The organism is Flavivirga jejuensis (genome assembly GCF_030540765.1).
Taxonomy (GTDB): domain Bacteria; phylum Bacteroidota; class Bacteroidia; order Flavobacteriales; family Flavobacteriaceae; genus Flavivirga; species Flavivirga jejuensis.
On sequence record NZ_JAUOEL010000007.1, the window covers coordinates 57,672 to 173,014 of the forward strand.

Below are 115,343 nucleotides of genomic sequence, written 5' to 3' on the forward strand. Positions count from 1 at the left end.
GGGTAGTTTTAATAGTTATAGAGCTTCTTTGAGTTCTGGTGGCTCGTTAACAAAAGGTGAAAAATTACAATACCACTTTACAGGTTTTTACAACTATAACGAATCTCATAAAAAATACGATGAACGCGAATCTATAGGCGTTCTACCTTCATTAAAATATGAATTTAATGATAAAACCTACATTTTAACTGAATTTACATATAAACAAGCTAAAATGAGAACGGGTATAGAAAATGTAATACTTCCTAGAAACATAAATGGTAATTTAAAAATACTTCCAAGAGATTTTACTTTTATGGAAGAAAATTGGCCAAAATCTGAAATAAAAGAATTGAGTTTATTTACCAAATTCAACCATAAATTTAATAAAAACTGGTCAGTAGATACTCAATATATGCTCATGAAGTATAATTTAGATGGGTACTATACATATGTATTAGATGGCGTTCAAAACAATGGAGATTTGTCTAGAACATTAAGTACTTGGGATGGATTAACAACGAATCAATTAGGGCAAATTTATATCAATAGTAAAATTAAAACAGGGGTTATTACTCACAAAATTATGGGTGGTATGGACTATAGACATACAAAATCTTATAATGATTTTGGAAGACGTTTTAGGCCAAATATAGATGAAAATTCACCTTTTAATATATACAACCCTATTTATGGAAATGCAGTTATTCCAGAATTTAAGCATTGGTCTGATGATGAACTTAAAAACAATGCACCTTTAGTAGGCACAAAGAATATTTCTTTTTATGTACAAGATGAATTATGGATGTTAAATGACAAATTACGTTTAACCTTGGCTGCAAGACATACCAATATAGATGTAGAATCATATGGTAGCAAAGCAAAAGACAAAAAATATACTCCTCGAATAGGTATTAGTTATGATGTACTACCTAATATAACTTTATACGGCTTGTTTGATCAAGTATTTACTCCTAATTTTGGAAGAAATACAGATAATAAAACTTTTGACCCTGTCAATGCGAAAGATATAGAGGCAGGTATTAAGAGCACTTGTCTTAATGAAAATTTAAGTATGAGTCTAACAGTATATAAAATCACAAAAGAAAATATTTTAGTAGCGCACCCAGATGGCGCACTTGCAAGTCAAGGATTTTATGTTCAATTAGGAGAGGCTCAATCCAAAGGTATTGAGTTTGATGCAAAAGGACAAATAACTCCAGAATTTAACGTAATTTTTAATTACGCTTTTACAGACGCAAAGGTAACAGAGGACACAGATTTAAGTCGATTAGGACAACCTCTATCAGGACATGCTAAACATTTAACCAACGCTTGGCTTAATTATAACTTTAACAAAAATTCAGCTTTAAAAGGTTTTGCAATATCTTTAGGCTATCGATATGCTAAAGATAACATTCAATGGGATTCAAAAGATAATATCCCTTTTATTTTACCCGATTATTTTAGACTTGATGGTGCCTTAAGTTGGAAAAAAGATAAGGTAGATGTTTCATTAAATATTTTTAACTTATTAGATGAATATTTACTTTATACAGGTGGGGGGTATTATAACACCTATTTTTCTAGTTCGGAACCTGGAATAAATGGAAGGTTAACGGTTAGGTATAAGTTTTAAAACATAGAATTTTAACAAAGAAGAATGTCGTTACATTCTTCTTTGTTTTTTTAGTCAAAAAAATATTAGTTAAAATAGTATACAAAATATCATTTAAAGTTTTTCTATCATATTTAACATCTCTCTGGCATTTTCTCCAACACCTTCGGGATCCATTTTAATTACTTTATTATAATATAGAATAGCTTTTTCTTTATTGTTCAAGGTAAAATAACCCTCTGCGAGACTATCCCAGGTATTAGCAGAATTAGGAAATAGTAAAGTGTTGCTTTTAAAAATAGATAAAGCCGTCTGTGGTTTATTTTCTCGGATATAAGAATAACCGAGATTATTTATTTCTTCTTCATCCATTTTATTTGCTTTAACAAGAAAATCAAGTTGTGCATGCAAGTTATTTTCATTTGTATCTTGTTTACTTTCTAAATCAGTAAGTATCTCTTCTAATGGTTTAAAAAAGGAAGCTCTATATTTTATGGCTTTTGCTTTTGCCAGTTCTTTTGCTTTTTCCAGAGCATTATCTGCTTCTATTTTTATGTCTGGCTGTACTCCTACACCTTCCCAATTGGTTTTAGTAATCGGGTTTATGGTTCTGGCAAAAGGTATTCCAATTCTAAAACCTTTATCAAGCGAAAAAGCCTCTGTTGGGTGTGCTCCACCTCCTGTAACTTCTCCTATTATTACTGCTCTACCCCTGCTCTGCATAGTATATGATAAATCTTCAGCTCCAGAAAAAGTAAAATCACTCGTTAATATATACACAGGTACTTCGGGTCTTTTTATTCCTTTTACATCTGTTACCCAAAATTCTTCAGTATGATTATTTGCTCGAGAATAGATCGTATTAAGCAATAATTTTTCATTAAAAAAATAACTACATAAATAATTAACGGTTCTTGGAAATCCTCCGCCATTTCTTCTCATATCAATAATTATGGCATCAGCAATTTCCATGACCTTCATAACTGCATCAACTTCGTTTCTATGTTTGGTAGAACCGCCAAAAAATGCAAGATCTATATATCCTATATTTGATTCCCAAAGTTGAAGCCCTCTTAACATAGGGTCATATCTGTTTAGACTTTGTCCTAATGTAGTAGTTGTCTTTTCTAATACTTGTTTAGAATTTGGTAATGAAAAATAAAGATGTTTGTCTTTTGTGATTTTTTGAAGCTCTTTAGTCATTAAATTAGCAAAATCTATAGATGATTTGTTATTAAAAACACCTTTTTTTATTAATGCCTCCAAATGCATATTGGTTTCTTTTGCTTTATCTAAGAAAATATAATTTTCTTCCAGTAAGCTCTGGACTTGTTTTACGATATCATTATTTGACTGAGCAAAATGTAGTGCCGTGGCGAAAAGAAATATAATTAACACCATACTTTTTTGTAATACTGTTTGTTTCATAAAAATTGAATTATTAATATCAGGCAATTATAATACCCATACATTAATGTTAATAATGATGTAAATTAATGAAGAAAATTCAATAGAAAATAGAATGAAATTAGCCCGTAGTTTAGCTTATCTTATTATATTAGTCTAAACTCTTTCGGCTTAAACCCTGTATTAAATTTAAACGTTTTAATAAAATGACTCTGATCCGAAAAACCACAGAGAAAAGCTATTTCGGTCAAAGACATATTACTATTCTTTAGAAATAAAATTGCCTTTTCTACTTTAATCCTGCGCATGTATTCACCCAAAGTACAATTAAAATATTTTGAAAAGTATTTAGAAATGGTAACTGGATGAATTTGAAGTTCTTCTGATAGTTGTTTTAATGTAATAAACTCATCCCATCGATCACACAATAATTCTCTAATTGTATCAACCCATACAGGTTTCTGATCGGCTATATTTTTATTCCCTGAAAAAAAGGTAAGTAACGAAGAATGAATTGAATCTGAAGAAAATAAGTCGTTAACTTTTAGTTCTTTGTAAATTTTTAATAATTGAATCTGAACCGCTGTGTTTTTATGCATTGAAGCTTTAAAATCTGAAGTTGAAAGTTCATTTTTTGTAAAGAAACAATCACTAATTTCTATATTTAAATTCACAGACGGAAATGCTGTATGTCTATTTCGATGCACTTCATTTTTATTATATAACATAATGCTGCCAGGAAACACTTCAATATCTTTTCTTTTTCGGGATTCCAAATTACCTCCTTGTATTATCAAAGAAAGATGATACTCTTCATGTGAGTGCCAATCTTCAGATACAGGTTCTTTATACTTTACCATAGAAATATTATAATCTTTTAAAGAAAATTGATCCACTGTTTTTCCTAAAAACTCTTTTGACCTTAATAAATTCATTACTTGTAATATTCCTATTCTTACAACAATTTATAGTAATCTTTTTTGTTGTACAATAATGTTTTCAACATATAGTAGTCACAATAATCATTCCATACATGTTGTACTTCGCTACACCTCTACCCCTTACTCATCGTTTATTATTTTTTTATAATTAGGTATTCGTGAATCTCATACCTCGGTTCCAGCAAAGCATATCATATTACAATTTTAGAGCAACCTGTTAGAGAAAAAAATCAAAGAAGATAAATACTGATAAAAGCTTTTTACCAAATCAAAATTGAATAAAGCAGAACATTATAATTCAAAATAATTATAATCAGACATTTAAACTTGGAGTTTTATTGTATGAACATCTTAATGATAATATAAAATTAACATTCCTGTTCCCTCTCTTTAGTCATTAGTCTAATAATTTATACTATTTTAGATTTATATTAATCCTATTTATCCCTCAAAATGTTAAAAATTACTCCGTTTTTATTTTTAAGAAAATCTGCAATAATTATTATCCTATTAGTAGTTGGAAATTGCCATGCACAACGTAAGGAAATGAATGCCGCTAAAAAGGAATTAAAAGTAGGCAATATTTTTAAGGCTGTTAGGTTTGCATCATTGTCACTAAGTATGGATAGTGCAACTAAACGAATGATTAAAATAACACAAGAAATTATTGCTGAAAATCTAGATAACGCTTTAATTTTAAAACAAAGCCAGATTTTAGAATTTGATAAAATTGCAAGCAATTACCATCGTGATACATCTGTAATCTATAAAGACTCTATAGTATATAGTATAAAAGGGTTAATGGCATTGCAAGAACGTCTTGGAAATATTTCGGAAAACAAGCTACTTGCTACAAAAAAGCGTGGTAAAAATATTAGTGTACCAACCACAGATTATACTCCACAATTAAAGGCATCTTTAAGCGCCCTAAAAGAAATAAAAATTAGAGCAGCTAATGATTATCTAAAAGAAGCAAGAGCTAAAAGTAAGGCAGTAGATATAAGTGAATTGAAAATAGCATTTGAATACTATATTAAGGCTTCTAAATTAAATCCGTCTTTAGAATCTGAATTAAATAGTGAAAAAACATCAGTTGGAAATGTTATCGGTCAAATTATGCTTAAAGAAGCTAATTCAATGTTGAAAAAAAATGAAAATGTAGAACAAATAGCAAGTGCTTATGATATTTTACGATATGCAAAATTTTATTCATCTTCAGACAACATAAGTTTTAAACTAAAGCAAGTAAAGCTTAAACTTCTAAACACCTATTATTCTAAGGTTAGCAAGCTTTTAGTATTGGATAATTTATCTAAAGAACAGCTAAAAGCGATTGAAAAAGAGGAATACACAGGACATCCAAAAGATGAAAATGGGAACTATATTGTAGAAGGCCTTAAAGTCAGTATAGACCCATTTGCTAAAAAACAAGAAACCATTAACACTAAAACAAATAAACAAGGCTTTGTTGATAGTAAAAAACTTACCAATAAAGCACCTAATAAAAGTAAAACAGTAAGTATATTTAGCTTTAAAAATAGTTATAAGGCTCTAGAATATATTCAAAAATTAATGGAAATTGATCCTGATTATAAAAACATTAAATTAATCAAATCAATTGCTGAAAATAGAACCAGATATGTAGATGGTAGAAATAGTGAAACCTATAATACAGCTCAATTTGGTGATAAAATCTGGATGACTCGAAATTTAAATTATAGAGTTCCAGGTGCTGAATATCAGCTTCAATGTATCAATGAGTCTAAAACTGAAAAAAAAGAGCTAGGTTATTTTTATAATTGGTATACATTAACAAAATATAACAAGAACTCAAATACTATTAATACACAAGGACTTTGCCCTAAAGGGTGGCGTGTCCCGAACGATTCTGATTGGCAATCATTAATTAATGTAATTAATGCAGACAATAGTAAACTAAGTACATTTAATGCGCAATACGGAAGTTCAAATACAATTGCTAATCCATCTGGTGACAGGTGTACAAAATATATGAATGTACGCATTGGATTTTATTGGTCATCGGGTTTTACAAAAGAAACAATTAATAACACCAATATATTTGGTGTGAATTACACCACTTTTTCGGGAAATACTAAACGTGTTAGTAAATCTAACCCCACATTTCATAATAGTAATAAAAGCGGAGATGTTCAAGATGGTAATGAAAGAGCTAATAAATCTTTTATGAACTGTAGATGCGTAACAGATTTAGAATAATTTAAACTAATGATTGTAATAGAAAATTTCTATTAACATAACAGAGGTGTGATTTAAAGATTTTTAACCTTATTTCTTAACTTACTAGGTACATAGTTATACTTCTTTTTAAAAGCAACAGTAAAATGTTGTGGGTTTTTATAGCCAACCGCCACAGCTACATCAGATACATCAACATTATTTTTTACTAACATTTGTTTGGCTTTTTCCATTCTTAAATCTGTAAAATATCTAAAAACAGGCTTTTTATAAACTATCTTAAAATTTCTTTTTAACTTATATTCATTAACACCTATTAACTGAGATAAGTCACTTATAGTTATTGTTTTATGAATGTTTTTTTGAAGTATTTTTTCAGATTTTACTACTTGATTATATTCTATTTCATTTAGTTTTATTTCCTTTTTTTCAGTAGTTTGTGAATCCATTTCTGAGAATAAATAACTAAACAATTCTTTTACTTTAGATTCTAAATAAACCTGTTTAATTTCTTTTTGAAACGAACAATTAATAATATCACTAATGATGAGTAATAAATCTACTGGAATAACTTTACTTTCAGGAAATAGTTTATAGCTCGTTTTCTTTTTTAAAGATTTTATAAAAGAAGCATCTTTTTTTTCAAAATAATGTTTGAATGATTTCCTTAAATAATCTTCTGTAACTAGTATACTAAACTCTTTTCTCTTTTTTGATTTTAAACTAATAACGCCTTTAGGTTTTGGTAAATAAAAAAAATTATAACTCCCATTATTAATAGTAATAGACATTTCATTTTTATTATCGGGAATATACTCAAGCTTCCCTTCTATTTCAAAATGAACTTTTAAATAAGGAAAATCATGAGCTACCTCTAATAAAATTGGAGATGACAAATAATCTTTTCTCATATTAATTATAACACCATCTAATAAAATTTCTTTGTTTTTAGATTTTGAAAAATGAGTGTTCAAAGATGTTTTTACTTCATCAATCATTTCATTTTTTAAATCTGGTTGATATTCAGTTAAAACAGCTTCTTTATGATAATTTTTTATTTTAAAACTAGATATCATAAGTTGATATATTAAAGATGGTTTAATTATTAAAATGTACAAATACGTCTTTTTAAATCTCTTTCGCGTAAACAACAAATTCACTTCTACAATACATTTGTCGTTCTTTAGAATAAATATAAATAAGCGTAAATGTATAAAAATTATTTCTTCTTAATTGGTTTACTTTTTTTCATGACTAAATTAATTGGGCAATCTTCTATATCTGGGCATATATTAGATGTAAATGGAAAGAATTTATTAGGTGTTAATCTGCTTTTAAAAGGAACAGAACTTGGCACTATTAGTGATTACAATGGAAATTTTGAAATTAAAAAAGTACCCAATGGAAATTATAATTTAATAGTATCAAGCATTGGATACAAAAAACAAATCATCGCTATTACAATACATAACAAACCTGTTATTATAAAAATATTGATGTATGAAGAAAAAGAAGCCTTAAAAGAAGTTCTCTTAACAGGAAAAACACATCAACAGAAAAAAAGAGAAGCCCCTATTAAAATTGATGTTATAAGTGTAGATAAAATTTTAGAGCGCGCTACCCCTGTAACAACAATTATTAATCAAACCTCTGGTGTAAAAGTTAGGCAAAGTGCTGGTGTTGGTAGTCCAACAATTGTTAACATTAATGGATTACAAGGAGGTGCTATTCGTTTTTTTAAAAATGGAATTCCTACTGACTATTTAGGAAGAGCATTTCAAATTGGTTTAATTCCCTCTAATTTAATTTCGGATATTGAAATATACAAAGGCGTTTTACCTATTCAATTAGGTGCAGATGCTTTAGGTGGAGCAATAAATATTGTAACAAAAAAAACAGACCATAATTTTTTAAATACATCTTATTCTATAGGAGCCTTTAATACGCATGAAGCCAGTATTAATGCTAATTATTTAATACCTAAAACAAAAATTCAGGCTGGTTTAAGTAGTTATTATATCTACTCCAATAATAACTATAATTTTGAAGGCCCTGTTTTAAATGAAGAAACTCAAAATTACTCGTATGAAACTGTAGAAAGATTTCATGATGGTATAGAAACCGCTTTTGTTCAAGGTAATTTTGGAGTTCATGATACTAAATATGCTGATATATTAAATATTGAAATGTCTTATTTTAATTTTAATAAAGAAATTCAAACAGGAAATAACATTACTGTTGCTATAGGAGAAGCTACATTTAAAGAAACTAACAAAATAGGAAGTATCACCTACCAAAAAAAAATAACTTCCAATTTTAAAATTGATTTATTTTCTGCTTTTAGTAAAAAAAACACGATACAAAAAGATCTGTCTAATAATAAATACAATTGGCTTGGTGCTATTACTAGTACTGATAATTTTACAGGAGGTGAAACAGGCGATACAAAAACAGATAGCAATATTAATCAAGAAAGTTTTGTTGCCAGGCTTTTAGCTTCTTATAAAATTAATAAAAGCTTAGAACTAAAATTGAGTTCTACATATAATAGTAAAAACCAAGTAGGCACAGACCCTTACCAAAGCACAAATTTCACAACAGGAATTCAACCTATTACAATTCCATCTTATTATAAAAAAACAGTTTCGGGTATTAGTGCATATTCAAAATTATTTGAAGGGAAAATCACTAATGAATTTACCTTTAAACATTTTCATTTAAATACAGAATCTGCTAATATTTTTGGTGATGTTTTAACAACTGAAAAACATAATAGTTCTTTTGGTTGGGGAAACTCTACTAAATATAAGATAAATAGTGATGCTTTTCTCAGAATATCTTTTGAAAACACAACAAGAATACCTGAGTCTGAAGAATATTTTGGAGATAACCTATTTAATTTAAGTAACGCTAACCTAAATCCCGAAAAAAGCAAAAACTTAAATATCGGATATTACTCTAATTTAAATACATCAAAAACGCTTTTTTTAGACATAAATACCTTCTATAGAGATACTAATAATTTTATAAGAAAATTACCTGTAGGATTTGTGTTTACTCAAAATCAAAACACCGATACGCAAATAACAAAAGGTATAGAATCCTCTTTAAAATTAAAACTACAAAATAATTTTAGAGCAAACATATCAATTACTTACCAAGATATGCGTAGAGTTAATACAGGTGGATCTGCTATTGAAAATTCAAGAACTCCAAACACTCCTTATTTTTTTACGAACCTAAATGTTTTTAAAAATTATAAACATCCTTTTCGTTTACCTGTTTTTATAGACTTATACGCGAATTATAATTATACAGAACAATATTTATTAACAGCAACTTCAAAAATTTTAGAACCAGCTTTATTTGAAAGAGATATAAGCTTTACAGATTTAATTATACCTGAACAACACCAAGTAGATATTGGATTTACAGTTAAGTTAAAAAAATTACCAATTAGCATAAATACTGAAATATCAAACCTAATAAACTCAAAATTATACGATGAATTTAGAATACAAAAACCATCAAGAGCATTTAGGTTAAAAGTTACATATAAATTATAAATAAATTTTAAATTATGAGTACAATGAAAAATAGATTATTTCCATTAATCGCTATCGCCACAATAATAATGTCTTGCGGCAGCGATGATGATATTAACACTAATGGTGTTATAGAAAACGAAGCCTATGCCATGTTTATCCAAACAGATGCAGAAGCAAATACAGGGCTTTTAGTTCCGTTTAGCGAATTGCCAGCTGGAGAAATTGATGTATCAGCAATAACAAACGGAATTCAAATAAATGCCATAAGAACACCTGGAATAGGTTATGGAGGCGCCGTTTATAATTCAAATAACTCTGCTGGTAACTCAGGGATTCAAAAATTTTCATTAAGTGATGATAACACTTTTTTTGATGATGGTTTTATTCCCACAGGAGCTCAATACGCAAGTGGAAATATGTTTGGTTTAATTTCTAAAACTAAAGGTTATTATTCTAATAGCGATGTTAGTCAAACAGCTATGCAAATTTTTAATCCAGAAACGATGCAACGTACAGGTGAAATAGATTGTTCTACTGAGATTAATGCTATTAAAGATGAATTAGAAGATGTCGTTTCTACAAGTTTTGGCGGGTTTGTTATAGAAAGAGATGGTAAAGTGTTTACAGAAGTTTATTTTACTAATGAAAGTGGGTTTCAAGTAATCGATAAAACTTATGTTGCCGTATTTGACACAGCTACAGATACTTTAGATAAGATAATTGTATGGGATGATTATATATTATTAGGATATGGTTTAAAAAACACAAACTATATCAATTTTGATGAGGATAACAATTTATACTTAAATGGTTTTATCGGTAATTTTACAGATCCAGAAGGTCCTAATTTTAGAAGTTTAAGAATTAACAATAACGAAACAGATTTTGATACTACTTGGGATATTAACGCGCAAAGAGATTTTTCAAACGGAGAAAATTTTGCTTTAGGAGGCGCTATAATTAACAATAAAATGTATGTTAAAATGTTTGAGAATACTATAGGTAATGATTTTAGTGGTGTTGCTGCATTAGATTATTACGCTTATGAGATTGACTTAGATACTAAACAACCAACTAAAATTAATGACATTCCTGTTGGTTATTGGGTAAGTGTTTATGGTCCATCTTTATTTGATGATAAACCATACTTTGTTGTTGAAAATGATGATGAAGGAAAAGCATATTTCTATTCTTACGATACAGATTCTAATACATCTGAAAAAGAGATCACAATAATAGGTGGAAGTCCAACGCAAATAATAAAGTTATAATCCCAAAAATTTATATGCAAGTTGAACCCTTATATTCTTCTTAGCATTTTAGTTTTACAAATAAGATAAATAGATATTAAAATGAATAAACAAATAAAAATTACAATAATATGGAGCTTTATAGGTCTTGGACTTGGTATGCATTCTCTTTTAGAACAAAGCGAAGCTATTTTCTTTAAACCTTTATTAGAAGAACCTATAAGCGCTGGTATTCCTCCTTTTGCACATGTTATTTATATTCTAGCCATGATATTTCCTATGATTATGGCTTTTTTACATTTATTTTATACTAAAAAAGGATTCCTTATTTTTTCAATGGTGTATGCTGGACTTTTATCCATATTAAATATATTTCACGTGATTGAAACTTTAATGGTTAATATTGGTAATATCTCTCAAATAATATTATTACTTTTTGTTGCTATAGCGAATATAGCTTTGATATTTTTATTAAATAAATATAAAAAAGAGGTTATTCTTCCTAATTAAATAAAACAATTACAAAAGCTCGGTAAGGGAAAGATGTTTTTATCTACTACTTACTGAGCTTTGTAATTATTTGGAAATACTAGTCTTGATATCACACGCTATACCACATTACCACTTCGCTCCTTTCGTCGCTTCGCTTCGAGAAAAGTTTACTTTGCAACAAAAAAGCCAATCTTTTTAAAAATAACGAATTTAATAACTAACTACCCCTTTGGCATATAAAAAATCTGAATTTAAAGATTTTGATATATTTTTAACTGTACCATCAATGGCATTTTGAATTAATGATAAGTCGGAAGGTCTTGTCTCTGGTTTTGTTCTATAAGGCAATCCTCTGCTTTCCTTTTTAGTAAGTGCCTTATCATTTCCAGTAAGCTTATACCACTTAGTGTACCAATTTGATGAACCTTGAAAAGTTTCTGAATACTTAATTTCCCCAGTAGAATTATCAACAATTTCGACAAAGACTTTTGTTTTTGATGAGCTTTCCATACTAAAATAAGTTACACTTGCTCTTACTGTGCTCATTATTTCATTACCGTCCTTATCTTTTCCAGTAACAATCTCTCGCTCATAATTTGCATTTTCCGATTCTGTACCACTATGATCTACAAATATGTCGCTTACAGCTAAATTAATTATAAAATCTGTAGGTACTGATTCTGATACTAGCCGAATGTGTCTCATACGTTCACCGTTAAAAGAAGAGGACAACTCATCTTTTATCATTAATTGCAAGGACTTATCAAGTCTTTTATATGTTGAAGACCGAATGGTTTCTGGATATACGGTAACATTATAAATCGATTTTTCTACCGCTATATCTTCTCTGTCTTTGGCATCTTCATAATTCTCTTCATAAGCTTGAACAATGGCATAATAAGAACTGATTTTTTTCCAGTCAGCTTTTTTAGTTGCTGTTGTCTCTTTTTGAACAGCTAAATTATAATAACAAGGAGCTATTAAGTTTGCTGTATGATTATAAGCTTGGAGAGCCTTATTCATTTCTTCCTTATTATATGGTAAAACTTCATATTCTAATAAATTATCATTAGATAATTTAATCTTATTTAATTTTTGTAAATACTTTAAATAATCAATATAGCATTTTTCTGTTTTTGCTTTTTCAATAAAGCTTTGTTTACTAAGTGCCTCTCTGATACTATCCATTTCATCATTAACTGCAGCCATTGCCTCTTTCGACAAATCTGGTGTAAATTTTTTTTTATACCTTTTTATCTGTCTGTTTTTTGTGGCTTTAGACAGTCCTAACATATAATGATGCAATGCCGTTTTTATATTTCCGTTTTTTAAATACTTTTTTGCATTAGACTTATGTTTTACAAGAGAAAGATTTTTGTTTACATAATTTATAAAAGCCCAATGGCTTGGGTTATCTTTCAATGATTTTTTAGTAATTATTTTTAATTTGTCATCATCAGACAATTGGCTCTGAGCGAATAAAAAGGGACTAGATAGTAGTACAAAAGACAGAAATAAAAACAGTAATCTCATAATTATTTTTTGGATTTATATTAATTCAACGTACCAAAAATAATCTCTGAATACTTTACTTAATTACGGGTACCCATAAAAGGATCCATATAAATTAAAAATGTTTTATAAACCAGGATGCAAAGCGCAGTAATACTTACTGGTATTATAGAAAACAACATTAATTCCATTCACTTTCTCCTTTTCTACAAAAAGAATATTGCATTACATATCAATCATATTGAGTTTTACCTTATTTATAGATTTCTACTACCTAATGCTTTTTTAACTCACTTGGTAAATAATTAAATTTTCTTTTAAAAGCTACTGTAAAATGCTTAGGATATTTATAACCAACAGCATAGGCAACTTCAGAAATACTCATGTCATTTTGAAGTAATAAATCGCTGGCTTTTTTCATCCTCAAATCTGTTAAATATGTAAAAATTGTTTTTCCTGTAACGATCTTGAAATTCTTTTTTAATTTACTTTTATTAACTCCAGACATTTTTGCAAGTTTATCTATAGTTAAATATTCTGCTAAGTTTTCTACTAATATTTTTTCAACATCAACAATCATCTGCCTGTCATTAACACTTATACTAAACAATTCATCAACAGGTTCTTGTAATTGATTTAATTGAGTAAAAATATAGCTAAAAACCTCTTTAATTTTAGATTCTATGTATACTTCTTTAATCTCTTTCTCAAAAGAACATTTAATAATATCATTTGCAATAACTAATAAATAACTTGGAATAAAAGGGCTTTTTTTAAACATAACAAAAAAAACATTTTCTTGAAGTGCTCTACCAAATCTATTACTTATTTTGTTAAAATTGGATTTAAATGTATCTCGTAAAAATTGTTCAGTCACCACAATTTCTAAAGATCTAACTTTAGATTTTTTTAATGTAATTGTTCCTTTTACTTTAGGTAAATAAAAGAAATTATATCTCCCCGAATCAACAAAGACAACATCCTCTTCATGATGTTCTGATGCATAAAACATGCTTCCCTGAAGTTCAAAATGTACTTTTATAAAAGGAAAAGGGTAATCAATATCAATATTTACAGGTGGTGTTATAGTTGAATCTCTAAGCACCAAACTTGCACCTTTTAATAAAATTTCTTTATACTCTGATTTGAAAAAATCGGTCTGAATGATTTCTTTTGTTTCTAAAAAGCTATTTTTTTCTAAATCAATATTCAGCTCATTTCTAATTTCATCTCCATTATTAGTCTTTACTGTAAATTTTGACTTTTTATCCCCCATATGATATTTACTTAAGAAACATCAAATTTAAGTTAAATCAGATTTAAAAATAGTAATGTTTATTTTTTTGTTTCAATCAATCATAAAAGTTTAAGCTGATAGAGAAGTAGTAGCGTTCTTTTTTGATTTCTTTGTAAGTATAAGCCCCATAAAAGTTATCAATCCAAAAAGCGCCCAACTTATATCTATAAAAAAAGAATCTTTATAACCTTTATCTAAAGAACTCCAAAACCATAAACCCGATTGAAATCCATTTAAAAGAGGAACAAAAACTCCTAATAACGCTGCGATTATAAGAGCATTTCTTGTGATTGTTTTTAAGTTGTTTGAGAGATATGCATAAAACGTATAGACCAACCAGAATATGAAGAATACCCCTGTAATAATATTAAAACGATTTTCTATATTTTGTGGAAATATTTTTGCTACACAAAATAATAAAGCGAAAGATGGAAATAATCCCATGCAAATACCCGTATAAATTGCTACAACAGATTTATTAAATTTCTTTTTGATTAAATGTTTTTTATTATTCCTAGCTTCTAACCATAACATAACACCAGATTGAATAACAAAACATGTAAGCATAGCTAAGAGAAAATAAATGATTTTCACAAAATATCCACCAAATGCTCCAAAATGAAAAACATGAAGTAGATATAACACACTTTCTTGATAGGTTACCTTATTAAATGGTTTTTTTTCTACAATACTTGCATCTGATACATTATAAATAATATGGGCACTTTCAAATATCGATTTTTCTTGTTTTTCTATAAATAAAAAAGATGCACGAGCATTTTTGTAATTAAAATTAGTAATATTTACAAAAGAAAGCCTATAATCATCTACTCTAAGCTCATCTTTAGCTTTTTTAAATATTAAGTTAAGATTTTCTCTGTTTTTTAAAGGTTCCTCTATTCTATTTTCATACTTACTTGAGGGCGCTATATACTCCATTAATCCTCCTTGTTCTCCATTAAAAAGCACATTAGCTGTAGGAATAAATACGATTATAGAAAGTGAAAAAAAAGCACCAGTAATAGCGTACATTAACTGAAAAGGCAAGCCAATAATACCTAATGCTGTATGACCTGAAGACCATAACTGTTTTATTGAATTTTTAATACGAAATGAAAAAAACATAGGTACTATTTTTTTCCAATGTATTATAGTACCTGCAATAATGGATAAAAAGAAAAACATAGCTAAAATACCCGAAAGGTAAACGCCAATTTTAGGAATAGGCTCAAAGTAATGTAACTCATAAATAAAAGTACCGAGAAAACCATGTTGTTCAATACTTTTATTATCTGTGATTTTATAAGTATTTGGGTCAAGTTTTAGTGAAATTAATTCATTTTCTTTTTGAGTTAAAGCACCTCTATTATTTGCAGTTGATAAGGAATCTTTCTTTTTCGATGGTTGAGAAAGCACCATGATATAAGGTTTAGGATCATCCCCAGAGCCAATAAAAATATTTCTACCATCTAAGACATATCCTTCATTATCAAGAACCGATAATGTTTTTTCATAATCTATAGCAATAGCTTCAGGCTTTTTTACATTTGCCTCCCATCTATTTATGTTTGTTTTAAACAAAGCAAAAGCGCCTGCAAAAAAACAAATAAAAAGCCCTACAGCAATAGTTATACTACTTACTGTATGTAGGTTATAAAAAACATTATAAATTCTTTTATCTTTCATATTTTTAGGACTTTGCATAATAAATATATAACACTGAAAATAAAATGATTACTAACAAAATCAACCAACTAACCCACACCTTTTTTATCCAATAAACAAGCACCATAAAAAATCCCCAAAGAATAAATATTGAAAATAGAGATGTTGGAACAACATAAGCGAATCCTATAAAAAAAGCGAGAGCTAAATGAAAATTAATAGAAGCTACAGGAGCTATTAAAGTAACTGCAATAATTTTACTTGCTCTAGTCCAATTAGATTTTGTTAAATATTTTTTATTTGCTGGCATTACATGGTATTTACTATAAATTCTAAGCCAATTATTAGTATGACTATTAATAAAAAATGTGAAATTTTAATACAGTTATATGGAGCAAACAATACCACCAAACCCAACATTAACATGTAAAGTAATGTGATTATTGAAATACCTATGGTTATACCAGAACTATAACAAAATAGTATTGCGGAAATAATAAATAATAGCCCCGAAATAAAACGAACTATTATTCTTTTATTAGCAATAGAACGTGTAAATCCTGTTTTATTAAATTCTATTCTGTTAGACGTTATATAAAAACCCCAAACCGATAAGAAAGAAAATATGATGGCTAAACTATACATTGAATATAAAAAATAAAAGCCTCAAAGTAACTTGTGCTACTTTGAGACGATATTAATATTTTACTCATTTATTTTAACCAATTGGCAAGGCATGCCTCCTTCAAAAGTAATCGCTTCAAGAACTTCGCCTGTAGTTAAATTATAGGTATAATATCCTTGATATGTATCACTTGAAACTAGAAAATAAATTAATCCATCTATTTCTGTAGGGCCATGATTTCCATATTGTTGCCCTCCACTACTTGGGATTTCTTCAATTTTTGTTGCAACAGAAGTATTATTAATATCTATAATATAAAACTCCCCATCTATATTTGTAAAATTACTATAATCTGGAGCCATTCCTTCAGACTTTAATTTAACGTACAATTTATCTCCTGAAACTGCTGGACCACCTAATAAAAAGCTTCCTTCTTCTCCTATTATTTCATTAAAATCAACTTCCCAAGAAGCATCAAAATCTGTTTCTCCTGCATTGATACGAATACATTTAGAACCTATTTCGTTGGCTATTCCAATAGGAGCAGCTAAATAAATAGTTCCATTATCTGCTTTGGTTACAAAATTTGTATTTTTTCTATCATATCCAAGATAAAGGTAATCGTTATATTCTGCCATATTTACAAACTCATTTGTATTTGTATCTATAACCGCAACATACGTTTTATCGAAAGCATGAACTCCAGATGCGTTAAAAAAGAATACTTGTGTATAAAGAAAACCTTCACTTGCTACCATAAAAGAGCCTAAACGTGTTAAAACAACATCATCTGTCATATAAGGTGCCATTTTATCTGCAATGTCAATTTCACCTGTACGTTGCATCGTTTCTGGATTAAATGTTTGAATAGCTGTTCTACTTCTATCAGAATCTGTATAGTACCCTGCTGTTTCACTTATCATTTCAAAAATAAAAGCACTTTCTCCTACAGATATAAAACCAGCATCGGATAAAGAATTGTCTTCATAAGTAAATTTTTGAATTCCAGAATCTCCAGTATTATTAGAGGTATTATATATAGCCCCTTTATAAGAGATGCCTGCTGTTCTTGCTGCTCCAATTAAATTGTATGATTCATCTGTTGGATTAATATCTCCAGATAACATTTCTTCTGAAGTTAAAATTAAACCACTACTATCTGATGTATCTGTAATTAACCAAAAGGCGTAGCCAGTAGTTGTTTCATTTCCTTCATTTGGAGTATCATCGTTATTTGAACAATTGAAAAAGAATAGAACTGTAAGAGCTATTGTAGTTAAAAATTTAAAGTTTATAATTTTCATAATTTAATTATTTATTGAATATCTAAGTTTTATATTAAAATTTCTTCCTGGTTTCTGTACTCTAAAACCATCGTATATTTCGGCATTAAACACATTGTTTGTTTCTAAATTAACCCATAAAGGAAGTTTCTTTACTTTATAAGTGAGTCCTAAATTGATTAAGTTTTGTGTAGGGATAAGATTAGATTCAGAATTAGCATTTCCAAAAAGTGAGGGTTCTTCAGATTTTGGAATGGCGTTTAATAAATACTGTTCTGTGAAGTTGTAATTCCCATAAAACTCAAAAGAGCCTCTTAAAATTTCTCTTTTAAGTTTATAATTTATGCCAAAACTACCGAAGAAATAAGGAATATTGGGTCTTCTAGAATCTGTAAGTAGTATATCTCCACTGTTTTCAATATTCTTACGCCTTATATTTTGATATGTAAGAGATACATTATAATTAAGTTGGGGAATGGGGTTTGATTTTAAAGTAAATTCTGCTCCTAGTATTTGAGTGTCATCAGTATTCTTATATTGACTTTGATAAAGAGAATAGGCTTGCAAAATAACATTATTTTCTATAAACCTATAAAAAGAATTAAAATCGAACCACAACGTTTTTACTTCATTTAGATGCGTATAAAAGCCTAAGTTTAAATTATTACTTCTTTCTGGTTTTAATGCTGTATTTCCAAGAATATCTGATTCTGAATCACCAAAATATTCTAGCATATTAGGTATTCTTGTTGAGTTCTCGTACGATACCCGTATAAATTGATGGTTGTTTATTTTATATTTTATAGAATTCCCTATACCATAACTCGCATTAGATAAACTCTTAATCTCACCATAATCTACAATAGTGGGTGTTACTGCAGATCCATTAATACCAAATCTTTTTAGAGTGAGCACATTAGATATTTTCCCGTTAAAAAACTTAGAAGTAAAACCTAAACCTGTTACATTTTTAGTGTATTTGGATGGCGTATTAAGAAAATCTATACCATTTTCTTCTATTTGAAAAGGATTACTACCTGTTCGCTTGGTATTTGTATAATTATGATTAAAATTAAACTGATGGCTTTTGTTCAATTTATAAGTTAAATTTATTCTACCAACCGTATTTTTAAAATTTAAAGACTCATAAGATTGTGATTCATCATCTGATTCTCCTGAATGATTTTCAGTTTCATATGGTGTTGCTTCACCATACCAATTATAATAATTTTCGGGGGTATCATCATACAAAGAACTAATTTTACTATAAGCTCCAAAAATATCAATATTTAATTTTCCAAGTTTCTTTATGTAATGCGTATTAAAAATAGCTGCATTTTCAGAATACGTTACTTCTCCATATACTTGACGCATCCAAATATCGCTTTGTCTATCCGAATGCATATCAGAAAAAGCAATCCCTAATTCTAATAAATCAGCAATTTTAGTATGCTTTATCCCTGTTTTAAATTCTGCAAAAGTACTTTTTGCTGCACTATGAAATCTATTTACATGTTCTTCTTGTAGAACAGCTGTTTCTTCATCAGGGATATCAACTAAAATTTTATAATCATTGTCAGACGTAACATAATATGAAGATAAACCTATAAATAATTTTGTTTTAGGAATTTTGTAATAGCCATTAACATTAAATTGGTGGCTGTTAAATGCCCCAAAACTATACGAAGCGGTTAATCCATTATTTCTATAATCATTAGATATTAAATTAACAGCTCCACCTAAAGCATCAGCCCCTAATGCTGTTGGTAAAACACCTTTGTAAATTTCTATATTTTTAAGCTGATCTGTTGGAAGAAAACTAAGGTTGAACGCTTTTCCAAGATAATCAAGAGGAATGCCATCTCTAAAAAAACGAATATCATCTCCCTGCATCCCATTAAGGTTTATTATAGTACTTCCTCCTACGGCTCCATTTTGACGAATATTTACACCAGATACTTGTTTTAAAATTTGTGGTAAAGAAATAGCTCGTCTCTGGAGTTCCTTTATATCTATAACTTCTATTTTAACAGGTGCCTCTCTTTGTCTTTGCGTTTTACTCTTATCTACAAGAATGACTTCTTCTAAAATTTCATCTTGATGCTCAATACTTACATTTAATATATTTTGGTTGTCTTTTTTAGGTTTGAAGAATATGTTTTTACTTTTATAACCATACAATGAAAAATTAATATTCAAATCGTTAATTTGAATATTATTAAACTCGTAATTTCCATTTGCATTAGTAACTACAGCTGTATTAGTTTCTATTATATCTACAAGAACACCACTTAAAGGAACACCAGAAGTAGTTGTTACAACACCTTTTATAGTAGTTGTTTGTGAATTTAAAGAAATACAAAATATTAAAGTGAAAATGAAAAAAATAAACTGCTTAACCCCCATCGAAAATAATAAAATTTATTTCCGGCAAATTTATTTACATAAAAACAACTATAAATCTGAATAAGGTTTTAATAATACCGAATAAGGTTTTTGTTTTTACTTATTCTAAATAAGAATAATACGGTTTCTAAAAAATATTTGAATAGAATACTATGTTTTTATATACTGTTTAGACTGATAAAAGATGGAATATTATATATCATTTCATTGTGATTTTCAGTTTACAAGTAACTTTGTTGTAAAATTCTATTTCATACACATTTCCACTTCACTCCTATCCTTTCGGCTACGTTTAGAACAGACTTGTTTCAAACAAAGCGTATTCCATACCATCATCTCCACATAATTTTTAATAATCTAAAACTACTCTTGACATCAAACCAGCAGCAACCCCACTAGGTGAACTTTAGTAATCTACAAAGTTGAAATAATATAAATTTAATTTTCTTTTTAGCTTCTTTTCTAATCAAAGAAAACCCCTTTGTAATATGTTTTTCTACCGATTTAACAGTAACTCCCAAGTAATTCGCGATTTCAATATTGGTAAGTCCTTCTTTTTTACTCAAAATAAAAACTTGTTTACATTTTGGAGGTAATTTTTCAATTTCAGAATTCACCAAAGAAATTTTTTCTTTTAAAATACTGTCGTTTTTATGGTCAATTACATTATTTAAATTTTCTATAAAAATTCTACCCAATGTTGATATTGATTTGTCTTTATGGTACCTATTTACAAATTCATTATAAACAGATTTATATAAAAAATTCTTTATCGAATAAGAAGAGTTGAGTTTTTTTCGAAATTCCCAAGTCTTTAAAAATACAACCTGAACAATATCTTGGGATGAATAATGATTTTTAGTTAAACTTAAAGCATATGCAAATAGCTTTTTATAATACGTATCAACTAGAAAAGAATATGCTTTTTCGTCTTCTTTAATTAAAGATTCTATCAAGAATTTGTTATCAAAAAAGTCTTTGGGCATTTTTAATTATAATTAAATTTTAATGAAAAATACTAAAATATTTTAAAATCAGGTGGGGTTTTAAAAATAAGCCTTGTTATATATATAAATACTAACATAAAGTATCAAAATGATAAATCCAAAAATCAAAAAACTCTTAGTTAGATACGTTACAGACTCATTAACTGATAATGAGGAAGATATACTTTTAGAGTGGTTGACTTTTTCTAAAAACAGGTTGTTATTTAAGAACTATATACAAATCAATTATGCCATTAACTATAATTTAAATGATATTGATACTAATGATATTAAAAAGATGTTGTTTTTGAAAATACGAAAAGACAAGTCTATTTATTATAAATATAACCTTAATACTGTTTTTAAGTATGCAGCACTGTTCATTATATTTCTTGGTTTGGGTTATGCATATCAACAAGATTATTTTAGAAATAAAATAGAACAGCCAAAATTAAATATTCCAAATGAAGCCATTACACTTCAATTAGATAATGGGGAAATTAAAATTTTAAATGAAGAAAAAACATCTGAAGTTAAAGATGAAAAAGGAAACATATTAGGTACACAGAATAAAACAAAATTGGTTTATAAGTCTAAAAATAACACAGAGAAATATTCATTTGTTTATAACACATTATTCGTCCCTTATGGTAAGCAATTTGAAATCCAATTATCAGAAGGTACTACCGTTTTTCTTAATTCGGGAACTACATTTAAATACCCAGTGGAGTTTATCGAAGGTAAAGATCGTTTAGTTTATGTTGAAGGAGAAGCTTTCTTCGAGGTAGTAAAGAATGTAGAGCATCCATTCATAGTTAACGCAAACGATATCAATATTCAAGTACTAGGAACAAAGTTTAATGTATCATCTTATAAAGAAGACATGAGCATTAATACAGTATTAGTTGAAGGCGCTGTCAATTTATACGATAAAGAGAGTACTTATAATACCAAAACAGCAATAGTTTTAAAGCCTGGTTATAAAGCAACCTGGAATAAATCTAATAATGAAGCACTAATCGAAAAAGTAGATGTTGAATTATATTCTGCATGGATTGATGGTAAAATTGTTTTTAGACATATGGCTTTTAATGACATAATAAAAATACTAGAACGCCACTACAATATCGATATAATTAATAATAATAAAATCTTAGGAGATAAGCTTTTTACCGCAAACTTTGATATTGAATCAATCGATCAGGTTCTTAAATCATTTAACGAAAATCATTCGATAGCGTATAGCATTGAAAATAACCAAGTAATAATTAATTAAACCTAAACTAAATAAAAAACTACAGATGACTTAAAAACACATTAAAAACCTTCGGAACAATCACTATATCGATTATTTAAATTAAAAGAAGAAATCAAATAAAAAACGAAAGATGCTACCAACATCTTTCGATTTTATAATAGTGGCCAAAAATCATTAATTAACCAGCTAAATACAAAGCAAAAATATGAAAAAATCATTTATGGCGGATAGGTTTGTCCCTTTGCCATTAAAATTTGACTTAAAAATGAAACTTACTACTTTTTTCTTAATAGTTTCTTTATTTCAAATTCAAGCTAATGAATTGTACTCCCAAAAGGCAAAAGTTACTTTAAATCTTGAAAATGTAAGCTTGGAAAGAGTTTTAATTGAAATTGAGTCCTTAACGGAATTTAAAATTTTATACAGTGATAATGACATTGATTACAAGAAAATAGTATCTGTAAAACATAAGAATGAGTATGTTACAAAAGTTTTAAAAAAATTATTTGTAAACACAAATATTGTTTTTAAAGTTATTGACAAGCAAATAATTTTGAAATTAAATTCTGAAAACGAAATTAAACATATTGCCCCCCTTAACAATGTTAGTTTCGATATTCAAGAAAAAGTAATTTCGGGTATCGTTACAGACGAATTTGGTGTACCATTACCTGGAACAAGTGTTTTGGTAGAAGGAACATCAAAAGGTACCAGTACAGACTTTGATGGTGAATATAAATTAAAAGTTTCTAATGGAGATACGTTATTATTCTCATACGTTGGCTATTCAGCTATAAGAGTTATAGTAAATGATCAAAATGTTATTAATGTAACATTAAAAGAAGATTCGGCTGCTTTAGATGAAGTGGTGGTGGTTGCTTTTGGAGAGCAAAAAAAGGAAAGTGTTGTCGCATCTATTACAACTGTAAAACCTAGTGAGCTTAAGGTGCCTTCTAGTAATTTAACCACGGCATTAGCAGGACGAGTTTCGGGGTTAATATCATATCAACGTAGTGGAGAACCAGGGCAAGACAATGCAGAGTTTTTTGTTCGTGGTATAACAACGTTTGGACATTCAAGAAGTCCACTTATTCTTTTAGATGGATTCGAAATTACCGCTAGTGAACTTGCAAGAGTACAGCCAGACGATATTGGTAGCTTTTCCATAATGAAAGATGCTACTGCAACGTCACTTTATGGAGCAAGAGGAGCTAATGGTGTCATATTAGTTAAAACAAAGGAAGGAAAAGAAGGAAAAGCCCAAATTTCTTTTAGATACGAATCCACTTCTTCACAACCTACACAAATACCTGAAGTTCTTGAAGGTGTCGATTATATGAAACTTTATAATCAAGCGCAATTTAATGATAACCCTTTTGCCCCTAATTTTTATTCTGTACAACGTATCGAAAACACAATAAATAACCTTAACCCCTATGCATACCCGAATGTAAATTGGTATGATGAGTTGTTTAAAAGCCAAGCAATAAATACAAGATATAATATAAATGCAACTGGTGGTGGTAAAGTAGTTAATTATTATTTAGCTGCTTCTTATAACAGAGATAATGGGCTTTTATCGGTCGATGAAAAGAATGACTTTAATTCTAATATTCAAATAGATAATTATAACCTTCGTTCTAATTTGAATATTAAATTAAGTGAAAAGACTAAGATAGGATTAAAAATTAATTCAGACTTTAGGAGGGCAAATACCCCTCTTATATCTGGAGCAAACGTTTTTACGAGTGTTATGTCTATTAACCCTGTTGAGTTTCCTAAGTACTTTGCGCCTGATGAAGCAAACCTTTTTACAAGGCATATTTTATTTGGTAATTCTGGAAATGGAGAATTCGTAAACCCTTATGCAGAAAGTGTAAAAGGGTTTACAGACTATTTTTCAACTACCGTATTATCTCAATTAACATTAGAATCGAAGATAACAAATAATTTAACCTTTACAGGGAATTTTACAATTCAATCTTTTGGAGAATTTTCGTCATCAAGAAGCTATACCCCATTTTATTATAGGTGGAAAGATTACGACCAAGTGGCCGATACTTATACTTTAGAACAAATTAATACAGACGGATCAGAGGCTCTAGGTGATGCAAGCGTATCACGTGATTCGAATTCGCGTAATTATTTTGAGGGGCGTTTATTATATAACAAAACGTTTAAAAAGAAGCATGCCGTTAGCGGTTTACTAGTTGGTCGAGCTGAAGAAAAGATGAATCAAGGAACAGGAACTGGTACATATTCTACTTTACCATCTCGTAATAATGGTATTTCTGGTAGGTTTACTTACGGTTTTGATTCCAGGTATTTATTTGAAGCCAACTTTGGTTATAATGGCTCTGAAAAATTTGCTGATAAGGAGCGTTATGGTTTTTTTCCAGCCATTGGTTTTGGGTATTTAATGTCTAACGAATCTTATTGGAAAGGTTTAGAAGATATTATTGATACCATGAAATTAAAATTCACTTACGGTTTAGTAGGAAATGACGCAATAACTTCAGCAGACGATCGCTTTTTCTTTTTATCACAAGTTAACACCTCAGGAGCTGGATATACATGGGGAGTAAATTTCCAAAATTCTAATCCTGGATACTCCGTAGAGAGATATGCAAACAGACTAATAACTTGGGAGGTTGCAGAAAAATACAATTTAGGACTGGAAATGAGTATTGCCAATTTTATTAATTTAAATGTAGACTTCTTTAAAGAAAACAGATCTGATATTTATTTACAACGTGATTTTATTCCAAGTTCTTTAGGCTTATCTGCAAATATTTACGGAAATGTGGGAAAAGCATCGTCTAAAGGTGTCGATGGATCTTTAGATTTCAACTATTCTTTTAATCAAGATTTTTGGATAAGTGGACGTTCTACATTTACCTATGCTACAAGTAAAATTATTGAAAACGAAAGTCAAATACTTTACGATTATCAAGATCGTAAAGGACATTCTGTAAATCAAGCATGGGGGTTAGTCGCAGAACGTTTATTTGTAGATCAAACCGAAATTGATAATTCACCAGAACAAACATTCGGTCCATATCAAGCTGGAGATATTAAATATAAAGATATTAATGGTGACGGTCTTATAAATGGCAACGACCAAGTTGCTATAGGGAACCCAACCAGTCCAGAAATTATTTATGGCTTTGGTATAACCTCTGGTTTTAAAGGATTCGATTTTTCTTTCTTTTTTCAAGGCTCCGCTAAATCGTCTTTTTTCATAGACTCCGAAGGTATTGCTCCCTTTGTAAACAGACGTAATGCTTTGCAAGTTGTAGCAAATGATTATTGGAGTATAAATAATCCAGACCCAGATGCATTTTGGCCTAGACTATCTGCTGCTCAAGTAGGTAATAATACCCAAACATCTACTTGGTGGTTAAGAGATGGCTCTTTTTTAAGACTTAAAAATATAGAAACGGGTTTTTCTATACCAGATGAAACATTAAAGAAATTAAACTTGAAGAAGCTAAGAATTTATGCTAGTGCTACTAATTTATTTACCATAAGCAAATTTGACCTATGGGATATAGAAATGGGAGGTGACGGATTGGGATATCCCATACAGCGAGTCATTAATATAGGTGTACAAGCCTCTTTATAACATGAAGTTATTTTTAAAAATAAAATAATATGAAAAAAATTATTAAATATATAAAAACCCTTACAATCATATTGTTAGGAGTATCATGTTCAGAATATTTAGATGTGGTGCCAGACAATACGGTAGAAGTAGAACATTTATTTGAAACAAAACAAAAAGCTATTTCTGCTTTAGCTACTTGTTATAGTTTTATGCCTTTTAATGACCATGTAAATAATAGCATGCAGTCTGCTGGCGATGAGTTTGTTCCAAGATTAGATCCAGATTGGGTTGATAGAAACAGAGGTATAAATATAATGAGAAGTGGATTTCAGGGAGCAAATGATCCTATATTGAATTTTTGGGATGGCAGAATATCAGGAACCGCACTTTACGATGGCATCCGAGTATGTAATACCTTTTTAAATAGTATTTCTAGAGTACCAGACATAACAGAAACTGAAAGAGTAGATTGGATTGCTCAAGTTAAATTCCTTAAAGGCTTTTATCACTTTTACCTAATAAATAGATATGGTCCAATTATAATAGCCGATGAAAACCTAGCACCATCTGAGGATCCCGAGTCAGTAAAACAATATAGACAGCCTGTAGATACTTGTTTTGATTATGTTATTAATTTATTTGACGAAGCTATTCCAGATTTAGATGAGAGTAGAACACAATCGTATCTTGGTCAAATAGATAAGACTATAGCCATGAGTATTAAGGCTAAAGTCCTTATGTATGCAGCAAGCCCACTTTTTAATGGAAATTCAGAATTCTATGGTTCGTTTATAAATGAAGAAGGTTCACCTTATTTTAATTTAGAAGAAGATCCAGAAAAATGGAAACTGGCATTAGATGCTACCGAAGAAGCTATTGCTCAAGCATTATCTGTTGGAAAATCAATGTATGTATATAATCAAGAACCTTATTTCTTTGATAGAGATGATTGGGAGGTATCTGGAATTATGAAACACGCATATAGCTTAAGATTTTCTATTGTAGAACCTTGGAATAATGAGCTTATTTGGGGGCTTTCTAATATAAATGATCGAAGTAGCGGGTTTACTTTTCAAACTGCTACTAATATACGTGCAGAAGGCAGCACAGTAACATCAAATGCTTGGCAATGGATGGGAGTAAGTCACCGTATGACCGAATTATTTTACACTAAAAATGGCGTTCCTATTAATGATGATAAAACATTTAATTATGAAAATAGGTTAAGCATTGGAGAAATTCCTGAAGATGATGATTATTTTAGAGGCTATTTGCAACCACTTGAGCGCACAGTTAATCTATACTTAAACAGAGAACCTCGTTTTTATGCCTGGTTGGGTACAGATAGAGGAATCTGGAGAGCACAACAAGCCCGTAATAATTTAAAAATGCGTTTTGGAGAAAGTCCAGGAGGACAAACGCATGCAACAGATTATTTTTGGACAGGTATTGGTGTAAAAAAGTTTGTGCACCCAGAAACAACATCCGATCAAGGATGGGAAACTACAACATTTTATCCCAGAGCAATAATGAGGTTATCAGAACTATATCTTATGAGAGCAGAAGCTCGTAATGAGTATAGTGGTCCAGAGCAACGTGTTTACGATGATTTAAATGTTATTAGAACACGAGCAGGAATTCCTAATATTGAAACAGTTTATAGTGATGCTAATATTGTTAAAAATACAGGAAAACATACCGATAAAGCTGGATTAAGAGATATTATTCATACAGAAAGAATGATTGAGCTAAGTTTTGAAGGACATCGTTATGATGATATTCGTAGATGGAAACGTGCGACTCAGTTTTTTATAGACCCTATTCTTGGTTGGAATGTAGACAAAGATTTAACAAGCGAATTTTACGAGTTAACAACCAAACAAACCCGTAACTGGATAACGCCGCGCGATTATTTATTTCCAATAATGTTAAACGAGTTAAGGCTAAACTCTAACCTAATCCAAAACCCAGGTTGGGATCGATAAATTAATAAGAATAATTATGAAAAAATATATATTTAATTATAAATCATATACTATAAAAGCCTTTATTTTTTTATGCTTCGGTATGTTAATAGTTCTTTGTTCTTGTAATGACGACGATACAAACGGAGACACTACCCCTCCAAAAGAAATTACTAATGTCACATTCGAACCAAGTAATGGAGGAGGCACATTTTTCTATGACGTTCCAGAAGATGAAGATGTATTACTTGTAAAAGCTGTATATAAACTAGATAGCGACAAAACTATTTTTAGATCAAGTAGCTTTTATACAGACTCTTTAAAAATAGATGGCTTAGGTTCTTTAAAGCCATACACCGTAGAACTGATTGCTGTAGATCGAACAGGTAACGAATCTAAACCAGTAATTCAAGAAGTAACACCTTTAACACCAACAACACAACTTGTTTTAACTACAGTAGAAATCATTCCGTCTTTTTCAAGTGTTTTTGTTAGATGGGAAAATCCCCAAAGAAAGAATGTTGTTATAGGGGTAAGTTATACAGTCAATAATTTTACTGTAATAAAGAAATTTGCTAGTAATGAGTTATCAGAAAGAATTTTAATTGATAATTTAGAAACCAGCCCTCATGATATTTCTGTTTTTATTGAAGATGATTTTGAGAATAAAACATCAGCAAAAGTTTTTAACATTAAACCACTAGGAGATGTTTTACTAGATAAAACTAAGTTTTCTTTTTTAAGAGATGAGTTGCTACCAGATGAGATGCATGAAACATGGGTAGAACTAGATGATCAAGGTATGGAAATAACACAAAACAGAACGGTTATTCGATCAGAAAAAGAAGGCGGTTTTGAAGGCAGTTGGAATGCAGAAGAACGTAACCCCGATGGCGAAATTCAATTTTTTTGGGACGGCATAGTAGACGATGGTATTCTAAGAAATAAAAACTTTTTTAGTACAGGACTATCTGGAAGCATACCGTTTTCTTATTATATCGATTTAGGAGAAGAAGTAGTCATGAGTCGTTTTAGAGTATGGCAGCAAGATTGGAACCAGATAGAAACTGGTAAAGATCAATCTGGAAATGCATACAGCAATGGAAATGTTGAGATCTTTGAATTATGGATAAGTAACGATAAAGTAAATTGGGAACGCATACGCAAAGCTATTATTGTTAAACCATTTGATGAAATTGAAGCCAAACAAGAAGCCTTAGATGGTCATCATTTCATTGTCTATGAAGAAGACCCCAGGTTCACAAAACCTTTTAGATACTTAGAATACAGAGGGCTTCAACGTTTTGATGAAGCTGACGGAACTTGTTATGCATCAGAGCTATCTATTTATGGTAATCCTAATTAAAACTTGGATTCCCATAAAATGTTATTTAAATATAAAAATAGAATATTATGAAATTTAATAATTTAATTATAGCAGTTATACTCTTAATTGGTTGTTTTTCTTGTGATGATTTAGATGATAAACATAACCAGTATCTCACAGAAACAGTATATCCAGGTAGGATAGACAGCTTAAGAACTTATATAGGTATAGAACAAGTTTATTTAGGTTGGGATAAGCCCACAGACAATAAAGCAGACAAAACAATAGTCGATTATGGCATAGAAACCATTGTTTTTGATGCTGCTATTGATACATTAGTTGTAACAGGACTTGATTCTGGAGAGACTTATAACTTTCAGGTATATAATATAGATACAAATGAGAACCAATCGGTAAAACTTTATGCTGATTTGTTTCCAGTTTCTAAAGATTGGATAGCTAGAAACCTGATGTTATCTCAACCAATTGTAACGCCTACAGATGGCGTTAATGTAAACAGTTTAACCTTTAGTTGGAAAGCACTAAATAATGGTGTTATGCAATATAAAGATGGACTAGAGTTTATCTTAACTGATGAGAACGAAAATGAAATTACAGACATATCTGTTGAAAATAATGTTGACGAAGGTGTATTAATTATTGTAGCCTCTAATTTAGATATAAATAAAAGCTATACCCTTTCATACAAAATGAGTTTTAGTCCAAAAATAGATAACAAAGTAATTTTAGATACAACGCCTCTAATGGGCGAAATAACATTTATTCCAAACGATTTTGCACTTGATCCTATTTATTTACTAACAGCATCCACAGGTTGGGATGAATCTTCGTTTATAACTATAGCAGCTGTCGAACCAGGTAAATATGTTGCTAAGAGTATTAGTTTAGGTGCAGGAGAGGTGTTTAGAGCTTTTAAAGAACCTAGTTTATCGTCAGAAGAACAATATGGTTTTTCTTCTTTCAATGTGGTTTCTGCTTTAATGAAGGTAAGCGATGACGGGGATGATAATTTACAATTAATATCGACTGCTTCTGGGCTTTATAATTTAACTATAGAAACCACTAGTAAAATAATAAGTATTTCGGGAACCTATGATGGAATAATAGAATTCCCAGGAACTTTAGAAGCTGAAAATTATAACACAGGCGGACAAGGTGTAGCGTATAGTGATTATGATGGTAATAACAGAGGTAACAGTTATAGAAATGATGGCGTAGACATTAGTGGAGGGCCTACTCCAAGTTTTAATGTTGGTTGGACTAATGATGGTGAATGGCTAGCTTACACCGTAGAGGTACTAGAAACAGGATCATATAGAGTGAACTTTTCTATAGCTTCTGCTAATGCTACAGTTGGTCAATTAGTTTTAAAATTTGATGAAAAAGAGACATTAGTTTTTCAAGGCGTAGGAACAGGTAGTTGGAATATTTTTACGAATCAATTAGCTGGTGATATTGAATTAGAAGCAGGGATTTATGAATTAAAAGTAGAAATGAGAAATCCAGGGCTTAATTTCGATGCGCTAACTCTAACTAAAAATTAACAGTAAAGAGCAACTACCATACTTAGAAACTGTTTAAGTTTTGTTTTTGGAATTAGTTTGGGTGGGTTAGGCTCTCAGTCAAGGCAAAATAAAGGCGAATAGCATCGCTATCTAAAGAAATTTTGTTGCTGAATGAGGGCTTAAGACTGCAAAAAGACTAAAGGATTAAATTTAAACAGTTTCTTAATATTTTAAAGTTTTTGATTAGCACTCGTAACCTATCGATGTAAGGATCATAGATAAAAGTCAATAAATATGAACAACATTTTACAAAAACAACCTCATTTAACTTACGTCGAACTCAGGTTCTTAGTTAACAACAAAACGAACTGCAGTCTTAATAGTTTTCAAAATATAAATACCAGATGAAAAATTACTAATATCAATTTTAGTTCTATTCAGTTCTATATTTTGTGTATGAAGCAATTTTCCTTGAATATCGAATATTTTAATAGCCCCAATAACATCATTATTTTTTGAAATAATCAACTCGTCATTGGCTGGCACAGGATAAAGTTTAATAACGTTCTTATCCAAATTCACATCACTAACAGACAATGTATTTAAAGCGCCAAAACCGACTGTAGACCCAACATTAGCAACCTTATAAGGACCATCCGTACCACCAGATCCAAATTCTTCTGCTCCAGCATCAAAGCTCGCCTCTCTATTCCCATAGAGAATATCTTTTGTTAAAAATGAATACACCCCTACTCCAGCATCAATAGCATCACTTCCAGATACTAGCCTATAAAAATCGGTACCACTAGTTAGCAGCCCCGAAGCTACTGTCTGATTAAAATTTACACCATTGGTTAAATCCCAATTTCCGTTTTGTGTAATATTACCTTCATACTTTGAAGCTCCCGTAGGAGCAGTAATTTCTTGTAATGCAGAAATACTAGAGTTTAACATGATGTTATTTGCTATAATAACATTCTCTGGCGCCAAAGTTAAGCTGCTATTAACAACCGTTCCCACTCTAATGCCTAAATCACAATTAACAAAAGTATTATTAACTATTTGTACATTTTTAACTTGGTAGTATTCATTGAGTGCAGACCCAGGCTTACCATTAGATATATTTATTCCTCCAGTAGTATTAGAACCTGATCCACTTGGCTTTCTGTAATTAAGACCTTCAAAATAATTATTATACACTTTATGATCTTCCCCAATAACTCTTACGCCTCCTGAAAATGGATTATTATTTCCAAAAAAGTAGTTACCATAAACCTCTGTATTGTTTCCATGCCTTAAAGTTAAGGTACCTTGATAATCTCTAAAGGTGTTATTATAATATTTATTACTTCCACTTTTGTTTGAAATAATTTCTACTTCACCTGACCAATTATTGAATAAATTATCATAAACCTCTGTAAATGAATCCGAAAGAGACGTAGTACTTACTCCTATTCGTATCGCGTCTTGGTCATTTAATCCATTAACATCATTATCTACAGGAACTCTATCTGCAAAATAATTATGATGTATTTTAGAATAATCTGGTGTAGAGTTATCATGGTTGTCGTTAATTATACTTCCCACACCATTTTTTCCTATAAAAGAGCAATAACTCACTTCGTTATAGGCTCCATAAATAATGATCCATTTAAAAATATTTTCTTCTTGACTTGCTGTACCATTATATGAATCTATTTTTACATTCCTTACATGACAATTTACACAATGGTTATTATTGGTATCTCTAAACTCAATAACTGGTTCAATTCTTTCATTATTTGAAATAAGACCTGAGGCATTTTGAAAAATAATACCTTCAAAAATAATGTAGCTCCCTCCTATACTGATATTTGAACGTCCTTCAAAAAACACATTCCCAGGATTTTGAGCTTTAATTATACATGGTTGAGAGTCTGTAGCATTTACATTAATTGATATTTGTACATCCACCCAAGTACCATCAACAAGTTCAATAACTGTACCAGCTTGTGCATTTGAAATAGCGTTCTGAAGCTCGGTATTATTACTAACAATTTGTGCTTGAACATTAATAATTAATAACAGTAAAAATACGGGTAAATAATTTTTCATTATGTCTAAATTAAATAATTGGAAAACCAAATTGGTTAACCAGTTTCAAATATAACAAATTTATAAAGGAAAAATCATTTTATAATAAATTAATATAGAATAATAGTTAAACGTTTCCTATTAGAGTACCAGCATTTAGTTTACCATATCCATAATATATACTGTGTCCATTATTATCGTAATTAGCATTGTGTTTATCAATTTTATCACAACTTAATTTGATAAGATCAATGACTTCTGAAAAACTAATGTTAGGTTTTAATGAGACAAGTAATGCTAAAATTCCTGCAACTCCAGGACAAGCACTTGAAGTACCTCCAAATGTTGCTGTATAGTCTCCAACATTATATCCTCCTCCACCTTGTACATCTGTTGTCCATATACCTTCTGTTATTGGTTTTGGGTGATTGAAAAGTGGATATTCAAAATCGTTACTAGGAAATGAACAAATTAACTCTTTTCCAAAATCGCTATAAACAGATCTTTTATCAGTATCATTGCAGGCTCCTATAGCCATTACTTTAGGATAACTTGCGTAACCATCAAAATATATATTTTCTCTACCATTACCAGCTGCCCAAACAATAAGACAACCATTTCCATTTCTTCCCTTAGATGTTGCATAATCGATAGCTAATCTCGTAGAATCTGGAAGTCTAACTCTTCTAGTATGAGTGGGATCACTTGGGTCACTCCAATTCCCATCACGTGGTCCCCAACTACAGGAAATTATGTCCGCTCCATTATCTGCAGCCCAAACAAAAGCCTCAGCTTCATTCATCGAGCCTAAATTTGAATTTAAACGAATGGGCATTAATTTTGAATCTGGAGCAACCCCTGAAGCCATTTTTATTCCAGAAGCACAAGCAACTCCAGCACAAGCTGTACCGTGATTTTCGTATTTGAATTTTGGTCTTGGATCGGATGTCTTTAAAGTTGCATCCCAAGGATGAACAACCTTTCCTTTTGTATTGAATTCTGGATGATCAATATCTATTCCGTCATCAATTATTGCAATTGTAGCTTCATTACCTTTTGTATGCTTCCAAGCTTCTAATACATTTATGTGAGCATCTACATCCGTATTATTTAATTTTGTTTTTTTTAAATGCCACTGTTGTTCATAAATATTTTTTTTCTTTTTATATCTAATAAGTTCTGGATGACATAATTCAACTTCTTTTTTGTCTAAAAGTGAATTGGCAATATCAAAAACCTTTTTACCAACCCCAGATTTAGCTGCAACAAAATATGCATTAGCTGCATAAGTCACTTTTTTCTTTACACTAAGTTCAAATGAATCCAAAACAAACGTACACTCAGGCTCACTTAAATGTTCTTTAAATTTTATAAATATGTTTTCCGTATATAAATGTATTCCATTATCATTATCTATAAATACACGCCCTGCAAATCTAACATTATCTTCCTTTGACACTAATTTTCGTACTTGATTTCGAATCTGTTTACCTGAAAGATCTCCAAGAGCATTACAATGATATATATTAACTAAGGCTTCAGGAAATGAAGATACTAACATTAAATTATCAACCAATCGTTTCTTTTCTGGATTCAATTGATCCCAATTTAGATGTTCTTGATTAAAACGAATTGCGACAAGTGAGTTTGCTTCTTTTAAGTTAATTTTTTGTCCTTTCTCCCCTCCAAATCTATAAGATACCATAATGTTTGATTTTATAATTAATAACCAGTATATAGCAAATATATTGTCAACAAGTATATTTGAACATACCCAATGAAGGGTATATTTTAGAATACCCCTGCTCTAGCATGCCAAAATGGGTTCAAGTTCTTACTTAGTTTAATCCTAATAAAATATTTTGTAGAAGTATGTGTATGGTAATGCTTAAAGGCTCTGGTTTTATAAATATTCTTCCGCAGTTGCCTGTTAATTCCAAGCAAGCAGTTTTCGTTCTTGCCAGTAATTATTAGAATTTATGCTATGTCTTTTTAATTCTCTTAATTCTTCTTTAGATAAAATAACCTTATTTACTTTAAGGTTGGATTTTAAATGCTCACTGCTTGAGGCACCACTTAAAACCATACTTTTTGGCATGTTTTGCTGGCAAAATTTTAAAGCAATTGCATCTGTACCAACATGGTGTGTTTCAGCCAGTTTCTCTAAAGTATTATAGAGTTCCTTATAGTGTTTATAATTACTATTTTTAAAGAGTCGCCCATTTGCAAGCGCTTCTTTAATAATAACTTTCTTGTCTTGTTCAAAAAGCTCGTTTGATATGGTTTCTAAACTTTGATCTAAAATATTGTAAGTTACCTGAAAAGCATCAAACAAAGCATGGCCTGCTACTTCAACATCCAAAGCTTTTTTAATGACTTCAGTTTGATTGGCTCCAGTTGTAGTGATACCAATTTCTAAACCATATTCATATTTCAAGGTGGCAAGTCGGTTTAGAATAGCTTCGTTCTTTAAAACACCTGTTTCTATAGTAGCAGAGTGAATTTGGTATACTTTTAAGTTTGATGCAAATGTTTTAGACACCTCCCATTGTTCATTCAATTTAGATAAACTATGTTCCTTGATTTCATGAACTTTTGCTTTGGCATCAAAATTAGCGACATACGTATATCCCCATTTTGTTGCTACTTGAATAGCAGGATCATTTTTAGTTTGTAACCATTCTAATAATAAACCTTCCGCTAAACCATAACCAGGTGCTGTATCAAAATAACGCACGCCTAAATTGTAAGCTTCTTCTAATAACTTAAATCCATTGCTTCTAAAAATTTCTAAATTTGTCTGAACTACATTAGGATATCTAATGTTAATATATTGCGGACGACCTATAGCAGCTGTTCCAAGACCTAATTGATTCATTGAATTCATAAAACTTCCATATGATTAAAAAAATGTATCATCTTTTTTCTGGCAATATATTTCAAATTATTTATAGCTCATTTTAGATAATAATTGGTATAAGAAGATAATGGTATCTTATTGGTCTCAAAAATAGTTAAAACCAATGAATTTATCCAATAGATAAAGCTATATAAAATAGTATTTGAGTAAAATTAAGAATTCATAAAACTTTCAATATCCTGAGTCTTTATTTTGGGATTAGCACCTTCGTTACTTGCCACTAAAGCACCAACTGCACAAGCAAAGTCGATGGCATTTTGAGGAGACGCCCCTTTAAGTAATTTATCTATTAAAGAAGCCAAAAAAGAATCTCCAGCTCCAACGGTATCAACAACAACTACTTTATAACCACTATTGTAATAAAAGGCGTCTTTATAATATAGAATAGCGCCATGGCGGCCTTTTGTAACACATATTGATTTGGTGTTGGTTTGTTCTGCTATAAATTTTATAGTTTGTTCTAGAGATCGTTGAGAACCTCCATATTGCTTCGCTATTTCGAAAATTTCATCATCGTTAAATTTAATAAAATCTGCTTCGTTCATCAAGTTATTTAAAACCTCTTTGGTATAATATGGTTCCCTAAGATTAACGTCAAAAATTTTATAGCTGGCCAACTTTAAAAGGGCATAGATCGTTTTTCTTGAAGTGTCATCTCTTGCAACTAAACTCCCGAAAATAAAGGCATCCGAATTTTTAGTAATTTCCTTAGCGTCTTCAGTTAACTGAATATTATCCCAAGCTCGTGGAAATTTAATATCGTAAGAGGCCGACCCTTTTTGATTCAACATTACTTTTACTTTTCCAGTTTTTAATTTTTTATCAATTTGAATATGTTCAGCATCAACACCATGTTCCTTTATAAATTCTATTATTTTTTCACCTTTGGCATCATCACCTCTACTACTAATTATAGCAACATTATTTTTTAAAGATTGTAATCTTATGGCAACATTTAAAGGTGCACCACCAATTTTTTTGTGATTAGGAAAAACATCCCACAAAATTTCTCCGAAGCAAACTATATTTTTCATTTAATTTTTGTTTAAAATCTTACTGTTCGTATCTGCCACACATTTTTCAATACCATAGGTTATTATCTTTTGATATGCTTTAGTATACGCAGCAACAAATATTTCCGATTGGTTAAGTTTACCAAATACAGACTCTATTTCTAAAAAGACTTGCGGGTTTTCTTTTGAAGCCAAGGCCTTTTCTTGTAAAATATTTTTAATAGCATCTTTACGATGTATAGTGTTGCCATTTTTATCTTTTCCTAAACTATATACTGCCCATGCAGCTATTACTAAAGCAGCATAATCTAATGAGCCTTTTTGTTTGAGTTGTGCATTTACGGTAGGTAAAATAAATATTGGGAATTTTGCAGAACTTTCAGAACAAATTCTTTCTATTTGGTCTTTTATATAGCTGTTTCCAAATCTTTGTAGTAATGACTCCTCATATTTTTGTAAATTAATACCTTCTAAATTACCCAAAATTGGTATAACCTCATGTTTCATATATGCACGTAAAAACGCATGTAAGTCAGGATTATTAGCGGCTTCATCTATGGTGGAATACCCCATTAAAGCACCTATAATACCTAGTATAGAATGACCTGCGTTTAGCAAACTTAATTTCATTTTTTCATATGGCGCTACATTTTCAACAAATTGTGCCCCTACGGTTTCCCAAGCTGGTCTTCCTGCAATAAAATCATCTTCTATAACCCATTGTATAAAGGGTTCACAGACAACTGGCCATGCATCATCAATTCCCGAGGTTTCTTTTAAATTGGTTATATCAATTGGTGCTGTTGCTGGTGTAATTCTATCTACCATAGCATTAGGAAAGGAGACGTTTTGCAATATCCAAGGTGCTAATTCTGGTTCAGCAACGAGTACATAACTCAATAACATCTTTTTGGTCATGTGTCCGTTACCTTGTATATTATCGCAAGATTGTATGGTACAACCTACTAAGCCACGCTCTTTTCTTAGTTTTAGAGCTTGAGTTAAGTATCCAAAAATTGTTTTTGGTGCTTGTGGATGTTTTTGATCATGTTGGATCAATTGATTTTCAAAATCAAATTCACCTGTAGCTTCATTATAATTATAGCCACCTTCCGTAATGGTTAATGTAATAATCTTAACTTCTGGACTAGCCATTTTTTCAATCACTAGTAATGGATCTTCGGGGGCAAACAAATACTCTACAATAGAGCCTATAACTCTTTTTGTTAAGGAGCCATCCAGTTCTTTTACCACAAGTGTATACAGCCCGTTTTGATCTTTTAGGGTATTGTATATTTTGGTATCGAAATCTAATAATGCGACCCCGCAAATACCCCAATCTGTTACTGATTCGTTTAATAATTGATCGGTATAAAAGGCCTGATGTGCTCTATGAAAACCACCAACGCCAACATGCACAATACCTGTTTTTACTTTCTCTCTATTGTATTGAGGAATAGAAACACTGTCTTTTAACTTAGGTAAGTTCAGGCTATTTAATTTATAACTAGTCATTTTTTCTATATATTTATTTACGTTCAAAACGTTGCAGTAATACCGCAAAAATAATGATAGCGCCTTTTACTACTTGTTGTGGATAAGATGGTACATTTAATAGATTTAAGATATTCCCTATTAATCCCAGAATAAGCACTCCCATTAAGGTATTAATAGCAGTTCCTTTACCACCATTTAAACTTGCGCCACCAATTACTACAGCAGCAATGGCATCTAACTCCCAGGCCATTCCCATATTAGGAGACCCTAAATTTGTTCTAGATGCCACAATTATTGCAGCGGTAGCAGCTAATGCTCCTGAAATGGCATATACTAAAAACTTATATTTATTTACTTTTATGCCTGATAAGCGGGAAGCCTCTTCATTACTACCTATAGCTATAATTAATCTGCCAAATACATTATAGCGCAACATCACCATAACTAAAATAACGATAAGGAAAAATACTAATGCAATATTAGGGATTCCCAAAGTTGAATTATTTGCAAAATTAGACATAAACTCGCCTCCTGGGGTTTTAAAAGTAATTGGTGACCCCTTAGAATAAATAAAACCCAGCCCTCTTGCAATGGTCATTAACGCTAATGTTGCAACAAAAGGAGCCATTTTTTGATAGGCGACCAGGTAACCTGACACACTTCCTAGTGCAAAGCCGATACTAAGTGTTATTAGAATGGCTAAGGGTAAAACAATTATGTTTACTAAAATAGCAAAGGTTACCGCTAATAAAGCAACCATAGACCCTACTGATAAATCAATTCCGCCAGTTAAAATCACAATTAACATACCAATACTAATAATACCAATACCAGATACTTGTTTTAATAAATTAGAAAGGTTTGTGGAGGTAAAAAACACATCTGAAATTAATGCTGAAAAAATTACCAGCAATATAAAAATGAATATCGTGTTATATTTTACTAAAAACTTAAGCACACCTCCAGGACTACTTAGTTGTTTTTTTATTGTTAAGGCCATAATTTAGATTATTTAATCATTAAACTGTATTATTTTAATGGTTCTCCAATGGAGTAACGTAAAATGTTTTCTTCAGAAAATTTTTCTTTTGGTAGTTCTCCATAAAAGGTACCTTCATGCATCACAAGAATACGATCTGCTATCCCCATTATTTCTGGCATATCCGAAGAAATAACCACTACCCCTACTCCTTTTTTAGCGACTTCGTTAATTAGGTTATAGATTTCTATTTTAGCACCAACATCGACACCTCGTGTAGGCTCATCAATAATAATAACCTTACTATCTATACTTAACCATTTTGCTAAAGCTACTTTTTGCTGATTTCCTCCACTTAAATTTTTAACGTCAATTTCCGAACTTGGCGTTTTAACATTCAATTTTTCAATTAAACCCAAAACATTTTTATATTCGTTATTTACATTGATAAAACCACATTTATTAGAGATAGAGTCAAAACTGGTAACACTAATGTTTCTTCTAATAGAAAGTGGTAAAAACACACCTTCTTCTTTTCTATCTTCTGATACAAAACCAATTTGGTGGCCTACAGCGCTTACGGGAGTATTCGTATTTATTTCTTTCCCATTTAATAGTATGGTACCAGATTTCTTTTTATCTGCTCCAAAAATAAGCTTGGCTGTTTCGGTTCTTCCGCTACCACCCAAACCTGCTATTCCTAGTACTTCACCAGGTCTCACTGAAAATGACACATCATGAACCAAGGTATCTTTAGCCGTTAAATTTTTAACTTCAAAAATGGGTTCTTTGCCTATTTCAACATTACGTGTAGGGTATAAATCTTTCAATTCTCTACCAATCATTAAATGAATTATACCATCTGTATCTGTTTCTGATACGGCCATACTACCTGTATCTACACCATCTCTAAGAACGGTAACAGAATCTGCTATTTTAATAATTTCTTCTAAATGATGTGAAATGTAAATAATTGATATGCCCTTTTCCTTTAATTTAAAAAGGTTCTCGAATAATTTTTGAGTATCGGTTGGATCAAAAACAGTTGTTGGCTCGTCCAGTACTAACACTTTAGTGTCTTCAGATAATGCCTTCGCAATTTCTACTACTTGTTTCTGAACAATACTTAAGTCTCTAACAGTTGCCGATGCATCGATTTTAAACCCTAAAGAATCTATTAATTCTTGTGCATTTTTAGTTATTTCTTTCCAATTCATCCAAAATTTACTCGCTCCTAATTTGTGCAAATAAATATTTTCTGCGACCGATAAATCATTGACCAAAGACAATTCTTGATATACCACACTAATACCTAAAACTTGACCTTCGTGCGTGTTTTTCGGGTTTATTTCTTCTCCATTTAGTACAATTTTCCCAGTATCTTTTTGATGAACACCACTAAGAATTTTTACCAATGTAGATTTGCCAGCTCCGTTTTCGCCAAGTAAAGCATGAATTTCACCATGCTTTACTTTAAAATCTACACCATCGAGTACAGAAACAACGCCAAAACTTTTTGATATTCCGGTCATTTCAACTCGGTATTCACTTTCTGAATTTTTCATATCAAATAAGTTTTATTAATTAAAATAATGCTTTAGGATCGTAATATTTCGCAGCGTTTTCCTTTGTAATAAGTAATGGTGGCGTAAATGATGTTTTAGGAAAATCTCTTTTTCCGTTCATGTATTGAATGGCGTATTGTACAGCATTTTTACCAATTTGCACAGGACTGTTCATTGCAGTACATCCGTAAAAATCTGTATCCATGATGTATTTAATAGCTTCTTTTTGTCCGTCTGCACCAGCAACAATTAAAATGTCATCTGTTTTACCAGCTTGAGCAATTGCCTTAATGGCTCCTAATACACAAACATCAGACTCGGTAATCACCACATTAATATCTGGATGAGCTACTAAAATATCTTCCATTGCTTTTAAACCTCCTGCGTAAGACCAATCTGTGTACGCTTGTGTTTTAATATCTAAATCTATATATCCTAAGCTTCGTAACTGCTCTTCGGTAATACCTTGTAGTAAACCTTGCTTACGCGTTTTTCCTACTGGGTTTCCTGCATTACCACTTAATAAAGCAATACTCATTTTATTGTTTCCGAATTTTTTGGCCAGCCACTCTCCTGCTAACTCACCGTTTGCTAAGTTATTAGATTGAATAGTGGTTACATAATCTGCAGAAGGATCTATAGAACTATCAATAATAAACACTGGTATGCCTGCAGCTTTAGCTGCTCTGGTAACACCAACTAGTGCATTAGGGTCTTTAGGATTCAATAATAATGCATCGACACCTTTCGTAATTAAATCTTCTACTGCAGCAACTTGTTTATTAATATCATCTTGTCCGTCTGCAGATAAAAACACCATACCATTTTTTTCAGTATTGGTTTTTATACTTTTTAATAATGCTTGGTAATAAGGTGCGTTTAGTGATGGTGTACAATATCCTATTTTTTTACCTTTAAGATCTATAGCACTTTCAACCTTTTCACTGGTGTCAGTTGCGCTATTAACGTCATTTTTTGTTGCATTGTTTTGATCTACACAACTAAATAAATTAAGTACTAAAGCAAATACCAGTAAAGGCTTTAGCACATTTTTTAATCCGATTTTTGTTTCCATAATGATTGTATTTATTAAGAATTTGTGTTATTAAAATAAAGTGATATCTAATTGCAATACTGTTATTTCTTTTTCAGGATTCCACATAGCAGTAACCTCTATTGGCATTTTGTAGTTTCCAAGGTTAATATTCTTACCAAAAGAAGCACCTACATTAATAAGATTTCCTGCGCCTTCTGTATAAAACGTTTTGTCTGTTATAAAAGACCATGCTCCACCAGCAAAAAGCGACAGATTAGAATCCTCTTTCTCCCAAACTTTACTCTTAACTTCAAAATAATGGGTCCATGAGTTTTTTAAGGAACCATCTGTTTGTTCTTCATAATCTCCAGATCCACCATTTACAATTGTAGCTAAATACAATAATGTATTTGGTGTAATGTTATAGCCAAAGTTGATGTCAACAAAATTATAGCCTTGCGTTTTATCATAACTCCAGTAATGTAGTTTATCGCCTCTTTCTTCTACGCCTGTATAATTGTTATGAGAAACTGCTTCTATAAAAAATGTATCAGAAAAACGATATACCGTGTAAATTGAGAACTCCTTATAGTTTGCACTTACATTTTCTCCTGTGTTTTTATTTACCACATCGATACTGGTAAAACTTGCCCCTCCCCAGACGCCAAATGTAAATTTTTCATTTCGGGAATTATACTCTAAACTAGTAGCAAAAACAGCACCTGGATGCACTACAAAACCATGCCACGTGTGCATGTTCTTTAGATGTCCACTGGCATTAAATGCCTTGTAGTTATCTTTCATATCATCAGTTTGAGCCGAGATTAAATTTATTGTAAAAAACAATAGAGCACAAATAAAGGCAGTACTAAATACTCTTTTATTTTTTTCTTTGCCCAGAAAGTTAAAAACTGATTGCGCCTTTTTTTCAGAATTTTGTGTTATTAATTTCATTTTATGTGGGGGTTAAGATTAACAATTATTTATAAACGTCATATTTACGTTTATTTTTCAAATGTATAAAAAAAAATAACACATTGTTATTTTTTTAGTAAAAAAATAAGGTTTTTACAATATTTAAACCCAAAAATTGCTATTTTGTTAGTATAATTTGAAAAAAAATAATATTAAATTATAACGTGTTTTTTACATTTAATACCTATTTTTACAGTTGAAATCATAAAATTTACATATTTAGTCCTATGAAATTTGAAAAAATTCCAAATATATCGGTAGACTGTGTGGTCTTCGGATATGACACCATCACAAAATCACTCAATGTTTTAGTTATGAAGCGTTATTTAGAATCTGAAACTGGATCTGAAGTTTTGGTTGACGATTATGTGTTAACGGGGTATCATGTTTATGAAAACGAAACTTTAGATGATTCTGCTACTCGAGTTTTAAAAGAATTAACAGGTTTAACCAATCAATATAAGAAGCAGTTTAAAGCTTTTGGTGACCCAGATAGATTAACGAATGAAAAAGATCTACCATGGATTAAGAATGAAGGATTTAATTTGAGAACAATTACTATTGCATATTATTTTTTATTAAAAACCGAAGAAGTTGATTTAAAAAACAGTGCTCATCAAAAAAAATGGTTTCCAGTTAAGGATTTACCAGAATTAGGGTTTGATCATAGGCATATTATATTGGAGGCCTATGAGGATTTAAAAATAAAATGTTTGGCAGAGCCTGTTATTTTTGAATTATTACCCGATAAATTCACTATTAATGAAGTACAAGATTTATATCAATCTATTTTAGGTATAGAGTTTGACAATCGTAATTTTAGGAGAAAATTGATCAACAAAAAATACATTATTGCAATTGACGAAAAACAAGTTGGTGTTTCAAAAAAACCCTCTCAATTGTATATGTTTAGTAAGGATATTTATAAAAAAATATTTCAGAAAAATTATTTAATAAGTATTTAAGTTATAGAACGCATCTTAACTTTTTCTATTTCCTAAAAAATGTCTGAATAAAAACAAAATCATGTTTATTATGAATGTTGTAATTCATAATTTGTACCATATAAAATTGCTTAATACCCCTTAAAACTTTTAATTTTATTGTATATCATTAAAAGTTTTAAAATCGGTTAATATTCTAATTACAAAATCGGTTAAAAAGGTATATTCGCGCCATGTGGATGTATTTAGGTTTATTGGCTGCACTTTTTTTGGGATTACATAATTTATGTAAAAAACATGCTGTACAAGGAAATGAAGTTTTACCTGTACTTTTAGGTACAGTATGTTCTGGTTTTTTGTTACTTCTTCCATTTTTTATAGGCTCTATCTATTTTCCAGAATTCACCAAACAAATAGGGTTTCACATTACTAGTATTTCCTGGAAAACGCATGGTTTTATTTTTATAAAATCAATGATAATGGCAACATCTTGGATTTTGGCATATCAAGCTTTAAAACATTTACCATTAACAATTGTTACTCCAATACGCTCGGCTGGTCCTTTTTTCACCTTTATTGGTGCTATTCTAATTTATCAGGAAAAACCTAATTTTTTACAGTGGATAGGTTTTTCACTTATTATTTTCTCAGTAATACTCTATTCTAAAATAGGAAAAAAAGAAGGCATCAATTTTAAGAGGAATAAATGGATATTTGCCATTATTGGTGCAACATTTTTAGGAGCTTCTAGTGGTTTATACGACAAGTTTTTAATTCAGAACTTAACGTTAAACCCACAAACCTTACAATTTTGGTTTTGTTGGTACACCATACTAATTTTACTGGGTATTTTATCTGTAACATGGTTTCCTAATACTGTAAAACGAAAAGAGTTTAAATGGCGGTGGACTATTATTGCTGTTGGTGTTTTATTACAGGCAGCCGATTATTTTTATTTTAGAAGCTTGCAAGATCCTGATGCGCTAATTATGCTGCTTTCTGCTATAAAACGAAGTCAAATACTAATTGCTGTTATTGTTGGTGGTCTTGTTTTTAAAGAAAAGAATAAACGTAAAAAATTAGTACCATTATTAGGTATTATGATGGGCGTATTTTTGATTTTGTATTCATAAATTAATACTTTCAATATCCATAACCTTATATGTTGGTGCTGTAAATTGAAAAATTGAATTTTTACAATTGGTAATCATTTCTAATTCGTTCAGCTCTTTTAACTTCGAAAGGTGTAAACCAATCCCAAGTGATACCTATATTTAATTGATTACCAGAATCTACAAAACGATAGTTATAATTATCATGACCTGTAATGTAAGCTACAAATAAACCGACATCTTTATTAAAATTAAATGGATAACAAGTCAGGTTTAATTCCCCTCGAAAAGGCGCTACAAATGGATGAGCTCCTTGAATTATTTCTGTTTTCGCTCCAAGTGAATATCTAAATCCTTGGTTGTAAGTATGAATAAATTCATATCCAAAACCAAATCGATTTCTACCATAAATACTTATATCAAAATCAGTATATCCTCCTTTATCAAAAAAACCAAACATATTTTTATGATACAGTTCCCAAGAAGCAGAAAACGAATGTACCTTATACGGTTTATTCTCATTATTAAGATTATTCAACCTGAAATTAAAAGATAACTTTGTAAGATTTGTTGAGAAATTACCATTATTTCTATTTAATAGTGCTGATAAATTTGATTGATCATTTATAGTATTGTGCACTAAGTGGCACTCAGGAGATTCATCTGCAAATTCTGAACTAAAAGAACAACCTGATTGCCCATTAGAATAATGCCCAGACTCAATAGCCCAAGCAAAGAAATTATTATTATCGGTTTTAACCAATCCTTGTAATCCCAATAAAATTCTATAAGAAGGTGTTTTTACTGGTAAAGAATTTTCTGTGTACATCCTAATATGCGGCTGAAAAAGCGCATAGATGGCATAACTTAGTTTGTCTATAGAATTTTGCATTATGTGACGCATATTGTTATAGAAACTATAATAAACTGTAGGTTTTGCATCAAATAAAATATCTTCATAGTCACTTATATTAGATAAATAACTAATACTTGGTTTTACGTGTATTGGATAGTACTCCTTAAACCCAGAATTATCTACTTTAGTCTTTAATGAATCTCTTGTGTTTTGTGCTGTTGCCAAAATGCATGAACATATCAAGAACAAAAATAACATGCTGTTTTTCATTACAATTAATTTAATTATTAGCAAATTTAGATTAAACCATGAATGTTTTTTGCTATTAAATACTTCCAAGAGAGTTTAAATATACAAAAAGCGCTTACTGAATTAGTGCTTTTTTTAAGTAAAGTATTTCGCTTCTATCCATATAATATATGTTTACCATATTGTACATTCTATAAATAGGGCTGTCTAAAAAGTGTCGTTCTGAATATTATGATGTTTACGTCTAAGATCTATTTATAAAAAATAGGAGTAATTCAATATTAAGTAAAATATCCATTATCAAACGCTAAATAAATTTAAGCATTTTCGAGCGTACTTTTCGATTTTCTGTAAGTATAATTAGGGTATATTATGGTTTTATTTTTATATTGAAATATGAGCGAAATAGAAATCGAAGATTCATGAACTCCTATTTCTAAAATAAGAGTCAGTGAACTAAACAAATTATATGGGTTATTTTGAGTGATAATTGGTATTATCTAAAATGGTGACCCGTACCTTTTTCTTTTTTAATCGGGTATTGTTTAATTTTTCAACTAAATCATCTGCCATAGTTAATGCTACAGCCACAAAAGCACAATCTTGTTTTAACTCAATAGTTCCCAATTCATCTTTATTTATGCCACCTTGTTTAAAAAAAAGACCAGCTATATCTCCTTTCGAAATTTTATCTTTTCGTCCACCAGAAATAAACAAGGTTTGCCAGTATTGTGGTTTGCGTGGTGCTTTTTTAGAAATATTAATGCCTTTTACATTTTGAATAAATTCTGGTAATAGTTGACTTTCCCACTTTAATATATAAGCGGTTCCTTTTGAATTGACCCGAGCTGTTCTGCCATTTCTATGAATGAATTCTTCTTCATGTCGAGGTAATTCATAATGAATAATATATTTCATTTCTGGTATATCTATACCCCTAGCCGCTAAATCTGTAGCTAGTAATACTTGACATGATCCGTTTCTAAATTTAATTAAAGCACGTTCTCTATCCTTTTGTTCCATACCTCCAGAAAAACAGGCATGAGTAATTTTATTTTTCTTTAAAAAAGCACTTACTACGTCTATGCTGTCTCTTAAATTACAGAAAATAATTCCAGGTTCATTGCCAATATGTTGTACCAAATCCAACAATGTTTTCAATTTATTCTTATCTGGAGAAACCACTGTTTTAATGGCCAATTTAGACGCTACTTTTTCTTTTAAATAATTAACAGTTATTGGCTTGTCTAATCTTACAAACCCTGGCACCTTAACACCTTGTGTCGCAGACGTTAAAACTCTTTTATTTATAGCAGGTAATTGACTAATAATTGCCTTCATTTCACTCTCAAAACCATCTTCTAGTGATTTGTCAAATTCATCTAATATAAGTGTTTTTATACTAGATTTAGAAAAGCGATCACTGTTAAAATGATCCAATATTCTACCTGGTGTTCCTATTAAAATAGCAGGATTATGTTTAATTTCAATTTTGTCTTTAGACATGGGTCTGCCTCCATAAACCGCATTTACTTTATAACCAGAACCCATAGAGCGAATAACTTGCTCAATTTGAATGGCCAATTCTCTTGACGGTACCAGTATTAATGCTTGAACCTCTTTAGATTCGGAGTTTAAGGCTTTCAATAATGGTAATGAAAAAGCCAATGTTTTCCCCGTTCCTGTTGGAGATAATATGATGGCATTTGTTGTTGCTTCAATTACAGAAACAGCTTCCTCTTGCATGGGATTCAAGGCCTGAATATTTAATTTTGTTAAAATATCCTGTTGATTTTTAATATTATTTGCCATAATGATCGCTACTTTTTACTTTTTTTAGAAGCTTCGGTTTTTGAATTACCTGTGCTTGTTTGTGCCAAATAATTTGCAAGTACTTTTTCTATCAACTCTTCTTTCGTTAAATGATGAAATACCGTTCTTACTTTCTTTCTAAATTCTTCTGAAATGGTACGATTTGGTTTGGTTTTAAATATTTTTTTCGCCCATAATAAACCATTGTTTTCTTCTATGCTCTGCGCGTCTGCTTTTTTTAATGCATTAAAAACAATCCCCAATTCTTGTTCAAAATCAGCAATATCCTCCACTTCTTCTTTTTGTAATATAGTTAGCGAAAGTCCTTTAGATCCTGCTCTTGCCGTACGTCCACTTCTATGTACATAAGCATCATAAGTATCTGGTAAATGATAATTAACAACATACGATATTTCTTTAACATCAATGCCTCGAGCTGCCAAATCGGTCGCAACCAAAATATCAATAAACCCTTCCCTGAATTGTCCCATAATTCGGTCACGAATGCCTTGAGATAAACTACCATGAATAGCTCCAGATGAGAATTTATTAATAGCCAGGTTTTTCGCCAATTTATTAACAGCCGCTTTAGTCTTACAAAAGATAATCCCTCTTTCGCCTTCTTTAGTATTTAAAAAATGAAGTAATACGTCTAGTTTTTCTATAGGTTCTACAACTATATACTGATGATCGATTCCCTGATGACCAACGGTAGACATGTCTGCCTCGATCTGTATCACATGTTTTGACATGTAGTTTTGAACCAGTTGCTTTATAGCACCAGGCATGGTGGCTGTAAACAATAACGTTCTTCTAGATTTAGGAATTTCTTTGATAATACGATCTAAATCTCCTTTTAAAGCACTCACCATTTCATCGGCTTCATCCAACACCAAATACTTTAAGTTTTTAATGCTAATAGCGCCACGGTTTATTAAATCGACCAAACGCCCTGGTGTTGCCACGACAATATGAGTCGCGGCTTTTAAACGTTCTATTTGTGGTTTTATAGGAATGCCACCGCACACTGCTGCAACAGAAATAGTTGGGCTATGGGAAGCAAAAGAAGTTAAATTAGCGTGTATTTGTTGCCCTAATTCTCTTGTAGGTGCTAATATTACAACCTGTACATAAGCGTTTTCAACATCGATTAATTGTAACAGAGGTAATCCAAAAGCAGCTGTTTTACCTGTTCCTGTTTTTGCTAAAGCAACAAGATCTTCTTTTTGATTAAGTACAATAGGAATTGCCTTTTCTTGAATATCTGTTGGAACAGAAATTTGTAAGTCGGCTAAACTTTTTTGTAATGACTGATTAATTCCTAAATCAGAAAACGGTTGTGACATAAAATAATTTTGAGCAAAGATAACCTAAAGTCCCTGCTTTTAACTAAAGTTGAAACCAATAAAGGATAAAAAAAGCCCATCAATAATGATGAGCTTTTTACTAAACTTGAAAGTATATGTATTAGATAACTTTTACGTTCACTGCATTTAATCCTTTCTTGCCTTCTTGTAGATCAAATTCAACAGAATCGCCTTCACGAACCTCGTCTACTAATCCAGAAATGTGTACAAAGTGATCTTTATCAACTCCTTCTTCTGTAATAAATCCAAATCCTTTAGAATCGTTGAAAAATTTTACTGTTCCTTTACTCATTGTAATGTAATTAAATTTTTAATACTTATTGATTGGCAAAGATGATGCCATTTTTTTGACATACAACGTATTAATTTAATTATTTTTGTTTTATTCAACTTTATGAAGTCAAAATAACACGTACTACTGGTTTGGCAGGTCTCATAAATTCCTTCAAAAAATTAACTATAAAAATCTTTATATCTAGTTGAATAATTCCATCGTGCTCTATGTCCTCTAATATCATAATGAATAAAACCATTATATAGTCCCAAACCACCTTCTTTTAAAACGCCTTTCAAAATTAAATCTTCAAAAATTAACGCAAGGTCTTTGGATGTATATTGCTTCATTGTAATGTCTGCAGCTTTACCTAATATATGTTGTGAATTTTTAACACCATTAATTTTTGCATTATATGCTTCACTTCTATAACCACTATTTATATGAATAGGTTCTTTTAAAATATCTCTAACTATCTGTAAATTCACAGCTAGTTCTTTAATATTTTCTAGTACGTTTTCTGGCATTGTAGAGCCATCACGACTTTCAAATTCAATTTTATTAAAGTTTTTAGTTAATTGCATTTTGATTAATTAATTTTAAATTAATAAATATTTTACTAAAGTTTTATAATGCCTCTAGTTTATACGCTTAAGAGTATTTACTATAAATACTTTTCCTTTAACTGTTAGGTCTTACTTTCGCGATTCTCACTAACTTTCAAGCCAACATATGCAGCAGAACTTATTCCCATAAGGCCTAATTCCCATTCCCCAAACGCTTCAAAGATACCGTTTGAAGCAAATTTCATAATGAAAATCAAACCAAAGATCAAATTAAAAACGACCGCTTGAAATCGATGGATACTAATGCCATTTTCGTCTGAAAGAATATTGTACATAAAACCTTTTTTATCAAGCCTATCCTGATGTCTGGGAATGTTATTACTGACTTCTGTGCTATCAATAACTCTTGCTGCAGTAGTGGTTCCCAAACTGATACCTAATAGTATTAAAGAAGATTTGTTTATTTTTTGAATCTCCCCCACAGTCCCATAGTAAATCGAAAAACAGCATAAAATGATCAAGGTCCACCATAACAGCTGAGACCTCGAAAAACTATAAGGTTTTTCACTTGAAGTACTTTGATCTTTAAGAAGGTCTGTTTTTCTAGCTAAGTATAAGCCTACAAAAACCATCAAAATTGGTAACAGATACCGGAAAACAATTACCCTTATTTCTTCTAACATAATAATAAAATTTTTAATTAATATTCGTTGATAAATTATTTAACAGTCTATACCTTTTTAAATGTTACTTACAATCATTTGCTATTTAGTTTTAGACAAGAACAATATGTTTTTATAACTATTTTAAATGTGTGTAGCTTGTAATATTTTCATATAAAACACATTAGCTTCATAAAAGGACTACTAGCAGTAGGTATAATACTTCATTATACAAAAAAGATAACACAAAAAATGCTTCGATATTGTTTTTAACACCTTAATATTGGATTGAAAAAACAAAACAATTATAATTAGCCTCTCCCCGTCTGTATTGTTTTTACGCTAACCCAATAGTCTTTAGAAACTTATTAGAAAATAAGGCTTGCATCTCTGGCGATAACAACTTTTCACGTTGGGTTTTCCATTTTTCGACATTATCATTAAACATATGATTAACCAAATCTGGGAATTCCCAATCACTATTTTTTCCCCAATGTATGGTAAAGGGAATATTGTTAGCTTGCAAAGCTTTTATCATAAGCCTGGAGTATTCTTCCAAACTTATAATCTTACGTGTTTTTTTCCATAAAACACCATCAATCTCTATCATACAAGTAACAGGGAACTTAGTAAAACCTAATGTGGCTTTAGTTTGTTTTACAAATCGCAGTGCGAATATGCCTGGTATAGGACCTTCATCCCGTGTTAACTTACCAAGAAGATTCATTGCTTTTTCTGAGTCTTTATGATTTATACCAAACGAGCATGCAAATGCAGGACCTTGATAAGGGGCATCCCAAAATATTTCTTTAAGCATCCCTGTGGTTTCTTCATTTACAACAGGCAAAATAGTTTTACGTAAACGTTTTACTAACCAGGGAATACTTTTAGGTAAATTTTCAGCTAATTTTACAAAGAGGTAAATTAAATCCCTGTATAAAGATTCTTTAATTACTGGAAACGGATCTGGGTAGGGTTCCTGAAAAGGCTTTTTATACATAAGCTCAACAACACAATCGGTTTCATTACTATACTGATTAATAAATATTTTATAATGAAATGGTCGATTACCTTTTCCATTGGCATCTGTTTCCTCTGGAATAACAAACGTTGAATTTTTAAAATCCATGGTATTGGCAAGTTCAAATGCAGCGCTCTTTTTTATTTTTTTCACATAACGTTTAATTAAAAATATAGGCTCTGCTTCTATTACAACGCCATGAATAAAACCAAAACCACCTAAACCTACCAAAGCGGCATAAAATAAAGCGTCGTCTCTAATAACTCTGGCATTTAACGTTTGTATAAAAGTATCACTCAAAGCTGGTTTTGATTCAGGTTCCAGATATACTATATCTTCCTGGTTTGGACCAATAATAAGATTAAGCCCTACAACATAGTCTTGTACAGAACCTACATCAACACCTGCACCATGTACACCAGTTGAAATACAGCCTGCAATAGTCTGTCCATTACTGGCACCAGTGGTTTTAAGCGATTTTCCGTTTTCGGCTAAAGTTTCAGATATTTCTTTAATAGTATTTCCACATTCAAACAAAAATAAGTTGTCAGGATTGTAAACATTATCTGGGTGACAATCGCCAGCGTGTATTGGCATTGAAATATTCATAAAACCATTATAATGCATACGATCCTTATGGCTGGCTATATTATTCATTGACCATGCAGAGCCATAAGCACGAAACCCCTCTCCTGCAGTTTTAGTTTCTTGTATTAAACGTTGTATCTCTTTGGCAACATCGTTATAACGATCCTTTTTTTTAGGCATAACGCGTTCTCCTTCTAACTTTGTCTGGTAGAGAAGCTTTAATGGAAATGGTCCATTCTTATGCAAAGTGTTCCACTCTTCTAGTAGTTTTAATTTAGTAGTAGCCATAAGATTTAATTTGATTTCTTTTCACACACATATTTAATCTTTACTTTTCGTTTTTTTCCGAATGTTATCGTACTTAGTAGTAATCCTCCAAACGTATTGCGGTATTCTACCATGTTCAATTTACCCGATTCGCAAGCATCAGACTCTTTAATAAGTAAAGTGAAGTCTTTTGAAAGTGGATTTATTTTTATAACCGTATCCAGTTCAACCACAGACATTCCGCGATAATAGTCATCTCTATCTGAAAAAGGATCGGGTTGAGGCGCACCATTAATATTTCGTAACCTTACAGAATAACAGGATGTTATTGTACAAGCTATTATTAAGATAATTAGAAGTTTAAGTTGTTTCATTGTTAATGTTTTTAGTACTAAACAAGATGAATTAAGTATTACTTATCACACGCCGCTAAATAACAGCATTAAAGAACTAGACGAAATCCCCAGTACAGGGTAATTCCGTAAAATGCTATTAAATATTTAAAGAGAGAATATTCTTAGTGACTAAAATCTAAGAGATAATAAATATATGGAAATTATTTTAAATCATATATTTCTTACACATTTAAAAAAACAAACTCACAGGCCGTTCCTTATATTCTAAATGCTGGTAGACAATATTATAATCCATATTTATTTATGATAACAAATTAACGGATACTTACATTTTATATAATTTCGAATACAATAAACACATAATGTTTTATCTTTGTAGCCAATTTATAACACTTCGTGTTATCTTACAATTCTGGATTTCCAGACAATAAACTGTTTTTTAAATAAATAGTATTATAAATTGTATTTTTTGAATAAATAAAAACAAAATTGTTTTTTTAACTTAGTAATAATTTTTTGATATTCCTAATAAACGAAACACACTTGTGCTAGCAAAATTATCATGTTTCGTGCTCTCCCGCTCTCTTAAATTTTACAAATAATAGATTGCTATTCTTAATAAATGATGTGTGAATTGATTTTTTCAACTTGGAAACAATTTGGAGAAATCATTACTAAATTGATACGTGAATACATCATAATATGATGATTTAATTCACAAGCATTTTATTTATTTTTTTAACATAAAACCCCAAATTACAATGAGAAATTTTATTAAACAAGGCATAATTCTACTGTTATGTCTCTATTGTGCAAACAGTTTTGCGCAGACAAATTATGGTGAAGCATTACAAAAATCACTATTCTTTTACGAAGCTCAACAATCTGGCGAACTTCCATCCTGGAATCGTGTGAGTTGGAGAGCCGACTCAGCTTTAGGAGATGGCTCTGATATTGGAATAGATCTTACCGGAGGTTGGTATGATGCTGGAGATCATGTTAAATTTGGCTTCCCAATGGCATATAGTGTAACAACACTAGCCTGGGGAGGTATAGAATATAAAGACGCTTATAAAAGATCTGGCCAAATGGATATTTTAAAACAAAATCTTCGTTTTGTAACAGATTATTTTATCAAGTGCCATACGGCTCCCAATGAGTTTTACGGACAACTAGGTAATGGCAGCCTAGATCATTCCTTTTGGGGCGCACCAGAAGTTATGGTAATGGACAGGCCAGCATACAAAATAGATGCTAATAACCCAGGATCTGATCTAGCAGCTGAAACGGCCGCAGCACTGGCTGCAACCAGTATCTTATTCCAAGATTCTGATCCAACTTATAGTGCTACGTTATTAACTCACGCCATACAGTTATATGATTTTGCAGATACTTATAGAGGTATCTATTCGGAATCTATTACAGATGCCGCTGGTTTTTACAGATCATACAGTGGTTATAATGATGAATTAGTTTGGGGAGCCACCTGGTTGTACCGGGCTACCAATGATGCCACATATCTTTCGAAAGCGGAATTGGCATATGACAATTTAGGAAATGAAGGACAAAGCTCTGATAAAGCATACAAATTTACAATGTCTTGGGACGATAAAAGTTATGGCTCTTATGTACTATTAGCTCAATTAACCGGGACAGCTAAATACATGACTGATGCAGAACGCTTTTTAGATTTTTGGACCAGTGGTGTGAATGGAGAAACAGTAACTTACAGCCCTGGTGGTCAAGCACATTTAATACAATGGGGCTCACTTAGGTATGCTGCAAATACGGCTTTTTTAGCTTTTGTTTATAGCGATAAGGTATCAACTTCTGCTGCAAATAAATTAAAATATCACGATTTTGCCGTGAGTCAAACAAACTATGCCTTAGGAGACAACCCGCTTAATAGAAGTTTTATGGTTGGTTTTGGAAATAATCCGGCAAATAACCCACACCATAGATCATCACACGGTCCTTGGGCAAATAGTCTTCAGGGGAGTCCAGAGATACCAAGTCATACCCTTTTTGGAGCATTAGCAGGAGGTCCTAAAGATCCTGATGATCAATTTGTTGATGATCGTGGTGATTATATCGCCAATGAGGTGGCTTGCGATTATAATGCTTGTTTTACAGGGAATTTGGTGAGAATGTACGATGAGTTTGGAGGCGAGCCATTAGCAAATTTCCCAATTGATGAAACTCCCAGTAGAACAGAAATTAGATCTTTTTCAAAATTTAATAGCGACAATGCTTATGGTAGCACAGTAAAAGTTTTGATTCAAAATAGAACCGCTTGGCCAGCGCGAGTAACAGACAACCTTTCTTATAGATATTTCTTTGATATTTCTGAAGGAGTCGCCCAAGGGTATACTATTGATGATTATGATATCACTTTAAACTCAGTTCAAGGCAATAGCACGTCTGTTATTAATGCATGGGATGCAGTAAATAACATCTATTATATGGAGGTTTCACTAGCGGGCGAAGAGATAGCTCCAATTGGGGATCCTCAATTTCGAAGAGAAACACAAATTAATCTTCGTGTTCAAAATGGTGTTCCGTATGATACTTCTAACGACTGGTCTGCACAAGGATTAAATAGTAGTACAGATATAGAGAGTGTTAACATTCCTGTATACGATAATGGCGTGTTGGTATTTGGTAATGAGCCAATACCTGGATCTGGTGTTAATGGTGGTACCATTACTGGAGGGCCATTTACTTTTACTGTTGGCGATGACATCGCAGACCATGTATCTGGAATTACCTTATCTGGCAATGTTGGTGAAAACTCACAATGGGTCGTAACCGATAATCAAAATAATATCGTAGCGCTACCAATTACGCCAGAAGACGTGAATTTCGATACAGAAACTTCTGGTATTAGTTTAATATGGCATTTAAGTTATAACGACGCTATTAGTGGACTTGCAATTGGAAATAATACTTCGGGCTTAACTGGAGACTTTAATCTTTCAAATACAATTTCTGTGATAAAAATAACAGAAGGTAGTAGTAACGATTGTAGTTTCGGGACTCCGCTGTCAACTTCATTACCTAATATTAACAGTGCTTTTACAAATATACATGTGCTGGGAAATGGAGGCCCAAATCTGGATAATGTTACCATATTTACTATTAATTGGGATCTGAATAATAATGGGTTATATCAATTTTCTATAAATACCAATAATGGCACTCCAAATTGGTATGTAGATTTAAGGGGCAGTCTTACATTTAGTTTTAACAGTACGCAACCAGACGCAACTTTTTCTGGTACTGGAATTACTGGATTAGACGGTGCTTATTGGGTTACTGTAGATGCTGGGAATTTTGTAATGGTTTCAAAAACAGACGGATTTACACTCTATTTTAGTAATACCGCTAGCGAACCAATTTGTATTAGTTCTGTTGCAAAAATTTCAGAAAAAACCATTTCTGAAGCTTCACAAAAAATAGAATCTGTATCTAATCCAATACAAACTATTATGCAATTGTCGCCAAACCCAGCACATAATAGCGTCACACTATCTAGCAATGACAGTTTACAACATACCATAATTCATTTAGTAAGCCTTACTGGTAGGGTTATGATGTCTGATAATATAGATGGTATTCAAAAAAAGACAACCATAAATCTTGAAGGACTTCAATCTGGGGTCTATATTCTAAAAGTTCATAATACCAAAACAGGTATTATAATGAACAAAAAGATCATCAAAAAGTAATTTTTAATTTAAAACAATTCCTAAAGGTGGGGGCTTTGGGAATGTTTCTTACATAATAATAAAACAAAAAATGAGATATTTTATATTTATAATTTTTAGCATTGTATGGCTTTTTAGCGCTACAACGAACACGCATGCACAGCAACAAAATTTTTTAAACACTTCTGGAAATAAATTATTTGATTCTGCAGGTAATGAGGTTCGTCTTACCGGAGTTAATTGGTTTGGTTTCGAAACATCTTTATACAGTCCTCATGGAATTTGGTCTAGAGATACAAAAAGTGTATTAAAGCAAATTAAAGACTTAGGGTTTAATACTATTAGAATTCCTTGGTGTAACGAAATGTTGAACCCTGAGGCTAGTATAACCATAAACTCTTTTGGAACAGACCCCTACTCTGGAGTTTCACCAATGAATGCCGAGGAAGCTACGCTAAGTAAACCTATTGAGTTATTAGATGTTATAGTAAACTGGTGTCAAGAAAATAATATAAAAATTGTATTAGATAATCACTCCAGAGCAGCAGATGGTTTTTTAAACGAAGCCTATTGGTACACCGATACTTTTTCTGAACAAGAATGGATAGCAGATTGGATATTTTTAGCGAATAGATATAAAAACTTTTCGGCTGTAGTTGCCATGGATCTTAATAACGAACCTCATGGGTCTACTTGGGGAGATAGCAACCCAAGTACAGATTGGAATAAGGCAGCAGAGCGTTGTGGTAATGCTATTTTAGAAGTGCATCCAGATGTATTAATTATAGTTGAAGGTGTTGGTGAGTTTGAAGGAGATTCTTATTGGTGGGGCGGACAACTTAAAGGTGTAACAAAGTATCCTGTGCAATTATCTAATCCAAGTAAATTGTTTTATTCGGCACATGAATATGGTCCAGAGGTAGCGCCACAAGATTGGTTTGATTCATCAGATTTCCCTAATAATATGCCTGCAATTTGGAATGAACATTTTCATTATTTATATGAAAACAATACATCTCCTTTATTTATTGGTGAATTCGGAATTAAAAATCAAAGTAATGCTACTGCTTATACCTGGTATACGGAATGGATGGACTTTATGGGAAGTATTTATTCTTGGACTTTTTGGACCATGAACCCTAATTCTGGTGATACTGGGGGCATTTTAATGGATGATTGGACCAGTGTTAATCAATGGAAAATGGACGTTTTAAGCCCTCATTTTGCACCGCTAATCCCAAATGTAATTGGTGGAAGTATCAATACACCTCCATTAGCAAGCATAACAGCTTCTGTTACTTCTGGAAATGCACCGTTAAGTGTGCAGTTTGACGCTTCAGGATCATCGGATATTGATGGCGATACCTTAACCTATAACTGGGATTTCGGAAATGGTGATACATCATTAGAAATGAATCCTCTAATTACTTATACAACTGCTGGATCTTATACGGTAACACTTACTGTTAATGATGGTGAAGTCAATTCTGCACCTGTAACCCAAACAATACTTGTAGAAGTAGATGGCGTTAACACTTGTGATTTTGATACGCCTATATCTAGTGCCCTACCAAGTTTAAATGCTTCATATCATAATATTTATGTTTTAGGAAGTGGCGGTCCGAATTTAGATAATGTGACCACATTTACTATTAATTGGGATCTGAATAATAATGGGTTATATCAATTTTCTATAAATACCAATAATGGTACTCCAAACTGGTATGTAGATTTAAGAGAGAGTCTTACAGCCAGTTTTAACAGTACGCAACCAGAAGCGACTTTTTCTGGTACTGGAATTACTGGATTAGACGGTGCATACTGGGTTACTGCAGATGCTGGGAATTTTGTAATGGTTTCTAAAACAGGTGGGTTTACTCTGTATTTTAGCAGTACAGCCAGCCAGCCAATTTGCGATAGTTCTGTTGCAAAAATTTCAGAAAAAGGGACTTCTGAAGCTTCAGAAAAAATAGAGATTGCTCCTGGTTTTATAAAATTAACGCCAAACCCTGTACTGGACATCGTGACATTATCTAGTAATGAAAGTTTACAACATTCTACAATTAAAATAATAAGCCTTACAGGTAGAGTTGTTATGTTTGAAAGTGTAGAGGATGATCAAAAAGAGAAGACAATAAGCATTGAAGCCCTGCAATCTGGAATTTATATTTTAGAAGCTTTTAATACTAAGACAGGTGTATTAAAAAACAAAAAGATTATTAAAAAATAGCTTTTTTTATAATCTTAAAAATAAACACGAAAGGATAATTATTTAGTAACTCTCTTTTTTTTTAATCTAAAAATTCTTCGCCTTCTAAGGTCGAGGTAGCCTATCTCATCGCTCCTTAGGAACCATCAAAATTGCCTTTTTTGGCTGTTCTGGGTGAGGTATAACATAACAAAATTATTGAAACTGACTATCCCCAATCCAAGCTTTCGTTAATCCTTTTCTCTCTTCAGATTCTGGAGGTCGTATTTAGGAAACGCATTTTAATGAATTTAACTTAGTAATACACACGAACAAATCAATTATGAAAAAAAACCTATTATTTAAATCTATTATCACCTTTACAGTCCTGTTTTTTTCAGGAAGTATAGGATATACTCAATGTTCAGAACTCATTTTTAGTGATGAATTTTCAGGTACCTCCGTTGATCAAAGTAAATGGACCTCTATTGTTGGAGATGGATGCCCTACTTTATGCGGTTTTGGAAATAATGAAGAACAATGGTATCAACCAGAAAACACAACAGTACAGAATGGAAATTTAATAATTACGACCAGAAATGAAGCCGTAGGAGGAAAACAATACACGTCTTCTAAATTAATTACTTCTGGTAAATTTAACTCCAAATATGGGCGCTATGAAGCCAGTATAAAATTACCTTCTGCAGGAGGTGTATGGCCAGCTTTCTGGATGTTACCCGAAAATAGTAATTGGCCATTTACGGGGGAAATAGATATTATGGAAGCCAAGCATAAAAATGCTGAGAGTATAGAAGGAACTGTTCATTACTCTAATGGTGACTGGCAATATAATGGCAGAGAATATAATGCCGGACTCGATCTTTCTGCAGGATTTCATGAATATGCTGTAGAATGGGAACCCTCAGAAATTAGATGGTATGTAGATGATCAATTATATCATACGGTAACTCCAGCTAATACAGTAGATCCATGGCCTTTTAACGAAGGTGATTGGTACATTATTCTTAATGTAGCAGTTGGAGGTTCTGGAACACCTTACACAGGTAACATTCCTCCTACTCCATCAGATTACCCTACGCAGATGGAAGTTGATTATGTACGCATATACAGTAGTGTATTTAATACACAACTTATAGGAGATAACAAAGTATATGAAGGCGAAACGGATAAGGCATATAGTATAACGGCAACAAGTGGAGCATCCTATAATTGGTCAGTACCCAATGGAGCTACAATAATTTCAGGACAAGGAACCAGCTCTATTTTGGTTGATTGGGGTACTACTGGTGGAGATGTAAAGGTTCTAGTAAATATTCCTAATTGTGGAGAAAATGAATTCAAAATGAATGTTACTGTAAATCCAGAACTAGTATTAGAATTTATTTATGAAGACTTTGAGAGCAATCGAAAGTTAACATATTCCTCAAAAACAGATGGCGTACTTAGTCAATCTGTAGCTAACCCAGGAATAAACTCCGTAAATAATTCTTTAACAGTAGGAAAATATGTAAGAGCCTCGGGAGCTCAGTATGATGGATTGTATATGAACTCTCCAGATATCGGAAATGCTTTAGAGTATACTTCCAAAGAAAAAATAATTTGGATGGATGTTTATAGTGAAGCCCCAATTGGTACAGAATTCATTTTACAAATAGAAAATGGAGCGCTTTCTGCAGGAGATTGGCCTTCTGGTAGACATAGTAGATACAGTGCAAAGACGGTTACTCAAAATAAATGGGAAACCCTAGAGTTCGAATTAATTGATAGACCAGATACCAGTGTAGGCGCTTTAGAAGCAGATCAACTTGTACTCTTAATAGATTCAGATAGTTATACAGGACATACAATATATATAGATAACATAAGAAAAATGGATGCCCCAGATCCTGTTTTATTAGAAGAAGTTGTAATAGCAAATTATGATGGAATAAATCAATTGACGAATTTTTTCCAAAATGGTGTGTACACAAAAAATGTAACAAATCCAGATATCAATAACGTTAATAATAGTGCTAATGTGGCAAAATATATTAGAAATGCCGTCGAAACCTATGATGTGGTAGCTTTTAATACCACAGCTATAGAGAATAGTGGTCCTTTTATTAAAGGAGAACATATCTTCTATATGGATCTATATACGGCTGCACCTGTGGGAACAGAAATTTTGTTAAGTTTAGAAAATCAAGCGAATTCTGATAATGATTTTCCTGTAGGTAGAAATAGTCAGTTTAGCGGTGTTATTAAAGAACAAAACGCTTGGCATACTGTAGCATTTAGTCACTCTTCATCACCAGATGCAGGAACTTCTAATCTTTCTATCAATGAAATTTCGATACTTTTTAATTCTGGTTCTAATACTACTGAGACTTACTATTTTGATAATTTTAGATATGGTATAACCAAATTACCATCTTCTTATCAATTTTCGGAAATGATTCAAGATTATAATGGAATTAATAATCTTACACTAAATCCTACGACTACTGGAACTTATACAACAGATGTAGAAAATCCAGAAACGAATACCGTTAATGGGTCTTCAAGAGCAGCTAGCTACGCTAGAAATGCGGGAGAATTATATGATGCCTTATTTTTTGACACTAATGCCATAAATGATGCAAGTGCATATGTTTCAGAAGAAAAGAGATTTACTATGGATCTATATACTAGTGCACCAATAGGCACTGTAATTAGCTGGCAATTGGAAGCTAGCTCTTTATCCACCCCATCTAATTATCCATCAGGAAGGCATAGTATATATCAGGCAGCTGTAAAAGAACAAAATAGTTGGCATACAATAGAATTTGTACTCACAGAAACACCAGATCTAATCGTTACTGATGCACAAATTGATAACATTGTATTCTTGTTCGACCCGAATAGCAGTAACGGGGATACTTATTATATAGATAACTTAAGGTCTCTAACAACAGATGATGCCATACAAACACCTATTCTATCTTCAATAATCGTTTCATCTACGGATGCTTCAATAGGTTTAAATCAAACAGCATCATTTACTGCTCGGGGATTTGATCAAAATGGAGATATTTTTGCAACTAATTTTACCTGGACAGTAACGGGAGGCTCTATAGATACTAATGGATTATATACAGGTAGCACTTTGGGAACGCATACAATAACTGCTACAAGCGGATCTATTTCAGGTACAGCTTCTATTATTGTAAATGAAAATTCAGCATCTTACACAGCAATACCAGGGATTATAGAAGCAGAACAGTATAAAGAAGGCGGAGAAGGAATTGGTTATCATGATACGAGTACAGGAAATACAGGTGGAGCGTATCGACAAGATGATGTAGATATAGAAACCACTGAAGACTCAACAGGGATGTATAATGTGGGCTGGATTGATTCAGGAGAATGGTTAGCATATAATATTGATGGTACTGCTCCAACAAATGTTTATGATATCAACTTCCGTGTAGCCTCCCCCGATGGTAATGGTAAATTTCATCTAGAGTTGGATGGCGTTTCTATTACAGAAGTGATATCTGTACCTGATACTGGCGGATGGCACAACTATGAAACAATTACCGTGACAGGTATTTCTATCAATAACGGAAATCATGAATTAAGAATTGTATTTGATTTGTCTGGATTAAATCTTAATTTCATAGAACTAAAAGCTTCCGAGGATACTGGTGGAGAAACAAATTGTAATGGATTAGCAGCAAATGGTCAATATAGTTATGAGATTTCAGCAGATACTGTAAATCCAACAATTACTTTTATTCCAGAAATAGCAGGAATAGGAGATACTGTATGTATTTTATATTACAGTACTTCTGCAACGGGGCCATACCCAGGATATGGTGTTACTCCAAATGTACCTTTCCAGACAAATACTAATGAAGGAGAACATGTTTATTTCTATTACACTTATAGCTTACCTACAGGTGGTGAAAATAATACAGGAGCTTCTCCACATGATTTTGTGGTAGGCTCTTGTAGTGCTAGTAGTCAATTATCTGGTTTGGGTATAGAGAATGAAATATATTTATATACTAACCCTATAACTGATGAACTAAATATCAAAGGAGTTACCAACGAATCGCAGATATCAATCTTGAATATGTCTGGTCAATTAGAGACTATTCCAGAACTACAAAGCGGCGACAATTCTTCAAAATTTGATGTCAGTTCTTTAAAGTCAGGAATCTATTTTGTAAGAATATTCAATAGATCAATTTCAAAAGTATTAAAATTCATGAAGAAATAAACGACCTCGATGTAAGCATACAAGACATTCAATAGGAAATGTTTTCTACAAGTTTCGGGGTATTAAAAAAATTAGAAGCAGGAAACCTAAAATCAGGTTTCCTGCTATTTAAAACGGTTTTAAAATTGAAAATTTAATAATATCATGAAATCAATTCATTTTTTGCTTACACAGTCTTAGCTCTATTAAACCATATAGGTTTAAAAACCTACCATGTCTTTTCCTTGGTAAACTCTAAGAGCTTGTATTATCTATTAACAAGTAACTTCAATATATAATAATAAGTCACAACCACATTTAAAAGATTTGAAGCGTATTGCGGAAATTTTAGATGTGAATATTAGGGAATTATTGATATCTATTAAAGATTCTAAATCTTAGAATTTTAGTAGGACATTTTAAAGATTCTTTTCAGAAAGAAAAAAAATAAAATTTAGAGTAGTATGTTTATGTTAGACATCTAAATCACACTGAGATTCTATTCGTGTCTTAATTTAAACCAATTGTAATTATGATACGTATATAATGTATCGATTTAAAAAATATTTTTTAAATGTATTTAATATATTGCAACTTATAAATCCCCAAATTTATAAAACGACTTATGAAAAACCAGACCTACTACTACCTATTAATTTTTGTCTTTATTCTTAATATATCATGTTACAATGACAGTGATGACGCAGACACTAATGGAGAATATGGCGCAGATATAGAAAATTTAGATGCTAATGGTTTACCAAAACTGGTTTTTAATGTTGATACACCTTTAATAACAAATAGCAACGCGTATACTATTGATGTTATAGAATGGGATATTCCAAATAATGGCACAGATGCTATAAAAACAACAGCAAATTTACAAGCTGCTATTGATTATGCACATGGTGAAGGCTTTGGAAAAGTGATATTACCAGAAGGTATTTTTTTGGTAGGAGAAGAAGGCAACGACATTTATCAAGCGGGTATTGATATTTATGAAAATACCGAATTTGTATTTAGTGAAGGTGCTATTTTAAGGATGGACACCAACAACAAATGGAATTATTGTGTGCTTAGACTAAATGGAGATAATATTATTGTACGTGATGGTACTATTATAGGAGATAAAGATACTCATGTATTTACACCACGAGAAAGTGATGGAAAAACGGCTCATGATGAAGGTCATGGTATTTGTGTTTGGAGTAATAATAACGTCTTGGTTACAAACATGGAAATATACAGTGTTACTGGTGATGGTTCTTTGGTATTAGATTCTAACGATGTTACATTTACCAATAACGATATTTACGGTAACAGACGTCAAGGAATTTCTATAGTTGGTGGTGTACGAATTAAAATTACAGATAATGAAATACATCATATTAGCGGAACAGCTCCTCAATTTGGTATTGATATTGAAGGTCCTGGACGTATCGATGAAGATATCTTAATTCAAAATAACTATTTTCATCACAATTCTGGTGGCGATATTGTAAATGCTAGTGGTGAAAATGTATATATACTAGATAATGTCATGGAACAAGGCGACAATAGCACGTATTTGGATGGTCCTATTGTGAGCTGGCATAAAACACATAACATTATTGCTAGAAATACCATTACTATGGTTACTGGATCTGCAAATGGACGATTAGGTTATATACAATATTCTAGTGGTGGAGACAAAGGTCATAATCGCGCCACCTATGTTCATGAAAATGTATGTAATAGTTGTGGTATGTATATGTATGATAGTTCGGATGCCGATGTACGTCGCAATCAATTTTTAGGCTATTTTTTAGCCTTTAGCGACTTTCAAAATGCCATATTAATTGATAATTTGGTAACATACTCAGAAGAACACACAAATCTTAGATATTGCTGGTCTTATCGTTTTAACAACGTTACGGGTCTTGCCAGTGGAAATTATTTGGGTGATAATCTTGAAGAAATACCTTTATCTGAAACAGTACCCCATACATTACAATGCGTATTGGATGGTTGGTAACACCATAAAAACCTAACTTTCAATCGTTTGTAATTCAGAGCAAAGCGAAGAATCTTTATTATTAATCTCTAAAGATTCTTCAGTCATACTTCCCTGTCTGTGCCGATCAATCTCATTTCATCCGCTTGATAATTTTTTTCTCGATCCTCATTAAGTTGTATTGATTTTTAATCATTTATGAACATAAAACATGAACACTTTTTCCTTTTTCTTTAATACTTAATATTTACAGGTAATTTGATGTTATATGGACAAATAATAGTGAATACTTATTGAGTAAAGTCCTTTCATTTTCAATATTCAAAAAAATCTTTTTATGTCCCGTTTTAAAAGACTTTGGCACTTATTATTGGATGTTTTTTGTATGTACTAGGCGCTACATTTCATCCAAGAGTATCACCAATAAGCAAAAACAGGAATGCGAATCTAAATAATCACCATGCCATTATAGATAACCTGCCTCAGCAACCACCAGAAATCAGTTTCAAAATTATTAAATCCCATAAAATACTTATTTCGTCCCTAATTTAATTGATTTAAGCACTTTTTTTAGAACAACTTAAGTATACGTTATAAAATTACACAATATTATCTGTTATGCATTTTGGGAAAAATTTGTCAGTTCAAATGATTTCGACGAAAAAAGCTAAATCATTTGAACTGACAATTATTTTAACTAAGAACAACAGGTTAACACAAGTATAAAATAACCTAATTTATTAAAATTTAAAAACCATGAAAAAAAAATTACGCAACGTATTATTATCAACATTAGCTTTATCTACTGGCATTGCTTTTTCTCAAACAATTGTTTTTGATTCCAATTCTAATAATGGCACTGTCGTATCTGGACCAAGTGTTACTCAAACTATTGAAGATGGATCTCTATATGTTTTAACTGCTACTCATAGTCCCGATGGCAATCAACCTAACAGTGGAGCTGCGCTATGGGATCTTGAAACTGACGATCAGGCGTTTTTTTATGAAAGTCCACAATCAGGAGGAGGAAGTTGGGAGATTAGTTTAACAAAAGACGGGGCTTCGCAAACATTTACTTTAAATCAAATTGATTTTGTAAATTTTAATCAGTCATCATCACAAACGATACAATTTAAAGGCTTTAAAGACGGTAATGAGATTGTAATAGATACTACTGATGAAACACCAGCAGCCCCCAATAGCAATGGCGTCCCTGTTAGTTTTACTTTTACAACAAATAATGATAATAATACGAACCTTTCATCTTTTACTATAAGCACTCCAGATAATAATTTAAATACTCAACTCATTGATTTTCATAACATATCAATAACAATTCCTTCGGAAACTTTGAGTGTTGAGGAGGAAAAGGATAATGACAGTTTTAAAGTAACAGCTGCTCCTAACCCTACCACAGATAAAGTTACGATTAAGTTTAATAATGCGATTACAACTGAAAATGAGTTTAATATATTAGATATGAACGGTCGTTTAATTAAATCTCAAAAATCGAATAAACTACAAGAAACAATTGATTTAAGCTCATTTAAAAGTGGAGTTTATTTTGTAAAAATTTCTAACGAAAAATATATAAAGACCCTGCGATTGATTAAAAAATAGTTTAAAAACATCCTAATAAAACCATGGGGCTGTCTAAAAAGTAAGGGATTTTGTCATCTCATGTTTGTATGTTTTCAAAAGGGTCTTGTCATTTGGAACGAAGTGAAGAATCTTATTTAAAATCAAAACTTTAAAACTAAGAGATTCTTCACTTCGTTCCGAATGGCATTTTTTAGACAGCCTCCTCTTCTACCAAAATTTTAGTTATAAAAGTACGCAGTAAACGATATCCATAACTTTTATGTTTGTAGCAATATGTCTACTATAGAAATAACCGCAAAGACCCTATAAATAATTTCTTGAAACTAACATACGTGTGTACACATCTCAATTAATTACTTTGTCATTGCTGAGAGGAATTCACTAGTCAAATAAATAAGCCTAATCTTTAGATATTTCTTTTCAATAAGTAGAATTTCCTATTTCTACAAATCTATGTTCCATTAACATGAGTTAAAATATAGAGATCATATTGATGTTTTGTTTTGTACATAATGTGTTTTAGATATCAAGTAGAGATTCCTGCCGTAGTTTATCTTAAGCGAAGACGAAAGGCAGGAATGACAAACAGCATACATACGTAGACTAATAAAAACATAAAAGATTAACTAGATGTATCTTTCTTAGCATATTTGATCAATAGTTCTTTTAACCGCTCTATTTCTATTGGTTTTGCTAAAAACTCATCAATTCCTGCAAGTTTAGCATTAACGATATCTTCTTCAAAAGCACTTGCAGATACAGCTATTATTGGTGTGTTTTTATTTGCAAATTTCTTGGTTTCTTTAATGGCCTTAGTCGCCTGGTAACCATCCATATCTGGCATATAAATATCCATGAATACCATATCGAAATCTAAAATTTTATATAATTCGACAGCTTCAATACCATTTTTCACAAAAGTACAATCGGCCCCTTGACGCTCTAATAAAAATTTAATAACCTTTTGATTCATACGGTTATCTTCTGCAACCAATACATTAAACTTATCTTGTAGTATCGGTTTTTGCTCAACTTTTTCTACTTTAATATTTAATGTCCTTTTTAATTGTAAACTAAAATAAAAAGTAGATCCTTCATTTTCTTTACTTTCTAATTTTAACTCTCCACCCATTAATTTTACTAGTTGATGCGAAATAGAAAGCCCTATACCGCCGCCTCTATAATCTCTCATCATGGAGGCATTATATGGGCTTGAAGCGCTATTAAAAACTCTTTTAACTTCTCTTTCTCGCATACCAATTCCAGTATCCTTAATGTAAAATGTTACTATCTGGTCGTCGTCAATACTAATAGTTTGGTCAACTATAATTTCTATTTTTCCCGAGTTAGTAAACTTAATGGCATTATTAATTAAATTGATTAATACTTGCTGAATCCTAGCCGAATCACCTAAAACAGAAAACGTATCTTTTTCTTCATATAAAAACTTAAAATCGAAGTCTAACCCTTTTTCCCAAGCTTGATATTCAAACACTTTAAAAAGATAAGACAAATCTAATTTTAAATCCATTGTTGATAAAGTCAAGTTAAGATCTCCAGTTTCAACATCTGCATTATCTGTAACCATATTTACTAATTGCAAAAGATGTTTTGATGAGTATTCTGCAATTTCAACTTGTGCTTTCTGATCGTCATCAAGATTCGTTTGTTTTAACATATTCAGCATACCTAAAACAGTGCTAAGTGGCGTGCGAACCTCATAACTCATATTTGCTAAATAAATTGATTTATGTTCAACTAGTTTATCAGATTCTTCAAAACTTATTTTCAACGCATCAATTCGTCTATTCAAATTTGATTGTATCGTATCATTTTTTAACTGATTTTTAAAAAAATACTGCAATACCAGAACTTGTAATATGGTCAGAATAAATAAAAATAAAGCTACAGTTTCTAAAACGATTTTCTTCTCAAGAAAGAAATAGCCAACCAATAAAATTGTAGCAATAGAGGTAAAGATAAAAAAAGACAATAGCCTTCTTCTTTTAATAGATTTATTTAAACGTAAGAAAAAACTCATTTTTTGTGCGTTTTAACAAAATTATTCAAATTATATCAAAACTTTATAATTCCTTGATTTTTATTTCTTTAAATTCTATCCCCTGTCCTTCTGCTTGCAAACCAATATAACCTTCTGTTAGCCTTTTCCCTTCAACTTTAATTACTGAATTGTTTCTTTTAACAGTACCTCCTTCAATTTGTGGTTTTCTATATTGAAGGACTTCTTTACCATTTACAATATGCGTAATTAGTGAATCTCTATAAACAATGATCTCTCCTTTAATCCACTCATCCCATTTATAAGTATTAGAAGATGATGATACGCAATGCTGGGGAGTCATTTCATTATTTACGAAGAATTCTGCTGGTGAACACGTATTACCTGTTGGTCTGGGGATACCTTCTGTTTCTTCTGCTAAAATTTGATACTCTATAGAAATAGGCCAATTTTGTTCTTTAAGTATGGTTTCTGGGGCTTGAGAATGAAACATAACCCCACTGTTTCTATAAGTGTATGATGCCGCATCTGCCATCCATTGATCTGTAAATCTATATTCAAACTTTAAGTGATATGATGCGAATGGTTTATGATAAAACAAATAACCATAACGATCACCAAATTTAGTATAACCATCATAATTGACTTGAATAACACCATCTTTTACCCGAAACGTATTGGCATAATTATCTCCAAGATCATGATGATAAAACTTAGGAATCCAACCATTTAAGTTTTTACCATTAAAGATAGATACCCATTGCTTAACATCACTACTATTTATTTTTTCAGCTCTTTTTAAACCGTATGATGATATTCCTAAGATAATTATTAATAACAGAGACTTTTTGAATTTTTTCATTTGTAGGGGGCGTTTAAATTATATAACGAATAATTGAAACAACTAATATACAGAATTACCAATTCAAACTAAGTATAAAAAGAGGAGGCTGTCTAAAAAAGTGTTATTATGAATGCCATGAAGCAGCTCTAAAAATTTTAATATTTTGATAAGATTCTTCGCTTTGCCCTGATAACAAACGCTTTGCCCTGAATGACATTACCCCCGAACAAAATGAGATCGCTATGTCATTCTGAAGGCTATCGAAAACAAAATATATTTTGTTTGAAGATATAAGCAAAGCTTACGACAGAAGAGAATCTCTTAAATTTTAATGCTTTATTTTCAAGATTCTTCGACTCCGACAATTATCGGAATGCTCTGATGACAAACACTTTGCTCTAACAAAGTTTATCATTTTTTTAGACAGCCTGTTCTTTACAAAATTCGAGGGTTTACTAGAATACTATAAGTTCTTAACATGAAAAGACACAAGTCCTTCAATAGGTCTTCTTTCAAAATTACCAACTGTGAACCCCATCTCTTGAGCTACAGATTTAATTTCATCTTGAGAAAAGTATGCAATAGAACCAGCAAAGTGTACTGGAACTGTTTTTAACTCCTCTTTGTGCTGCATAATCATATTAGCAGCAAATAATCGAATCCCTTTCTTTATAAGATTAATAGTATATTCTGAATCTTTATGTAAAAACATAAATTCAGCAAAATTTGCTAAATACGCATTAGGGTTAGGCTGTTTATATAAATTATACTTTATATAATCAGACTCCATGTTAAATTTACTTCCAAAAGCGATTTTAACATCTTCTGGCATGTTATTAAAATAATAGTCTCTAATTAATTGACGTCCATAATAATTACCAGAAGCATCATCCATAACAGAATACCCCAAAGAAACCACACGTTGTTCTAGCTGCTCTCCATTATAGTAACTACAATTAGATCCTGTTCCCAGAATACAAACTACGGCCGCTTCTTTATCATGATTAATCGTTGAATAAACGGCAGCCATGGTATCTTCATTTACCTCAATATGCGCGTTTATAAATATGCCTTCTAACACGCTTTTTAAAAGTGCTACAGGCTTTTCTGTACCACAACCTGCACCATAAAAGAAAATATGAGTGACACTTTTCTTATGTTCTTTTAATAAATCGTTAGATTTAATTATTTTTTTTAATTTTTTTTCTGGCAAAATAGCGGGATTAAGCCCTTTGGTACGTATTTTTTCCAGTAATTGATTTCCATTTCTATCTACTGCTATCCAATCGGATTTTGTAGAACCACTATCAACAATTAAAATCATAAATCTTTTAAATAAAAAATCCACAGAATTACCTTATTTAATGCAAAGTAATTCTGTGGACTAAATTAATACTTTATATTGAACCGATGTGTTGTGCTAAGTCAACTAATTTAGATGAATAACCAAACTCATTATCATACCAAGATACTAACTTAACAAAGTTATCATTTAATGCCATACTTGCGTTAGCATCGAATGTACTTGTTTTTGGTTCTGATACGAAATCTTGAGATACAACACCTTCTTCAGTATATCCTAAAATACCTTCCAAATCGTTTTCTGAAGCTTCTTTTAAAGCTGCTTTGATCTCACTCCAAGAAGCTTTTTTATCTAAACGACATGTTAAATCTACCACAGATACATCAACAGTAGGTACTCTAAAAGCCATACCTGTTAATTTACCGTTTAATTCTGGAATTACTTTTCCTACTGCTTTTGCAGCTCCTGTAGATGCAGGTACAATATTATTTAAAGAAGCTCTTCCTAATCTGTAATCTTTTCTTGAAGGACCATCCACAGTAAATTGTGTTGCTGTAGCAGCGTGAACTGTAGTCATTAAACCTTCTGCGATACCAAATTTATCGTTAATTACTTTTGCTAATGGTGCTAAACAGTTAGTAGTACAAGATGCATTAGATACAATAGTATGATCTGCATTAATTTCTTTATGATTAACTCCCATTACAAACATTGGAGCATCTGCTGATGGTGCAGAAATAGCTACTTTTTTAGCGCCAGCAGTAATATGCTTTTGAGCACCTTCTAAAGTAGTAAAGATACCAGTACAATCTAAAACAACTTCTGCTCCAACGGCATCCCATTTTAAATCTTCTGGGTTACGTTCTGCAGTAATTCTTATTTCATTACCGTTTACTACTAAGTTACCGTTATTAGTTCCTATAGTTCCTTCAAACTGTCCGTGAACAGAATCGTATTTTAATAAATATGCTAAATGATCTACATCTAATAAATCGTTTATTCCAACTATTTCAATATCTGGTCTAGAAGCTGCTATTCTAAAAGCAATTCTTCCTATTCTTCCAAATCCGTTAATTCCTAATTTCAATTTTGACATAATCTTGTTTATAAATGTTAAGTGCTCATGATGTCTGAGACACGCAATAGTTCTAAATTAATTTTTGACTTTCCTTTTATGGCTTTTTCTAATGGTGTTAATTCCACGTTATTATTTAATAAACCTACCATATAATTAGTTTCACCTTCTAATAAAGACTCTACTGCCTTTACTCCCATTCTACTAGCTAAAACACGATCGAAACATGATGGTGCACCACCTCGTTGCATATGACCTAAAACAGATACTCTAACATCGTAACCTTCCATGTTTTCGTCTACATAATCTTTTAATTCGAATATGTTTTTACCTATTTTATCTCCTTCGGCAACAATAACTATACTTGAAGTTTTTCCAGATTTTCTACTTCTATTCAACGATTCTACCAATCTATCTAATCCTAAATCTTCTTCAGGAATTAAAATCTCTTCGGCGCCACCTGCTATACCAACATTAAGAGCTATATGTCCTACATCGCGTCCCATAACTTCAATAAAGAATAATCTGTTATGTGAACTCGCGGTATCACGAATTTTATCTATAGCATCAACGACTGTATTTAAAGCTGTATCGAATCCTAAGGTGTGAGACGTTCCATAAATATCATTATCTATAGTACCAGGTATTCCCATTACTGGAAAATCAAATTCTTGATTAAAAATAAGAGCTCCTGTAAAAGAACCATCTCCTCCTACAACAACTAACCCATCTATATTAGCACCAATTAATTGTTTAAAAGCTTTCTGTCTACCTTCTATTGTTCTAAATTCTTTAGAGCGTGCAGATTTTAATATAGTACCACCTTTATTTATAATACCTTTTACGCTACGCGCGTCCATAGGTTTAAAATCGCCTTCTATTAAGCCTTCATATCCACGATAAACACCTACGCATTCTATATCATGATAAGCACATGTTCTAACTACCGAACGAATCGCGGCATTCATTCCTGGTGAATCTCCTCCAGAAGTTAAAACGGCTAGTTTTTTTATTGCTTTTGGCATCAAAATTTATTATTTACAGGTAAAATTAGTAAACAAAAGGCACATATCTATAGCATTTACCCTATTTTAATTTGAGTTGTTAAACTATAACGTTTGAGTTAATAAAAAAATTCATTTTATTACGAAAACAGCTATAAACAAAGCGAAAAAACAGCTATTTATTTTTGTGTAAACGGTTTTACAGTGATAAAATCTGGTAATGAATTAGTACCTACTTCTTCTTTTTTTTCTTGTGGAACCAGGTCTTCTTTTTTAAAATTTTTGAAGAATTTTTGAAGTAATTCTTTGAAAGTATCAAAATCGACACTATACGAAAGACCAATACCTTGAGTATACCTTATCGCTTCGCCAAAGTTTCTAATGCTATTTTCTCTATTAAACACTTTTGCTGTTAGTGTGCCTTCTTCATTTAATAAAAAATCAATTTCTACATCTCCTGCAACAACTGTTTCGGTAGCTCCCGCTCCTCCTACTGGTACGCCTACTTTACCGTTTATAAGTACGCGATCACTAATTTGTGTTTGTATCGTGGCAACAACTCTATTATCGGTCTGGTAATCTGGTCTGTTTTCACCTGCCTCATAGTTTACACCAAAGTTAAGCTTACTATCTCCATTTGTAAAAATACCATTAATAATACCGTTAAGTCGTTCGGCAATGGTTCCTGAGAAATTCAATTCATTTAATCCTCTGGAAAACGATCCTGTTGATATTAAATACAATGCTTGGTTTTGCCTATCGTCTGCCGATTCTAATCGATATTGCAGCTCCGATTTAATAGTTGAATTCACATTAGGAAATTCAAAACTAAAATCTGGTTCTGGTTGCTCTAAATCTCCTGTTAAACTAATATTTAATTCTACTGGTATACTTCTGTTTATGGGAGTATCTAATAATGGAGATGGATTTGCTTGTGTTTTGTAAACAGCCTCCATTTTTATATCTGCTTCTAATGGTTCTCCATTCCACGATAACGTGCCTCCAGGTTGTACAATAAATTCTTTTTGTATTAAGCCTCCATAAGCAAAATTGTAAACTCCTTCAAATACAGAGAAATCACCCCACATATTAAATTTACCATTTGTATTAATTTCAACTAATAAACCTCCTCTACCTCTACCTTTTAACGAATGGCCAGTATTTTTATCAATAATAATTTCAACCTCGGCTTCTTCAGTAAGGTCTAAATCAAAATCTAATTCTAACCCTTTAATTTCGTTAAAAGCAACCTCTTCGCCTTTTTGCCTGGCCTCTTTCTCTTCTTTGGTCATGAAATGAATAAAAGAATTATCACCAAAAGATTCGGCATCATTAAGTGGAATTTTAAATACTGTACCACGTTTGGTTTCTCCTACTACACTAATAGCCAACTCGTCTGTTGGTCCAGAAATGCGGGCTCTTCCTCCTATAAAACCAGTACCGTAATATAAAACATCTTCTGTTTCTTTTGTATCCAGAACTAATAATCTAGGTGTTTTTAAATCTAAATCTAAACTCCAATTAGAAAAATTCATATGACTTAATGAACCGTTTAGGACTCCTTTTGAATTAAATTTAGAATCGGTTAACTGAATTTTATTAAAAATAAAACTCTGATCTTTTAGAGTGACTGATGCTTCATTTATAAATTTATAATCTACATTAAGATATGGTATACCAAATCCTGAATTATTTAAAGTTAAACTCCCATTAATTTCTGGATGATTAAGTTTACCGATCACATTTACATTTCCTGACGTTTCTCCTCGGATATTAGTTAACACGTCTCTTAATAATGGATTTAAAGGCAGCAAATTAAAATCATTAAAATTTAGATTCACATCTATTTTTGATTGCTCACCTACAACATTTATATCTCCTTTTGCATGAAACGATTTTGAAGTATCGTTTTTAATAGTAACATCTACTTCATAATTTGTAAGTGTTTCGTTGCCTGTAATATTAGCATCAAATGAACCTAATAAAAAATCATTGACCTTAAAATTATCTATATTAATGGAAGAATTAGGTAAATAACTCCCATCCTTTTGAAGTATATTTAATGTCCCATTTACGTTTCCTGTTAAGGCTAGACTATCTATATCTGGTGTTATTTTTGTTAAATCAACATTTTTAAAACTAAGCTTCAAATCCTTTTCCTTCGCATTTTTTATAAAACCAGAAAGCTTAATTTCTTCATTTTTATGGTTAATTTTAAATTTATCGATATCAAACTTAGTTAAATCTTTATTGAATGAAATTTTATTAAATCTGTCTTTATTCTCATTAATAAACCATTTACTATTTTTAATAGTAACATCAGATTTTTTAAAACCAATAACAGATTCACTTTTTTCATTAATAGTATGATAAAAACTCAAATTATAACTATCGTTGTTACGTTTCCCTCCTTTAAATTCGGAACGCATAAACAGGGTATCGTTTACAGTTACATTAATTAAATTGAATTTAGAAACATTATAATATTCTGTATTTAAACTATCTATTTCTATAAAAGTATTAAATAGCGGATTGCTGTTATCTACTTGTAACTCAACATTACTAGCAAAATTATCTAGAAATCTAATTTTCGGTGATTTAAATGTGAGTTTAAAATTCTTTTCGTCACTTTCAACACGCCCTCTTATAAAGGTGTTTTTTCCAAGTTCAATTTCTGGGTAAACAACTTCAACGATCTTATTATAAACTTTAAAGTTAAAGTCTATGCTTTGATTTGTTTCTACTTCGTACGGCTCATAATTGGTATAAATATGGCCTAATGAGTTTTCGAATAGCTTCCCTAAATCTTTAAATACAAATCGCCCTTTTAAATCCCCTTCAACTATATCTGGGGAATTAAATTCAATAAATCTGGTATCGCCTTCAAATCGGGAAAACATATCAAATTTATTAAAGTAATAATTATCATTTTGATTTTTATAAGATGTTTTTCTGAAAGAGATTTTCCCATAAGCATCATCAAAATTACTAGCATTCATATTCATTGTAACTCTACTTCTAAAAAGGGAAATACTGTCTTTCTTTACAAAGTTCAATGCCTTTAAATTTGCATAATCAACATTAGCATCAAAATCGTACTTTTTAACGGCTTCAGAAAAATCTACAAGCCCTGCAAAGCTTAATTTTAAGTTTTTATCGTTTACAGCAAGGTTTCCATCAAAAATTTTGTTTCTAACATTACCTGCAACCTTGACTCCTTTATAATTGTAGTCGTTATACTCAATCTCAAAAACATCCCCTTTTACTTGTGTATTAACATTTTCTGCAATAAAACCTTTACCATTTACATCAAAATTTAATGAAGCATTTCCAACCGCTGGATCGTTAAGAAATGTTCCAAAATCAAATTGTTCAAAAATGACATTTCCTTTATAAGATGCATTATCAATATCATTAATTTTTGTTATTTCTAAGTTAGAATCAACAAAACCTAACTCGGTAATTATTTCAATATCTGCAACAACTTTAGAGGTTGTTACTTGCGAATTTCCAATAATTATAAACATGCCTAATCGATCAAACGAAGAAGGTATAGCATCTCCTAAAACGTTTGGTAATAAAGTTTTTAAATCTTTATATGTTGAAGACAAATTTCGAAAATTTCCATTCATATAGAAATTATCATCTTCTTTATTAAACAAGTTTTTAAATTTTATATCGCCATAAACCCTTGTATTTCTACTTGTATTCAGTTTTAAATTTGTTGTTTGCAAATCGTTTAAAGTACCCGATACATCAACACTAAATTTTGCAGACTGATCAACTCCAAACTCATTATAAAACGTATTGAGCTCGTCTAACAATACATTAGAATCTTTAAAACTTGCCGAAACCAAAACTTTATCTGTAAAGAATTGTAAATCTTCTCTTTTATAAGAAAACTTTAAGTCTCCTTGTAAAACAGAATGAGGTGTTTTTATTTGAAGGTTCGCAAAGGTCATGTCTGTTAATGTATATGCGAAATCTGTCATCATGTTTTCCATTACCAGACCTCGACTATCTTTAAGAGACAGCGTATTAATTCTTGCGCTTACATTACTTCCTTTTATTAAAAAATTAGTGGCGTTAATATATAGGTTATTAAATTGAAGTACTTCTGTAGTTTTTCTATTTTCATCAGATAGATTAAATACGCCGTTATAAATAGAAACATCGCTAGAGGATAATAAAAAGTTCCCACTCCCTCTCGTTGGATTGTCCCCTTCTAATTTAGCAACAAAAATATCTAGATTGGTGTCTTTTCTGCCTTCATACGTTTTTATATTAAAAACTAAATCTATAATATCAATATCTCCAAACTCTAATTTACGATTATATAAATTTTTAAAATTTATTATAGAGGTGTTTAATTCGGCTATATTTATAAGTGTATCTTGTTTATAATCTTCAATGTAAATGTTTTTAAGCTCAACATCTCCATTAAATTGTAAACCAATCTTATCAATGTTTATATTGGTTCCAAAATCGTCGTTTATTCTTTTAGTAGCATAATTACCTAAACTAGTTTGAATTGCAGGGATAGAAAGGATAAGCACCAAAATGATGAAAAGCAACAGAATAATGCCTATTATCTTAGATACTATTTTTAAGATTTTTTTGATGCGCTTTTAAATTATAATTTAAATTGAGAATACCCTACTTTTGTACTTACGAATAAAAACTAGTTATTAGATTTTTATTTAATTTCAAAATTAACAATTATTGTGCCTAATATTTACTAATGTCATCACAAAATATTTATATTCTAGGAATTGAGTCATCTTGCGATGATACTGCAGCATCGATAATACACAACGGAAGAATTTTAAGCAACGTAATTGCGAGTCAAAAAATTCATGAAGAATTTGGTGGGGTTGTACCAGAATTGGCATCTAGAGCACACCAACAAAATATCGTTCCTGTGGTACATCAAGCACTCAAAAAAGCAGGTATTACCAAAGATAAGTTGCATGCTATTGCCTTTACTCGTGGTCCTGGTTTAATGGGGTCTTTATTAGTAGGTACCTCGTTTGCTAAGTCTTTAGCTTATGGTTTAAACATTCCGTTAATCGATGTAAACCATATGCAAGCGCATATTTTAGCGCATTTTATAGATGAAGAAGGTTTTAATAAACCCTCATTTCCATTTTTAGCAATGACTATTTCTGGTGGTCATACACAAATTGTTGAAGTGACAAGCCATTTCGATATGACGGTTATTGGTGAAACCATTGATGATGCTGTAGGGGAAGCTTATGATAAGAGCGGAAAAATTCTTGGTTTAGGATATCCTGCTGGTCCTGAAATTGATAAACGAACACAAACAGGAAACCCGAAAGCATATCAATTTACGAAACCAAAAGTAAGTGGACTAAACTTTAGTTTTTCTGGTTTAAAGACGGCTATTCTTTATTTTATTCAACGAGAAGTAAAAGCTAATCCTAATTTTATTGAAGAAAATTTAAATGATATTTGTGCTTCTATACAGTATACTATTATTGGTATTCTAATTGATAAATTAAAACTAGCTACAAAACAAACTGGCATTAAACAAATTGCTATTGGTGGCGGGGTTTCTGCAAATTCGGGAATACGTCAGGCTTTAAAAGACGGGGAACAAAAATTTGGTTGGACAACATATGTTCCTAAATTTGAATTTACCACAGATAATGCAGCTATGATAGCTATTGTTGGCTATTTAAAGTATTTAGAAGGTAATTTTGCTGAACAAAATGTTACTGCTTCTGCTAGATTGAAGATATAGTTGATCGTATTCATTATTAGTTTTCAGTTTAAAAACCGTAAATCATTTTTATCTTCGCTTTATGCAATTATTTTACAATCCAGAAATTACAGATAGTACAACGCAGTTTTCTTTTCCTAAAGAAGAAAGTAAGCATATTGTAAAAGTATTACGCAAAAATGTTGGGGATACATTGCATATTACGAATGGTAATGGGTGGTTATTTACTGCCGAAATTACCATTCCTAATGTTAATAAGTGTATGGCCTCTATTGTGTCTAAATCTCTACAACCAAAAAGGGATTATAATTTACACTTAGCCGTCGCTCCAACAAAAATGAACGATCGCTACGAGTGGTTTTTAGAAAAAGCTACCGAAATTGGTATTGATAGCATTACGCCTATTATTTGCGATCATAGCGAGCGTAAGTTTATTAAACCAGAACGTTTTGAGCGGATTTTACAATCGGCCATGAAACAATCTTTAAATTGTTATGTCCCTAAATTAAATGATGCTATTTCTTTTAAAACTTTTATAAAACAAAGCTTTAATGGCGATTTGCTTATTGCTCATTGTGAAGAAACCGACAGAAAATCATTAAAACAATCATTAAAACCAAAGCAAGAGATTACAATTTTAATTGGCCCTGAGGGTGATTTTTCTGTTAAAGAAATTGAGCAAGCTCTTCAAAACAATTTTATTCCTGTAACTTTGGGGAAAACCAGATTGCGGACAGAAACTGCTGCTATTGTAGCTTGTCATTCTGTAGCTTTTATAAACGAATAATATGAAGTCACTTTTTTCTTTGTTCTTTTTTCTTTATTCCTTTTTCTTATTTAGTCAAGATTTGGCTATTCTTAAATATAAAGGTGGTGGTGATTGGTATGGCAACCCGACAGCTTTACCTAATTTAATTGCTTTTTGTAATCAAAATATAGACACCAAAATAACGCCTAAACCACAGACTGTAGAAGTTGGTAGTACTGATATTTTTCAATTTCCATTATTGCATATGACGGGGCATGGCAATGTGTTTTTTAGTGAAACGGATGCCGAGAACTTAAGAAATTATCTTATTTCTGGTGGGTTTTTACATATAGACGACAACTACGGTATGGCTCCTTATATTACCAAAGAGCTAAAGAAAGTGTTTCCTGATAAAGATCTGGTGGAACTTTCTACAAGTCATAAAATATTTAATATGCCTTATAAGTTTCCTAAAGGCTTACCTAAAATTCATGAGCATGATGGCAAACGTCCGCAAGCTTTTGGTATTTTTCAAGAGGATAGATTAGTTTTATTGTTTACTTACGAAAGTGATCTAGGTGATGGATGGGAAGATACTGAGGTACATAATGATCCTGCTAATGTTAGAGAAAAAGCTCTTAAAATGGGGGCTAATATTGTTAGGTATGCTTTTGAAAATTGAATTATGTTTTTTTGAAGATGCTAAGGCGCGAAGAAAAATGGGGAACTAGTACTGAATGCTGGATATTGATTTCTCGCGAAGACGCTGAGACGCAAAGGCTCAACTAGTACTGAATACTGAACACCGAATACTGAATATTGAACACTGGATATTGATTTCTCGCGAAGACGCCGAGACGCAAAGGCTCAACTAGTACTGAATACTGGATACTGAGTACTGAATACTGAACACCGAATACTGAACACCGAACACTGAATACTGAACACCGAACACTGAACACCGAATACTGAATACTGAACACTGAATACTGAATACTTTCAACTAAAAAATGCAACTAACACACTATAATACCCATTTTTCAAAACGCTCTTTTCCTATTACTCTTGTTTGTGATAATGTAACGAACGCGCCTAATATTGGGAGTCTGTTTAGAGTTTCTGATGCTTTTGGAATTGAAAAACTCATTCTTTGTGGTGAGCATATTCCGTTGGGACGTAAAATGACAAAAACTTCAAGAGCTACTGAAAAGGTTGTTGATTTTGAAGTGCTTGAATCTGCTTTGGGTGTTGTAGAAAACTTAAAAAGCAATGGGTATCAAATCATTTCATTAGAGATTGCTGATGTTAGTATGTCTATCCATCGTTTTAAGTTTTCAACAGAAAATCCTATAGCTCTGGTTATTGGTGATGAAAATTTTGGTGTTTCTGAAGCTATTTTAAATATGTCTGATGCTATAATTCATATTGATATGTTCGGACAGAATAGCAGTATGAATGTGGTTCAAGCGACAAACATAGCTCTTTACGAAATGACTAAACAATTTATCTAATTAATATTATAAGTGTATAGGTGTCATATACCTTTTAAAGAAGATTTCTATTTTATTATTTACTTTTCATTTACTTTTTTTTGCTCGCCCAAAGAAAAGTAACAAACCTGCCTAAAAGACGGCAGGCAGGAGAAAAGACGCCCCTTCGAAGGAATTTCTCCTCTCACTTCGTTTGAGAAGAACCAAGCCCAAAACTTCGCGTCACCCCACCACACCATCCAAGGCTATGCTCCTGGGTTTCGAAGTTTTGTGCTTTATTCTGTCGAAGGGTCTGGGCTTGCCCTATGGTCTATTCTTAACGATTATTTTTGAGACTTTAAATTCTTTATAAACATCAATTTAGGCATCAATATTTGTGAACTATTATGCATAAACACGTCAAATCCATCTGCTAGTTAAAATTTTTAACACAAGTCTCAGACTAACATCTGATATATTATTAATTTTTGTCATGTACTAAAAAAATATGGTGTTTTAATTTAACAGATTGTCACATCAACTTTGCACCTCACAATAATAAATAAATAATTATATTTACTAGATGAATTCTAATACAATATCAAACGGTATTTTAAAGGCTTTAGCTATTATTGTAGGCATCGCTTTAGTGTTGCTTTTGCTTTATAAAATACAATCGGTAATCGGCTATGTAGCTATTGCTGCGGTAATTTCATTAATAGGCAGGCCTATCGTACTTTTTTTAGAACATCGATTAAAGTTTAAAAATACTATTGCTGTTATAGTCACTATGGTGGTTCTTTTAGGTTTGTTTTTAGGTTTAGTAGGTTTATTTATTCCTTTGGTTATAAAACAAGGACAGAATTTATCATTATTAAACATTGATGAATTACAGATTAATATTGAAAATTTATATTCAGAAATTATTACTTATTTCGATTTACATCAGATAGATTTAGAACAGTCTATTAAGGAATCGAACCTTTTATCTAAAATAGATTATTCGCTTATTCCTGACTTTTTAAACTCGGTAGTTAGCGGCTTAGGAAGCTTTAGTATTGGTTTGTTTTCTGTATTATTTATTTCTTTTTTCTTTTTAAAGGACAGTCGGTTATTTGAAAATGGCATTTTAACATTTATTCCAGATAACAACGAATCTGATTGGAAAAACTCATCAACTAAAATTAAAGATTTGCTTTCCAGATACTTTGTAGGTCTTATTTTCCAAATACTCATCCTATTTATTATCTACACGATAGGTTTGCTTATTATTGATGTCGAAAATGCCATAGTAATAGCCTTTCTATGTGCCTTATTAAACCTGATTCCTTATGTTGGTCCGTTGGTTGGTGCTTTTTTAATGATTACTTTAACCATGACAAGCAATCTTGGGGAGAGTTTTAGTGAGGTTATTTTACCAAAAACATTCTGGGTATTTATCGTGTTTATGATTGGACAATTAGTTGATAATTTTGGAAGTCAGCCCATTATCTTTTCTAAAAGTGTAAAATCGCACCCTCTAGAAATTTTTCTAATTATCCTTATTACAGGGATTCTATTCGGTGTTATTGGTTTAATAATTGCCGTACCTGCATACACTGCTATTAAAGTAATTTTAAAAGAGTTTTTATCTGAAAATAAGATTGTAAAAAAGCTCACAAAAGACTTATAATATTAGCTTGAACACCTCTATTTTAAATACTGAAATTCAAGAATTTATAGATCTTCATTTAAATTCTGATGTTACTTCATTGCTCCTAAAAGGCTTGTCTTTTTCTTTAGTTGAAGCCAAAGATGTGATTGAACAAATTGAAGCTAAAAAACGTTGTGAAAAGAAACTACCAACTTGGTTTGATTGTAAACATATATATTACCCGAATAAGTTAAATATTGAGCAAACGTCTTCTGAAATAACAGCGAATTACAAAGCTAGTTTAATTATCGGAGCTTCTATTATAGATCTAACTGGTGGTTTTGGTATAGATTGCTATTATTTTTCAAAAGTATTTAAAACGGTTGTGCATTGCGAAATCAATAAAAACCTATCAGACATTGTAGTTCACAATTACAAACAGCTAGGAATAACTAATATTGAAAGCCAGCATATGGATGGTATTGAATATTTAGAAGCTTCTACTAAACAATTTGACTGGGTTTATGTTGATCCTTCCAGAAGGCATGATCGTAAAGGGAAAGTATTCTTTCTAAACGATTGTTTACCGAATATACCAGAACATATTGATTTACTTTTTAATCATTCGAAAAACATTATGATTAAAACGTCTCCGCTGCTGGATTTATCTGTTGGTATAAGCGAATTAAAGTATGTGAAAACAATTCATATAATCGCTGTAAATAATGAAGTAAAAGAATTACTATGGGTTTTAGAAAATGATTTTGAAGGTGATATAACTATTGAAACAGTAAATATTAAAAAGGAAGTCGAGGAACATTTTAATTTCTCCATAGAAGACGAAAAAAACTTAGAATCTGAATATAAGCAACCTCTCACCTATTTATACGAACCCAATAGCGCCATTTTAAAAGCTGGTGCATTTCATTCTATGAGTCATCAATTAAACCTTTATAAGCTTCATAAACATTCGCATTTATATACGAATGATTCTTTAATTGATTTTCCAGGCAGATCTTTTAAGATTGAAAATGTTGTGCTTTACAATAAAAAGGAATTAAAAAAGCTTGGTATTTCTAAAGCGAATATTACAACTCGAAATTTCCCTGAAACGGTTGTACAAATCCGAAAAAAATTCAATATTAAAGAAGGAGGTCATCTGTACTTATTTTTTACTACTGATAGTGATAATAATAAAATGGTATTGATTACTTCGAAAGTAGTCTAATAAAAATTCTTAAAACTTATTATTTTGTAGCTCAATGTCAATGGTATTCAGAAGGCTATCGAAAACAAAATATATTTTGTTTGAAGATATTATCATTAATCTCTAAAGATTCTTCAGTCGTACCTCCTACCATTGACGTGTTTTGTAAATGACTAACTTTCAATTGTTTGTCATTCAGAGCGCAGCGAAGAATCTTTATCATTAATCTCTAAAGATTCTTCAGTCGTACCTCCTTCTGAATGACACCCCAATTACGTCATTTCATCCGCTAGTTAAAATTTTTAACACAGGTCTCTGAATGACACCAACCTTTTGCAAACATAGGATGTCAAACCATTTAAAATAAGCATTTTACACAAAAAAAACATCGATGGTAGCATTATCGAAATATAAAATGTACTTTATCTTGAAGATACGATACCTGGCGAAGCTTAACAAAATGTTGTTGAAATCTTATAAATGAGAGTCTTCACTATTACTGTTTTTTAACTAAAACACTTAAAAGTTTACTTATAACTATAATGATGTTTAATAATAGTTAAATTTCAATTACTAAGACTTGAGCTTATCATTTTCAAGATATCATTTACTCAATGCATTTTAGTTTATCAATAAAAAACGTTTTATAGTCTATATCTGTAATCTCTCGGAAAGATTTTGTGCCTCTAAGTCTTATAGACTTAATGGGTGATTTTTTTAATCTTGCCATTTGTGAACTGGATAATTTACCTTTAAAACTAAAGTCTCTACAATCAACATTCCAAGAATGATAAAAAGTTATTATTTGATTATTTTCAAGCTTAACTTTTACATGAGACCTATTGTTAGAAAGATAGCTAGCACAACCTAGATTCTCTGATAAATTAAAAAATATACTTGTGCTACGTCCTTGTCTATGCAGCTCAATAGTTAGATCTTTATGAACATTGTATGGATCTGTTCTGATACTTCTTTCTTTGCGAAATTCATCATATTGGTTAATTAGATAACTGCAAGTATTACGATGCTTAATGCTTGCAGCTTCTTCCTCTTTTGCTAGATCTTGTGTTTCTGGTGCTCCCTTTTCGGCTTCTTTAATTTTATTTATAGAGTCTTTTTTTATTCTTTCTATTTCTGCTGCTTGTTTTCTTACTAATGCTTCTAGTTCCTGTACTTTCCTTTCTGTTTCTTTAACTTTTGCTATAGAATCTTGCTTCGCTCTTTCTTTTTCTAATGCTTGTTTTCTTGCGAGTGCTTGCTGTTCCTGTATTTTCTTTTCTGTTTCTTTAACTCTAGCTATAGAATCCTGCTTCGCTCTTTCTATTTCTGCTGCTTGTTTTCTTGCTAGCGCTTCTAGTTCTTGCACTTTCTTTTCTGCTTCTTTAACTTTAGCTATAGAATCCTGCTTCGCTCTTTCTTTTTCTGCTGCTAGTTTTCTTGCTAGCTCTTGTTGTTCCTGTATTTTCTTTTCTGCTGCTTTAACTTTAGCTATAGAATCCTGCTTTATTCTTTCTTTTTCTAATGCTTGTTTTCTTGCTAGTGCTTGTTGTTCCTGTATTTTCTTTTCTGCTTCTTTAACTTTAGCTATAGAATCCTGCTTCGCTCTTTCTTTTTCTGCTGCTAGTTTTCTTGCTAGCTCTTGTTGTTCCTGTATTTTCTTTTCTGCTGCTTTAACTTTAGCTATAGAATCCTGCTTTATTCTTTCTTTTTCTAATGCTTGTTTTCTTGCTAGTGCTTGTTGTTCCTGTATTTTCTTTTCTGCTTCTTTAACTTTAGCTATAGAATCTTGCTTCGCTCTTTCTTTTTCTAATGCTTGTTTTCTTGCTAGTGCTTGTTCTTCTTGTATTTTCTTTTCTGCTTCTTTAACTTTAGCTATAGAATCCTGCTTCGCTCTTTCTTTTTCTAATGCTTGTTTTCTTGCTAGCGCTTGTTGTTCCTGTACTTTCTTTTCTGCTGCTTTAACTTTAGCTATAGAATCTTGTTTGGCTCTTTCTTTTTCTAATGCTAGTTTTCGTGCTAGTGCTCGCTGTTCCTGTACTTTCCTTTCAGCTTCTTTAACTTTAGCTATAGAATCCTGCTTGGCTCTTTCTTTTTCTGCTGCTCGTTTTCGAGCTAGTGCTTGCTGTTCCTGTATTTTCTTTTCTGCTTCTTTAACTTTAGCTATAGAATCTTGCTTGGCTCTTTCTTTTTCTAATGCTAGTTTTCGTGCTAACGCTTGCTGTTCTTGTATTTTCTTTTCTGCTTCTTTAACTTTAGCTATAGAATCTTGTTTGGCTTTTTCTTTTTCTAATGCTAGTTTTCGTGCTAACGCTTGTTGTTCCTGTATTTTCTTTTCGGCTGCTTTAACTTTAGCTATAGAGTCCTGCTTTATCCTTTCTTTTTCTAATGCTAGTTTTCTTGCTAGCGCTTGCTGTTCCTGTATTTTCCTTTCAGCTTCTTTAACTTTAGCTATAGAATCTTGCTTTATCCTTTCTTTTTCTAATGCTAGTTTTCTTGCTAACGCTTGCTGTTCTTGTGCTCTCTTTTCTATTTCTTTAACTCTTGCGATGGAATCTTGTCTTCTTCTTTCTATGCTTTCCTCACTATTCCATTCCTTTTCCCTGATTATCTCTTCTATCTTTTTTCTTCTATTTTCTCTTTCTTCAATGGCCTTAATTCTTTCTTTTTCTTCATTTGCAAAATACAAATCCATCATTTCCTCATTAACATCTAAAAAATCAGAATTCACATAACCTACCCATTCTTTATATTTTATTTTATAGATATCCTTTCCTAAATAATCCGTAACAAGACACTTTTCGTTCTCTTTAAATTCGGTTAGAGGCTGAGAATTTTCATTAAAACTTTTATATAAACTACCATCTTCAAGAAATTTTGTTGGAATAGATACTTCTTGTGAAAAAATATTATTTGAGAGAATAAGGCAAATAAATAAAATATATATTTTCATATTATTTAATTGTAGCACGCACAAATATAATAACCTATTGTATAACATAGCAAAAGAAACGAAATCAAATTGATCTTAATGAAAACTTAAGAACTCCTTAAAGCAAAAAAATCTTGATTCGCTTCTGCGTTTTCAAGATTTAAGTTTATTGTACAAAAAAAGGCAAGCTACCTACATCACACCGCTACGACCATTTACCTTTGCTTCGTTCCCGACCTGGAGGATTCAACAGGAGCTGGTTGTGTAGGACTTGCCAGCGCAAAGATACAATCTTTTAAAAGTTACGCAATGATTTTTTAAACTGATTTTAAATAAATATCTTGCTTCAAATTAAAAACTGAAAATGAAAACATTCAAATATCTCTTAATCATATTTTTAGGTGGATTAATTAGTTCTTGTGGCTCTAATTCTGGGAAGCATAAAAGTGCTTTTTCTATTAAAACGAATGCTAATAAAGGTGATATTTCTAATAACGTGTCTTTATTATTAACTTTAGAAGACAAAAAAAAACGTATTATAGACTCTATCTCTTACACATTAGATGGTATTAAGGTTAGTGAAAACACCCCATTAAAAGATTTTAAATTAGGAAAACAGACTATTGAAGCTGTTGTGTACTTTGATAATGAAAAAGAAATAGTTAACACAACCGTTACCATATTAAATAACGAACCTCCAAAAGTTTATGCTTATAAAATTATAAATGAATACCCACACGATATTACGTCATATACGCAAGGGATTGAGTTTTTTAATGATACGCTTTATGAGAGTATTGGACAATATAAAAAATCTAAACTTAGAAAATCTGATTATAAAACAGGTAAAATCATCAAAAATATTGACTTAGCTGATGAATATTTTGGAGAAGGTCTTACTATTTTGAATGACAAAATATATCAATTAACCTGGAGAGAAGGAACTGGTTTTGTCTATGATGTGAATTCGTTCGATAAAATAAGTAGTTTTAAATACGGAAATAGTAAAGAAGGCTGGGGATTATGTAACAACGCAAATACTATTTATAAAAGTGATGGTACAGAGAAAATATGGCTTTTAAACCAAAAAACGTTAGTTGAAGAATCGTTTATTCAAGTGTACACCAATAAAGGGAAAATTATAGGCATTAATGAAATGGAATGGATCGATGGAAACATATATGCCAATCGTTATCAAAAAGACGGTGTTGCTATTATTAACCCTAAAAATGGAGCTGTTACTGGTGTTATTGATTTTTCGCCTCTAAAAAAGCTTGTAACACAACATGAGGAATTAGACGTCCTTAACGGTATTGCTTATAATTCAAAAACCAATACTATTTTTGTAACTGGTAAACATTGGGATAAATTGTTTGAGGTAGAAGTTATTGAAAAGTAAGTTTAGTATAGGTTTTTAAAGGGATTCCTTCCTTCACAGGAATGGTAAATGTATCACTTTTAAACACCGATTTCTTTTCCTTTTAAATAAACTTTTTCAATTTGATTGGTTCCAAATGAATATGGCATAAATCCATAAGAATTAATTTGTTTCGTAAGAATTAAATTAGCTTGTTTTCCTTTGGTTATCGAGCCTAGCTCTTCTTCTACTCCCATGGCATATGCGCCATTTAAAGTGGCTGCATTAATAGCTTCTTCTGGCGTCATTTTCATTTTAATACAGGCGGTTGACACTACAAAATTCATATTTCCAGATGGTGTTGAACCTGGATTATAATCGGTTGCTAATGCTAATGGTAACCCTGCTTCAATCATTTTACGAGCTGGAGTATACGGTATGCTTAAAAAATAAGAGCAACTGGGCAAAGCCACAGGCATTGTTTTTGTGTTTTTTAAAGCTTCAATATCTTCGTCCCGCATGATTTCTAAATGGTCTACAGATAAAGCCTGACACTTTACGCCCGCTTGTACGCCTCCTATAGCCGTAAATTGATTTACATGAATTTTTGGAATCAATCCATATTTTTTTCCTGCTTCCAGAATGAACTCGGTATCGGCAACAGAAAAGTAACCAGTCTCACAAAAAATATCGATGTACTCCGCTAAATGTTCCTCAGCAATTTTTGGAAGTGCTTCTTCTGTTAACAGTTTTAAATACGTTTCTTTATTCTCTTTATATTCTAAAGGTACAGCATGTGCTCCCAAAAAAGTGGCTTTAATGGCTATAGAATAGGTTTCTTTTAAACGTTTTATAACGCGTAACATTTTTAATTCGGCATCTACTGTTAAACCATACCCCGATTTAATTTCAATAGCGCCTGTTCCTAATTGAATAACCTCTTCTAAACGCACTTTGCTTTCCTGATATAGCGTTTCTTCTGATGTTTCTTGTAATTTTTTAGCTGAATTTAAAATGCCGCCACCGTTATTTGCAATAGCTTCATAAGACCATCCATTAATCCGATCTACAAATTCATTTTCACGATTTCCAGCATAGACAATATGCGTATGAGAATCGCACCAAGATGGTAAAATCATTCTTCCAGTAGCGTCAATGACTTCTGAAACATTTATTTTAGGACAGTTTTCCATACTTCCAAAATCAGAAATCAATCCGTTTTCTACGATTAAAAAAGCATTTTTAATCGTAGGCAATTCATTCATTGCTTTTCCAGAGACAAATGCTATGGGTTCTGTACGTACCTGAATTAATTCTTTAATATTTTTAAATAAAGTTATCATTTAGAATAGGTTATTTAAGATATTGTTTTCTACCAAGTTAGGAAGCGTTACTTTTAAATTTGGTGTGCGTTCCATTTCTCGTTTTATTGCAAAGATAGCTTCTTTATTTCGAGCCCAACTCCTACGTGCAATACCATTGTTTACATCATAGAATAACATGCTTTTTAAACGTTTTTCGGCTTCTTTAGTGCCATCTAATAACATGCCAAAACCGCCATTCATGACTTCTCCCCAACCTACTCCACCACCGTTGTGAATAGATACCCATGTAGCACCTCTAAAGCTATCGCCTATAACATTATGAATTGCCATATCTGCTGTAAATTTACTGCCATCATAAATATTAGATGTTTCTCTAAAAGGAGAATCTGTCCCACTTACATCATGATGATCTCTGCCTAAAACCACAGGGCCAATTTTTCCAGCTGCAATCGCATTATTAAATGCTTCAGCTATTTTGGAACGCCCTTCGGCATCGGCATACAATATACGTGCTTGAGATCCTACCACCATATGATGCTTTTTGGCATTTTTAATCCAAGTAATATTGTCTTGCATTTGCAACTTAATTTCTTCTGGTGCGTTTTCCATAATGTCTTGTAAAACTGTTGCAGCTATGGCATCTGTTTTATCTAGATCTTCAGGATTTCCCGAGGTACAAACCCAACGAAATGGTCCAAAACCATAATCGAAACACATGGGGCCTAAAATATCTTGCACATAGGATGGATATTTAAAATCAATCCCATTTTCTGCCATCACATCGGCTCCTGCTCTAGACGATTCTAATAGAAAAGCATTACCATAGTCAAAAAAGTAAGTCCCTTTTTTTGTGTGGTTATTAATAGCTAATGCATGTCTACGCAATGTGGCTTGTACTTTTTCTTTAAATACTTCTGGTGCTTCGCGAATTAATCGATTGGATTCTTCATATGAAATATCTGCAGGATAATACCCTCCTGTCCAGGGAATGTGTAATGATGTTTGATCTGAACCTACATGAATAAACATATCTGCTTCATAGAATCGCTCCCATACATCAACCACATTGCCTATAAATGCTATTGAAACTACTTCTTTATTTGCTTGTGCTTCTTTAACTCTAATAATCAAATCATTAATATCATCAATCAAAACATCTACCCAGCCCTGCTCATAACGTTTTGTGGCAGCTTTTGGGTTCACTTCTGCACAAATAGTAATACAACCAGCAATATTGCCCGCTTTTGGTTGTGCTCCACTCATACCGCCTAATCCAGCAGTTAAAAATATTTTTCCTTTTGAAGTCTCGCCTTTTGGTAAAATTTTACGAAAGGCATTCATAACAGTAATGGTTGTACCATGAACAATCCCTTGTGGACCAATATACATAAAAGAACCTGCCGTCATTTGTCCGTACTGCGTAACGCCTAAAGCATTAAATTTTTCCCAATCATCTGGCTGTGAATAATTGGGTATCATCATACCATTAGTAACCACCACTCTTGGAGCATGTTTAGAAGATGGAAATAATCCCATGGGATGACCAGAATAGATATGCAATGTTTGTGCATCTGTCATAATGGCTAAATAATGCATCACTAAAAGATACTGTGCCCAATTTTGAAATACAGCACCATTGCCACCATAGGTTATTAACTCTTCTGGATGTTGTGCAACGGCTGGATCCAGATTATTTTGAATCATTAACATGATAGCTGCTGCTTGTGATGATTTAGCAGGATAATCGGAAATTGATCTTGCATAGATTTTATAGTCTGGTTTGAATCTATACATGTAAATTCTACCATACGCTTTCAATTCTTCTGCAAATTCGATAGCAAGTTCTTGATGCCAATCTTTCGGGAAATAGCGCAATGCATTTTTAATAGCTAATTGCTTTTCATTTATCGATAAACTATCCTTTCGTTTTGGAGCTCTATTTACATTTAACGGGTATGCCTTTATAGCTGGTAAAACATCAGGGATTCCTTGTAGTATTTGATCTTGAAATGTCATCTTTTTTACTTTAAAATAAAAGCTTGATTTTTAACTAATAGAATCATGTTATTAATATCGTCTTTTAAGATTCTATCATCTTCTAATTTTTCAACTTGCTCTCTAATAATTCTGAAATTCTCTTCAATAATATCAGAAAAAGTATTGGGTCTTCTAAACTCTAGAGCTTGTGCGGCATACATTAATTCGATCGCCAATATTTTATCGACATTTCCTAATATCTGATTGAATTTACGACCTGAAATACTCCCCATTGAGACATGGTCTTCCTGCCCTAAAGATGTTGGAATACTATCTGCTGATGGCGGAAAGCACAATGATTTATTTTCTGAAACTAAAGCTGCTGTGGTGTACTGCGGAATCATAAAACCAGAATTTAATCCACCACCAGTAGTTAATAAACGAGGCAAACCAAACTTACCTTCCAATAACAAATAACATCTTCTGTCTGCTATATTTCCTAATTCTGAAGCTGCAATAGACGCGTAATCTAGTGCCATGGCTAAAGGTTGTCCGTGAAAATTGCCACCAGAAATAGCTTCTGTATCACTTAAAACAATCGGGTTGTCGGTAACAGCATTCATTTCTATTTCTGCCAATTCATTTAAATGATAGTAAGCATTTCTAGAGGCTCCATGAACTTGAGGAATGCAACGCATTGAATATGGATCTTGTACACGTTCGCAATCTTCATGAGAATTTACATTTTGTGACTTATAGAGTAACATAAACATTCTTTCTGCGACTTCTATGGTTCCTTTAAAGGGACGTATTTTGTGCAATTCGTCTCTAAAAGGCGCAGAACTTCCTTGATAGCCCTCAATACTCATTGCTCCAGATACGTCTGCTAAATCTAATAAGTATTTCATTTTATTTAAGCCTACAATGGTATGTGCTAAAATAAATTGGGTACCGTTTATTAAACCTAAACCTTCTTTTGCCAGTAATGTTAAAGGGGCTAGTTTATGTTTTTCTAATACTACTTTTGCATGCTCGATATTATTATCTATCCAGAACTCGCCCTCTCCTATTAGTGGTAAAAACAAATGTGATAAAGGAGCCAGGTCTCCAGATGCTCCAACCGAGCCTTGTTCTGGTACTACGGGTAATAAATTATTATTTATAAAATAGATGATTCTCTCAATGAGTTCTAATCGGACTCCTGAATATCCTTGACATAGAGCATGAACTTTACAAATCATCATAATTTTAGACAACATTTTGTCTATGGGATTTCCAACGCCAACTGCGTGCGTAATTAACAGATTTTCTTGTAATTTATTGGTTTCTTCGGATGTAATTTGAACATCACATAATGGTCCGAATCCAGTATTAATACCATAAACAGCTTTTTTACCTGCTGCCATTGTTTCAACCTTCTTTCTACATGCTATCACACTTTCTTTTGCTTCTTTGGTAATAACGGCTTCTATTTCCCCTTTAGAAATAGCTAATACCTTTTTAACCGTTAGGTTATCTATACCGTATTTAAATGTCATTTTATAAAAATTGGTGAATAACAAAGTTATTTTTATTTTTGATAACAAATAATACTATTTAAGTCATAAATCAATAACTATGAGTTATCAAATAGAGTTAAGACATATCAAATATTTTTTAGCGGTTGCTAAAGATCTACATTTTAGAAAGGCTGCTGAACGTTTATTTATTTCTCAACCTGGATTGAGTAGGCAAATTAAACAGATGGAACTTGACTTAGGGATTGTTTTATTTGAAAGACATAATAGAAAAGTAGTTCTAACAAAGGCTGGTGAATATCTTAAAGAAGAACTCACATTAAGTTTAAAAAGCCTAGAGCATGCTTTTTCTCATGCAAAATTGTTGCACGACGGAAAGAAAGGGGATCTAAAATTTGGTTATGTAGGGTCTGCCATGCAAGAGATTATTCCAAGTTTATTAATAGAGTTTAAGAAGGAACACCCCAATATTCTTTTCGGTTTAAAAGAAATGGATAATCATAAGCAAATTGAAGGCTTACTTTCTTATGATATAGATTTAGGTTTTGTACGTTTAGATAGGGTTCCCAAAGAATTGGAGATAAAACCTATTTTAAAAGAATGTTTCTGCCTGGTGTTACCGCATAATCATGTATTAAACAAAGAAAATTTTAAAGGTTTGCATCAACTAAAAGAAGCCTCTTTTATTTTATTCGATCCCAAGTATAGTGCGACCTATTTTGAAAAGGTGATGCAAATTTTTGATGCTAGTGGCTTTTCTCCTATGGTATCGCATAATACGATTCATGCAAGCTCTATTTATAAACTTGTGGAGAATCATTTTGGGGTTTCTATTGTTCCTAAATCTTTAACAGATCCGAATAATAAGAAATTGAAATTCATAGAATTATCTAAAATAAAACAAAGAACAACACTTTCTATTGTTTGGAATAAGAGCAATAGAAACCCTATTTTGAGTCATGTTTTTGATATTATTTCAGAACTATCAGATAGCCTATAGACTAGAAGTTCATGGGGTCGATTTACAACTCCCCTCTTGGTTTTGTTTTTCTTATTGTTAGTAGCTCTATGCACAATACAATAGCATACTATATCCTTAATAATTAAGTTTAACTATTATTAAATGAGAGTATAACTATAAGTAAATGCTAGTCATGATATTTACTAAGAGTCAGAGATATTTACCATTTAAACAAAGGAAAAATCAAACTATATGAACAAATAAAAAATTCTTGAAACTGACTCTCTTCTTTTGCCTACAGTCCAACTTGACTCAAGGGTCTGAGAATTTTTATATTAAAGTGAGCTATTAATGAGACTTCTCCTTTGTCGAAATTGACATAATTATAGAGTTTTTTTAATCACATTGATTTTACCTCGAGCCTGGTTAGCAAAGGCAGGAATAGTCAGTTTCAAGAATTCTTCTATGGTATTTAAGATCAATAAAGCGTTTAAGTTATAATTTAAACCATTCTTGAGTTATCTCTTTTTCTGTATCGTGATTTCCTTTATGAATAAACTCGTTTTTTATAGCGTTGTACTCATAATCTTCCCCCCAGCTCTTATAATGCGCTGCGACCTCTTTTATAGCATCACAGATAAAGTATATATCCTCATTAGTCATTGTTGGGTGAATTGACATTCTTATCCATCCTGGACGTTCTATCAAACAGCCTTCTAATATTTTTTGTTCTATAGATTTGGATGTTGGTTCGTCTACATTTAATAAATAATGCCCATAGGTTCCTGCACAAGAACAGCCTCCTCTGGTTTGTACTCCAAAGCGATCGTTCAATAGCTTAACTATTAAATTGTAATGGGCATCTTCAATATAAAAAGAGAAGACTCCTAATCTATCTGTATGTTCTGGTGCTAATATTGTTAGGTTTTCTATCTTTCCCAGTCTTTCAAAAATGAGAGCATTTAACTCATGCTCTCTATCTAAAATATTTTGTACGCCCATTTTTTCTTTAAGCTGAATGGATAGTGCAATTTTTATAGCTTGTAAAAACCCTGGTGTTCCACCGTCTTCTCTGGTTTCAATATCATCTATATAATCATGATCGCCCCAAGGATTTGTATAAGATACGGTACCGCCTCCTGGATTATCTGGAACCAGGTTTTTATATAACTTTTTGTTAAAGATCAATACCCCTGAGGCACCTGGTCCTCCTAAAAATTTATGTGGAGAAAACGTAATAGCATCTAGATATTCTTCTTCATTTTCTGGATGCATATCAATATCTATATATGGTGCCGAGCATGCAAAATCTACGAAGCACAATCCGTTATTCTGGTGCATGATTCTTGCTACTTCATGATAATTGGTTCTTATACCTGTTACGTTAGAGCATCCTGTAATTGCTGCGATTTTTATAGGGCAATCTTTATATTTGGCAATAAGTTTTTCTAAATTTTCAGCACATGGTAACCCATTTTCATTAGAAGGAATAACTTCAACCTTTGCTATCGTTTCTAACCAGGATGTTTGATTAGAATGGTGCTCCATATGAGATACAAAAATGATCGGTTTTAAAGCTTCAGGAACTTCTGTATGATCTTTTAAATTCTCATTTAATTTTAAACCTAAAATACGTTGAAACTTATTGATGGCACCTGTCATACCTGTTCCAACTGTTATAAGGACATCTTCCTTTGAAGCATTTACATGGTTTTTAATGATGTTTCTAGCATCGTGGTAAGCTAGAGTCATAGCAGAACCCGTAATAGATGTTTCTGTATGTGTATTAGCTACAAAAGGGCCTATTTCATTAAGTAATTTTTCTTCTATGGGTCTATATAATCTTCCACTAGCTGTCCAATCGGCATAAATAATTTTTTGTTTACCATAAGGTGATTCAAAAAATTGGTTGGCTCCAACGATGTTTTCTCTAAAAGATTTAAAATAATCTTCAAGGTTTGATCCTTTAACTTTGGTTTCTGGGATTTGTTTATTCTTTATAGTCTTAATCATAAATTTTTATCTGATTTCTATAAATATTTATTTGGTCTCAACTGTAGTTAAAACTATTTACAGTAGTGTGGTTTGCTTTCTGTTTCTAAAAATTTTGAAACAAGTTTCACGAATTCACACTAACTCAGTTTTACCATGTTTATTCTTTTATTTTTGTATTTAACGAAGCAGACTTTCAGTCTGTCAAAACAAACTTATGGACTTCCAGTCCATAAATTTATTTGAATTTAGAAACGCCTGCTTTTAGCCAGGTATAGTACTCATCCACATCTGGTGTATATGCCACAGGGTCTATTAGGTTGTCTTCATTATGATCCATAAGAACATAAAATGGTTGCGAATTTGTTTTATATTTTACAGCTTGTAATTCACTCCATTTTTGTCCTATATACTTTAATTTTTTGCCTGGTCGTAGCTTTGAATCTATAACTTCGTTGGCTTCTAATTTACGCTTGTCATCTACATATAATGAAATTAGAACAACATCTTTTTTAAGTATGTCTAATACTTTAGGTTTTACCCAAACGTTTTGCTCCATTTTTCTACAATTAACACAAGCATGTCCTGTAAAATCGATCATAACAGGTTTGCCTACTTTTTTAGCATATGCTAATCCTTTATCATAATCGTTAAAAGCTAAAATGTTATGAGGTGGCATTAAGTGAGCGCCTTCTGGAATGGCTTCATGACTATCTGCCGAAACGGAACCAGAACCTGTTTTAGCAAACCCAACGCCATAAGGAGATTCACTATAATGCTGTGGTGGTGGGAAAGCACTAATTAGGTTTAATGGTGCGCCCCAAAGTCCAGGAATCATATAAATAGTAAAAGATAAGACTATTAGACCTAGACTTAATCGTCCTACCGAAATATGAGTTAACGGTGAATCGTGTGGTAATTGTATTTTCCCGAAAAGATAGAATGCTAAAGCGCCAAATATAGCAATCCAAATGGCTATAAATACTTCACGTTCCAGCCAATGTAATTGTAGTACCAGATCGGCATTTGATAAGAATTTAAATGCTAATGCCAATTCTAAAAATCCTAAAACGACTTTTACTGTATTTAACCAGCCTCCAGATTTTGGTAATGAGTTTAACCAGCCTGGGAATGCTGCGAATAAAGCAAAAGGTAGTGCAATAGCAGTTGAGAAACCTAACATTCCTATAACTGGAGCTAAACCTCCTTTAGATGCCGAAAGAACAATAATATTACCTACAAATGGCCCTGTACAAGAAAAAGATACAATAGCTAACGCCAAAGCCATAAAGAAAATACCTATTAACCCACCTCTATCTGCTTGTCTGTCTACTTTATTTGCCCACGAATTAGGGAGCATAATCTCAAAAGCACCAAGAAATGAAACAGCAAAGATGATTATTACAACGAAAAATATTAAATTAAATGTAACACCTGTGGAAAATTCATTAATTGCACTTGCTCCAAAAATAGCTACAACAGCAGAACCTAAAACCACATAAATAACAATAATGGAAAGTCCATAAATAATTGCATTCTTTATCCCTGCGGCTTTAGTTTTACTTTGCTTGGTAAAGAAACTCACCGTCATTGGAATTAAAGGAAATACGCAAGGTGTAAACAAAGCAATAAAGCCTGCTCCTAGTCCTAAAATAAAAATTGTCCAAAGTCCTTTTTTTGATCCTGAATCTGAAGATGGTTTTTCTGTTTTTTTTGTAACTGCTATAGCTGCTTCATCCACTTTATCTTCGACAACCGTCTCTTCCTCCTTTTCTATTTTATCTTCTTTTAATTCTGAATCTGAAGAAGGTGTATCTTCTGGTTGGGCTTTAACAACAGGGGGATTAGTTGTTTTTGCTTTCTCTTCTTTCTTAGCTGGTTTTAACGCTGGCAAATTAAAAACCAGATCAACTTCTTTAGGTGGTAAACACTTGGTATCATCGCATACCATAAACTCAACGGTAGCGTTCACAACCTGTTTACCTCCTAGGACTTTTATTTTTTGTTCAAAATTGGCTCTTTTTTCAAAAAACTTAATTTTCATCTCAAAAATAGGGTCGTCTATCGTATGTCCTTCTTCTTCAGAGGTATTTCCTAATGTTTTAAAAGTACCGTCTTCATCATCATACGTGAATGTTGTTGCAACAGGCCCTCCTTCTGGTACGGCTTGCGAATATAGATGCCAACCAGATTCTATACTTGCCTTAGAAATCAATTTATACTCGGTATCGGAGATTTTCTCAACTGAAGTTGTCCATGTTACTGGTTCAAAAATTTGAGAATTCCCTATACTTAAAGTAAATAAGGCTAATAGAATAATAAGTTTTTTCATAATGCTATTTTATATATTTTAAAAAAGGGCTATTTAATAAATAACCCTTTTATTATCTTTCTTTTATATTTCAACTGACTAACCCGAATATAATGAACACAAAAACAAATGTATTAAGAAAGATATTGGTTTACTTTTTTATTATATATTTTTTTAAAAAATTCTTGAAATTGACTATCTCTGAGGCAATGGTCGGAGATTTTTTTAGATTTAAAAACACTTTAAACTTCAGGTTTAAATACTATTTCATAGGATTTAACTCCTTTTAAAAGTTTTTTAACAAAGCCTTGAATGTCTTTTGTTGTAATAGTTTTAATAATATCTTCAAAATTCTTTGAAGCATTCATATTATAATTTTCACGATAGTAATTTACTAACAAACTCATATCGTAACTATTATAATTTTTTTGCTGTTTTCTTTCTTTTAAATAGTTTGTTAATGTTTTATCTAAATCTTCCTGAATAATATTTCCTTTTGCTATTTTTTTAATTTCTTGGTGCACAATAGTTATTAGGGTTTCTGCCTTTTCTGGATTACAATCAAAATTTACAGAAATGGATGCTTTTTGTAGTGGACGTTTAGACAAACCTGCGCTTGCTCTAGCTCCATATGTTCCTCCTTCTTCTTCTCTTAAGGTTTCTGTAAACCTTAACTTTAGCATATCTCCTATTGAACGGGCTATTAGGGCATTTTTTAAACTATGTTTATAATCATTTTTATATAAAATCCTTACTGAACTTTTTGGGTCTTCCATTTTTAGATAAATATCTTTATCTATTTTCCCACTAAGCCATGGTGTTGAGTTATCTTTCCAAACTTCTTTTTGTTTATTGGTTGGTATACTAGCTATATATTTTTCTAATAAAGGTTTAAGGCTGTCTTTTTGAATATCTCCAACAATAAAAAACTCAAAGTCTGCAGCATTACCAAATCGGTCATTATAGATCGTCTTTATCTTATCGAGAGAAATATCTTTAATAAAATCATCATTAAACAGGCGTCGCTTTGGGTTATTAGCACCATACAACGCAACCGTCATACTATCCTTCATTTTTTCTCCAATATTTTCTTTTCTTCTTATTTTGTAATTCTCTACATTTTGCATGATAACATTAAATCCATTCTCATCAAAACGAGGCTTCACAAAACGAAGATATACCATCTGTAACATCGTCTCTGTATCTTTTGTTACAGAAGAACCTTTTATGCTTTCTGACAGGCCTGAGATACTAACTGAAGCATCAGCCGTTTTACCTGCTAACACTTTTGGTAAGTCTGTATCTGAATAATCTCCTAACCCAGAATATTGTATAACATTGCTTAATAAATCTGCTGAAGGCAAATCTGAATCTTTTAATAAAGAAGTACCTCCTTTACTTATACCGTTTAATTGTACATCATTTGCTTTTTTATTAGCATATTTATAATGCACTTTAATATCATTACTCAAAGTAAAAGTCGTAGATTCTAATGCTTTATTTTCCTCTTCAGAAATAATCTTTCCTTTTTTTATAGTAATACCAGAAATTAGTGTTTTTCCTCCAAAATCATCTGTATAAGCTTCTATAGATGTATCATTTTCTACTGCATTAATAGTGCTTAAAGCTTCTTCTTTGGTTAAATTATTATTACCAGCGACCCCTGTAACAGTTAAAAATCTGTTTTTATCTGTATATAGTTTTTTAAGGGCTGCATGAACTTCTTCTGATTTTAATTTACTATAAATTGATTTTACTATTTCAAATTCTTTTTCAATATCTGTAATCGTTTCATTATTTAAATAATTATCTTGTATTGATTGAGCGATACTAGCATGAGATACATCATCTTTTTTACTAACTTGATTTTCGTAATAGCTTAGTATATCTGATATAGTTCGGTCTATTTCTGCTTTGGTAAAACCAAATGTCACCGCTCTATTTACTTCTGTTAAAACAGATTTAAATGCTGCTAGTTGCTCATTTGGTTTTGGGAATATAGAAATGTTAAAAGTTTTAGTTGTTCTGGAATGATTTGCATAATTAATACGAGCACTAAGAAAAGTAGCTTCTGGCTTTCTGGAAAGCTCGGTTATCCTTGCAGATAGCATATTAGTAGCCATATAGTTTAATAAGGATTCTTTTAAACTTAAAACGGTTTCGTTTTTTAAAGGTTTGGGGTGCCTGATTCCAAAACTTATACTAGATGTGGAAACTTCTTCATCCATAGCCATAGCATACAGCATATCTTCATTATCTGGGATATTAACAACGAAACGTGTTTTAGGTTCTTTTACGGCTGGAATCTTTGAGAATAGTTTTATAATTTTTTCTTCTATTTGATTAACGTCTATATCTCCTACAACAGCAATAGCTTGCAAATCTGTTCTATACCAATCTTTATAAAAATCTCGTAATGCTTTATATTCAAAATTATCTACAATATCCATTAATCCAATTGGCATACGTTGTGCATACTTCGAATTATTAAATATAGTTTCTTTAGTTTTCTGAAAAATTCGCACCCTCCCATTTTGTCGTGTACGCCATTCTTCTTTTATAACGCCTCTTTCTGCATCAATTTCTTCGTCTGTAAGCAATAAGTAGTTTGACCAATCGTGTAATATTAATAAGCCAGTATCTATAAGCTCTGGTGTTGTTGGAATGTTATTTATATTATATACTGTTTCATCAAAAGATGTGTAAGCATTGATATCTTTTCCAAAAACCAACCCATGTTTTTCCATGGCATTTAAAAGGCCTTTTCCTTCAAAATTTTTGGTACCATTAAACGCCATGTGTTCTAAAAAATGTGCTAATCCTTGCTGATCATCATTTTCTAAAACAGAGCCTACGTTTTGGATAATATAATAGCTTGCTACATCTTTGGTTACATCTGTACTTTTTAGATAATAGGTCATACCATTTGGTAAAATGCCCTTTTTAACGCTAAGATCTACAGGTAACAAACTATTTAATTCTGTGTCTAGTACTTTACCTTGTCCAAATAAATGGGTTGCTGTCCCTGCTACAAAAAACAGGAAAGCAATTACTTTAACTTGATTCTTAATAATCATTCGTTTTTAATTTGGTTTTACGTTTATATTACTACTAAGACGTCATTTATCTTACTAACCCCTGCTAATGAAATGTTAAAATTATTTTTTCCTTTCGAAGTTGTTTAAAATTTTATAAAAATCACCTTTAAACTAACAACAAATAAAACTTAAAAAGGGTGGTTTTATAAGTGATTATTTATAGAAAATTGTAAACAAAGACCATATAAATATACTCTAGAAAAATAAAAAAGGAAGGAAGAATTAAGAGTCGTTTCAATTAGATAGTTTATCAGAATTGTTAGAAATTGATAATAATCTCTTTAAACAAAAACTCGAATCAAGGATAGGAAAGCTATTAAAAGAACTGTGGTAAAACTGAATTCGTGCGAATTCGTGATAGAAATTTATAAAAGTTGAGAGCTAATTTATATTCCTATAAGGCAAACTTATAACATTATAATTAATGTATTGGACTTTGTGTACATGGACAGTTACTTATACCACGTAAAAAGTCAAATCCTATAGTAACCATATGTGTACCAGAATTAAAGCTAGTTAAAGCATTTGTTGTTATTTGATAAGCATAGCCGAAATAAAATTTAGATTTTTTAAAACCCGCCATCGGGCCAATATTTAAAGGTTTAAAAAATTGATCATTAAGAAAACGGTATGCTATACCTGCCCAGTAGTAATCTTCATTTCTACTAAATTTTCTAAATTTAAAATTCACATCTGTACCGGACCTGTTATCACTAGCAAATAGTTGATAATAGATTGATGGTTCGAATTCTAAGCCACTTTTTTTAGGGCCTCTAAACGTGTAACCAGAGTATATTTGATAATTTATAAGTAAATCTGGCTCTAATTGTCTAACAAAATCATCAAAGTTTTTAGGCAAAATATTATTTGCATTAAAACTCAGAAAAAAGCCTCTATTTCTATATAAAAACCCTACATCAAAATTATTATTTGAAGTAGCTCTGTCGTCTGTCACTCCAGTTGGAAATGGCGACCCCGTATTGGGGTTATAGCCTTCAAATTTAGCAATATCAAGCCTAAAACTGTTAATATTATAAGAAATACCAAACGACAAATACTGTTTTGAATAATAATCTAAAATAAGATGGTGAGCAAAAGAGAATTTAGCCCCCTTTTGAAGTGTAAATCCATTACTATCATTATATAAAGATACCCCAATCCCAGAACGGTCTGCAATTCTAAAATCGGCATATAAAGATTGATTCTCTGGAGCATCTTTAATACCTACCCATTGTGCCAATCCATTAGCTCTTATCTTTAAGTTATCACCAATTCCTGCATATGAAGGAGAAACCACAAAATTATTTTCTGCTAAATATTGCGTAAAGACAGGCAAATTTAGCTCTTGGCTATAGCTTTTAGCTATAACCAAGAGACATAAATATATATATAGTTTTTGCATTTTAAAAATTTTTAAAATCATAATCACTTATTTTCATTATCTATAAAGTGTAAAGTGTCCAACAATTTCACGATCATCTTTAGGATCATTTAGTTTTAAAATATACCAATAATCTCCAGATGGAAGTTGTGAGCCATTGTAGCTACCATCCCATTTTTCACCCACTCTCAATGTTGCTATTGCACGACCATATCTATCAAAAACATCGAAAGTAAGGTCTTCGTATTGAGATGTACAACCAGGTCCCCATTCATCAAGATCATTATCGCCATTAGGGGTAAAGTAATTAGAAATACATACATCTATATATTCAAAATATCTGCTAGCAACAGCAACACATCCATTACTATCTGTAACTGTTACTGTATAATCTCCAGAAGCATAAATAATAAATGTATTAGTGCTACCATAAGATTCTCCATTAAGCGTGTATTCATATGGTGCCGCTCCTCCACTAGTTACAGCAACAATTTCGTTTAACCCGCCATCTTCTAAAACAAGTGTTAATGGCTCAAATTGAGAAATATCGAAATTTTCGGTTCTTTGACTACAACCATTCACATGTCTTACATCTATATAATGGTTTAATCCAGGTGGCACATTTACAAACACATTACTATTTTGAAATGCATTGCCATTTAAAGCGTACTCTAAATCTGTAGAACCTGTTATACTTTCGTCTACAGTTACGGTAACCGTATTGGTTGATATATTACCCGTACAACTATACGCAACAACTGCTTCTGGATTAATCCTTATAGATTCAGGGAATGTAATATCCCATTCCGATTCACATCCAAGAGCATCACGAACATAAACTATATGATCGCCGCCACCTAAGTTATTAAAATCAAATTGTGTTTGTGTAGCGGTTCCTGTTGTGTATGTACCATCTATATCATCTAAGGCAACACTATATGGCATATTTCCTCCAATAATATCAACACTAAAGCTTCCATTCAGATCACCTTCACAAATCTCTGCCGTTATTGAACCTGGAACCATACTTAAGAATACTGGATCTGGAGAAAAAATCTCGAAATCATAACGCTCTAAACAACCTAATTCGTCCTGAGCAATGGCTTGATAAATACCTGGTTCAAGGTCTGTAAATATTGGTGATTCAAAAAATTGATTCAAAGAAGGTGAAATAGCATATTTAATGATTCCTGTTCCTCCCGTTGCTTCTATTTCTAAAATACCATCATTAGCACCAGAACAAGTTAAAGGGAATTCTGTAAAAGTTACTATCAATGGGTCATTAGGCTCTGTAATTTGTATACTTTCCATGTCCGAACACCCACCACTATCTACTCTTACTTGGTAGGTTCCAGCTACAAGATTGGTAAAAACACCTGGACTATCTTGCGTTACTGGGGTTATGTTGATAGTTCCAGTCGCATCCAATAAGGTATACACATAATTACCGATACCACCTTCAGCCGTTGCATTTATAACACCTGTATTATCTCCTTTACAATATATAGTTTGACTCGGAGAATCAAAACTAAGAGCTAAATCTACAAGTGGTTCAATTGTAACTTCATTCGATTTGGCCGTAGCACAACCATTTGCATCTCTAACATAATAAACATACGTTCCATCTGCTACCGATAATGTTGCTGGTAATGTTCCTAATGGCGTTGTATAATTTTCAGTAGCACCATAAGTATATGTTCCTGTACCTCCAGTAGCAGTTAATTCTAAAGTGCCACCAGCTGGACATGTTATTGGATCTGTTCTCATTAATGTTGCTATTACTTCAGTAGGTTGAGTTATAACGACATCGTTTGTGGTATATGTACAATTAAACCCATCGGTTACTGTAACATTATACGTTCCAGCTCCTAAATCTGTAAATACAGGAGATATTTGAGGTCCAGATGAACTTGGTGTTGGTAAAACCGTATTAAGCGTATATGAATAATTATTAATTATTGGTCCTTGCCCTCCAGTCACAGCACTTACTGTAATTGTAGCATTAGTATCGCCATAACAATCTAATAAGGTTGTACTTGGAGTCACTGTAGCATTAATTGGATCTGGAATTTCTAATAATACATTAACAAAATCGATACAACCTCTGCTATCTCTTACCCTTACCGTATAATCTCCTTCAATTAATCCTGAGAAATCAAACACATTGCTATATGATGTAATAATACCTCTTGTAGCTTCCTCCAATTGGAATTCATATCCTCCAGGCCATCCTCCATCTGCTGTAACAGAAATAGCTCCATCATTATTACCACTTACACAAGTAATTTCTGTGTGAGTTTCTTGGATATCTAAAGCTCTTGTTGGACGTTCTATAGTAAAGTTTTTATTTACTATACAGAACGGCGCATTTACCAAACTAGCATTTATAGTATAGGTACCTGCACTAAAATTTGACAGAGTAATCGGGCCAGCATTAGATGCTGAACCTGATCTAATCGTACTACCTAAATCATTAATTATATTATAATTGAAAGCCCCTGATTCATCTGTTGGTATAGGTGATCTATCTATAAAAGTGATATTAACACTTCCATCTGAATCTGAAAAACATGTAACATCAACAACTGTATCAATTGTAAGATCAAAAGTATTTGGATCAACTACATAATGTGTTGTTTGAATACTACAATTAGTATCTAAATTAGTTACAGTAACAAAATAGTTTCCAATAGCTAATCCAGTGAATACTCCTGTACTATTTGTTTGACTGTATATACCTCCTATTGTAACTCCTACAACATCTTCTACGGTATATTCTAAATTTGGAGGTATACCTCCACTACTTGCTACAGATACTGTAATATCCTCATCATTAGTACAAGTAATAGCATTATCTATAGTTATGTTTACAGTTTGTATATTTATAAATGGTAAAATTGTTTCTGTTGTACTACCAACACATCCATTATTATCATAAACATTTATAGTATAGGTACCTCCTAATAAGTCTGATTCAATAAATACATTATTTGGACCAAACTGCTCAACTGTACCTCCTCTAATAAATTCATAATTACTAAATGTACCAGAACCTCCTACTGCATTATCTACAGTTATAGAAGCAAAGTTTGGCGTATTAGCACCTACACTACAAGCATATTCTACTACAGATGTAGATGGTACTATAAGATTTGGTTCATTCACAGCTTGTGTACTAATACCAAAACATCCTTTGGCTGAATTTACTTGTATTGTATAAGTCCCAACTGTTAACCCTGTAAAAACATTTGAGGTTTGTGGAGCTCTTACAATAGGCGCTGTAATCTCATAGGTATAAACTGGATCATCGTTACTTGTTGGTAAGTTTACAGTAATCACACCATCGTTACCTCCATTACAACTTATGTCTGTTGGAGTGGTAGTAAATGTTACTGGTGTTGGATCAAACGTTCTTACCACATCTGTTTGCGTTGTACAGCCATTAGCATCTGTAATTTCAAATTGGTATGTAGCTGCTGTAGAAGCCGAATAAGTAAAAGTTGTTCCTACAAATGCTATTGGAACTCCTGCATAACCTCCTGAAGCTATATTTACTCTGTATCCATAAGGTGGATTTCCTCCAGCCACAGTAACATCTATAGATGCTTCTGTTGGCACTGAACATGTAAGATTTTTATCTAATGTTGCATTTGATGCAAGTGGCTCAAAAACTGTTATTACTGTAGCACTGGTTCCTGTACAACCATGTCCATCTTTAATGGTCACAGTATAAGATCCCGCTGCATTTACTGTAAATGTCGGATTTGTTTGAAAAGACACCCCACCATCTATACTAAATGACAATGGTGTTACCAGACCCGTTCCTGGTATTGCTGTAAAAGTAAATCCAGAAGCAACGGTACATTGATTTGAAGCTAAAGGTGGCACTGTTACTGTTGGTAATGGGTCATTAATAATTGTAACTGTTTCAAATTCAGCACAATCATTAGCATCTCTAACATATACATCCCAAACTAAGTCTGTTCCTGAATTTGTATTAACATTTATAATATTGCTGTTACCATATGCTGCAAGTGCAGGGGGTCCTGTACCAGATATAACTGCGGCATAAGTATAATTTGGTGTACCTCCTACTTCTGTGATTGTAATTTGAGAATTATCGTTAGTACAAAATATATTGGTTGCAGTAGCAGTAAGATCTAAAGGCACTAATGCTTCTTCAACATCTACTGTAGCTGTTGCTACACAACCTGTTATATCGTCTGTCACTTCAATTAAGTAAGTATTAGCAGATAACGTTCCTATAGCAATTGTTGCTAATGTTTCACCAGTCGCTCCTCCTGTACCATTAATAGTATAGCTATAAGTTCCTGCAAAATTACCAACAGTAAAGCTTATTGCTCCGTCAGAACTACCTGTACAACTTATATTATCAACTAACGATCCTGAAACTGTGATATTTGTTACTGGATCTACAGTATATGATTCTGTATAAAAACAACCATTTGCATCTGTTACTTTAAAAGTATAAGTATCTGGTGCTAATAATGTAAAAATACCTGTTGTATTTGATGTTGCAGAAGCTGCAGGAGATGTTATCTCATAAGTTAATGTACCTACTCCAGTTCCTCCTGCTGGTGTTACAGTAACCGTACTTGTTGTATCGTTACATGTAACATCTGTACCTGTAATAGTACCTGCTGTTGGTGGGTTTAATGCTGTTATATTTACAGTATCGCTAAACGTACAACCTTTGTCATCTCTTACTGAATATGCAATGATTTGGTTAACACCAGTATCGTTCACTGTTAATGTGTTAGTAGCACTAAAACCAGATCCATTAAAACTGTATTCGTATGGTCCTGTTCCTGTTGTTGTATCAACCGTTACGGTTACTAAACCTGGTTGGGTAGCATTCGTTGTTGTATTACAACTAAGTGGCGTTGTTACTGATGCTGTTGCATTTAAAACTAAAGGCTCATCAATAGTTACTATTTCTAGAGCTGAATCACAGTTTTTCGCATCTCTCACAATCACATTATAAGTTCCTTGCGGTAAACCAGGAAAATCATTAGAAGCCTGGAAAGTGGTACCATTATCTATACTGTATTGGTACGGTGATATTCCATTGGATGCTGTTACTACGATACTACCGTCTGAAAGACCATTACAACTTACATCAATTTTCGCAGATAAAGATGTTGGCGGTACCAGTGGATCGATAGTAACAACATTAGATGTCGCATCACAAGTTTGAGAATTTGTAACTCTAAACTGATAGTCTCCATCTGTACTCGCTACATGAGTAGCCCCTGGGCCTGAAATAGGACCATAGGTACCACTGTTAAAGCTAACTTCATAAGTATATGGGCCTACACCTGTTCCGCCACTTGGTGTTAAAGTAATAATGGCATCAACACCTAAACATTCTAAATCTTGTGTTAAAGCAGCATTTAATAATAATTGAGGTTGCACTACATAAGGTACTGATGCCTCACAACCATTTCCATCTCTGATACTTAAAGTATACGTTCCTGGTCCATTAATTGTAAAATTTGGACTTACTTGATAAGCACCTCCCATACTATAAGTTGCTGGTGCCACAGGTGCAGTTCCAGATAAAACAATGTTTAAAGGAGTTCCTACATAACATTGTAGAGCTGGTGAATTTATTGTAGGTAGTGCATCTGTAGGTAACGTTTCTGTATCAGATTGCACACAACCATAAGCATCTCTTACATAGATATCATATGCTAAACTTCCTGCTAAATTAAACGTATTAGCAGTTGACCATGCCCCTAAAGGGTCTCCAGATATTACGGCTTGATATTCATATGGTGCCGTACCAAACTGTGCTGTTGCTGTAATAATTCCTAATTCATTACAATTGGCATTTTTCGAAACAGAGGCCTCTATTTCTAATAAAGCAGTTGATTCGGTAATATTAAATTCAGAAGTTGTTACACTACAACCCGCATTATTAGCTCCAACATCTTCTGTTACCAATACAAAATAAGTTCCAACTGGTAATGGTCCTAAATTAGCGACAGGGAGTGTTCCATTAGCTGGAACCGTTCCTGAGCCTGTAATACCTGTTGTTGCCAGCGTATGCGAATTAAATACCTCATAAATAACATCTGTAGTTCCTGAATAAATACTCGTAATATCAAAACTTACATTTCCATCAGCACTTCCTGTACAAGAAATATTATTTTCAACAACTGCATTAGCCGTTAACGTAGAATTTGTTTCTATAGGAACTGTTGATTGTTCAAAATAATAACATTGTGTTACTTCATCAAAAATAATAAACGAGTAAGTTACTCCTGGTGTTAAATTGGTAAATGTTGATGTCTCACCAGTTCCTGAAGCATCTGCATCTTGCCATGGTGCAGTAGTTGGTGCAGTATAAGTTATTCCAGGACCTGTATAAATAGCAAAATGATATGGTCCATTTCCTGTTAATGCCCCTCCTACACTAACCACAACAGTTCCCCCTGTGGTACAAGTTGTTGGTAAAGGTGTTATTGTAACATCTAAATTGGATGGAGGAGATGCAACTAATACATCTTGAATCAATTCATTACAACCATTACTATCAACTACACGTATTTGATATAATCCAAAATCAACTACATTAAAAGCAACGGATGCTGTTCCTGTAGCATTAAACTCTGAATTAGAATAACCATTTGTACCAGTAACAAAATAATTATATGGTCCTGTGCCACCTGTAACACCATCAACTATAATAGATCCGCTTGATATTCCAACTCCTGTACATGTAATAGGAACTGCATGATGAGTCACATTAAGATCAGCTGGTTGATTAATTATAACTGTATCTGTATCTGTACAACCATTTGCATCAGTAACAGTTATGGTATAAGTTCCTGCTGATAATCCGCTTGTTTGCGTTCCATAATTTGTGCTTTCTGTATCGTTATGAACATTTATGGTAAAAGGAGCTAATCCCTGTGTTGTATCAATAGTAACATCAATAGCGGCTGTGTCTTCTCCAAAACATAAAATAGTTTCTGTTGTTGATGCTACTGCTGTAACATCTGGATTAACTGGAATATTCGTTGTTATCACATTTGTTTCTACTGTACAACCATTGGCATCAGTAATTTCAAATTGATACGTATCTGCTGTAGCCGCTAAATTATAAGTAAATGTCGTTCCTACAATTGCTATTGTACCTCCATAAGCGCCTGTACCTATTTTAACTTTATAAGAATAAGGCCCATTTCCTCCAGCTACTGTAACATTCATAGATGCATTTACTGGTGACGAACATGTTAAATCTTTGGTTAAAATCGCACTTGCAGTAAGTGGATCCAAAATTGTTGTTACAGCACTGGTTGCTGTACACCCGTTTCCATCTCTAATAGTTACGGTATAAGTTCCAGGTGCAAGTCCATTAAATAGTGGGCTTGTTTGATAAGTTGTACCACCATTTATACTATAAGATAATGGCGTTATCAGTCCTCCTCCTGGTGTTGCTGTTATAGTAAATCCAGAAGTACCATCACTACACTGATTAGACACTGTAGCAGTTACTGTTGGTAATGGATCACTAACAATAGTAGCAGTACTTGTTGCAGGACAACCATTATCATCTAATACATATACATCCCAAACGAGGTCTGTTCCTAAATTTGTATCAACTGTTATAATATTATTATTACCATAAGCTCCTACTCCAGGGGCTCCTGCTCCAGATACAACTGCGGCATACCTATAATTTGGTGTTCCTCCTGCAACAGTAACAGTAATTTGTGAATTAGCATTAGTACAAGATACATTTGTTGATGTGGTTGAAGAAATTGTTGGAGCATCTAATGGTTCTCCAACATTTACTGTAGTGGTTGCCACACAACCTGTAATATCGTCTGTTACTTCAATTAAGTAAGTGTTAGCAGATAACGTTCCTAGAGGAACTGTTGTTAATGTTTCACCAGTCGCTCCTCCTGTACCATTAATAGTATAACTATAAGTTGTTGCAAAATTACCAACCGTAAAGCTTATTGCTCCATCAGTACCTCCTATACAACTTACATTATCTACTAACATTCCTGAAACTGTAATATTTACTACAGGATCTATAGTGTACGATTCTGTATAAAAACAACCATTTGCATCAGTTACTCTAAAAGTATAAGCATCTGGAGCTAAACCTGTAAAAATTCCACTAGCAGCTCCAGTAACATTTCCTGTTGCACTTGCAGGAGATAAAATCGTATAAGTTAGTGATCCTACACCATTTGTTGGTGTTAAAGTAACATCACTTGTTGTATTTACACATGTAATTGGTAAAGAAGCAAAAGCTAAATCTGTTGGAGGATCTAACGGTGCTAATGTAATAGGTGTACTATTAAATGTACAACCTTTAGCGTCTCTTACAGAATATGTAATGTTTTGGCTTGTACCATCATCGTTCACCGTTAATGTGCTAGTAGTACTATAAGCAGATCCATTGAAACTGTATTCGTATGGTCCTGTACCTGTTGTTCCATCAACCGTTACAACTACTGTAGCTGGTTGAGCTGCACTAGTAGTCGTATTACAATCAAATGGTGTTACCACATGTGATGCAATTAATGCCGCAGGTTCGGTTAATATTACTGTATCAGAATATGTACACTCTTTACTATCTCTCACAATCACATTATATGGTGATCCTGCTACAGTTAATCCATTAAAGACATTAGAGGTTTGGAAAGTGACTCCATTATCAATACTGTATTCATACGGTGGTACGCCACTAGATGCTGTTACCACTATACTACCATCTGTATCTCCAAAACAATTAGGATTCACAGATGCTATCGTAGCAGTTGGGAGAACTATTGGATTAACCGTAGTAATATTAGATTCTGCCACACATCCACTTGCACTTGCATCAATTATTCTAAATCGGTAATCACCTGCCGTTGCTGTTAAGTGTGTAAACGTTGTTCCTGTTATTGGTATTATTGTTGAATTATACGAAAGACCTCCATCTCTGGATACCTGATATTCGTATGGTGGTATTCCTCCAGAAACGGTACCAGTAATTAAAGCATCTGGTGAGGCTGTACAATCTAAATCCTTAGTTAAAACGGCATTTGCCGTTAATTGTGGTGCAATAATTATAGGTGCTAAAGCATCTGTACACCCATTAGCATCTCTTACTGTTAAGGTATAGGTTCCTGGAAGTAAATTAGCAAATGTATTACTAGATCCAAATGGACCAGCATTAATATTATATTCAAAAGGGGCTTGCCCTCCAGTTACTCCTACTACTATGGTTGCCCCAGTAGTTGTATCGTAACATAAATTTGATGCTCCATCAATGCTAGCTATTGGGTTTGTTGGAGCACTTAAACTTAATGTTGTACTTGTATTTGCTTGACAGTTTTTGGCATCTGTAACTCTTACAATATAATCACCAGAAGAGACATCGTTTAAAATACCACTACTAGGGAAATTAGTAACAAGATTTAATGTAGTTGCGTCTAATAACTCATAAGAATATGCAGCAGTACCACCTGTAGCTGTAGCTGTAACAGTAGATCCAACAAGACATGTTATTGGTGTTCCTGAAGCATTAACTTCTAATAAATTTGGTGAAGTTATATTTTGTGTAAATGTATCCATACAAGTAGTTGCTGCAGCATCATAACGTATTAAAACGTTATAAGTACCAGCTGCTAAACCTGTAATAGTATGAGGTGATGTTAATTGTGTATTCCAAGTTGTTCCATTATCTATAGAATATTGGAATCCATTTGTAGTATCAAAATTCTGTGCTGCAATAGTGATAGTTCCATCGTTTGCATTTAAACATGTAACATCTGTTGCATTTGTTATTTGCGATGTAAAAGCATTATTAGAATCTATTACAAAAGGAAAGTTAACTTCTGTAACACAACTTGCAGGAAGTTGAAAAACTCTAATATCGTCTAGAGCTAAATCATTTCCGCTTGTTTGCTGTACATTAGATCTTATTATAAATCTTAAACTTGTATTAGCTCCAGGATTCAAAGTCATTGGAGTTTTAGGATAATTTTCCCATTGTTCAGATTTTGGTATATTCCCTGTACTAAATGAAGAAATTTCTGTACCAGAACCATCAATTAATGCCACCGTTATATCTGGATCAAATAGAGATGAGCCTGATGAGCTAATTAGATTCATTGCAAAAAACTCTACATTAATAGGACGATTAGGAATAATATCGTTTATGGTTTTTTCATATAAAATTGCTGTTGTAGGTATTGTAGCTCCAATATTAACAACCAAAAATCTTCCATCTGGAGTTACTGGTACAGTGGCAGGTGTATGATCTACCGGATCTAACCATCCACCAAAAAGATGTATTATATCAGAAGTAACAGAGTACTCACCATCGTTAATTCCAATATGACCACCACACTCAGTCCCCACTTCTTGTCGTTCAAAACAATAATACGTAGTATTAATTCCTGGAGATGTAGTGTCTTCACCATAACCAAAATCCTCATTTAATAAATTACTATAAGTTGGAACAGTTAATAATCTATACTGTACTGTAATTTCATGAGGTCCGGAAGGTACATTTAAAAATATTTCAGGATTTGTTGTATTTGTATTTACAACACCATCTAATAAATATGTATACTCATAAGAAGAACCTCCTGTGTTGTTAACAGTGACTGTACTAGTTGCAGTTCCATCACAGTTAAAATCAGGATTACCAATATTTATTGTTGGAGGTACTGGTTCTGGATCTAAAATAATATCTGGCATTGCATAAATACAGCCGTTAGCATCTCTAACATACAAAGTATAAGTTCCAGGCAACACATAAGCTTCATTTGTAGTTACCCAAGTAGCTTGGTTATCAAAACTATATTCATAAAAATTTGGACCAGGAAATGGTGTTCCTCCTTGCGGATTAGTAATACGTAATCTTCCTTCTCCAGATGGACCACAACCTGCTAATTCTGATATACCACTTGAAGCAGTTAAAGCTTCACTTGGTTGATCTATTATAATGTTTTGAACAGTGCTAAAACAATCTGTACCAGACAATGAATATCTAATCATAGTCTGATAAGTTCCACCACTAAGGTTAGAAAATGTTGGATTAGTCACATAAGTAGCTCCATTGTCTATACTATATGCTATTGTGTTACCATTAGCATTAGTTACATTAAACACTATTTGTCCATTATTATCATTATAACATAAAATATCTGTTTTAGTAACGCTAAAATCTGGAGGTAATATCTCATTTACTGTTATTGATGTATTTACAGAACAGTTATTAGAATCAACAACTCTAATATCATATACACCTCCTGGAGCTACTACAGGTATTGTAGGTATTGTTTCAAATTCTGTAGCACCATTTATATAATAGTAATAAGTGCCTGACCCTCCTACTGGATATACTGTAATCTCACCATCTGCACATGCTGTTAATGGTGTTGTTAACGCTGCACTAGCTGTTAACTCTGCTGGGTTTTCTATTTCTATATTTCCTGTAAATACACAACCATCATCTGTTGATACATCTATAGTGTATATTCCCGGGTTTAAGTTTGGAAACGTATAACTGTTAGCATCTATAGGACCTACATTATTTATGGTTCCACCACCTTGGGAAATTGAAAAGTAGTATTGTGGACGAACATCATTCGCCGCTATTATAACACTTCCTTGTTCGTTATTACATAAAGGCTGTATTATATTAGTAGAAACAGTAAAATTTCTTTCTCTTACTTGAATATTTGGTACTGTAAAAATACAAGGATTAGATATTAGACCTGTTTGTCTAATATAAACAGTATAAATATCAGGCGTAGTAATAGAAAAAATATTACTTGCCTGGTAATTTACATTGTCAATACTATATTCATAATCACTAATAGGAACGTCTCCAACAACTATTTCTCCAGGTGTTGTACAAATAATATCCCTTGATGTTGCTGTAGGTACCAATACATTTTCATAAACATTAAAATAAAATACATTGGAACAACCTCCAGAATAATTTAATGTCAGTTTATATTGACCTGGGCTATCTACAAGATAATCTGCTCCTGTTTGTACTGTATTCCATACACAACTTATATCTGTACTAGTATTAGCACATTCAATATTAGCAACTGCAGGACACCCTTGAGTTTCGTCTAGTTTTTCCCAAACTATGTTATCGGCATCTGTAATATTTGTTTCAATAAATCTTGTATCATTAGCGCCACACATAAATATATATGGTAACTCGACTCCATCATCAGGACATCGAACGACCTCGTTTGCAAATGGAATTACAGGATTTGTTACACCTGCTCCATAAGTAATTACATTAAATATTTGATCGATAGATTGACAAGGTGCCGTTGCCGTATTACGAACCGTATATACGCCTGGTGCTGTAACTGTTATGGATTGGGATGTTTCACCTGTAGACCACAAATATGTATCATAATCGTCACCTGCTTCTAATGTGACATTAGCACCACAAAGTATCACATCTTCTTCAAACGTACAATCAATATCTGCCAAAAAGTTAGTTGCTGCTGGTGTTATTAAGCAGCCTGTATTGGCGCTATAACTTGGATCGTCTGAAATAGTGAAGTCCTGATTTAATGTTCCTTTATATTTTGAAAATGCTTGATTACTTACAATATTATCACAGGCATTATTTAATAAGCTACATTCTCTTACAACCGTAACTTTAAAA

Annotated in this window: 67 protein-coding genes and 1 other RNA gene (2 of these 68 cut by a window edge); 25 read left to right on the forward strand and 43 right to left on the reverse strand. The window is 31.9% G+C overall.

Features of this window, described 5'->3' with window-relative positions; all coding sequences use genetic code 11:
- Positions 1 to 1,618, forward strand: the 3' portion of a protein-coding gene (locus tag Q4Q40_RS18090) for a TonB-dependent siderophore receptor (protein WP_303303377.1). Its footprint begins 1,034 nt before the window's first position; the window shows 1,618 of its 2,652 coding nt (coding positions 1,035-2,652); its start codon lies beyond the left edge, outside the window; it ends in the stop codon at positions 1,616 to 1,618.
- Between the two features lie 93 nt (positions 1,619 to 1,711).
- On the opposite strand, the gene Q4Q40_RS18095 is transcribed toward Q4Q40_RS18090, so the two are convergent.
- Positions 1,712 to 3,025 carry a S41 family peptidase gene (locus tag Q4Q40_RS18095; protein ID WP_303303378.1) on the reverse strand — a complete coding sequence of 438 codons (1,314 nt, stop codon included), beginning with the start codon at positions 3,023 to 3,025 and terminating at the stop codon, positions 1,712 to 1,714.
- 125 nt (positions 3,026 to 3,150) lie between these two features.
- Positions 3,151 to 3,939 carry an AraC family transcriptional regulator gene (locus Q4Q40_RS18100; protein WP_303303379.1) on the reverse strand — a complete coding sequence of 263 codons (789 nt, stop codon included), beginning with the start codon at positions 3,937 to 3,939 and terminating at the stop codon, positions 3,151 to 3,153.
- A 459-nt stretch (positions 3,940 to 4,398) separates the two neighbouring features.
- Between Q4Q40_RS18100 and Q4Q40_RS18105 the strand changes: the two genes are divergently transcribed.
- Positions 4,399 to 6,183, forward strand: a complete 1,785-nt coding sequence (locus tag Q4Q40_RS18105; protein WP_303303380.1) for an FISUMP domain-containing protein — start codon at positions 4,399 to 4,401, stop codon at positions 6,181 to 6,183.
- Positions 6,184 to 6,236: 53 nt separating this feature from the next.
- On the opposite strand, the gene Q4Q40_RS18110 is transcribed toward Q4Q40_RS18105, so the two are convergent.
- On the reverse strand, positions 6,237 to 7,238 hold the full coding sequence (locus Q4Q40_RS18110; RefSeq protein WP_303303381.1) for a helix-turn-helix transcriptional regulator: 1,002 nt from the start codon (positions 7,236 to 7,238) through the stop codon (positions 6,237 to 6,239).
- Between the two features lie 174 nt (positions 7,239 to 7,412).
- Here Q4Q40_RS18110 and Q4Q40_RS18115 point away from each other — a divergent pair, with 174 nt between their 5' ends.
- The 3 genes from Q4Q40_RS18115 to Q4Q40_RS18125 all read left to right on the forward strand — a co-directional run bounded on the left by Q4Q40_RS18115 (position 7,413) and on the right by Q4Q40_RS18125 (position 11,470).
- A complete protein-coding gene (locus tag Q4Q40_RS18115; RefSeq protein ID WP_303303382.1) occupies positions 7,413 to 9,728 on the forward strand; it encodes a TonB-dependent receptor in 2,316 nt (771 codons plus the stop codon).
- A gap of 23 nt (positions 9,729 to 9,751) precedes the next feature.
- Positions 9,752 to 10,981: a DUF4374 domain-containing protein gene (locus tag Q4Q40_RS18120; RefSeq protein WP_303303383.1), complete on the forward strand. Its 1,230-nt coding sequence runs from the start codon at positions 9,752 to 9,754 to the stop codon at positions 10,979 to 10,981.
- 81 nt (positions 10,982 to 11,062) lie between these two features.
- Positions 11,063 to 11,470 (forward strand): hypothetical protein, encoded by a 408-nt coding sequence (locus Q4Q40_RS18125; protein WP_303303384.1) that lies wholly within the window; start codon positions 11,063 to 11,065, stop codon positions 11,468 to 11,470.
- Positions 11,471 to 11,662: 192 nt separating this feature from the next.
- Here the strand turns inward: Q4Q40_RS18125 and Q4Q40_RS18130 are convergent, their stop codons facing one another.
- The 7 genes from Q4Q40_RS18130 to Q4Q40_RS18160 all read right to left on the reverse strand — a co-directional run bounded on the left by Q4Q40_RS18130 (position 11,663) and on the right by Q4Q40_RS18160 (position 21,226).
- Positions 11,663 to 12,985, reverse strand: coding sequence for a hypothetical protein (locus Q4Q40_RS18130; RefSeq protein WP_303303385.1), 1,323 nt, complete (start codon positions 12,983 to 12,985; stop codon positions 11,663 to 11,665).
- Positions 12,986 to 13,238: 253 nt separating this feature from the next.
- Positions 13,239 to 14,240, reverse strand: a complete 1,002-nt coding sequence (locus Q4Q40_RS18135; protein WP_303303386.1) for a helix-turn-helix domain-containing protein — start codon at positions 14,238 to 14,240, stop codon at positions 13,239 to 13,241.
- 90 nt (positions 14,241 to 14,330) lie between these two features.
- Positions 14,331 to 15,947 (reverse strand): PepSY-associated TM helix domain-containing protein, encoded by a 1,617-nt coding sequence (locus tag Q4Q40_RS18140; protein WP_303303387.1) that lies wholly within the window; start codon positions 15,945 to 15,947, stop codon positions 14,331 to 14,333.
- A 4-nt stretch (positions 15,948 to 15,951) separates the two neighbouring features.
- On the reverse strand, positions 15,952 to 16,236 hold the full coding sequence (locus Q4Q40_RS18145; RefSeq protein WP_303303388.1) for a hypothetical protein: 285 nt from the start codon (positions 16,234 to 16,236) through the stop codon (positions 15,952 to 15,954).
- A gap of 395 nt (positions 16,237 to 16,631) precedes the next feature.
- Complete coding sequence (locus Q4Q40_RS18150) at positions 16,632 to 17,855, reverse strand: DUF4374 domain-containing protein (protein WP_303303389.1); 1,224 nt, start codon at positions 17,853 to 17,855, stop codon at positions 16,632 to 16,634.
- Positions 17,856 to 17,858: 3 nt separating this feature from the next.
- Positions 17,859 to 20,240 (reverse strand): TonB-dependent receptor, encoded by a 2,382-nt coding sequence (locus Q4Q40_RS18155; protein ID WP_303303390.1) that lies wholly within the window; start codon positions 20,238 to 20,240, stop codon positions 17,859 to 17,861.
- A 395-nt stretch (positions 20,241 to 20,635) separates the two neighbouring features.
- Positions 20,636 to 21,226 (reverse strand): RNA polymerase sigma factor, encoded by a 591-nt coding sequence (locus Q4Q40_RS18160; RefSeq protein ID WP_303303391.1) that lies wholly within the window; start codon positions 21,224 to 21,226, stop codon positions 20,636 to 20,638.
- A gap of 109 nt (positions 21,227 to 21,335) precedes the next feature.
- On the opposite strand from Q4Q40_RS18160, the gene Q4Q40_RS18165 reads away from it, so the two are divergent.
- From Q4Q40_RS18165 to Q4Q40_RS18185, 5 genes are all read left to right on the forward strand, one after another.
- A complete protein-coding gene (locus tag Q4Q40_RS18165; protein ID WP_303303392.1) occupies positions 21,336 to 22,502 on the forward strand; it encodes a FecR family protein in 1,167 nt (388 codons plus the stop codon).
- A gap of 187 nt (positions 22,503 to 22,689) precedes the next feature.
- Positions 22,690 to 26,109: a TonB-dependent receptor gene (locus Q4Q40_RS18170; protein WP_303303393.1), complete on the forward strand. Its 3,420-nt coding sequence runs from the start codon at positions 22,690 to 22,692 to the stop codon at positions 26,107 to 26,109.
- A 29-nt stretch (positions 26,110 to 26,138) separates the two neighbouring features.
- The gene (locus Q4Q40_RS18175) at positions 26,139 to 28,076 is read left to right on the forward strand and encodes a RagB/SusD family nutrient uptake outer membrane protein (protein ID WP_303303394.1); all 1,938 of its coding nucleotides are present in this window, start codon (positions 26,139 to 26,141) and stop codon (positions 28,074 to 28,076) included.
- 16 nt (positions 28,077 to 28,092) lie between these two features.
- Positions 28,093 to 29,421 (forward strand): DUF4959 domain-containing protein, encoded by a 1,329-nt coding sequence (locus tag Q4Q40_RS18180; protein WP_303303395.1) that lies wholly within the window; start codon positions 28,093 to 28,095, stop codon positions 29,419 to 29,421.
- Between the two features lie 47 nt (positions 29,422 to 29,468).
- Entirely contained in the window at positions 29,469 to 30,947 is a 1,479-nt protein-coding gene (locus Q4Q40_RS18185) for a carbohydrate-binding protein (protein ID WP_303303396.1), read from the forward strand.
- A 309-nt stretch (positions 30,948 to 31,256) separates the two neighbouring features.
- Here Q4Q40_RS18185 and Q4Q40_RS18190 read toward each other — a convergent pair whose 3' ends face one another.
- The 9 genes from Q4Q40_RS18190 to Q4Q40_RS18230 form a co-directional block, all read right to left on the reverse strand.
- Entirely contained in the window at positions 31,257 to 33,002 is a 1,746-nt protein-coding gene (locus Q4Q40_RS18190; protein WP_303303397.1) for a polysaccharide lyase 6 family protein, read from the reverse strand.
- A 106-nt stretch (positions 33,003 to 33,108) separates the two neighbouring features.
- Entirely contained in the window at positions 33,109 to 34,686 is a 1,578-nt protein-coding gene (locus tag Q4Q40_RS18195) for a S8 family peptidase (RefSeq protein ID WP_303303398.1), read from the reverse strand.
- Positions 34,687 to 34,911: 225 nt separating this feature from the next.
- Positions 34,912 to 35,868, reverse strand: coding sequence for an aldo/keto reductase (locus Q4Q40_RS18200; RefSeq protein ID WP_303303399.1), 957 nt, complete (start codon positions 35,866 to 35,868; stop codon positions 34,912 to 34,914).
- Positions 35,869 to 36,053: 185 nt separating this feature from the next.
- Positions 36,054 to 36,935: a carbohydrate kinase family protein gene (locus tag Q4Q40_RS18205; RefSeq protein WP_303303400.1), complete on the reverse strand. Its 882-nt coding sequence runs from the start codon at positions 36,933 to 36,935 to the stop codon at positions 36,054 to 36,056.
- Positions 36,936 to 38,429 carry a mannitol dehydrogenase family protein gene (locus Q4Q40_RS18210; RefSeq protein ID WP_303303401.1) on the reverse strand — a complete coding sequence of 498 codons (1,494 nt, stop codon included), beginning with the start codon at positions 38,427 to 38,429 and terminating at the stop codon, positions 36,936 to 36,938. It abuts the gene before it with no gap.
- A 13-nt stretch (positions 38,430 to 38,442) separates the two neighbouring features.
- Positions 38,443 to 39,411: an ABC transporter permease gene (locus Q4Q40_RS18215; RefSeq protein ID WP_303303402.1), complete on the reverse strand. Its 969-nt coding sequence runs from the start codon at positions 39,409 to 39,411 to the stop codon at positions 38,443 to 38,445.
- A gap of 29 nt (positions 39,412 to 39,440) precedes the next feature.
- Positions 39,441 to 40,955 carry a sugar ABC transporter ATP-binding protein gene (locus Q4Q40_RS18220; protein WP_303303404.1) on the reverse strand — a complete coding sequence of 505 codons (1,515 nt, stop codon included), beginning with the start codon at positions 40,953 to 40,955 and terminating at the stop codon, positions 39,441 to 39,443.
- 19 nt (positions 40,956 to 40,974) lie between these two features.
- Complete coding sequence (locus Q4Q40_RS18225) at positions 40,975 to 42,030, reverse strand: substrate-binding domain-containing protein (RefSeq protein ID WP_303303405.1); 1,056 nt, start codon at positions 42,028 to 42,030, stop codon at positions 40,975 to 40,977.
- Positions 42,031 to 42,060: 30 nt separating this feature from the next.
- The gene (locus Q4Q40_RS18230) at positions 42,061 to 42,945 is read right to left on the reverse strand and encodes a hypothetical protein (protein ID WP_303303406.1); all 885 of its coding nucleotides are present in this window, start codon (positions 42,943 to 42,945) and stop codon (positions 42,061 to 42,063) included.
- 248 nt (positions 42,946 to 43,193) lie between these two features.
- Between Q4Q40_RS18230 and Q4Q40_RS18235 the strand changes: the two genes are divergently transcribed.
- Together Q4Q40_RS18235 and Q4Q40_RS18240 are read left to right on the forward strand one after the other, a co-directional pair.
- A complete protein-coding gene (locus tag Q4Q40_RS18235; RefSeq protein ID WP_303303407.1) occupies positions 43,194 to 43,931 on the forward strand; it encodes an NUDIX hydrolase in 738 nt (245 codons plus the stop codon).
- 212 nt (positions 43,932 to 44,143) lie between these two features.
- Positions 44,144 to 45,043, forward strand: coding sequence for an EamA family transporter (locus Q4Q40_RS18240; RefSeq protein ID WP_303303408.1), 900 nt, complete (start codon positions 44,144 to 44,146; stop codon positions 45,041 to 45,043).
- Between the two features lie 61 nt (positions 45,044 to 45,104).
- On the opposite strand, the gene Q4Q40_RS18245 is transcribed toward Q4Q40_RS18240, so the two are convergent.
- The 8 genes from Q4Q40_RS18245 to Q4Q40_RS18280 form a co-directional block, all read right to left on the reverse strand.
- A complete protein-coding gene (locus tag Q4Q40_RS18245; RefSeq protein WP_303303409.1) occupies positions 45,105 to 46,148 on the reverse strand; it encodes a hypothetical protein in 1,044 nt (347 codons plus the stop codon).
- Positions 46,149 to 46,601: 453 nt separating this feature from the next.
- Entirely contained in the window at positions 46,602 to 47,939 is a 1,338-nt protein-coding gene (locus tag Q4Q40_RS18250) for a DEAD/DEAH box helicase (RefSeq protein WP_303303410.1), read from the reverse strand.
- 8 nt (positions 47,940 to 47,947) lie between these two features.
- Positions 47,948 to 49,285 (reverse strand): DEAD/DEAH box helicase, encoded by a 1,338-nt coding sequence (locus Q4Q40_RS18255; RefSeq protein ID WP_303303411.1) that lies wholly within the window; start codon positions 49,283 to 49,285, stop codon positions 47,948 to 47,950.
- A 121-nt stretch (positions 49,286 to 49,406) separates the two neighbouring features.
- The gene (locus Q4Q40_RS18260) at positions 49,407 to 49,598 is read right to left on the reverse strand and encodes a cold-shock protein (protein ID WP_303303412.1); all 192 of its coding nucleotides are present in this window, start codon (positions 49,596 to 49,598) and stop codon (positions 49,407 to 49,409) included.
- A gap of 161 nt (positions 49,599 to 49,759) precedes the next feature.
- Positions 49,760 to 50,164, reverse strand: coding sequence for a YcbK family protein (locus tag Q4Q40_RS18265; protein ID WP_303303413.1), 405 nt, complete (start codon positions 50,162 to 50,164; stop codon positions 49,760 to 49,762).
- 104 nt (positions 50,165 to 50,268) lie between these two features.
- Entirely contained in the window at positions 50,269 to 50,829 is a 561-nt protein-coding gene (locus tag Q4Q40_RS18270) for a hypothetical protein (RefSeq protein ID WP_303303414.1), read from the reverse strand.
- A 316-nt stretch (positions 50,830 to 51,145) separates the two neighbouring features.
- Positions 51,146 to 52,705 carry an FAD-linked oxidase gene (locus Q4Q40_RS18275; RefSeq protein WP_303303416.1) on the reverse strand — a complete coding sequence of 520 codons (1,560 nt, stop codon included), beginning with the start codon at positions 52,703 to 52,705 and terminating at the stop codon, positions 51,146 to 51,148.
- Positions 52,706 to 52,710: 5 nt separating this feature from the next.
- On the reverse strand, positions 52,711 to 53,058 hold the full coding sequence (locus Q4Q40_RS18280; RefSeq protein WP_303303417.1) for a hypothetical protein: 348 nt from the start codon (positions 53,056 to 53,058) through the stop codon (positions 52,711 to 52,713).
- Between the two features lie 743 nt (positions 53,059 to 53,801).
- Here Q4Q40_RS18280 and Q4Q40_RS18285 point away from each other — a divergent pair.
- The 5 genes from Q4Q40_RS18285 to Q4Q40_RS18305 all read left to right on the forward strand — a co-directional run bounded on the left by Q4Q40_RS18285 (position 53,802) and on the right by Q4Q40_RS18305 (position 66,791).
- Positions 53,802 to 56,768, forward strand: coding sequence for a glycoside hydrolase family 9 protein (locus Q4Q40_RS18285; RefSeq protein WP_303303418.1), 2,967 nt, complete (start codon positions 53,802 to 53,804; stop codon positions 56,766 to 56,768).
- Positions 56,769 to 56,838: 70 nt separating this feature from the next.
- Positions 56,839 to 58,977, forward strand: a complete 2,139-nt coding sequence (locus Q4Q40_RS18290) for a cellulase family glycosylhydrolase (RefSeq protein WP_303303419.1) — start codon at positions 56,839 to 56,841, stop codon at positions 58,975 to 58,977.
- Between the two features lie 301 nt (positions 58,978 to 59,278).
- Complete coding sequence (locus Q4Q40_RS18295; protein WP_303303420.1) at positions 59,279 to 63,199, forward strand: family 16 glycosylhydrolase; 3,921 nt, start codon at positions 59,279 to 59,281, stop codon at positions 63,197 to 63,199.
- A 604-nt stretch (positions 63,200 to 63,803) separates the two neighbouring features.
- The gene (locus tag Q4Q40_RS18300; protein WP_303303421.1) at positions 63,804 to 65,192 is read left to right on the forward strand and encodes a right-handed parallel beta-helix repeat-containing protein; all 1,389 of its coding nucleotides are present in this window, start codon (positions 63,804 to 63,806) and stop codon (positions 65,190 to 65,192) included.
- 735 nt (positions 65,193 to 65,927) lie between these two features.
- Positions 65,928 to 66,791: a T9SS type A sorting domain-containing protein gene (locus tag Q4Q40_RS18305; protein WP_303303422.1), complete on the forward strand. Its 864-nt coding sequence runs from the start codon at positions 65,928 to 65,930 to the stop codon at positions 66,789 to 66,791.
- A 604-nt stretch (positions 66,792 to 67,395) separates the two neighbouring features.
- Here the strand turns inward: Q4Q40_RS18305 and Q4Q40_RS18310 are convergent.
- The 6 genes from Q4Q40_RS18310 to Q4Q40_RS18335 form a co-directional block, all read right to left on the reverse strand.
- On the reverse strand, positions 67,396 to 68,814 hold the full coding sequence (locus Q4Q40_RS18310; RefSeq protein ID WP_303303423.1) for an ATP-binding protein: 1,419 nt from the start codon (positions 68,812 to 68,814) through the stop codon (positions 67,396 to 67,398).
- A gap of 43 nt (positions 68,815 to 68,857) precedes the next feature.
- Complete coding sequence (locus tag Q4Q40_RS18315; protein ID WP_303303424.1) at positions 68,858 to 69,655, reverse strand: 3-keto-disaccharide hydrolase; 798 nt, start codon at positions 69,653 to 69,655, stop codon at positions 68,858 to 68,860.
- 445 nt (positions 69,656 to 70,100) lie between these two features.
- Positions 70,101 to 70,961, reverse strand: coding sequence for an N-acetylglucosamine kinase (locus Q4Q40_RS18320; protein ID WP_303303426.1), 861 nt, complete (start codon positions 70,959 to 70,961; stop codon positions 70,101 to 70,103).
- A gap of 73 nt (positions 70,962 to 71,034) precedes the next feature.
- On the reverse strand, positions 71,035 to 72,036 hold the full coding sequence (gene gap / locus Q4Q40_RS18325) for a type I glyceraldehyde-3-phosphate dehydrogenase (protein WP_303303428.1): 1,002 nt from the start codon (positions 72,034 to 72,036) through the stop codon (positions 71,035 to 71,037).
- Between the two features lie 17 nt (positions 72,037 to 72,053).
- Positions 72,054 to 73,040, reverse strand: a complete 987-nt coding sequence (gene pfkA / locus Q4Q40_RS18330; protein ID WP_303303429.1) for a 6-phosphofructokinase — start codon at positions 73,038 to 73,040, stop codon at positions 72,054 to 72,056.
- 158 nt (positions 73,041 to 73,198) lie between these two features.
- Positions 73,199 to 77,593, reverse strand: a complete 4,395-nt coding sequence (locus Q4Q40_RS18335) for a translocation/assembly module TamB domain-containing protein (RefSeq protein ID WP_303303430.1) — start codon at positions 77,591 to 77,593, stop codon at positions 73,199 to 73,201.
- Positions 77,594 to 77,760: 167 nt separating this feature from the next.
- Between Q4Q40_RS18335 and tsaD the strand changes: the two genes are divergently transcribed.
- The 6 genes from tsaD to Q4Q40_RS18365 all read left to right on the forward strand — a co-directional run bounded on the left by tsaD (position 77,761) and on the right by Q4Q40_RS18365 (position 83,840).
- Complete coding sequence (gene tsaD / locus Q4Q40_RS18340) at positions 77,761 to 78,783, forward strand: tRNA (adenosine(37)-N6)-threonylcarbamoyltransferase complex transferase subunit TsaD (protein WP_303303431.1); 1,023 nt, start codon at positions 77,761 to 77,763, stop codon at positions 78,781 to 78,783.
- Between the two features lie 61 nt (positions 78,784 to 78,844).
- A complete protein-coding gene (locus tag Q4Q40_RS18345; RefSeq protein ID WP_303303432.1) occupies positions 78,845 to 79,549 on the forward strand; it encodes a 16S rRNA (uracil(1498)-N(3))-methyltransferase in 705 nt (234 codons plus the stop codon).
- Between the two features lies 1 nt (position 79,550).
- A complete protein-coding gene (locus tag Q4Q40_RS18350; protein ID WP_303303433.1) occupies positions 79,551 to 80,192 on the forward strand; it encodes a DUF4159 domain-containing protein in 642 nt (213 codons plus the stop codon).
- Positions 80,193 to 80,520: 328 nt separating this feature from the next.
- Positions 80,521 to 81,021: a TrmH family RNA methyltransferase gene (locus Q4Q40_RS18355; protein WP_303303434.1), complete on the forward strand. Its 501-nt coding sequence runs from the start codon at positions 80,521 to 80,523 to the stop codon at positions 81,019 to 81,021.
- Positions 81,022 to 81,562: 541 nt separating this feature from the next.
- Positions 81,563 to 82,651: an AI-2E family transporter gene (locus Q4Q40_RS18360; RefSeq protein WP_303303436.1), complete on the forward strand. Its 1,089-nt coding sequence runs from the start codon at positions 81,563 to 81,565 to the stop codon at positions 82,649 to 82,651.
- 7 nt (positions 82,652 to 82,658) lie between these two features.
- Positions 82,659 to 83,840 (forward strand): THUMP-like domain-containing protein, encoded by a 1,182-nt coding sequence (locus Q4Q40_RS18365; protein ID WP_303303438.1) that lies wholly within the window; start codon positions 82,659 to 82,661, stop codon positions 83,838 to 83,840.
- Positions 83,841 to 84,426: 586 nt separating this feature from the next.
- Here Q4Q40_RS18365 and Q4Q40_RS18370 read toward each other — a convergent pair.
- Positions 84,427 to 86,769, reverse strand: coding sequence for a hypothetical protein (locus Q4Q40_RS18370; protein ID WP_303303439.1), 2,343 nt, complete (start codon positions 86,767 to 86,769; stop codon positions 84,427 to 84,429).
- A 157-nt stretch (positions 86,770 to 86,926) separates the two neighbouring features.
- An RNA gene (gene ffs / locus Q4Q40_RS18375) (signal recognition particle sRNA small type) lies at positions 86,927 to 87,025 on the reverse strand.
- Between the two features lie 87 nt (positions 87,026 to 87,112).
- On the opposite strand from ffs, the gene Q4Q40_RS18380 reads away from it, so the two are divergent.
- Complete coding sequence (locus tag Q4Q40_RS18380) at positions 87,113 to 88,147, forward strand: glutaminyl-peptide cyclotransferase (RefSeq protein WP_303303440.1); 1,035 nt, start codon at positions 87,113 to 87,115, stop codon at positions 88,145 to 88,147.
- A 59-nt stretch (positions 88,148 to 88,206) separates the two neighbouring features.
- On the opposite strand, the gene hutI is transcribed toward Q4Q40_RS18380, so the two are convergent.
- The 3 genes from hutI to hutH are packed head-to-tail and all read right to left on the reverse strand — an operon-like array spanning position 88,207 to position 92,945.
- On the reverse strand, positions 88,207 to 89,448 hold the full coding sequence (hutI, locus tag Q4Q40_RS18385; RefSeq protein ID WP_303303441.1) for an imidazolonepropionase: 1,242 nt from the start codon (positions 89,446 to 89,448) through the stop codon (positions 88,207 to 88,209).
- Entirely contained in the window at positions 89,449 to 91,446 is a 1,998-nt protein-coding gene (gene hutU, locus Q4Q40_RS18390; protein ID WP_303303442.1) for a urocanate hydratase, read from the reverse strand.
- A gap of 5 nt (positions 91,447 to 91,451) precedes the next feature.
- Positions 91,452 to 92,945 (reverse strand): histidine ammonia-lyase, encoded by a 1,494-nt coding sequence (gene hutH, locus Q4Q40_RS18395; RefSeq protein ID WP_303303443.1) that lies wholly within the window; start codon positions 92,943 to 92,945, stop codon positions 91,452 to 91,454.
- 79 nt (positions 92,946 to 93,024) lie between these two features.
- Between hutH and Q4Q40_RS18400 the strand changes: the two genes are divergently transcribed.
- Positions 93,025 to 93,924 carry a LysR family transcriptional regulator gene (locus tag Q4Q40_RS18400; RefSeq protein ID WP_303303444.1) on the forward strand — a complete coding sequence of 300 codons (900 nt, stop codon included), beginning with the start codon at positions 93,025 to 93,027 and terminating at the stop codon, positions 93,922 to 93,924.
- A 456-nt stretch (positions 93,925 to 94,380) separates the two neighbouring features.
- On the opposite strand, the gene Q4Q40_RS18405 is transcribed toward Q4Q40_RS18400, so the two are convergent.
- The 5 genes from Q4Q40_RS18405 to Q4Q40_RS18425 all read right to left on the reverse strand — a co-directional run.
- Entirely contained in the window at positions 94,381 to 95,898 is a 1,518-nt protein-coding gene (locus Q4Q40_RS18405) for an aminotransferase class V-fold PLP-dependent enzyme (protein WP_303303445.1), read from the reverse strand.
- Positions 95,899 to 96,115: 217 nt separating this feature from the next.
- Positions 96,116 to 98,209 carry a protein-disulfide reductase DsbD family protein gene (locus Q4Q40_RS18410; RefSeq protein WP_303303446.1) on the reverse strand — a complete coding sequence of 698 codons (2,094 nt, stop codon included), beginning with the start codon at positions 98,207 to 98,209 and terminating at the stop codon, positions 96,116 to 96,118.
- 221 nt (positions 98,210 to 98,430) lie between these two features.
- The gene (locus tag Q4Q40_RS18415) at positions 98,431 to 101,265 is read right to left on the reverse strand and encodes a M16 family metallopeptidase (protein ID WP_303303447.1); all 2,835 of its coding nucleotides are present in this window, start codon (positions 101,263 to 101,265) and stop codon (positions 98,431 to 98,433) included.
- A 442-nt stretch (positions 101,266 to 101,707) separates the two neighbouring features.
- Positions 101,708 to 102,688, reverse strand: coding sequence for a PorP/SprF family type IX secretion system membrane protein (locus tag Q4Q40_RS18420; protein ID WP_303303448.1), 981 nt, complete (start codon positions 102,686 to 102,688; stop codon positions 101,708 to 101,710).
- A gap of 36 nt (positions 102,689 to 102,724) precedes the next feature.
- Positions 102,725 to 115,343: the 3' portion of a T9SS type B sorting domain-containing protein gene (locus Q4Q40_RS18425; protein WP_303303449.1), read on the reverse strand. The gene runs 1,385 nt beyond the window's last position; only the last 12,619 of its 14,004 coding nucleotides appear in the window; its start codon lies beyond the right edge, outside the window; the stop codon is at positions 102,725 to 102,727.

Excerpts from the sequence above, each read along its gene's own strand:
- Q4Q40_RS18175 (WP_303303394.1), top strand. The coding sequence starts at position 26,139 with ATGAAAAAAATTATTAAATATATAAAAACCCTTACAATCATATTGTTA.
- Q4Q40_RS18265 (WP_303303413.1), bottom strand. The coding sequence starts at position 50,164 with ATGCAATTAACTAAAAACTTTAATAAAATTGAATTTGAAAGTCGTGAT.
- hutU (WP_303303442.1), bottom strand. The coding sequence starts at position 91,446 with ATGACATTTCAAGATCAAATACTACAAGGAATCCCTGATGTTTTACCA.
- hutH (WP_303303443.1), bottom strand. The coding sequence starts at position 92,945 with ATGACATTTAAATACGGTATAGATAACCTAACGGTTAAAAAGGTATTA.
- Q4Q40_RS18255 (WP_303303411.1), bottom strand. The coding sequence starts at position 49,285 with ATGTCACAACCGTTTTCTGATTTAGGAATTAATCAGTCATTACAAAAA.
- Q4Q40_RS18225 (WP_303303405.1), bottom strand. The coding sequence starts at position 42,030 with ATGGAAACAAAAATCGGATTAAAAAATGTGCTAAAGCCTTTACTGGTA.
- Q4Q40_RS18300 (WP_303303421.1), top strand. The coding sequence starts at position 63,804 with ATGAAAAACCAGACCTACTACTACCTATTAATTTTTGTCTTTATTCTT.
- Q4Q40_RS18135 (WP_303303386.1), bottom strand. The coding sequence starts at position 14,240 with ATGGGGGATAAAAAGTCAAAATTTACAGTAAAGACTAATAATGGAGAT.
- Q4Q40_RS18125 (WP_303303384.1), top strand. The coding sequence starts at position 11,063 with ATGAATAAACAAATAAAAATTACAATAATATGGAGCTTTATAGGTCTT.
- Q4Q40_RS18205 (WP_303303400.1), bottom strand. The coding sequence starts at position 36,935 with ATGAAAAATATAGTTTGCTTCGGAGAAATTTTGTGGGATGTTTTTCCT.
- Q4Q40_RS18380 (WP_303303440.1), top strand. The coding sequence starts at position 87,113 with ATGAAAACATTCAAATATCTCTTAATCATATTTTTAGGTGGATTAATT.
- Q4Q40_RS18370 (WP_303303439.1), bottom strand. The coding sequence starts at position 86,769 with ATGAAAATATATATTTTATTTATTTGCCTTATTCTCTCAAATAATATT.
- Q4Q40_RS18120 (WP_303303383.1), top strand. The coding sequence starts at position 9,752 with ATGAAAAATAGATTATTTCCATTAATCGCTATCGCCACAATAATAATG.
- pfkA (WP_303303429.1), bottom strand. The coding sequence starts at position 73,040 with ATGCCAAAAGCAATAAAAAAACTAGCCGTTTTAACTTCTGGAGGAGAT.
- Q4Q40_RS18260 (WP_303303412.1), bottom strand. The coding sequence starts at position 49,598 with ATGAGTAAAGGAACAGTAAAATTTTTCAACGATTCTAAAGGATTTGGA.
- Q4Q40_RS18320 (WP_303303426.1), bottom strand. The coding sequence starts at position 70,961 with ATGATTTTAATTGTTGATAGTGGTTCTACAAAATCCGATTGGATAGCA.
- Q4Q40_RS18400 (WP_303303444.1), top strand. The coding sequence starts at position 93,025 with ATGAGTTATCAAATAGAGTTAAGACATATCAAATATTTTTTAGCGGTT.
- Q4Q40_RS18310 (WP_303303423.1), bottom strand. The coding sequence starts at position 68,814 with ATGAGTTTTTTCTTACGTTTAAATAAATCTATTAAAAGAAGAAGGCTA.
- Q4Q40_RS18270 (WP_303303414.1), bottom strand. The coding sequence starts at position 50,829 with ATGTTAGAAGAAATAAGGGTAATTGTTTTCCGGTATCTGTTACCAATT.
- Q4Q40_RS18285 (WP_303303418.1), top strand. The coding sequence starts at position 53,802 with ATGAGAAATTTTATTAAACAAGGCATAATTCTACTGTTATGTCTCTAT.
- Q4Q40_RS18275 (WP_303303416.1), bottom strand. The coding sequence starts at position 52,705 with ATGGCTACTACTAAATTAAAACTACTAGAAGAGTGGAACACTTTGCAT.
- Q4Q40_RS18150 (WP_303303389.1), bottom strand. The coding sequence starts at position 17,855 with ATGAAAATTATAAACTTTAAATTTTTAACTACAATAGCTCTTACAGTT.
- Q4Q40_RS18280 (WP_303303417.1), bottom strand. The coding sequence starts at position 53,058 with ATGAAACAACTTAAACTTCTAATTATCTTAATAATAGCTTGTACAATA.
- Q4Q40_RS18315 (WP_303303424.1), bottom strand. The coding sequence starts at position 69,655 with ATGAAAAAATTCAAAAAGTCTCTGTTATTAATAATTATCTTAGGAATA.
- Q4Q40_RS18190 (WP_303303397.1), bottom strand. The coding sequence starts at position 33,002 with ATGAAAAATTATTTACCCGTATTTTTACTGTTATTAATTATTAATGTT.
- Q4Q40_RS18110 (WP_303303381.1), bottom strand. The coding sequence starts at position 7,238 with ATGATATCTAGTTTTAAAATAAAAAATTATCATAAAGAAGCTGTTTTA.
- Q4Q40_RS18250 (WP_303303410.1), bottom strand. The coding sequence starts at position 47,939 with ATGGCAAATAATATTAAAAATCAACAGGATATTTTAACAAAATTAAAT.
- Q4Q40_RS18350 (WP_303303433.1), top strand. The coding sequence starts at position 79,551 with ATGAAGTCACTTTTTTCTTTGTTCTTTTTTCTTTATTCCTTTTTCTTA.
- Q4Q40_RS18410 (WP_303303446.1), bottom strand. The coding sequence starts at position 98,209 with ATGAAAAAACTTATTATTCTATTAGCCTTATTTACTTTAAGTATAGGG.
- Q4Q40_RS18210 (WP_303303401.1), bottom strand. The coding sequence starts at position 38,429 with ATGACTAGTTATAAATTAAATAGCCTGAACTTACCTAAGTTAAAAGAC.
- Q4Q40_RS18345 (WP_303303432.1), top strand. The coding sequence starts at position 78,845 with ATGCAATTATTTTACAATCCAGAAATTACAGATAGTACAACGCAGTTT.
- Q4Q40_RS18165 (WP_303303392.1), top strand. The coding sequence starts at position 21,336 with ATGATAAATCCAAAAATCAAAAAACTCTTAGTTAGATACGTTACAGAC.
- Q4Q40_RS18405 (WP_303303445.1), bottom strand. The coding sequence starts at position 95,898 with ATGATTAAGACTATAAAGAATAAACAAATCCCAGAAACCAAAGTTAAA.
- Q4Q40_RS18140 (WP_303303387.1), bottom strand. The coding sequence starts at position 15,947 with ATGAAAGATAAAAGAATTTATAATGTTTTTTATAACCTACATACAGTA.
- Q4Q40_RS18170 (WP_303303393.1), top strand. The coding sequence starts at position 22,690 with ATGAAAAAATCATTTATGGCGGATAGGTTTGTCCCTTTGCCATTAAAA.
- Q4Q40_RS18290 (WP_303303419.1), top strand. The coding sequence starts at position 56,839 with ATGAGATATTTTATATTTATAATTTTTAGCATTGTATGGCTTTTTAGC.
- Q4Q40_RS18295 (WP_303303420.1), top strand. The coding sequence starts at position 59,279 with ATGAAAAAAAACCTATTATTTAAATCTATTATCACCTTTACAGTCCTG.
- Q4Q40_RS18100 (WP_303303379.1), bottom strand. The coding sequence starts at position 3,939 with ATGAATTTATTAAGGTCAAAAGAGTTTTTAGGAAAAACAGTGGATCAA.
- gap (WP_303303428.1), bottom strand. The coding sequence starts at position 72,036 with ATGTCAAAATTGAAATTAGGAATTAACGGATTTGGAAGAATAGGAAGA.
- Q4Q40_RS18415 (WP_303303447.1), bottom strand. The coding sequence starts at position 101,265 with ATGATTATTAAGAATCAAGTTAAAGTAATTGCTTTCCTGTTTTTTGTA.
- Q4Q40_RS18155 (WP_303303390.1), bottom strand. The coding sequence starts at position 20,240 with ATGGGGGTTAAGCAGTTTATTTTTTTCATTTTCACTTTAATATTTTGT.
- Q4Q40_RS18145 (WP_303303388.1), bottom strand. The coding sequence starts at position 16,236 with ATGCCAGCAAATAAAAAATATTTAACAAAATCTAATTGGACTAGAGCA.
- Q4Q40_RS18130 (WP_303303385.1), bottom strand. The coding sequence starts at position 12,985 with ATGAGATTACTGTTTTTATTTCTGTCTTTTGTACTACTATCTAGTCCC.
- Q4Q40_RS18245 (WP_303303409.1), bottom strand. The coding sequence starts at position 46,148 with ATGAAAAACAGCATGTTATTTTTGTTCTTGATATGTTCATGCATTTTG.
- Q4Q40_RS18230 (WP_303303406.1), bottom strand. The coding sequence starts at position 42,945 with ATGAAATTAATAACACAAAATTCTGAAAAAAAGGCGCAATCAGTTTTT.
- Q4Q40_RS18215 (WP_303303402.1), bottom strand. The coding sequence starts at position 39,411 with ATGGCCTTAACAATAAAAAAACAACTAAGTAGTCCTGGAGGTGTGCTT.
- Q4Q40_RS18180 (WP_303303395.1), top strand. The coding sequence starts at position 28,093 with ATGAAAAAATATATATTTAATTATAAATCATATACTATAAAAGCCTTT.
- Q4Q40_RS18185 (WP_303303396.1), top strand. The coding sequence starts at position 29,469 with ATGAAATTTAATAATTTAATTATAGCAGTTATACTCTTAATTGGTTGT.
- Q4Q40_RS18200 (WP_303303399.1), bottom strand. The coding sequence starts at position 35,868 with ATGAATTCAATGAATCAATTAGGTCTTGGAACAGCTGCTATAGGTCGT.
- Q4Q40_RS18195 (WP_303303398.1), bottom strand. The coding sequence starts at position 34,686 with ATGGTATCTTATAGATTTGGAGGGGAGAAAGGACAAAAAATTAACTTA.
- Q4Q40_RS18240 (WP_303303408.1), top strand. The coding sequence starts at position 44,144 with ATGTGGATGTATTTAGGTTTATTGGCTGCACTTTTTTTGGGATTACAT.
- Q4Q40_RS18095 (WP_303303378.1), bottom strand. The coding sequence starts at position 3,025 with ATGAAACAAACAGTATTACAAAAAAGTATGGTGTTAATTATATTTCTT.
- Q4Q40_RS18360 (WP_303303436.1), top strand. The coding sequence starts at position 81,563 with ATGAATTCTAATACAATATCAAACGGTATTTTAAAGGCTTTAGCTATT.
- Q4Q40_RS18235 (WP_303303407.1), top strand. The coding sequence starts at position 43,194 with ATGAAATTTGAAAAAATTCCAAATATATCGGTAGACTGTGTGGTCTTC.
- Q4Q40_RS18355 (WP_303303434.1), top strand. The coding sequence starts at position 80,521 with ATGCAACTAACACACTATAATACCCATTTTTCAAAACGCTCTTTTCCT.
- hutI (WP_303303441.1), bottom strand. The coding sequence starts at position 89,448 with ATGATAACTTTATTTAAAAATATTAAAGAATTAATTCAGGTACGTACA.
- Q4Q40_RS18105 (WP_303303380.1), top strand. The coding sequence starts at position 4,399 with ATGTTAAAAATTACTCCGTTTTTATTTTTAAGAAAATCTGCAATAATT.
- tsaD (WP_303303431.1), top strand. The coding sequence starts at position 77,761 with ATGTCATCACAAAATATTTATATTCTAGGAATTGAGTCATCTTGCGAT.
- Q4Q40_RS18160 (WP_303303391.1), bottom strand. The coding sequence starts at position 21,226 with ATGCCCAAAGACTTTTTTGATAACAAATTCTTGATAGAATCTTTAATT.
- Q4Q40_RS18115 (WP_303303382.1), top strand. The coding sequence starts at position 7,413 with ATGACTAAATTAATTGGGCAATCTTCTATATCTGGGCATATATTAGAT.
- Q4Q40_RS18305 (WP_303303422.1), top strand. The coding sequence starts at position 65,928 with ATGAAAAAAAAATTACGCAACGTATTATTATCAACATTAGCTTTATCT.
- Q4Q40_RS18420 (WP_303303448.1), bottom strand. The coding sequence starts at position 102,688 with ATGCAAAAACTATATATATATTTATGTCTCTTGGTTATAGCTAAAAGC.
- Q4Q40_RS18220 (WP_303303404.1), bottom strand. The coding sequence starts at position 40,955 with ATGAAAAATTCAGAAAGTGAATACCGAGTTGAAATGACCGGAATATCA.